Source organism: Phytobacter diazotrophicus (genome assembly GCF_052061655.1).
Classification (GTDB): domain Bacteria; phylum Pseudomonadota; class Gammaproteobacteria; order Enterobacterales; family Enterobacteriaceae; genus Phytobacter; species Phytobacter diazotrophicus.
The window spans coordinates 2114764-2228264 of sequence record NZ_CM125428.1 but is presented as its reverse complement, the minus strand read 5'-3'; the positions used below and the strand labels follow the sequence as shown (position 1 = coordinate 2228264).

Sequence of the window (113501 nt, the reverse complement as noted above, 5' to 3'; positions counted from 1 at the left end):
GGTGATCCCACTGCTATGGATGGCGGCATGGTGGAGCTTGCGTCCTATAGAGGAGCTGGCGAAAGAGGTGCGCGAGCTGGAGGAGCATCACCGTGAGAATCTGAACCCGGCCACAACTCGCGAGCTTACGAGCCTGGTGCGTAACCTCAATCGCCTGCTCAAAAGCGAGCGCGAGCGCTACGACAAATACCGGACCACTCTCACCGACCTGACACACAGCCTGAAAACCCCGCTGGCAGTGCTGCAAAGTACGCTGCGTTCGTTACGCAGTGAAAAGCTGAGCGTCAGCGACGCCGAACCGGTAATGCTGGAACAGATAAGCCGCATTTCTCAACAGATTGGTTACTATCTGCATCGCGCCAGCATGCGCGGTGGCAGCGGGCTGCTCAGCCGTGAGCTTCACCCGGTCGCCCCGCTTCTTGATAGCCTGACCTCGGCGCTAAACAAAGTCTATCAACGCAAAGGGGTGAATATCAGCCTCGATATCTCCCCGGAGATAAGCTTTGTCGGTGAGAAAAACGACTTTATGGAAGTGATTGGCAACCTCCTGGACAACGCCTGCAAATATTGCCTCGAATTTGTCGAAGTATCCGCAAGGCAGACCGATGAGAACGTGCACATCATTATCGAAGATGATGGTCCTGGGATCCCGTTATCCAAACGTGAAGTGGTCTTTGACCGTGGTCAGCGTGCCGATACGCTACGTCCGGGTCAGGGGGTGGGATTATCCGTCGCACGCGAAATTGTAGAACAATACGACGGGCAAATCCTGACCAGCGAAAGTTTACTCGGTGGAGCAAAAATGGAGGCCATCTTCGGTCGCCAGCAGCCGATAAGCGGCGATAATTAACGCATTCAGTCAAAGTAACACGGCCTGTCCCACGCAGGCCGTCCACCATCCGTTATACTCCGACTCAAACTAACGTTTGGGGAAACAAACATGGACTATAACATCAACCTTAACTGGCCGGATTTTATCGAGCGCTACTGGCAAAAACGCCCGGTGGTACTGAAACGCGGCTTTGCACAATTTATCGATCCCATTTCCCCTGACGAACTGGCCGGTCTGGCCATGGAAGATGAAGTCGACAGCCGCCTGGTAAGCCATCTTGATGGCAAATGGCAGGTCAGCCACGGGCCTTTCGAAAGTTATGACCATCTGGGTGAAAGCAACTGGTCGCTGCTGGTGCAGGCGGTGAACAACTGGCATGAACCGACCGCGGCGCTGATGCGTCCTTTCCGCGCCCTGCCCGACTGGCGCACCGACGATCTGATGATTTCGTTTTCCGTGCCCGGCGGTGGCGTTGGTCCGCATCTCGATCAGTATGATGTCTTTATCATTCAGGGTACCGGCCGCCGCCGCTGGCGTGTTGGTGAAAAGACGCCAATGAAGCAGCACTGCCCGCACCCGGACCTGTTACAGGTCGATCCCTTCGAAGCCATTATTGATGAAGAGATGGAGCCGGGCGATATTCTCTATATTCCACCGGGATTCCCGCACGAGGGTTACTCGCTGGAAAACTCTATGAACTACTCCGTTGGCTACCGAGCCCCTAGCGGACGGGAATTAATCAGCGGTTTTGCCGATTATGTGTTGCAGCGCGAACTGGGCAGCCAGCGTTATACCGACCCGGATGTGCCATCACGTGAACACCCGGCGGATGTGCTGCCGCAAGAGCTGGATGGCCTGCGCCAGATGATGCTCGATCTGATCAATCAGCCAGAGCATTTCAATGAGTGGATCGGTGAGTTTATTACCCAGTCGCGTCATGAACTGGACGTCACACCACCGGAGCCGCCCTACCAGCCTGATGAGATTTACGATGCCCTGAAACAGGGTGATAAGCTGGTGCGTTTAGGTGGTCTGCGTGTATTGCGCATCGCAGGCGAAGTGTTCGTTAACGGCGAGCGGATTAACTCTCCTCACCGCCCGGCGCTCGACGCGCTGGCAGATCACATTGTTCTGAATGATAGCGCCTTTGGCGACGCGCTCGAGGACCCGTCCTTCCTCGCCATGCTTGCCGCGCTGGTCAATAGCGGATACTGGTTCTTCGAAGACTAAGCCATAAAAAAGCCGGGCAACATCACGTTTGCCCGGCCTGTCTGTCTCGTTCTTTAAAGAATTGCTTTTATCACTGTTTCGCTGTCAGCTCGGCGATACGCACGATTACCTGTACCGCTTTTTCCATCCCTTCAAGCGTCACGAACTCATGTTTACCGTGGTAGTTATAACCGCCGGTAAACAGGTTGGGACAGGGCAGCCCCATAAATGATAGCTGCGCGCCATCGGTACCACCGCGAATCGCTTTCATCTGCGGTTCGATATCACAATCGCGCATGGCCTGACAGGCAATATCGATAATATGCGGATGATCGACAATCTTCTCGCGCATATTGTAATAACTGTCTTCAATCACCAGCTCAATGTAGCAGTCCGGATGCAGACCTTTCCCGACTTTTTTGGCAATTTCCATTATCTTGCGCTTACGCGCTTCAAATGCTTTGCGGTCAAAATCGCGAACGATGTAATGCATCTCCGCACGTTCAACGGTGCCTTTGATGCTGGTAAGGTGGTAAAAACCTTCATAACCTTCGGTATTTTCCGGGCTCTCATCGGCTGGCACCAGCGCATGAATACGGCTTGCCAGTGACAGCGCGTTCACCATTACCCCTTTCGCGGTTCCCGGATGGACGTTATTCCCTACGATTTTGATGGTGACCGAGGCGGCATTGAAGTTTTCGAACTCCAGTTCCCCCACCCCGCCCCCGTCGACGGTGTATGCCCATTTCGCGCCAAACGCCTCGACGTCAAAATGCTTCGCCCCTTTACCGACCTCTTCGTCCGGGGTGAAAGCCACATGAATATCACCATGAGGGATTTTTTTCTGTTTCAGCACCGCCATCGCGGTCATGATTTCCGCCACACCGGCTTTGTCATCGGCACCCAACAGGGTTTTACCGTCTGTGGTGATGAGCGTCTGCCCCAACAACTGGTGCAACACCGGGAACATAACGGGTGAGAGGATTTCATCACCGATACCCAGCGCGATATCACCGCCACGGTAGTTTTCGAGGATTTGCGGATTCACATTTTTACCGCTGCAATCCGGGGAAGTATCAACATGCGAGATAAAACCGATAGCAGGTACCGGCTTGTCAACGGTAGAGGGCAACGTAGCCATCACTGTACCTTTCTCGCTCAGTGTGACGTTTTCCAGCCCCATCTCTTCAAGCTGCTGCTGGAGTAAGCGCAAGAGCTTCCATTGCCCGTCGGTACTCGGTACCTGACGGACACCCGGCTTCGACTGAGTATCCAGCGCAACATACTGCAAAAAACGCTCTAATAATTTATCCATACAGCCACCCTCGCTAAACGTGACAACATTATCAATAAGCCGGAAAAGACAAATATTGCGTCAGGTCACTTTTATCCCGCAAACGAGAATATTTTCATTTTTGTTTTGTTCACTTAAACGTAGCTGACAAAATTCATTTTTGGCCGCGTAAATAGATCATTGATTGGCGATTTCAGTGCTTTGCCGTAGAATGCCAGGCCTTCATCAATGTGTCAGACCCTAAGGTGGTTAATCACAAACCCCGCATCCGGATGCGTTATCCGATGCGTTGACAAGGGACAGAGTAAAAAATTGAATACACAACCGCGTTCGCCCACTCCGCTGGTGCAACTGGTCGACCTTTGTAAAGGTTTTGATGGTAAAACGGTCATTTCTGACTTTAACCTGACCATCAATCACGGCGAATTCCTCACCCTGCTCGGGCCGTCCGGCTGCGGCAAAACCACTGTGCTTCGCCTGATTGCCGGGCTGGAAAGCGTTGATGTGGGCCATATCAAACTCGACGATCGTGATATCACCGACGTTCCGGCGGAACATCGCCATGTTAATACCGTCTTTCAAAGCTACGCGCTGTTTCCCCATATGACCGTGTTCGAAAACGTGGCATTTGGCCTGCGGATGCAAAAAACACCTGCGGCAGAGATTGCTCCGCGCGTCACTGACGCCCTGCGTATGGTGCAGCTTGAAGCATTCGCCCAGCGCAAACCGCACCAGCTCTCCGGTGGCCAACAACAACGTGTGGCTATTGCCCGTGCCGTCGTGAACAAGCCACGCCTGCTCTTACTGGATGAATCGCTCTCCGCGCTGGATTACAAGCTGCGCAAGCAGATGCAAAACGAATTAAAAGCACTGCAGCGCAAACTTGGAATTACTTTCGTCTTCGTAACCCATGACCAGGAAGAGGCGCTGACGATGTCAGACCGGATCGTGGTGATGCGTGACGGCAAAATAGAGCAAGACGGTACGCCGCGGGAAATTTACGAAGAGCCGAAGAACCTCTTTGTCGCCAGTTTTATTGGTGAGATTAATATTTTCAGTGCCACCGTCATTGAGCGTCTTGATGCACAGCGCGTGCGTGCCACCGTCGAAGGGCGCGAATGCAATATTTACGTCAGTTTCCCGGTCGAAAAAGGTCAGCGGCTAAACGTAATGCTACGCCCGGAAGATTTGCGCGTCGAAGAGATTAACGATGTCGCAGAGGTCGAAGGGCTGGTAGGTTACGTGCGTGAGCGTAATTATAAAGGGATGACGCTGGAGTCAGTAGTCGAGCTTGAAAACGGCAAAATGGTGCTGGTCAGCGAGTTCTTCAACGAAGATGACCCCGATTTTGACCACTCTTTGAATCAAAAAATGGCGATTAATTGGGTGGAAAGCTGGGAGGTCGTACTGGCTGATGAAGAGCACAAGTAAATTCCAGAATGGGGTGATTGCCACTGTCGTCGGTTGGCTTGTGCTGTTTGTCTTTCTGCCCAACCTGATGATTATTGCGACCAGCTTTTTGACCTGTGACGATGCCCACTTCGTGACGATGGTTTTCTCGCTGGATAGCTATGCCCGTCTGCTGGATCCACTCTATTTTGACGTGCTGCTGCACTCGCTGAATATGGCGGTAATCGCCACACTTGCCTGCCTGATGCTGGGGTATCCCTTCGCCTGGTTTCTGGCAAAGCTATCCACAAAAATGCGTCCGTTATTGCTCTTTTTGCTGATTGTTCCGTTCTGGACCAATTCGCTGATTCGCATCTATGGCCTGAAAATATTCCTCAGCACCAAAGGGTATCTGAATACATTTTTACTCTGGCTGGGGGTCATTGATGAACCGATCCGCGTGATGTTCACCCCGGCGGCGGTCATTATCGGGCTGGTCTATATCCTGCTGCCATTTATGGTCATGCCACTTTACTCCAGTATCGAAAAACTCGATAAACCGTTGCTGGAAGCGGCGAAAGATTTGGGCGCCAGTAAGTTACAGACATTTTTGCGCATTATTATCCCGCTGACCATGCCGGGCATTATCGCCGGCTGTCTGCTGGTATTGCTGCCCGCGATGGGATTGTTTTACGTTTCAGATCTGATGGGGGGCGCGAAAAACCTGCTGATTGGCAACGTGATTAAAAGTCAGTTCCTCAACATTCGCGACTGGCCTTTTGGCGCGGCTACCAGCATCACGCTCACCATTGTGATGGGTCTGCTGTTACTGATTTACTGGCGCGCATCGCGTCTGCTGGATAAGAAGGTGGAACTGCAATGATCGGTCGACTGCTGCGCGGCGGTTTTATGACCGCCATTTACGCCTACCTTTATATTCCCATTATCATTCTGATTGTGAACTCGTTTAACAGCTCACGGTTTGGGATTAACTGGCAAGGTTTTACCACCGACTGGTACAGTCTGCTGCTGAATAACGACAGTCTGTTGCAGGCAGCACAGCACTCGCTCACGATGGCGGTCTTCTCCGCCACGTTCGCTACACTTATCGGTTCGCTGACCGCGGTGGCGCTGTACCGCTATCGCTTTCGCGGCAAACCCTTTGTCAGCGGCATGCTGTTCGTCGTGATGATGTCGCCGGATATCGTCATGGCCATCTCATTACTGGTGTTGTTTATGCTGCTGGGCGTTCAGCTTGGATTCTGGTCGCTGCTGTTCTCGCATATTACGTTCTGCCTGCCCTTCGTAGTTGTGACGGTTTATTCGCGCCTGAAGGGTTTTGATGTGCGGATGCTGGAAGCGGCAAAAGATCTGGGTGCCAGCGAACTCGTGATCCTGCGAAAAATTATCCTGCCGCTGGCGATGCCGGCCGTGGCGGCTGGATGGCTGCTGAGCTTTACACTGTCGATGGATGATGTGGTGGTCTCGTCCTTCGTTACCGGACCGGGCTATGAAATTCTGCCGTTGAAAATCTATTCCATGGTGAAAGTCGGCGTATCGCCAGAGGTGAACGCACTGGCAACCATTCTGCTCGTTCTGTCGCTGGTGATGGTGTTCGCAAGCCAGCTTGTTGCACGTGATAAAACGAAAAGCCTGGCGCGCCAGGCATAACCTCAGGGGACGTTAAATGAAAAAATGGTCACGCCACCTGCTTGTTGCGGGTGCTCTGGCACTGGGCATCAATGCCGCTCATGCTGATGACAGCAAGACGCTCTATTTCTACAACTGGACGGAATATGTGCCGCCGGGTCTGCTGGAACAGTTCACCAAAGAGACGGGCATTAAGGTTATCTATTCGACCTATGAATCGAATGAAACCATGTATGCCAAACTCAAAACCTATAAAGATGGTGCATACGACCTGGTCGTGCCCTCCACCTACTTTGTCGACAAAATGCGTAAAGAGGGCATGATCCAAAAGATCGATAAATCGCAACTGACCAACTTCCATAATCTCGATCCGGAGATGCTGAACAAGCCGTTTGACCCGAATAACGACTACTCCATTCCGTATATCTGGGGTGCGACAGCCATTGGTATCAACAGCGAAGCGATTGACCCCAAGACGGTGACCCGTTGGGCAGACTTATGGAAGCCTGAGTATAAAGGTAGCCTGCTGCTAACGGATGATGCGCGCGAAGTCTTCCAGGTGGCGCTGCGTAAACTGGGGCTTTCCGGGAATACCACCGATCCAAAAGAGATTGAAACGGCGTACAAAGAGCTGCAAAAATTGATGCCTAACGTGGCGGCGTTCAACTCCGATAATCCGGCGAACCCGTACATGGAAGGGGAAGTGAATCTCGGGATGGTGTGGAACGGTTCCGCGTATGTCGCCCGTCAGGCGGGCACGCCGGTGCAGGTAATTTGGCCGCAGGAAGGCGGCATCTTCTGGATGGACAGCCTTGCTATTCCTGCTAATGCCAAAAACAAAGCGGGCGCGCTTAAGCTTATCAACTTCCTGCTACGCCCGGAAATTGCAAAACAGGTGGCGGAAACCATTGGCTATCCGACGCCAAACCTCGCGGCCCGTAAACTGCTGAGCCCGGAAGTGGCAAATGATAAATCACTCTATCCGGATGCAGAGACCATCAGCAAAGGCGAATGGCAAAACGATGTCGGTAGCGCCAGCGCTATATACGAAGAGTATTATCAGAAGCTGAAAGCAGGGCGCTAACACTTTTACCAGGCGGGGCATCCGTTCCGTCTGCATCTCAGTCATAAAAAGGGCCGCATCTTTGCAGCCCTTTTCCCGCGTGATTTAAAGCCCTTTCAGAAGCTTCTCAACATATTCCGGCACCACTTCGCTGGCGAGGCCATAATGCTTCTCTTCAAACTCGCTGCCCACCTGGCTTGGTTCAAGATTTAACTCAACGGTATGCGCGCCGTGCAGTTTGGCCTCATGGACAAAACCAGCCGCTGGATAGACATGGCCGGAGGTACCAATAGCGATAAACACATCGGCCATTGCGAGCGCATGATAAATCTCATCCATCCCGAGCGGCATCTCACCAAACCAGACCACATGGGGGCGTAGCGGCGCAGGAAACTGGCAGCAATGGCATTTGTCTTCCGGGGTCACGTCCTGCGTCCACGTCAGCACTTGCCCGCTCTGCGAACAACGCACTTTCAGCAATTCACCGTGCATATGGATGATGTGGTGGTTTCCGGCGCGTTCGTGCAGATTGTCAATATTCTGCGTCACCAGTAAAAAGCGATCGCCGAGGACATCTTCCAGCTTCGCCAGCGCCAGATGTGCCGGGTTTGGCGCAATCTCCGGTAACTGGAGCTGCTGGCGACGCGCATTATAGAAAGACTGCACCAGTTGTGGGTTGCGGGCGAAACCTTCTGGCGTCGCCACATCTTCCACATGGTGTTCTTCCCACAAACCGTCCGCGGCGCGGAAGGTGCGAATGCCTGATTCGGCGGAGATACCCGCCCCCGTTAGTACCACTACTCTCGGTTTTTCCATCACTTCCGGCACTACCTGGTCTCTGAAAAAGATCCGCTGGCGTAAGCGCTCACGCAAACGGCGTTTGTTACGGCGAAAACAGCTGAGACGATGTGACCGACGAGACTGCATATCATCCTCTCAGGATTAATCAGTAAGATGAAGGAAAGCGGCGCCACGCATGCCGCCAGCATCGCCGTGGCGAGCACGTTCAATGCGGGGTATCCGGGCTACCGGTAACAAGTGTGGCGGTAAACGCGCCGCCAGTAACGACGTCAGGGCAGAGAAATTCGATAAGCCGCCACCGATAACCAGTAAATCCGGATCCACTATCGTCAGGATATTCCCAAGACACACCGCCAGCAAATCAGCATAGCGTTCAACATGGGCTTTCGCCTGCGCGTCGCCCTGCTCCCAACGCGCGATGATTTCAGGGGAAGACAAGGATTGATGGTAGTAATGTTGATACAGCCAGGCAAAGCCGCGCCCGGACAGATAATTTTCGATACAGCCTAATTTGCCACAGCCACAGCGTGTCAGCGGAAAATCAAAGCCCATTAGCGCCATCGCATCAACCGGCAGGCGAATATGACCAAACTCGCCGGTAATATAGCTGCGGCCCTTAAGTGTCTGGCCGTTGGCGACAATGCCGCCGCCAACGCCGGTGCCCAGGATAAGCCCCATTACAATCGGGTATTGGCGAAATTCCTCATCCCAGGCTTCGGAAAGGGCAAAACAGTTGGCGTCATTATCAAGGCGGACATCACGCGCGAGCCTTATGCTCAAATCTTTGCGCAGCGGTCGACCGCTGGCGGCTGGCACATTGGCGGCATAGAGGGTGCCATCGGCGGTTTCCGGCATACCCGGAATACCAATGCCGACACTGCCCTGGACACCGAAACGCGCATCGGCTTCGGCTACCAGTTGAGCGATCGTCGTTAAAAATGTCTCGTAACTGTCTTTCGGTGTGGCGACGCGCTTTTCCCATTGCAAACGTCGGGTATCATCGAATACCCCCAGCGCTATCTTGCTTCCGCCGATATCAAATCCGTAATACATCGCCTCTCCTTTGTGCTTCTTATTATTGTCCGCTCAATACCCTCGCCGGATCGATATTGCTTGCCCGGCGCGCCGGATACCAGCTTGCCAACAGACTCAGCACCAGAGCGGTGACCAGCACATACACCACATCCAGTGCGTGCAGCTCCGACGGTAGAAAATCAATAAAGTAGATATCGCCGGATAAAAATTGGTGACCAATCATCTTCTCAATCACGCGGATAATCGCAGTCAATTGCAGTGACGCTACCACGCCGATCACCGCACCGATCACACTGCCCAGCAGACCTGCCAGCAGCCCGTACCAGACGAAAATAGCCCGGATCAGGCCATCTTTTGCCCCTAATGTACGCAGCACGGCGATATCACTGCTCTTATCTTTTACCGCCATCACCAGCGTGGAGACAATATTAAAACAGGCGACACCGATCACCAGCACCATCGCCAGATACATAATGGCGCGGATCATCTGAATATCGCGATACATATAGCCGTATTTACCGATCCAGCTTTTAATATAGACATAGCTGTTGGTGACTTCACCGGCGCTACGCACCAGCGTGTTCGCGTTAAAGACGTCCTTCACCTTAATGGCAATGCCCGTAACGCTGCTGCCCATATCCAGATATTGCTGGGCGTCTTCCATGGGGATCATCGCAAACGCATGGTCGAGTTGCCCGCTCAATTGCAATACGCCAGTGACATGCAGTCTGACGCGTTTTGGCTGCAGCAATTTGTGGTCGGTGTCGGAATTAGGGATCATTATCGATACCCAATCACCCTGTTTCACGTTCAGCGCATCGGCGACACCCTTACCAAGGATAATCTGCTGCTCACCGGGTTTAAAATTGCGCCAGGCATCGGCTTGCACAAAATTCGGTAGTGCGCTCAGACGGGACTCCTGCTCAGGGTTTACCCCTTTCACCTGAATCGCTCGCAAATTGGTGCCGCTCTCCACAAGCCCGGTGAAATTAATATAGGGTGCGGCGGCGACAATGCCCGGCACTTTCTCCACTTTTGCCAGCGCGTCGTTCCAGTTATTCCACGGCTGATTCACCGGCTCGATTTCGCCATGGGGTACCACCGCCAGAATACGATTATTGAGCTCGCGTTCGAAGCCGTTCATTGCGCTGAGCCCGACGATCAACACCGCAACGCCAAGCGAAATCCCCACTGTGGAGATGACGGAAATCAGCGACACCATGCCGCTGCGGCGGCGACCACGGCTAAAACGCAGGCCAATCAGTAATGACAGGGGAGACGCCATCACTCAGCCCCCATCAGGGTCATTTCAGTGCTCAGGCGTCCATCGCGCATCTCCAACTGGCGGCTCATCCGTTTCGCCAGTTGCAGATCATGAGTGACCACCAGGAACGCGGTGCCCTGCGATGCATTCAGTTCCCCCAACAACTGGAAGATACTGTCCGCATTACGGGCATCCAGGTTGCCGGTCGGTTCGTCCGCCAGCACCAGACGTGGGTTATTGACCAGCGCACGAGCAATCGCCACGCGCTGACGCTCACCGCCAGACAGCTCTGAGGGGCGATGGCTGGCGCGATGCTCAAGCCCAACCGCGCGCAGCATTTCCCGCGCCCGGACATCAATTTCTGCCGCTTTATGCTTACCAATCAGCAGTGGCATCGCGACGTTTTCCAGCGCGGTAAAATCGGGCAGCAGGTGGTGAAACTGATAGATAAAGCCCAGTTCGCGGTTGCGTAGCTCCGCTTTCGCCGCAGAGGAGAGTTTGCTCAGTTGTTGGTTATCGAAGGTCACTTCGCCGGAGGTGGGCGTGTCCAGCCCGCCTAACAGATGCAGGAGCGTACTTTTTCCGGAACCGGAGCTGCCGACAATCGCCATCAGCTCACCCTCACCCACGCTAAAGCTTACATCGTGCAACACATCGGTTTGCACTTTCCCTTCCTGATAGCGTTTGCACAGGTGGTCGCATTGCAACAGGATCTTATTCATAACGTAAAGCCTCAGCGGGTTGGGTGGCGGCAGCGCGCCAGGAAGGATAAAGCGTAGACAGCAACGCGATGGCCATCGCCACCAGCGCAATAACAACGACCTGTAACGGTTCTATGGCTACCGGTAGCGCAGCACCATCAAGAAACGCCCCGATGATTGGCATCAGATTATTCAACTGGCTGGCGAGCAGTGCGCCAAGCCCGGCCCCCAGCAGCGCACCAATGATGCCCGCGCTGGCGCCCTGCACCATAAAGACCGCCATGATCTGACGCGGGGTCAGCCCCTGAGTTTGCAGGATCGCCACCTCGCCTTGTTTTTCCATCACCATCAGGCCAAGGGAGGTAATGATATTAAAGGCCGCCACCGCAATAATCAGGCTTAACAGCAGCCCCATCATGTTTTTCTCCATACGTACGGCCTGGAATAACTCGCCTTTCCGCTCGCGCCAGTCTTGCCATTTGGTTCCTTGCGGCAGCGTTTGCTGGCTCAGAACATCAACCTGCAACGGTGCATCCAGCCATAAACGCCAACCGGTAATATTGCCTGCGGGGTAACGCATCAGACGGGAGGCATCCTGAATATTGACCAACATCTGATAGTCATCGACTTCACTGCTGGCGGCAAAGGTCCCGACGACGGTAAACAGACGCTGACTGGGTAAACGCCCCATTGGGGTGAACTGGCTGGCGGACGGCACCATGACGCGTATCTGGTCGCCACGATTGACGCCTAATTGCCCGGCCAGCCCTTCACCGAGGATCACGTTGTACTGCCCTGCTTCCAGCGAAGATTGCTGCACGTTGACCAGGTACGGGGTCAGCGGATCTTTTTGCGCCGGATCGATACCCAACATGACACCCACGGCCACGCTGCGCGCACTTTGCAGAACGACATCACCGGTACTCAGCGGTGCAATGCGATTGACACCCTGCAATTTCAGCCCGCTGGCCGGTAATTGTTCAGGATTGATAGAGCCGTTTTGCGCGGTGATGACGGCCTGCGGCATCAGCCCCAGGATGTTGTTTTGCAGTTCGCGCTCAAAGCCATTCATGACCGACAGCACGGTCACCAGCGCCATTACGCCAAGCGTAATGCCAATGGTCGACAGCCAGGAAACGAAACGACCGAAGCGGTCGGCTGTGCGCCCACGCATATAGCGCAGGCCGATAAAGAGAGTGACAGGCTGGTACATGAAATCCGTCTGGTTGCTGTTAGCAGACTCCGAAGTATATAAGCGAAAGCGTAGAGCGTAAATGAGTGAAACGGTAAGCGGACATCTCAGAGGGCAGGAAAAAATCCGATAAATCAAATTACTAGTTGCGCGACTTTTACGCATTTTGCTTCCCACAGAGAGATCATTTATCACTCTCCGTCTGATATTTATCCGAAAAAGGAGGAAATACAGACTGTTTACCGTTACACCCTATGGCGACGCCATCAGGATAAACGCCGAACTTTGTAATACAAACGGCGAAAGACGATGAAAAAAAAGACTCTATGGATTAATCAAATCAAGGGATTATGTATCTGCCTGGTGGTCATCTATCACTCAGTTATTACGTTTTACCCGCACCTCACCACATTTGGACACGCGTGGTCGGAAACGCTCGCAAAGTGCTGGATCTACTTTAATCTTTACCTTGCCCCCTTCCGAATGCCGGTGTTCTTTTTTCTCTCTGGCTACCTGATTCGACGCTACATTGATGAGGTGCCATGGAAGGAGGCGATCGACAAGCGTATCTGGAGTATTTTTTATGTGCTTGTCGTCTGGGGTGTGCTGCAGTGGCTGGCGCTCAGCCATATCAATGACTGGCTGGCACCCACGCGCGATTTAAGCAATGCGTCCAACGCCGCCTATGCGGATACCCCTTCAGACTTTATCAAGGGAATGCTCACCGCCAGTACCAGCCTGTGGTATCTCTACGCGCTGGTTGCCTATTTTATGCTGTGTAAATTGTTGAGCCGCTGGTCGCTTGCAGCACTGGTCGCCATGACACTGCTGAGCGTGGCGATTAACTTTTTGCCCTCGCCCTGGTGGGGTATGAATAGCGTACTGCGCAACATGATCTACTACAGCCTGGGGGCATGGTTTGGCGGTGCTATTATGGATGCGATTAAACGCCTCTCTTTTCGCCGCTACGCCATCATGCTGGCGGTGGCGTTACTTGCTGCGGTGGCGCTATGGTTTTTAAATGTGCCCTTACCCTTGAGCTTGCTGTCGATTGTGCTGATTTTGCGTCTGTTCCGCGCGCTGGAAGAGCGCGTTGGCTCACGCGAAAACGCACTGCTGAATATCGTGGGCAGCAATACGCTCGCCATCTACACCACGCATCGCATTTTGATCGAAGCGCTCAGTCTTGCGTTGTTAACCCCGATGAATGACGGGCGCTGGTCGCCTGCCGTCGAGCTCACTATCGTCTTGCTCTATCCGTTCTGTAGCCTCGTTATCTGTACGCTGGTTGGCTTGTGTATACGGAAAATTTCTTCGGCGATATTTGCCGATCTGCTTTTCTCCCCACCAGCCAGGCTGGCCTCATCTCTGCAGGCACGATAAGCGCATGTGTTGAGGTTGGCGAATAGTGCACAATCGCGGATAATAAAGGGATTGCGTATCAGTGATATGCCCCCATAACAAGGGGCATATCCATAAGAGACCCAGACCCTATCTATGCCTGAACAATACCGTTATTCTCTGCCCGCCAAAGCTGGCGAGCAGCGCCAGCTTGGCGAACTGACTGGTGCAGCCTGCGCCACCGAAGTCGCAGAAATCATTGAGCGCCATAAAGGTCCGGTGGTATTGATTGCGCCGGATATGCAAAATGCCCTGCGTCTGCATGACGAAATTACCCAGTTCACCGACAACCTGGTGATGAACCTTGCTGACTGGGAGACACTGCCGTATGACAGTTTCTCGCCGCATCAGGAAATTATCTCCTCCCGTCTCTCCACGCTCTACCAGTTGCCCACTATGCAACGTGGTGTGCTGATTGTATCGGTGAATACCTTGATGCAGCGCGTCTGCCCGCATAGCTATTTGCACGGTCACGCGTTGGTCATGAAAAAAGGTCAGCGTCTGTCCCGTGACGCGCTGCGCGCGCAACTGGACAGCGCAGGGTATCGCCACGTTGATCAGGTTATGGAACACGGCGAATACGCGACTCGCGGGGCGCTGTTAGATCTCTTCCCGATGGGCAGCGCACAACCTTATCGCCTTGATTTTTTTGATGATGAAATTGACAGTCTTCGCCTGTTCGATGCGGACAGCCAGCGTACGCTGGAAGAGGTCGAAGCCATCAATTTACTGCCTGCTCACGAATTCCCGACGGATAAGACCGCCATCGAACTCTTTCGCAGCCAGTGGCGAGATAAGTTCGACGTCAAGCGTGATGCCGAACATATCTATCAACAGGTGAGCAAGGGCACGTTGCCAACCGGCATTGAATACTGGCAGCCACTGTTTTTCAGTGAGCCTTTGCCGTCGTTGTTTAGCTATTTGCCGGACAATACGCTACTGGTGAACACGGGTGACCTTGAAAACAGCGCTGAGCGCTTTAGCCAGGAGACCCAGGCGCGCTTCGAAAACCGTGGCGTGGACCCAATGCGCCCTTTGCTGGCGCCGGAATTACTGTGGCTGCGGGTTGATGAACTGTTCAGCGAACTCAAGCGCTGGCCGCGCGTGCAGCTCAAAACCGAAAACCTGGCAGACAAAACCGCCAATGTGAACCTTGGTTACCGGACGTTGCCGGATCTGGCCGTTCAGGCACAACAAAAGTCGCCGCTGGATAATTTACGCAAATTCCTCGAATCCTTTACCGGTCCGGTCGTCTTTTCGGTCGAGAGCGAGGGGCGTCGCGAAGCGCTGGGAGAACTCCTCTCACGCATCAAAGTGGCGCCGAAGCGCATTACCCGGCTGGATGACGCGCAAGATACAGGGCGCTATCTGATCATTGGCTCCGCAGAACATGGCTTTATCGACACGCTACGTAACCGGGCGCTGATTTGTGAAAGCGATCTGCTGGGCGAGCGCGTTGCCCGCCGTCGCCAGGATACACGCCGCACGATTAACCCCGATACGCTGATCCGCAACCTCGCTGAACTGCACCCTGGCCAGCCGGTGGTGCATCTGGAACATGGGGTTGGACGCTATGCGGGAATGACCACGCTTGAGGCGGGCGGCATAAAAGGCGAATACCTGATGCTGACCTATGCCGGAGATGCCAAACTTTACGTGCCGGTCTCGTCATTGCATCTGATTAGCCGCTATGCCGGGGGTGCCGAGGAGAACGCGCCACTGCATAAACTGGGCGGCGATGCATGGGCCCGCGCGCGGCAGAAAGCGGCAGAAAAAGTCCGGGATGTGGCGGCGGAATTGCTGGATATCTATGCCCAACGCGCCGCGAAGTCCGGCTTTGCATTTAAACACGATCGCGAACAATATCAGCTTTTCTGCGACAGCTTCCCGTTTGAAACCACGCCAGACCAGGCGCAAGCCATTAACGCGGTGTTGAGTGACATGTGCCAGCCGCTGGCGATGGATCGCCTGGTGTGTGGCGATGTCGGCTTCGGTAAAACCGAAGTGGCAATGCGTGCCGCCTTCCTCGCCGTCGAAAACAACAAGCAGGTAGCCGTGCTGGTCCCCACCACCCTGCTGGCTCAGCAGCATTTCGACAATTTCCGCGACCGCTTCGCTAACTGGCCAGTGCGGGTGGAGATGCTCTCACGTTTTCGTAGCGCGAAAGAACAGACACAAGTGCTGGAGCAGGCGGCTGAGGGCAAGATTGATATTCTTATCGGCACCCATAAGCTGCTGCAAAACGATGTGAAGTGGAAAGACCTGGGGCTGCTGATCGTCGATGAAGAACACCGCTTCGGCGTGCGTCATAAAGAGCGTATTAAAGCGATGCGTGCTGACGTAGATATCCTCACGTTAACCGCAACCCCCATTCCGCGCACACTCAATATGGCCATGAGCGGTATGCGCGATCTGTCGATCATTGCCACCCCGCCTGCGCGCCGCCTGGCAGTGAAAACCTTCGTTCGCGAATACGACAGTCTGGTAGTGCGCGAGGCAATACTGCGTGAAGTCCTGCGTGGTGGGCAGGTTTACTACCTTTATAACGATGTCGAAAATATTCAGAAAGCCGCCGACAGACTGGCGGAACTGGTTCCGGAAGCGCGCATCGCCATCGGCCACGGGCAGATGCGTGAGCGCGAACTGGAACGGGTAATGAATGATTTCCACCACCAGCGTTTTAATGTGCTGGTGTGTACCACGATAATCGAGACCGGGATCGACATTCCTACCGCAAACACGATCATTATTGAACGTGCCGATCACTTTGGCCTGGCGCAGCTCCACCAGCTACGTGGTCGCGTGGGACGTTCGCACCATCAGGCCTATGCCTGGCTGCTGACGCCGCATCCGAAAGCGATGACCACCGATGCACAAAAGCGTCTCGAAGCGATTGCCTCGCTGGAAGATTTAGGTGCGGGTTTCGCGCTGGCGACCCACGATCTGGAAATCCGCGGGGCTGGCGAACTGCTGGGAGAAGATCAGAGCGGTTCAATGGAGACCATCGGCTTTTCACTGTACATGGAGCTGCTGGAAAATGCGGTCGATGCGCTCAAAGCCGGACGAGAGCCATCGCTTGAAGATCTCACCAGCCAGCAAACAGAAGTCGAACTGCGCATGCCCTCCCTGCTGCCGGATGATTTTATTCCCGACGTCAATACTCGTCTCTCTTTCTACAAGCGCATTGCCAGTGCGAAGAGTGAAAATGAGCTCGATGAGATTAAAGTGGAGCTGATCGACCGTTTTGGTCTGCTGCCTGACGCCGCGCGAAACCTGCTTGATATTGCGCGGCTACGTCAACAGGCCCAGAAATTGGGGATTCGTAAGCTTGAAGGGAATGAAAAAGGCGGCACGATTGAGTTCAATGAAAAAAACCATGTCAATCCCGCATGGCTTATCGGCCTGCTGCAAAAGCAGCCTAAACATTTCCGCCTCGATGGCCCGACACGCCTGAAGTTCTTCCAGGAGCTGACGGAACGCAAAACACGCATGGAGTGGGTACGCAACTTCATGCAGCAGCTCGAAGAAAACGCGATGGCATAGTGTTCTGCGGGCCAGTTATCATCACTGGCCCGCTTTTTTGAAATATTTACAAACACTTTGCACTCTTCCAGGACTTCCCGACATTCCCTCCCCCCATAATTTCATTACCTGTGTCTGCAGATAACCTCATTAATTACATGGATTATGGTAATGATTAATAATTCCCGTTTTGTCCTCTGGGCGGTTTTCCTCGCCGCCACGCTCGTTTTACCCGCGAAGGCGAATACCTGGCCTTTACCCCCCACCGGTAGCCGGGTGGTCGGGGAAAACCGGTATCACGTGGTAGAAAATGATGGCGGTTCGCTGGAGGCGATTGCCAAAAAGTACAATGTCGGTTTCCTGGCCCTGTTGCAGGCGAACCCCGGCGTCGACCCGTATGTTCCTCGCGCAGGTAATGTACTGACTATCCCATTACAGACACTCTTACCCGACGTGCCGCGAGAAGGTATCGTCATCAATCTGGCCGAGCTACGTCTCTATTATTATCCGCCGGGTAAAAACGAAGTGACCGTCTACCCTATCGGAATAGGGCAACTGGGTGGAGATACCCTAACGCCTACCATGGTGACAACCGTTTCTGATAAACGGGCTAATCCTACCTGGACACCAACGGCCAATATTCGCGCTCGTTATAAAGCCCAGGGAATAGATTTACCGGCGGTCGTTCCGGCCGGGCCGGAAAACCCGATGGGCCACCATGCCATTCGCCTTGCCGCGTACGGTGGTGTCTATCTAATTCATGGGACCAACGCTGATTTTGGCATTGGCATGCGCGTCAGCTCCGGATGTATTCGTCTGCGTGATAACGACATCGCCACATTGTTTAGCGTTATCAAACCCGGTACGCGCGTGAATATTATCAACACGCCGATAAAAGCGTCGGTTGAACCTGACGGCACGCGCCTGGTGGAAATGCATCAACCACTGTCAAAATCTATCGACGACGACCCGAAGACATTGCCGATTGTGCTCAATGCCACTATGCAGACTTTCAAAGATTCGCCACAAAGCGCAAGCGATGTATTTGAACGCGCAATGGAAGTGCGCTCTGGCATGCCGGTGGATGTCACTCTCCATGACAGTCTGCTACAACAATCCCTTTAATTTCCGTATAACAAAAAAAGGCCTCGCACTTGCGAGGCCTTTTTTATGAGGGTTAATTCTGTGGCTTAACTTATTTGTACAGCACTGCGGTGCCGTGCAGAGTATCGGAACCGGTCACAGAGGTAATACGGTAAGATTTTGCGCCCATCTCATCGGCTTTTTGAGCCAGTTGATCTTCAACAGAAGAGAGGTTGGCACCCGCGGAAGCACCAATAACAGCGACTTCCTGTTGGCCTGCCGGTGCGTTTTGAACTTCAACGGCAGCGAAGCTTGCAAAAGAGAGTGAGCTCAGTACGGCAGCGGCGATCAGAGTTTTAACGTTTTTCATGATTTTGTTCCTGTAGCAGATGAAAGTAGCGTCGTAAGTATTTACTTAACGATCGATAGACAAATCATAAGTGTGATCTATATCACTCGTCAATGCATTTTAATAACGAACGTTAATTAAATTAACAAATTCATATTTATCATATAGATAGAATTTATTAATTTGTGCTATTTTGCTACTGGTGTCTGACAGCATTTATTTTTATAATGATTGTTCAACAAACCAACAAAGGTTGAACGGCACTATGACCAGTGAAGTCACTTGTATGAAAAAAAGCCGTGGCCGACCGAAAGTGTTCGACAGGGAAGTGGCGCTTGATAAGGCCATGGCATTATTCTGGCAGCATGGCTACGAAGCCACGTCATTATCAGATCTCGTAGAGGCAACGGGCGCGAAAGCACCGACGCTGTATGCGGAATTTACAAATAAAGAAGGCCTGTTCCGCGCAGTGCTGGATCGCTACATCTCGCTTTTTGCAGCAAAACATGAAGCCCAGTTGTTATGCGACGATAAACCGCTGGGGCAGGCGTTAAAAGATTACTTCACGGCGGTGGCACACTGCTTTACCAGCACTGAAACCCCGGCGGGCTGTTTTCTGATCAACACTTCCGCGACGCTGGCCGCCTCTTCGCAGGCAATTGCGCAGACTATTAAGTCACGCCATGCGCAGCAGGAACAACTGTTGCTTAAATTTTTGCTACAACGTCAGCAACGGGGGGAAATCCCCGCCCACGCGGACGTTCAGGAACTGGCGCAGTTTTTAAGCTGTGTGTTGCAGGGCATGTCTATCAGCGCCCGTGAAGGAGCAAGTTGTGAGAAATTGCTGCAAATTTCCGCGACGACTCTGCGTTTATGGCCCCAGTTGATCACGTCCTGATTTGCCTTCCTTAGCAATAATTATCGTTTTCACCTATTATATTAATAGGTGAAAACAGCATGCCGTTTTTGCCGCTTTGCTAATATTAAACAGGAATTATTTCGCTGCTAACCATTAGTTGTAAAAGAACCATAAACGTCAGGATGACGACATAAGCGAATTTATTGTTCTAACCCTACGCTATCTTATTGTATATACGGAATTTATGTACTTTGGCTGACTATTCACATTCAGAAGGAAAATGGAAATGATTTTGCTATTACCATTACTTAAAGTGCTAATAGTAATAACATTGTTATTCGGGCTCTGGGTTGTATGTGGTGGTTCGGTTTTATTCGCGTTTCTCTCGGTGGTCATTACCGGCTTTCTGCTCTATCGCCAGCACGATCTTATCTGAATCTTCGGCCTGTAAAAAAGGCTCCTCAGCCTGAGCAATTGAGGAGCCAATGGGTACAGTACTGCTATTTTAGGCTTTGTTATTCAAAATAAGCTGACCGTTGTCATCCAGTGGGATCTGGGTTCCAGGGTCTTTATCCATGCGGATCTTCCCTTGCTGGTCGCCAATTTTGTAAGTGACGTCATACCCCAGCATTTTTTCCGATTTGTCATACACCGTTTTACAACGTTGCTCAGTGGTGGTGTATGTATCTCTTGCCTGCATCTCGCCCTGGACCTGATTCCCGGCGTAGCCACCGCCCAGCGCGCCGACGACCGTGGCGACATCGCGACCACGTCCCCCGCCGAACTGATGACCGATAACCCCACCGGCAACAGCACCCAGTACAGAACCGGTCAGGCGATTTTCATCCTGAACCGGACGACGATGCGTCATCGTGACATTACGACACTCCTGACGCGGTGTTTTGATGGATTCTTTGATTGGCGTGGCGGAAACCACCTGCGCATACTGCGGCCCGCGATTGAAGACATTCATACTTGCAACCGCTGCGACACCCAGAGCAGCGGCCACGCCAATACCGATACCCGCTAACATTGATTTATTCACAGGATTTCCTCCCTGGTTTGCTATTCGTAACAATTTTGCAACTTGGGAGTGTGCTAAGCCAATCGGAATGAGAGGAAAAAAGGAGAGATTAGGGAGAATTCAGCATGATTCGGAGTTATCCGAGCATATACTGACTGTATGACAGAAGGATGTACTGCTCTCCAGCAACGCTATGCAGGAGAGCAGTCAGGCAAATTAATGCAATTTCAGGCGGGGACGGATCACACGGTTAATGCTGCCGACCAGCATCATTAACCCCGTTTTGAAGTAACCATGCAGCGCAATCTGATGCATGCGGTACAGTGAGATATAAACAAAGCGTGCAATACGCCCTTCAATCATCATAGACCCGCGCATCAGGTTACCCATCAGGCTCCCCACGGTGGAGAAGTTGGAAAGTGAAACCAGCGAACCGTGATCTTTATAGACATAGGACTTCGTCGGTTTACCTTTCATTTGCGCCAGGATGTTGTGCAGCGCAAGACTGGCCATCTGGTGTGCAGCCTGGGCGCGCGGTGGCACAAAGCCCCCTTCCGGACGCGCACATGAAGCACAGTCGCCAATGGCATAAATGTCCGCATCACGGGTAGTTTGCAGTGTCGGCTCAACGACTAACTGGTTAATACGGTTCGTTTCCAGGCCGCCTATCTCTTTCATAAAGTCCGGCGCTTTGATACCCGCCGCCCAGACCATCAGATCGGCTTTGATGTATTCACCGTCTTTAGTATGAAGACCGCCTTCATCGGCGCTGGTAACCATAGTTTTAGTCAGAACACGCACGCCCATTTTGGTCAGCTCATTGTGCGCAGCTCCGGAAATACGCGGCGGCAATGCAGGCAAGATACGCTCACCCGCTTCCACCAGCGTCACGTTCAGCGCTTCATTGGTCAGACCTTTATAACCATAGCTATGTAACTGTTTTACCGCGTTATGTAACTCGGCAGAAAGCTCTACTCCCGTTGCACCACCACCGACGATAGCGATGTTCACTTTGCCGTTTGCCCCGAGGCTGGCAGAGTATTTCAGGAACAGGTTCAGCATCTCCTGGTGGAAACGGCGCGCCTGATGCGGGTTATCGAGGAAAATGCAGTGCTCTTTCACCCCTGGGGTGTTGAAGTCATTCGAAGTACTGCCTAATGCCATTACCAGCGTGTCGTACGCCAGCTTACGTTCAGGCACCAGCAGTTCGCCTTTCTCGTCACGCAACTCTGCCAGAGTGATGGTCTTCGCTTCGCGATTGATATCAACCACCGAGCCCAACTGGAACTGGAAATGGTGATTGCGCGCATGCGCCAGATAGCTCAGCGCATCAACGCCTTCATCCAGCGACCCTGTTGCCACTTCGTGCAACAGCGGTTTCCACAGGTGGCTGTGGTTGCGATCCACCAGCGTAACCTTTGCTTTTTTACCGCGGCCCAATTTTTTACCCAGCTGTGTCGCCAGTTCAAGCCCGCCAGCACCACCGCCAACAATCACAATTTTCTTCAATGGTGTAGTCAACGTGACCCCCTCAAAATTATTAACCAATTGTTAATTAAAAGTTATAAACATAACTCTTAATTAACAACAAGTTACATCATGAAAACCAAATTATGTCAGTGAGAATAACATGAACGGTGCATTGGTCATACCAAAATTGATATGCATCAAGTTTTGATGCCTAAAAGATGAACAAGTGTAGTTGCTATGAAACAAGCTGGGCGAAAACGTGCGCTAAAACATGGGGGCAAAGGCAGCAAAACAAAGCCCGACGAGTGTCGGGCTGAGGGGGTTAACCAAGTGTTTTAAAAGCTTTAATTCGCTGCAGGTGCGGCGAGATATTTTTAAACTTGTGCGTCTGTTCTTCGTCCCAGACAATTTCATAGTAATGGTGCAGAACGTCCGATGAACGCTGGCTGTCCAACGCTTCATCACGGCGAGAAAGGATAGCCAGACAGCGATCGCGATTTTTCTCGCGAAAATTCGACACACACTTGGTGGCAATGTCGAGGTACTCTTCCGGCCGGTCAATCTTGCCTTCCATGTTCTCAAACGGGAACAAATTAGGGTTGAACATGACCTGCCGAATGTCGCACAGGAAACCAATGCGCTCCGCCCAGTATCCTCCCAGCCCCACGCCGCAAATGAGCGGCCGTTCATCCACATTTAGCTGCAGCATTTTGTCCACCTCTTTTAACAAATGCTGCATATCATGCTTCGGATGACGCGTGCTGTAACTGATCAACCGGACGTCCGGATCGATAAATTGCAGCTGCAATACCTTCTCATGATTTCCAGGACTGTTTGAGTCAAAACCGTGCAAATAGATGATCATTGTATCCTCACCCTACTCCAATACCCCGCCCACAAAGATTCACTGAGTCGACTTATATTCCTGCCAACGCGCATGGAGTTGCTCCAGTTCACGGTTGGCGGCCTTCCAGCGTTCAGAACTCAGCAATTCCTGACGGGAAAATGAACCTTTATGATACAATTTCGTAACACGCTCTGCTTTGATCGGCGACAGGTTATCCAACACACTCACTGCGCCCTTACGATTATTACAGACAAGGATCATATCGCAACCTGCATCCAGCGATGCCTGTCCACGCTCAGCATAGCTGCCCATGATCGCCGCGCCTTCCATCGATAAATCGTCTGAAAAAATCACGCCATCAAAATTGAGTTCACCGCGCAGCACCATTTTCAGCCAGTAGGGAGAACCGCTGGCCGGGCGCGGGTCCGCATCCGTATAAATAACGTGCGCAGGCATAATCGCATCCAGCTTGCCCTGTTCAATCAATGTGCGAAATACCGCCATATCTTTGCTGCGGATCTCAGCCTGAGCACGCGGATCGCGCGGCGTCTCTTTATGTGAATCGGCCGTCACAGCACCATGTCCCGGAAAATGCTTACCGGTGGTTTTCATGCCCGCACTGTGCATACCATCAATGAAACGTCCTGCGATAGAGAGCGCTTTTGCCGGATCTTCATGATAAGAACGTTCGCCAATAGCCGCGCTGATATGGCCCACATCAAGCACTGGCGCGAAACTGATGTCGATATCCATCGCAATCATCTCGCTTGCCATCAGCCAGCCCGCCTCTTCTGCCACTCTGCCGCCCTCTTCCATTCCCAGCAGTGCTGCAAAAGATTGTGCCGCTGGCAGTTGGGTAAATCCTTCACGAAAACGCTGGACCCGCCCCCCTTCCTGATCGACCGCGACTACCAGGCGATGATGCGACGCGGCGCGGATCTGGCGTACCAGTTCGCGCAACTGCGCCGGATCGTGATAATTGCGGGTAAACAGAATCAGGCCACCCACCAGCGGATGCGCCAGAATTTCGCGCTCTTCCGCATCCAGTTCGTAGCCTTGCACATCTAACATGACCGGACCCACACTCACCTCTCTTTTCCTTTCAGCTTTAACTGGCGCCATGCATCATCGGCCAGCGTTATAAATTGTTGATCGCCCGTCTGCTGCAAGCGGCATTCAAACCAGCCCGCCATCAGCATTGCTATCCACGGATGCCAGCGAACGACCTGGCGCCATAATTGCGTTTCATCGAGCATGGCACAGCGTGCGTATTCAGCCACCAGTTCACGGCGCTGATGCTCACTCCCGGTCCAGATAGCTGCCAGCTCCATCGCGATATCACCGTCACCAGCATACTCCCAGTCGATCAACCGCAACCCGTCCTGGCTGTGCACCAGGTTACCCGCATGAACATCCATATGTAATGGAGCCAGTCGCAAGGGTAGCGGTTCGCCCTGGCGCCTGCGTGCTTTTAATTGCTGCAGCCAGAACAGCGTACGGCGCGACGGCAAACATTGCTGCCAGTACGTTTCCAGTAGAGGCAACAGGTTAAGACGCCAGCCAAAGGGAGGACAGCGATGCAGATCATACAGTAAGGCCGCCAGGTTATGGCTATCCGGCAAACTGCTTTGTACATCGCCTGGAATATAATCAATTGCCATCCAGCCTTTTGCGAAGAAGTGCGGTTGCGGTGCGATGTGGCGCGGTAATCGTTTAAGCGCGCGATACTGGCGCAGAAAGGGGGACGATGTCGCCTGATGCTGTTGACGTAACATCAGACGATGATGACCGTTGCTGATAAGACAACTCCCGCCACTCAGGCCAGTATCCTGGCCTTCGACGGGAGCATAATCCGGGAAATAGCGTGACAACAGCGCGTCACGCGTAAGATTATTGTTGCTGAACCGCACCTTTACCCGACCAGACAATTTCGCCAGTCTGCACCAGCATCAGTTGCATTTGCAGCGTCGGCGCATTGGCATTACCTGTCGCGCTGGAATACAGCACGTACTGGGCCCCAACATTGCGGGCAATACCGATAGCTTTACTGCGTGTACCGAGACTATCCTGCGGTGACAGGCCCAGTTGCTGCTTGGCAATTGCCAGTTGCTGCGCCGAAACCAGCGTAAACTTGCCATTGTTGGTCAGCGCGCTGCGCAGGGTTTCAGTTGCTTCGCTGGTGTTCACCGAACCGTTTGTCCGGTTGTTCACACTGTCAACGAGCAGTACGTTACCCGCCGAGGCTCCGCTCGCCTGCAACATTTTACCCATCATCGGCTGTACGGCGCTGTTCCAGTCATAGTGACGTTCACGCGGGGTCGGCTGAGCCGTTTGATCAGGGTGTTCGATTGGCCCTGGTTGCTCCGGGATCGACGGAACAGACGGCACCGTCGGTACAGGTTGCGACGGCTGCGGTTGCTGCGGAACAGGCTGTTGCGGCGTTGGGTTCGCTTGTTCAACCGGCGCGGGTTCTTGCTCGCCGCGCGTAATACACCCGGAAAGGATAACGGCCACTGTGGCCAGCAGCGCGAAACGTCCTAATGTTTTAATCAATTTTCACCCCTTATAGATAGAGATAAAGTCTGACCTTGTGCGCACCCAGGAAATTTGCATTTCCATAAAGTGTGACAGCGGAGTGCGCCGGGATCGTGATCCTACGCGGTTCTTCGAGCGGGTGCATTTCCAGGCCTCTGGCGTCGTACCAATAAAAACGGTAATTGATGGTTACCGGCTGCGCGCGTTCATTGAACAGGCGAGACGAGGCAGAGGGCTGGATTTCCTGCGTGCTCAGCGTGGGGGAGTCGGCGGTGATACCTGCGGCCAGAACATTAGCTTCCATCACCAGCGTTTGATCGTTGGCCACCGGGATCGCAGGACGCGAGCCACAGCCGACTAACGCCAGGGCCGTCACCAGAAGTGCAACGCGTCCGTTGATCATATCACTCGCCTTTATGTGCCAGCATCGGGCCTAAGGGGCGACCACCCAACAAATGCATATGGATATGCCAGACTTCCTGTCCGCCGTGGCGGTTACAGTTCATGATGAGGCGATAACCATCTTCCGCAATGCCCTCATCACGGGCAATTTTTGCTGCTACGGTCATCATCCGTCCCATCGCCTGTTCATGCGCTTCGGTAATGTCATTAGCGGTAGGAATGAGGATATTCGGCACAATCAGAACATGCGTCGGAGCCTGGGGAGAGATATCACGGAAAGCGGTAACTAATTCATCCTGATAGACGATGTCCGACGGAATTTCCCGACGGATAATCTTACTGAAAATGGTTTCTTCGGCCATGACGTTTTCCTTTTTATACGCGCGGGCGAAACCGCCCCATCACGAGATACAGTGTAGAGTATGAGCGAGATTCTCCGGCTGTTTCAACTATAACGCTCTTTTTCTTCAAGATTTCGCCGCCGGCTGGTGGTGTTATAACCAACTCTTACGCAGAACCGCGTTAAATCAACCACTCAGCCATGGATATTACCTCTGTTTACATCTCAATTATTAATGCGTATATTTCGCATTTGCATTTTCATGCGCGTTTATTAACTGAAAAATAAAAACAGACCGGACGCCGACAATGCATCGCGATCCGGACAATCCCGTTCACATACCATTAAGGGTTAATAATGTCTTTCACCATTAACGCCGGGAATGAGCAGCGTCCGCTTAACAGCGCGCCATCATTACTGGCCGTTTGTATTGGCTTCGCGTTAACACCAGCCGCAGGTTTTGCCGCATCCACATCCGGCACTGATGAAACCGTTATTGTTGAAGGCGCATCCGGCGACCAAAGCGATACCCACCAGGACCAGGACTACAGCGTTCAGACCACCACCACCGGCACTAAACTGCTGCTCGTACCCCGCGATATCCCGCAGTCGGTAAGCGTTATCAGTCAACAGCGTATGCAGGATCAGAACCTGAACTCAATCGGGCAAGTATTGACCAATACCACCGGCGTCACCGCGCAGGTACAGGACAGCGATCGCACCGTGTTTTATTCACGTGGCTTCTTTGTCAGCAACTACGCCTACGACGATCTTCCAACCTCCATTAGTGAAGTCTGGAACTTTGGCGACACCGCCGCCGATACCGCCATCTATGACCGCATTGAAGTGGTACGCGGCGCGACGGGTTTGATGTCCGGTACAGGCAACCCGGCGGCCTATGTCAACATGGTACGTAAGCATGCGGATAGTACTGAATTCAAAGGTAACGTGTCCGCCACTTACGGTAGCTGGGATAAACAACGTTATATCCTTGATCTGCAGGCTCCGCTGACCGAATCGGGCAAAGTACGTGGCCGCGTCATCACCGGTTATCAGGATAATGACAGTTGGGTGGACACATACCACTACCGCAAAAAATTCATCTACAGTGTTGTTGATGCTGACGTAACCGACAGCACCACCTTATCGCTGGGATATGAGTATCAGGAAAGCCAGACTGACAGCCCCACCTGGGGCGGCCTGCCGACCTGGTACGCCGATGGCAGCAAAGCGAAATATGACCGCAGCACAACCGTTGCGCCAAATTGGGCCTATTCCGATAAAGACAACACCAAAGTCTTCGCCAACCTGACGCAGCGTTTTGGCAATGGCTGGGAAGCGCATGTTAACGGTATGCATGCGGAAACCAATTTCGATACTAAAACGATGTATATGTACGGTTATCCGGATGAAGCTACAGGCCTGGGAATGGTCGGTTACGGCGGATGGAACCGTGGTGAGCGTAAACAGGATGCCATTGATGCCTTCATGCGTGGCGGTTTTGACCTGTTTGGCCGCCAGCATGAGTTGATGTTCGGCGCAAGCTACAGCCGCCAGCGTAACCATTATGACAATTCCCTGCCGGACACGCCTGGGACGATTGTCGATGTGGGCTCATTCAACAGCGGCTGGAGTGGTAATATTGCCGATCCGGCATGGACACCATGGGCGCTGTATAGCAAGGACGATATTCGTCAGTCTTCTGCCTACACCTCGGCGCGTGTCTCGCTGGCCGATCCACTGCACCTGATCGTGGGCGCACGCTATACCGAATACAATATTCGCTACAACCCGTCAGGTTCACCTTCTACCCGGCTTGAAAGCACCAAAGACGATGTCACACCGTATGCAGGCCTGGTCTATGACATCAACGAAGACTGGTCCGCATACGCCAGCTATACCGAGATCTTCCAGCCGCAGGACAAACGTGACGCATCCGGGCGCTATCTCGATCCAACCACCGGTAAGAGCTATGAAGCGGGTGTCAAAGCAGACTGGTTTAGCACCCGCCTGACAACGTCCCTTGCCGTGTTCCGTATCGAACAAGACGGTGTCGCCAGTAATACGTACACTTACATGCCAGACGGGGAGTCCATCTATGAATCTCTGGATGGCGTCGTCAGTAAAGGTATCGAGTTTGAGCTGAACGGTGCGCTGACCGATAACTGGCAATTAACCTTCGGTGCGACGCGCTTTATTGCCGAAGATAAACAGGGCAAGGCAGTCAGTTCCGATCAACCGCGAACCACCATGAAGTTGTTTACCCGCTATCAGTTGCCGGCGCTGCCTGAGTTAACAATCGGCGGAGGGGTAAACTGGCAGAACAAAGTCTGGACCGACGTGTCAGATACCCAGCGCGCAGAACAAGGCAGCTATGCACTGGTGAATCTGTTCGGGCGCTATCAGGTCACTAAAGATTTCGCCGTCCAGGCAAACCTGAACAATGTGTTTGACCGTGAGTACTACGATTATGTAGGCAGCTATACCGTCTACGGCGCACCGCGTAATTTTTCCCTCAGCGCCAGCTATAGCTTCTGATGACGGTGTTCAGATGCTAACCCCTGCCCGTTAGTTCGCTGACGGGCTTTTTTATATCTCACTGCCCTTCACCCTTCTGACGTGACAGATGACCTGCTTGCCTCATTTGCCTTAAATGTAAAACCCTTGAACGTAAAAAAGGCAGCCTTTCGGCTGCCTCAGTCTCCCCAGACTTTACGGCTTAGTTGCTGCGGATGTACTCATCCATTTCGGTTTTCAGGTTATCGGATTTAGTACCGAAAATTGCCTGTACACCAGAACCAGCAACCACCACACCTGCCGCGCCCAGTTTTTTCAGACCAGGCTGGTCAACTTTTGCCACATCGGCAACGCTAACGCGCAGACGAGTGATGCAAGCATCCAGGTTAGTGATGTTTTCTTTACCGCCGAACGCAGCGACCAGTGCCGGAGCCATTTCGCTGGTTGCGCCAGCTTTAGACTCTTCGGACGCATCTTCACGACCCGGGGTTTTCAGATCCAGCGCTTTAATCAGTACGCGGAACACGGTGTAGTAAATCGCTGCATAGCACAGACCTACAACCGGGAACAACCACAGTTTGCTGCCGTTACCGGACAGGACGATGAAGTCGATCAGGCCGTGAGAGAAGGACGTACCGTCACGCATACCCAGCAGGATACAGATCGGGAATGCCAGACCAGCCAGAATCGCATGGATTGCGTACAGGATCGGCGCAACGAACATGAAAGAGAACTCGATCGGCTCGGTGATACCGGTCAGGAACGAGGTCAACGCTGCGGAGATCATGATACCGCCCACTTTCGCGCGGTTCTCTGGTTTAGCAGAGTGCCAAATCGCGATAGCAGCAGCCGGCAGGCCATACATTTTGAACAGGAAGCCGCCAGACAGTTTGCCCGCAGTCGGGTCGCCTGCCATGTAACGCGGGATATCGCCGTGGAATACCTGGCCTGCTGCGTTGGTGAATTCGCCGATCTGCATCTGGAAAGGAACGTTCCAGATATGGTGCAGACCAAACGGTACCAGGCAGCGCTCGATGAAGCCGTAGATACCGAACGCAACAACCGGGTTCTGGTAGGCAGCCCATTGAGAGAATTCCTGAATAGCAGTACCAATCGGTGGCCAAATGAAGGACAGCACAACACCGAAGATAATAGCGGCCAGACCGGAGATAATCGGAACAAAACGCTTACCGGCGAAGAAGCCCAGATACTCAGGCAGCTTGATACGGTAGAAACGGTTAAACATATACGCAGCGATGGCACCGGCGATGATACCACCGAGGACACCGGTATCTGCCAGGTGTTTAGCCGCGATTTCTTCTGCAGGTAAATGCAGTACCAGAGGTGCAACCACGGACATGGTTTTCACCATGATGCCGTAGGCCACCACAGCAGCAAGACCGGATACGCCATCGTTATTGGTGAAGCCAAGAGCAACACCGATAGCGAAGATCAGCGGCATGTTAGCAAAAACAGAACCGCCTGCTTCGGCCATTACGTGAGAAACCACTTCTGGCAGCCAGCTGAAGTTAGCAGACCCGACGCCCAGCAGGATACCTGCGATAGGCAGTACGGATACCGGCAGCATCAGCGATTTACCGACCTTCTGCAGGTTAGCAAATGCATTCTTAAACATAATTGAGAGTGCTCCTGAGTATTTGTGCTTTTTTTACGCTTTTTGCGCATTGGCACGGGGGGAGAACCGTGCTGTGAACAGGACATCTAAGTGCCCTTTATTTATTACACAGAGTAAAATAAATCCGCATAAGTTTGTTTGACGGCTATCACGTTTCAGTTAGCGCCAGAGGCAAAACTTTCATAGATTTACAAAACCCATTACCGAATGTGTCAAAAAAAGCGTTCACCGCCTCTTTTGTGGCGGTGAACTTTACTCTCATTACTTATTAATTACGAGCACTAAAATAAGCTGAAAATTCAGAGGGATTGCAGGCGGGCCGGATCGATATGGAACAGTTTGGCGAAGTTTTCTGTGGTTTGTTGCGCCAGTTCATCGACCGAAACGCCCTTCAAAACTGCCATATATTCAGCAACATCCCGGACATATGCCGGTTGGTTTTCTTTACCGCGATGAGGAACCGGTGCCAGATAAGGTGAATCTGTCTCCACCAGCAAACGATCGAGCGGAACGTAACGCGCCGCATCACGCAGTTGCTCCGCGTTACGGAAGGTGACGATCCCGGAAAACGAGATATAGAAGCCCAGATCTAATAACTGACCTGCCGTTTCCCTGTCTTCCGTAAAACAGTGTAGTACGCCTCCGCAATCCGTCACCTTTTCTTCGCGAAGGATAGCCAGCGTATCTGCCCGCGCATCACGGGTGTGAACAATTACTGGCTTATTCAGTTCACGACCAATACGGATATGATCACGAAACGACGCCTGCTGGCGGGCTTTGGTTTCCGGCGTGTAATAATAGTCCAGACCCGTTTCACCCATTGCCACAACGCCTTCTTCTGCGGCCATGCGGCGTAAATCTTCCACAGCATAGGCTTCATCCTGATTGAGCGGATGTACGCCGCAGGAAAAAGCCACATCGCTACGCTCTCCCACCAGGTCACGCATACTGCGGTAACCCGGCAGTGTCGTCGCCACGGCGAGGAAGAATTTCACGTCGCGGGCCGCAGCTTTTTCTAGCGCGTCATTAACATCCGTATGTAACGACTGATAATCCAGGCCATCAAGATGGCAATGGGAGTCGACTAAAAACATAATCTCTCTCTTAGAAATGCTGTCCGGGCAACGTAGCGCCGGGTTGCAGGTAACGCTCAATGCGTAATAAAAGGTCGGTCAATAACAATTCACGGTTGACGCCCACTACGGTCATCAACTGTTCGCGGCATTCAACCGCCGCGTGAAGGCAGGCTTGCAGGCGTTCGCCATTAAACTGGCTGGCAAGCTGGCGTACCAGCATTATCGCATCCATATTCGTCAGCAATGTTGCGCCCTGCTGAACCTTGAGGGCATCGAGCAGCAGTGTCGCCAGCCAGTGCAGGCGTTCGGCCACCTGTTCGTGGTTCAATGTCGCCAGTAGCGAAAGCCAGTCGCCATTATTGAGTACCTGCCCAAGGGACTGACACAGCGCCTGACGCGGTGCGAGGTTGTCCGCCTGCAGCAGTTGCTCTGCCGCACCGGGCGCGCCGCCACACAGGCGTAATGCGCTGACAATGGTCTCTTGTGACGCGCTGTGCTCGCGAGCAAGCCAGGCACAAGCATAGTTCTCGGCAGGCGGCGCGAGGTGATGCATCCGACAGCGGCTACGCAACGTTGCCAGTAAGCGCGCCGGTTCGCGACAGCTCATAAAGAACCAGGTCTCCTTCGGCGGCTCTTCCAGCGTTTTGAGCAGGGCATTTGCCGCGGCGTCTGTTAAAAGCGCGGCGTCCTGAATCCAGACCACTTTAGCGCCGCCAAGACGGGCGTGCTCATACAGTTTTTCGCTGACCTCGCGCACCGCGTCGATTCCGAGCGTGGTCTTGCCCTTTTCTGGTGCTAACGGGTAATAATCCGGATGCGTCCCCGCCTGCATTAACTGGCAGCCTCGGCAATGGCCGCAGCTTTTGGCATTTTCCGGATGCTGGCAAAGCAGATAACGGCTCAGCGCATAGATCAGCGCATCGTCACCCATTCCAGGTAGCGCGTGGACCAGCAAGGCATGATGTCCGCGACCGGCATGATAACTGGCGACCAGTTGCTCATAATCCGCTCGCAGCCACGGGTACCATCTCATGCGCCCTGCTCCTGCACCCAGGCGGTGACAGTCTGGCGGATATCCGCCACCACGTCTTCGAGCGATTGCGTGGCATCAATGGTGCGAATGCTGTCATCTGCCGCCGCCAGCTCAAGGTAACGGGCACGTGTGCGGTTGAAGAAATCCAGAGATTCCTGTTCAATGCGGTCCAGCTCACCGCGAGCACGGGCGCGCTTGAGTCCGACTTCGGGCGTCACGTCCAGATAAAGCGTCAGGTCCGGGCGGAAATCACCCAACACCGCGTCGCGCAATGTTGCCAGCATGGTCTGGTCAACGCCACGTCCACCGCCCTGATAGGCTTGCGTAGAGAGGTCATGACGATCGCCAATCACCCAACTTCCGTTGGCCAGTGCCGGTTTAATCACCGTCTCCACCAATTGAACGCGGGCAGCATAAAACATTAATACTTCGGCCTTAACCGTAATCGTCTCATCGCCAACAGAACGAATGTCCAGTACCAGGCTGCGCAGTTTTTCTGCCAGTTGCGTACCGCCCGGCTCGCGGGTGAAAACCATCTCCTCTACGCCCAGTTGACGTAGCGTGTCGACCACGACATCACGCGCGGTGGTTTTTCCTGCCCCTTCGAGCCCCTCAATGACGATGTATTTACTGCCCATTTTTTTCCTTAAGTACTTTTAAATAGTCCTGCACTGACCGATTGTGGCTCACGAGATTGGTGTTAAATGTGTGACCACCCTTGCCATCAGCGACAAAATAGAGATATGGCGTTTTTGCCGGGTGCGCAGCGGCTTTCAATGAGGCTTCGCCAGGCGTGGCTATCGGGCCCGGTGGCAGACCGCTGATGATATAGGTATTGTACGGCGTTGGCGTTTCCAGATCGGCACGTGACAACTTACCATTATACCGCTCCCCCATCCCGTAAATCACGGTGGGATCCGTTTGTAGTCGCATCCCAATTCGCAAACGGTTAATAAAGACCGATGCGACTTTATCGCGCTCGCTGGCCACCGCCGTCTCTTTCTCGATGATAGACGCCATCGTCACCATCTGGTTTTTATCCTGGTAGGGTAACCCCTCCATACGCCCTTCCCACGCCTGATCAATCGCCCGCACCATTTTTTGGTGCGCACGCTTGAGCAGTGCAATATCCGTGGTATTCGCGGTATACATCCAGGTGTCCGGCCAGAACCACCCTTCCACCCAGTCCGCATGCTCGAAATCCAGCGCCTTCGCAACCGTCGCGTATTCATCATCTTTCAGGGTGTGCTTGATATAGGGTGCGTCACGCAGTTGCTGCAGATAATCACTTAGCCGCATCCCCTCAACCAGACGGAGTGGGAACTGCGCCTCTTTGCCGCTTTCCAGCAACTGGAGCATGTCACGCACCGTCATAGTAGGGGTAAACCGATAGGTACCGGCTTTAAAGTGCGAAAGATCAGGCTCCACGCGCAGCAACCACTGGAACACGCGTGGGCGGTTAATCACCTTCTCGCTATAAAGCTGTTCACCCAACGCAACGCGCCCGGTTCCTGCTTCCAGTGTAAAAATAGTCTCCTCTTTAATGAGGAGCTTACTGTCGGCCAACTGACGAACTTTCCATATACCCGCGCCTGCCGCAATCACCAGGACCAGCAGAAGGAGAAGTACAACGCGCAACATTTTTTTCATGACGATATCGGATGCTCACAAAGAGGGGCTAAAAATTGGTACAACTCCCGGGAAGTCCAGCTTATGCCCTCCCACGCGCGTACGGGGATCACGGGCATTAATGCATTACAGATGATGACTTCATCAGCAGTGTTAAGTGCATCTGGCGACGCATTGATTTCGACAACGCGATAGTCGGAAGATGCCAGTTGGCGCAGACAAAATTGTCGCATGATGCCATCAACGCCAGCCTGACTCAGGTTTGGGGTAAAGACATCGCGGCCTTTGCGCCAGAAAATATTCGCGGCACAGCATTCCGTAACCCACCCTTCACTGTCAAGAACCAGCGCCTCGTCACCGTGAGATTGCTCAAGATAACGGCGGATCAGGACCTGCTCCAGCCGATTGAGATGTTTGATGCCGGCAAGGTGCGGATTGCGCCCCAGCCGTACCGGGCTGAGCGCCAGCGTAACGCCCTCTTCTCGCCAGCGGGTGTAATGCGTCGGATACGCAGAAACGCTGAGAATACGCGTCGGACTCTGGCACCCGACTCCGCTATAACCACGTCCACCACCGCCCCGGCTGATAATTGCTTTCAGGACTCCACTCGTCCTTCCAGCGGCGATACGACGCATTTCGTCTTCCAGCGTTTCCCAGTGGTTAAAAGGGATAAAGAGCCTGTCACAGGCGAGTTTCAGACGATGCAGATGTTCAGCCAACAGACTGATAGTACCGTTGTTGATACGCGCCGTCGTGAAACAACCGTCGCCAAACTGAGTCGCTCTGTCATTTGCGGCAAGAAATGTCTGCTCGCAACCATTAATCAACAACATAGAGGCTCCTTATGCGTGGCTGATGAGTGTGGCAGGACACTCTGCGCAGGACAAGCGGAGAAAACTGAATAAAAAAGGCCCGCAGTGCGGACCTTTTTACAGGCTGGGGTAATAAACAGCGCTACGCTCAGACCTTTTTGAAGATCAGGGAGCCGTTGGTACCACCAAAGCCGAAGGAGTTACACAGCGTGTACTCCAGACCATTTACCTGACGGGCTTCGTGCGGAACGAAATCCAGATCGCAACCCTCAGACGGGTTATCCAGGTTGATGGTCGGCGGAACAGCCTGGTCGCGCAGTGCAAGGATAGAGAAGATAGACTCTACCGCGCCCGCAGCACCCAGCAGGTGGCCCGTCATAGATTTGGTAGAGCTAACCATAATGCGGCTTGCTGCATCACCAAACACGGATTTAACCGCCTGCGTTTCAGCTTTATCACCCGCCGGGGTCGATGTCCCATGGGCGTTTACATAACCGATTTGGCCAGGTTCAAGGCCTGCATCACGAATGGCGTTGACCATTGCATCAGCAGCACCCGCACCGTTTTCCGGCGGAGAGGTCATGTGGTAAGCATCGCTACTCATGCCGAAACCAACGATTTCCGCATAAATTCTCGCACCGCGTTTTTTCGCGTGCTCATACTCTTCAAGCATGATAATGCCTGCGCCATCGCCAAGAACAAAACCATCACGGTCCTGATCCCACGGACGGCTCGCAGCCTGAGGATTATCGTTGCGTGTAGAAAGCGCACGTGCCGCGCCAAAGCCACCCACGCCCAGCGGGGTACTCGCTTTTTCTGCGCCACCGGCAAGCATAGCATCCGCATCGCCATAGGCGATCATACGTGCAGCATGGCCGATATTATGCACACCAGATGTACAGGCTGTGGCAATCGAAATACTTGGGCCGCGGAGGCCAAACATGATGGTCAGGTGACCGGCCACCATATTAACAATCGTCGACGGGACGAAGAACGGGCTGATTTTACGCGGGCCACCATTCACTAAAGAACTGTGGTTTTCCTCAATCAGGCCGAGACCACCAATACCGGAACCAATAGCGGCACCGATGCGGGTTGCGTTCTCTTCCGTCACTTCAAGGCCAGAATCCTGCATGGCCTGAACGCCAGCGACAATTCCATATTGAATAAAGTCATCCATCTTGCGCTGTTCTTTACGCGAGATGATGTCTTCACAGTTAAAGTCCTTTACTAAGCCAGCAAATTTCGTTGCGTAGGCGCTAGTATCGAAATGGTCGATCAGGCTGATGCCACTCTGACCGGCAAGGAGAGCTTTCCAGGTAGACTCTACGGTATTGCCGACAGGAGACAACATGCCCAGTCCGGTCACAACTACACGACGCTTAGACACGGTTGTCCTCCAGGGAGGGAAAAAAGATTAAGATTAGGGGGATAAAAGATAAAACTCAGGCGGTCGAATGACCGCCTGGAGATGTTCACTTACGCCTGGTGACCGTTGATGTAATCAATGGCAGCCTGAACGGTGGTGATTTTCTCAGCTTCTTCGTCCGGAATCTCAGTATCAAACTCTTCTTCCAGAGCCATTACCAGCTCAACGGTGTCAAGAGAATCAGCGCCCAGGTCTTCAACGAAGGAAGCATTGTTGGTAACTTCTTCCTGCTTAACGCCCAGCTGCTCGCCGATAATTTTCTTAACGCGTTCTTCGATAGTGCTCATACTCTTAAATTTCCTATCAAAACTCGCTTTCGCGATGGTTTTCGTAGTGTATAAAATGTTGAAAAATTTGCAACTAAATCCCGGCAGTTCGTACCACGATTTTACGCTATTTTGAGGCCTTTCGCCCTAATAACGCAAATAATTTTAATCGTGGTTAAACCATATACATTCCGCCGTTGACGTGCAGGGTCTCACCAGTGATGTAACCCGCTTCGTCAGAGGCTAAAAATGCAACCGCACTGGCGATTTCCTGAGCACCGCCAAGGCGACCCGCTGGAACTTGCGCCAGAATACCCGCACGCTGATCTTCGGTCAGCGCACGCGTCATGTCCGTTTCAATAAAGCCCGGAGCAACAACGTTCACAGTAATCCCGCGTGATGCGACTTCTCGCGCCAGCGATTTACTGAAACCAATCAGACCCGCCTTCGCCGCAGCGTAGTTTGCCTGACCAGCATTTCCCATGGTACCAACCACAGAACCGATAGTGATGATACGACCATGACGCTTTTTCATCATAGCGCGCATCACCGCTTTTGACAGACGGAAAACCGATGACAGGTTAGTTTCGATAATATCGTTCCACTCGTCATCCTTCATGCGCATTAACAGGTTATCGCGAGTGATACCGGCATTATTGACCAGGATATCAACTTCGCCAAACCCGGCACGAATGTTTTCCAGCACAGATTCAATAGATGCAGGATCGGTCACATTCAACATCAGACCTTTACCGTTGGCACCTAAATAATCACTAATAGCCTGAGCGCCATTTTCGCTGGTTGCAGTACCGATAACCTTCGCGCCACGAGCAACAAGGGCTTCCGCGATTGCGCGGCCAATGCCACGGCTCGCGCCGGTAACCAGCGCGACTTTTCCTTCAAAACTCATGGTTTTCCTCTTTTATTGCGCAAGTGCCTCTGACAGCGCGGCAGGCTCATTAAGCGCAGACGCTGTCAGGGTATCAACAATACGTTTTGTCAGACCGGTAAGCACTTTACCCGGGCCAACTTCATACAGGTGCTCAACGCCCTGTGATGCCATAAATTCAACACTTTTGGTCCATTGCACCGGGCTGTAGAGCTGACGTACCAGCGCGTGACGAATAGCTTCCGGCGACGTCTCGCATTTCACATCAACGTTGTTTACAACCGGAACCTGCGGGGCGCTGAACGTGATTTTTTCTAATTCTGCCGCCAGTTTCTCTGCAGCAGGTTTCATCAGCGCACAGTGGGATGGCACGCTGACCGGCAGCGGCAGCGCGCGCTTCGCGCCAGCAGCTTTACAGGCAGCACCCGCACGATCAACCGCATCTTTGTGGCCTGCGATAACAACCTGGCCCGGAGAATTATAGTTTACCGGAGAAACAACCTGCCCTTGCGCGGACTCTTCACACGCTTTGGCGATGGACACATCATCCAGACCGATAATTGCCGCCATAGCACCCGTACCTTCCGGCACGGCTTCCTGCATGAATTTACCGCGCAGTTCAACCAGACGCACCGCGTCTGCAAACGGGATAACACCTGCACAGACCAGTGCAGAGTACTCGCCCAGGCTATGACCGGCCATCAACGCGGGGGTTTTACCGCCCTGTTGTCGCCACACACGCCATAAAGCAACGGAAGCCGTCAACAATGCAGGCTGCGTCTGCCATGTTTTATTCAACTCTTCCGCCGGCCCTTGTTGAACAAGTGCCCACAGATCGTAGCCAAGTGCCGCAGAGGCTTCACGGAATGTCTCTTCAACAACCGGGTGAGTTGCTGCCATGTCAGCTAACATACCCACGGTTTGAGAGCCCTGTCCCGGGAACACAAATGCAAATTGCGTCATGTTTTTATCCTTAGTACTAGAAACGAACCAGCGCAGAGCCCCAGGTGAAACCACCGCCAAAGGCTTCCAGCAGAATCAATTGGCCGCGCTGAATGCGCCCGTCGCGAACCGCTTCATCCAGCGCACATGGGACAGACGCCGCAGAAGTATTACCGTGACGATCGAGTGTCACCACTACGTTATCCAGCGACATGCCCAGTTTTTTGGCTGTCGCGCTGATAATGCGCAGATTTGCCTGATGCGGCACCAGCCAGTTCAGCTCACTGCGCTGCAAATTATTCGCTTCGAGGGTTTCATCGACGATGCGAGAAAGCTCAGTCACCGCCACTTTAAAGACTTCGTTTCCTGCCATTGTCAGGAAAATAGGATTCTCTGGATGCACACGATCGGCATTCGGCAGCGTTAACAGTTCGCCGTAACGACCGTCAGCATGCAGATGCGTAGAGATAATACCCGGCTCTTCGGATGCTCCGAGCACAACTGCGCCCGCACCATCGCCAAAAATAATAATGGTGCCACGATCTTCCGGGTCGCAGGTACGCGCCAGAACGTCAGAACCGATCACCAGCGCATTTTTCACCGCGCCCGATTTTACATATTGATCGGCGATGCTAAGCGCATAGGTGAAACCCGCGCAGGCAGCAGCAACATCAAATGCCGGGCAGCCTTTCACGCCTAACATGTTCTGCACCTGACATGCGGCGCTAGGGAATGCATGCGTTGCGGAGGTGGTAGCGACAATAATCAGACCAATCTCATCTGCGCTGATACCTGCCATTTCCAGAGCGCGCTTTGCAGCTTCAAATCCCATGGTGGAGACGGTTTCATCTGGCGCAGCAATACGGCGTTCACGAATACCTGTGCGGGTGACAATCCACTCGTCAGACGTATCCACCATTTTTTCCAGGTCGGCGTTAGTTCGCACTTGTTCAGGCAGATAGCTGCCGGTACCAATAATCTTCGTATACATGTACGCTCAGTCTTTTTCCGGTAACACAGATTCCAGGCGAGCGGCAATTCGCCGGGGAACTTGCCGCTGCACCGCCTGCACTGCCTGTTCAATCGCGACGGTAAATGCTCGCTGATTGGCAGCACCATGACTCTTAATCACCGTGCCGCGCAATCCTAACAGACAGGCGCCATTATACTGGTCGGGGTTGAGGTGACTGAATCGCCTGCTCAGGCTTTTTTGTAACCAATGCTTTAATAAAATCAGCCACCACGACCGTTTTTTCCCTTCACCCTGTGATTTCAGCAGCGAAAGAAACACTCTGACAACACCTTCCATCGTTTTTAATGTGACGTTTCCCGTAAAACCGTCACAAACCAGTACATCCGTTTTACCGGTGAGTAATTCGTTCGCTTCCAGATAACCAATATAGTTAATTGCCGGAACCTCTTTTAAAATCGCTGCAGCATCGCGAATGTTGTCATGGCCTTTGGTTTCTTCTTCACCAATGTTCAGAAGCGCCACGCGGGGGTTAGCGATCCCCACAACTTCTTCTGCCATCACCGCACCCATTACTGCAAACTGCGCCAGCATCTTGCCATCGCAGTCGACGTTGGCGCCTAAATCGAGCACCACCGTTTTCCCTTTCTGCTGGTGCGGTAAAACAGTCACCAGCGCGGGACGCTCAATTCCCTCAATGGGTTTGAGCAACATTTTAGCCAGCCCCATCAGCGCGCCGGTATTACCGGCACTGACGCAGGCCTCGGCACGACCTTCTTTTACAAGCTCCAGCGCCATACGCATTGAACTGCCGCGACTGTTGCGGACAGCTTGCGAGGGACGCGCATCGCTGGCAATAACTGACTGTGCGGGAATAACAAGCAAGCGCGAGCGTTGCTCGAAATCAGCTTTGGCGAGCAATGGAGTGATAGCGTCGGGATCGCCGACTAAAAGAAGATTAAGATGCGAATTAGAGTTCAGTGCCTGCAAAGCTGCAGGCACTGTCACGGAAGGGCCAAAATCGCCCCCCATGACATCTAACGCCAGGGTTAGACGAGTCAAGGTATCGGTAAATCCCCGTTTTCACGGGGAAATCCTCACTAAGTTTGATCACGCTTGCGCGTGATTACTTAGTGATTACCTTGCGACCGCGGTAGAAACCGTCGGCGGTAATGTGGTGACGCAGGTGGGTTTCACCAGAGGTTTTGTCTACAGACAGGCTGGTGACTGCGGTCAGCGCGTCATGAGAACGACGCATGCCACGTTTGGAACGGGTTGGTTTATTCTGTTGTACGGCCATGGACCTTACTCCTTAATTACGATTTACCCCCGTTTGAGCGGGGAAAACCTATTACTTACGCTTTAAGCTGGCTAATACGGCAAATGGGTTTGGCTTTTGCGCTTCATCAGGCAGTTCACCAAAGACCATGTCCGCCTCGGACACTTCACAGTGTTCAGAATCATGCACCGGAACTACGGGCAAGGAGAGGATGATTTCATCTTCAACCATTGCCAGCAGATCGATTTCACCGAAGTCGTTAACCTCAATCGGTTCATACGCTTCCGGCAGTGCTTCAGCCTGTTCGTCTGAACGGACAGGACTAAAACAATATGTTGTGTGAACCTGATGGGTAAACGGCTTGCCGCAACGCTGGCATTCGAGGGACACCGTCACTTTCGCATCGCCGGTTATAACCGCGAGGCGTTGGTTGTCGATGGCGAACGAAATGGAGCATTCCACATCACTGTCCACACTGACTACAGATTCGGCGACACGCTCAACCTGATTGGGCAGATAGATGCCCTCATAATCAAGGCGTTTCTGAGCAGTGCGAACCGGATCGAGAGTCAGGGGTAATTTTACCTTTTGCATAGGGCGCGCATATTAACTTTGTAACGTCATAGAGTCAAAGAAAAAGGCAGCCTGAGGTTGCCTTTTGCCAATAATTCGCACACATTGCGGCCTACAGTTTAAAATGCCTGTCATGGTTAAGCCATATTTGGTGAAAAAAATATGTCAGATATTGTTCTTGCATCGACATCGCCCTGGCGTCGTGCGTTATTAGAGAAGCTCGGGCTGGCGTTTGAATGTGCCGCGCCACTGACCGACGAAACCCCACAACCCGGCGAGTCCCCCCGCCACCTCGTGCTGCGACTGGCGCAAGAGAAAGCGCAATCGCTGTCCCAACGTTTTCCCCATCATTTGATTATTGGGTCTGATCAAGTGTGCATGCTGGAAGGTGAAATTACCGGCAAGCCGCTGACCGAAGAAAATGCACGTCAGCAATTAACCCGGGCCAGCGGAAATATTGTGACATTTTATACCGGGCTGGCGCTGTTTAATTCCGCAACGGGTCATTTACAAACCGAGTGCGAACCTTTCGATGTGCATTTTCGCCACCTGAGTGCCCAGGAAATAGAAGACTACGTGCGTAAAGAAAACCCTCTGCACTGTGCGGGAAGCTTTAAGAGTGAAGGTCTTGGGATTGCGCTTTTTGACCGACTGGAAGGTCGCGATCCGAATACGCTGGTTGGCCTGCCGCTGATTGCACTGTGCCAGATGCTGCGCCGGGAAGGCTGTAACCCGCTATCTCGCTAATAAATCTACTCATGTACTGAGGTTATGTAAGGAAGCCCCGGTGGTGAAACGTCGCGTATCTCAAGGGCCGTCAGCGGGGCTGTGGTCGCTGGTTGCCCTGGCCAGTCTGATTTTAATGATAACCATGGGTGTACGGCAGACGGTGGGGCTCTTTGTGCACCCTATTGTGCACTCCACCACAATGAGCATTGCCGAAGTCAGTATGGCACTGGCAATAGGCCAACTGATGTGGGGCGCATTTCAGCCACTATTTGGTGCCTGGGCGGATAAGCGCGGAGCTTTCAACGTATTGGTCATCGGTGCTGTCCTGATAGCGTTGGGGCAGTTTGGCACACTGTGGGCGTCCTCTTTTTTACCGCTGACGCTCGCACAGGGACTGTTAAGCCCGGCGGGCGCCGCCGCGGGTAGTTTCTCTGTATTAATCGGCATCGTCGCGGGAAGATTGCCATCTGATAAAGGCTCCGTTGCCAGCGGTATGATTAACGCCGGTGGCTCCATGGGGCAATTTATCTTCGCCCCGCTAATACAATTTATTGTCAGTCTGCGTGGTGTCGCTGCAGGACTGGTTTTCCTGGCCCTCGCCGCGCTGTCGACAATAATTCCATCGTGGTTTCTGTGTCGGAAAAGCGAAAAACCTTCGCCTATACTGACTCAACCTGCAGTATCAGACGATCCGGGGCTTAAACAGCAAATTCGCGCGGCCTTTCGTCATCCCAGCTATCTGCTTCTGCATGCTGGTTTTTTGACCTGTGGCTTCCACGTGGCGTTTCTCACTACGCATTTGCCGAGTGAAGTTAGCCTGTGTGGACACGATGCCTCTGTCTCTGCCATTAGCCTTTCGCTGATCGGTCTTTGTAATATCGCAGGCAGTATTTTCGCGGGGTTTCTCGGAAAGCGATTCCCGATGAAATATATCCTCGCCGTGCTATACGCGTCCCGTGCAATATTAATTATCGCTTTTTTGCTGTCGCCAAAAACGACGCTGGCATTCTATCTCTTCGCCTGTGCAATAGGCTTAACCTGGCTTGCTACCGTGCCGCCAACGGCAGGTATTGTTGGTAAGTTGTTTGGAACCCGTTATCTGGCGACACTGTTTGGCTTTACCTTGTTTTCACATCAGGTCGGCGCTTTCTTTGGCGCATGGCTGGGTGGACTGGCCATGCAATATGCAGGAAATCTCGACTGGGTATGGTATGCAGATATCGCCCTGGCCCTACTGGCAGCGCTGGTTAATCTGCCTATTAAGGAAAAGACCACTGCGGTGCCGCTTAAACCGACGCGCGCATAAAAGAAAGGCGGTCACCATGACCGCCCTTGCTTATGCTTTCTTGTTGCGTAGCACTTGCAGACAACGCTTGAGTTGATCGTCCAGCGGCGCTTCTATACGAATAGTTTCGCCGGTATTAGGGTGGGTAAATTTCAACGCTGCGGCATGCAGAAACAGCCGTGTTAACCCGGTGCCTGCCAGTTGTTTATCAAACTCACGATCACCATATCGATCGTCAAAGGCAATGGGATGACCCGCATATTGGGTATGGACGCGAATTTGATGCGTACGACCCGTTACCGGGCTGCAACGCACCAGTGTCGCGACCTCATAACGCTCTTCGACTTTAAAGCGGGTTTCTGACGGCTTTCCTTCCTGGTTCACGCGCACAATACGCTCACCGCTTTGAAGAATATTTTTCAACAGCGGCGCCTGCACCACTTTGACGTGGGACTGCCACTGGCCGCGCACCAGCGCCAGATAATCTTTCTGCATGCCTTTATCACGCAACTGCTCATGCAGCGAACGCAGCGCGGAACGTTTTTTGGCAACCAGCAACACACCGGAGGTGTCACGATCCAGACGGTGCACCAGTTCCAGAAAACGCGCTTGCGGACGTAATGCACGCAGCCCTTCAATGACGCCGAAACTTAACCCACTACCGCCGTGTACCGCAGTACCAGAGGGTTTATTCAGCACCAGGATATGTTCATCTTCATAAAGAATGACGTCGCTCAGCGCGGCAACTTTTTGCAGGTGCGGCGAAACCGCTTCCTCTTCCCGTTCCGCAACGCGGACAGGTGGAATACGCACTTCATCGCCCGCTTCCAGCTTATATTCAGGCTTCACGCGTTTTTTATTCACGCGGACTTCGCCTTTACGCAAGATGCGGTAAATCATACTTTTTGGCACACCTTTCAGTTGGGTGCGCAAAAAGTTATCGATGCGTTGCCCCGCTTCGTCATCGGCGATAGCAACAATTTTTACGGAAGGAGTCTCAGTTTTCATGGGAGGCGATTCTAAATAGCGTCGATGAATAGCGCCACTCATTTTTATATGCTTATATTTACTTTTGATCCTGGTCTGCTTCGTTCGACACAGACGTTTTGGCGGTTATTAAACCAATCGCCAGGCAAAAGTGAAAAAACTGTGAGTAACCGGGTGATAAAAGGTAAAAGTCAGCTTGCTATAACAGGGTTCGCAAGGAATAATGTTGCAGTTTTCCGCGTTGGATCTTGTTATAACAAGCAATTGTGCGGAATGACCAGTTTTGCCTGTCCGACCATACACGCAGCAATGGCGTAAGACGTATTGGACTTTCAGGCAGTTAGCGGGCTGCGGGTTGCAGTCCTTACCGGTAGATGGAATCTTCTCTGGAGAGTTTTTCCCAGGCTGTTCCCCTGATAATTGCGCTGTGTTTTCCACAGGAAATACAGGCAACCGACACACTGCGCCTCTTAAGCGAACGACAACCGTGAGGTTGGCGACGTGAACAGACACGAGGCCATCGGTTCTCCCCCGGAAAGGCGTCATCATGCCCGCAGCTTAGTCGTCAATGTAAGAATAATGAGTAAGTTACGATGAAAAGAATGTTAATCAACGCAACTCAGCAAGAAGAGTTGCGTGTCGCCCTTGTTGATGGGCAGCGTCTGTACGATCTGGATATTGAAAGTCCTGGACACGAGCAGAAAAAAGCGAACATCTACAAAGGTAAAATCACCCGAATTGAACCGAGCCTGGAAGCTGCCTTTGTTGATTATGGCGCTGAACGTCACGGTTTCCTTCCTCTCAAAGAAATTGCCCGCGAATATTTCCCTGCCAATTACAACTCTCATGGCCGTCCGAACATCAAAGATGTGTTGCGCGAAGGTCAGGAAGTTATCGTCCAGATTGATAAAGAAGAACGCGGCAACAAAGGCGCTGCGCTGACTACCTTTATTAGCCTGGCAGGCAGCTATCTGGTACTGATGCCAAACAACCCGCGCGCGGGTGGCATTTCTCGTCGTATTGAAGGCGATGACCGTACCGAACTGAAAGAAGCGCTGGCCAGCCTCGAATTGCCCGATGGCATGGGTCTGATCGTCCGCACCGCCGGTGTGGGTAAATCTGCCGATGCCCTACAGTGGGATCTGAGCTTCCGCCTGAAACACTGGGAAGCTATTCAGAAGGCCGCTGAAAACCGCCCTGCTCCGTTCCTGATTCACCAGGAAAGTAACGTTATCGTTCGTGCTTTCCGTGATTATCTGCGTCAGGACATCGGCGAAATCCTTATCGATAACCCGAAAGTGCTTGAGCTGGCTCGCCAGCATATCTCCGCGCTGGGCCGTCCGGATTTCAGCAGCAAAATTAAGCTCTACACCGGTGAAATCCCGCTGTTTAGCCACTACCAAATCGAATCGCAGATTGAATCCGCCTTCCAGCGTGAAGTCCGTCTGCCGTCCGGCGGCTCTATCGTTATTGATAGCACCGAAGCGTTGACCGCCATCGATATCAACTCCGCGCGCGCAACCCGTGGCGGTGATATCGAAGAGACCGCCTTTAACACTAACCTGGAAGCGGCCGACGAAATTGCACGTCAGTTGCGTCTGCGTGACCTCGGCGGTCTGATCGTTATCGACTTTATCGATATGACGCCGGTACGCCATCAGCGCGCGGTGGAAAACCGTCTGCGCGAAGCCGTTCGTCAGGACCGTGCGCGTATTCAAATCAGCCATATTTCTCGCTTCGGCCTGCTGGAGATGTCCCGTCAGCGCCTGAGCCCGTCACTCGGCGAGTCCAGTCACCATGTGTGCCCGCGTTGTAGCGGAACCGGGACTATCCGTGACAACGAATCCCTGTCACTTTCTATTCTGCGTCTCATCGAAGAAGAAGCGCTGAAAGAGAATACCCAGGAAGTGCATGCCATCGTTCCGGTGCCGATCGCCTCCTATCTGTTGAACGAAAAACGCGCCGCAGTAAGCGCTATTGAAACCCGTCAGGGTGGCGTGCGTTGCGTAATCGTACCGAACGACCAGATGGAAACGCCGCACTATTCCGTACTGCGCGTGCGTAAAGGCGAAGAGACAACCACCCTCAGCTACATGCTGCCGAAACTGCATGAAGAAGAGATGGCTATGCCGTCAGATGAAGAATCTGCTGAGCGTAAACGCCCTGAGCAGCCTGCGCTGGCGACCTTTGTCATGCCGGAAGTTCCGCCTGCGCCAACGGCACCTGAAGCCCCTGTAGCGAAGCCGCAACCGGCTGCCAGCAGCGAGCCTTCGGTAGCCGCACCTGCAGCCCCAGGCCTTCTTAGCCGTCTTGTCTCCGCCCTGAAAAACCTGTTTGCCGGGAGTGAAACTGCCGCACCAGTCGAAGTTCAGGAAGAGAAAAAAGAAGAGAAGCAGGAGCGCCAGCAAGATCGCCGCAAATCGCGCCAGGGTAACCGTCGCGACCGCAATGAACGTCGTGAGCCGCGTGCAGAAGGTAATGAAGCGCGCGAGAACCGAGATGACACTCGCCGTAATCGCCGTGAGAAACCACAGCAGAATGCCGAAGCGCGTGAAGCTCGTCAGCCAGTACCTGTGGCTGTAGAAGAGACAGAAAAAACGAAACAGCGTGATGAGCAGCAGCCTTCCCGCCGCGAGCGCAATCGTCGTCGTAATAACGACGAAAAACGCCAGGCGCAGCAGGATGTGAAAGCGCTGAACCGTGAAGAACAACCTGAGCAGGAAGCCGAACAGGAAGAGCGCGTTCAGGTGATGCCGCGTCGTAAACAGCGTCAGTTGAACCAAAAAGTCCGTTTCGGTGATGCTCCGGCAAGCACAAGTGAAGAGAGTGTTGCCGTAGAACCGGTCGCCACGGAAACCCCTGTACAGCGTACAGAACTGGCGAAACTGGACCTGCCGGCTGTTGTAGAGAACGTCGCTGAGCAAGAAGAAACCGCAGAAAATCGTGATACCGCAGGTATGCCGCGTCGTTCTCGCCGTTCGCCGCGTCATCTGCGCGTCAGTGGTCAGCGTCGCCGTCGCTACCGTGATGAGCGTTACCCGGCACAGTCCGCAATGCCGCTGGAGATTGCCTGTGCTTCTCCGGAAATGGCGTCCGGTAAAGTATGGGTTCGCTATCCGGTTACGCGTCCTCAGGACGAGGTGCAAGAAGCACCGGTTGTTGAGCAGCAAAACAGTGTCACCGCTACCGATGTCGCACCTGCCATTGCCGAAGTCGAACAAGTTGTGGCCACCGCTCAGCAAGAACAGCAGTCCGTCGTAGCTAATGTACAGGCACCGGCTGAGGAAGTGGTTGAAGTTGCACCGCAGGCGCCGGTTATCGAGCCAGAGCCTGTTGTGGTGGAAACCACGCATCCGGAAGTGATCGAAGCCCCGGTTGAAGCACAGCCGGAACTGATCGCAGAGGAAGACCGTCCGGTCGCCGAAGAGGTAGCGCAAGCCGCTGAACCTGCGGTTGTTACACCGGTTGTTGAAGAAGCACCTGTTGCAGAGCAACCGCAAACGCCTGCCGCCGTCGAGGAAAAACAGCCAGAAGCTACTCCGGTAGCCCCGGTTGTTGAACCTGTGGCACCGGTTGCTGCAGCGATTGAGCGCGTAGCCCCTGTGGCAGCCAGCGAGGTCCATCACGCCACTGCGCCGATGACCAAAGCACCTGCACCTGCTTATGTGCCGGAAGCGCCGCGTCACAGTGACTGGGTCCGTCCACAGTTCAACTTTGACGGCAAAGGTTCTGCAGGCGGTCACAGCGCCACGCATACCGCAACAGCGCCAGCCACACGACCAAACGCCGCGGAATAAGCACTCTGCTGATAAAAGCCGACCTCAAGGTCGGCTTTTTTTATGCTTTCAGCGCAGGCTGTCGCATTCCGCTCAGGCCCGGCATCACCTCGCGCATCAACTGGAGAAACATCCGCAAACGTGCCGGGTAATAACGCGCCCAGGGGTACACCAGATGCACTGGCAACGGTGGTATCTGCCACTCAGGCAGTAAAGCCACCAGTCTACCGTTGCCGATATCCTGCTCCACCGCCCAGCTTGAGACAATGGCTACACCCAGTCCCGACAGCGCGGTATTACGTGCCACATATAAACTGTCGGTATAGAGCCTGGGCGCAATGGTTATTTGCTCTGTTACCCCGCTAAGCGCGTTTGTGACGGCAACGTTATGCTGGTAGAAGGTGCTTAACGCAATCCACGGCAGCACCTCCAGATCCTGCGGCGTGCGAATTTCCGCAAAGCGGGCTAACAGTGTTGGCGATGCGACAATGGAACGCGGAACTTCGGCAAGCAGGACGGAAACCGTCGCCGGGTCCACTTCGGCCCCAACGCGAATCGCGCAATCAAGATTCTCGCTGAGAAAATTGACGGTCTTATCATTAAGCATCCATTGCACTGAAAGCTGCGGATAGCGCTCCAGAAAATGCGTCAGCGGGGCCAGGAGCTGTTCCTGACCGAAGGCATGAGGCGCCCGTACGCGAAGCATTCCGACGGGCTCGTCTTCTGCCTGGCTCAGTTCATCTTCCAGCGCAAGCCAGGCATCAATGACACGTCTCGCGTGTTGATAGCAGCGCTCGCCATCGTCGGTGAGCTTCATCGCATGGGTGGTACGAAGAACCAGTTTGACTCCGAGCATGGTTTCCAGCGACTGCAGGCGACGACTCACTGTGGCCTGCGTGGTATTGAGCTGGCGCGCTGCGGCCGATAGCGACCCCGCCTCAACAATGCGCACCAGCGTGCGCATCAGATCAACGCGGTCTATACGTTCTGCACGCTGCATTTAAATTTCTCCCATACGTTTCGCGTATAACCCTTTTACCACTCTGCTGGCTACCGCGTCACGCTGTAATCGACAAAAATACATTCACACCAACTATGAATATGTTTGAGGAAAAGTTATGAACCGTCGTTCTCAATCGTTAAATCCGGCGCAGTGGATTATCTTTGCGCTGGCGCTGGGGGCGGGTTTTAGCGTCGCCGCGATTTATTATGCACAACCCTTATTACCGCTGATGGGCAGCGATCTGCATTTGACCGTTAACGGAATGGGGCTGGTTCCGACGCTGACGCAGGCTGGCTACGCGCTGGGCATCCTCTTTTTATTGCCGCTGGGCGACCGTTACGATCGTCGTCATCTTATTCTTGCGAAAAGCGTGGCGCTGGCTTTACTGCTGCTGGCCTGTAGCCTGATGACACATTTGCCGGGGTTATTACTTATCAGTCTCTTGATCGGGATGGCGGCCACTATGGCGCAGGATATTGTTCCCGCCGCCGCCATTCTTGCCCCCGAAGGTAAGCAAGGAAAAACCGTCGGTACAGTGATGACGGGGTTACTGTTGGGTATTTTACTTTCTCGTACCGTGAGCGGCGTTGTCGGCGCAGCGTTTGGCTGGCGCATTATGTTCCAGCTTGCTGCTGCCAGCATTGCATTTATCGCCGTTCTGATGTGGTTTGTGTTGCCGCGATTCGCCGCGCATTCAACGCTCGGTTATCCCGCGCTGATGAAAACGATGGCGCATCTTTGGCAGCGTTACCCTGCCCTACGCCGTGCTGCGTTTGCGCAGGGCTTTTTATCCATCGCGTTTAGCGCTTTCTGGTCAACGCTCGCAGTAATGTTGCTGGATAACTATCAGCTCGGAAGCGCCGTCGCAGGCATGTTTGGTATTGCAGGTGCAGCAGGCGCACTGGCGGCACCTTTAGCAGGGGGGCTGGCAGATAAAGTTGGTGCTGAAAAAGTGACTCAACTGGGTGCCGGGCTGGTCACAATATCCTTTGCGCTGATGTTCGCACTGCCAGCATTGCCACCGCATGGACAACTGGCACTGATAGCCCTGTCGGCTGTTGGTTTTGATCTTGGCTTACAGTCCAGTCTCGTGGCGCACCAGAATCTGGTATATGGACTGGAGCCAAAGGCGCGTGGCCGTCTGAATGCCCTTCTCTTTACTGTGGTGTTCATTGGGATGGCGCTGGGTTCAGCGCTGGGCAGTAAAATTTATACTATCGCGGCATGGCCTGGCGTGGTGGCGTTGGCAACGTTGACTGGCGCAGTCGCCCTGGTGATCCGTTTAGTGGATAACCGTCGTGTTACTGCACAATCGCGAAATATCGGCTAAAAAAAAGGCCCGCACCGGATACCGGTGCAGGCACACAGAACATGTTCCAGTTTCCAGACATGTTCTAAAGCGAAGATTACTTATTGAGCTGGAACAGCGACATGCCTTGCATGTCGCTAAATGTTTTATAGGATGCCTGCAATGCCGTCTGCTGCATGGTGTAAGACGAGATGACCGAGTTCCAGTCTACATCGACGAGATCACTCATCTGTGTTTTCAGCGAAAGCGAACGGTCATCACCCAATTCATCGAGATTGGTCAGCTCTTGTAACTGTGTACCCAACTGTGCACGAACGGTCGATACGTTATTCAGCGAGTTAGTCAGGCCACGGTTGGCTTTATCCAGGGCTGCCTGAGAAACAGCCTGTGCTGCCTCGTCACCTGAAACCGGGACTTTCAGCGCTGCGATTGCGTCATCTAACATACTGAACACGTTGGTTTGCGAAGTGCTACCATCCGGCTCCGGGATCGCATTGCTGGTAATACTATTGAAAACCTGGTTACCCGTATGGGCAATTACCATGCTACGGGACGCATCCACCTGCTGACTGATCGCAACATTGCCGCCGTTGTAAGCACCTGCGGCATTAAACGGTGGAGTGTCGGTTTTATAGCCACCAAAAATATAGCGACCATTACCATCAGTGCTGTTTGCCAGGTTGAGCAATTGATCGCGAACACCTTGTAGTTCTGTCGCCATAGACGCACGGTCATCGTCGCTCAGTGTACCGTTCGCAGCCGCAACCAGTGAGGTATGTGCCGCAGTTACAGCAGTGGTCACCTGCGACAACACATTCTCTTCCAGCGATACTTTCTGGGTAGCGAAAGTACGCGCGGTTTTATACTGTTCGTTCTGCTGCTGCGCCTGAGAAACCACTACAGCCTGGGAGGCGGCAATCGGATCGTCAGAAGGCTTATTCACGCGCTGGCCTGTCGACATTTGCAAGCCATAATCCATCCACTTAGTCTGTGAATTGGTAATGCCACGCATGTTTTGGTCATACATCATCTGAGTACTAATACGCATCTCTTACCCCTTACTTAGCGTACGTTCAGTATCGCATCGAACAGCGTGTTTGCCGTCTGCAACACCTGCGCGTTTGCGAGATAATATTGCTGGTAACGCTGCAGGTTACCGTACTCTTCGTCGAGGTTGACGCCAGAAATCGATTGTTGCTGGTCAGAAAGCTGCGTAACCACATTCGCCTGCGTCGTACTGCTTGTTTTCAGCGTAGAGGTCGTTGTACCGACATAGCTGATCATTGACGCGTAGGCATCGTTAAAACTTTTTGTATTGCCGATGACTTTGCTGTTTTGCAGATTTAACAGCGCCTGACCATTGGTGTTGTCACTTTTACCGGAAGTCGCGCTGGCGGCCATGGCAATTTTCGACTCATCGGTGATGGCCACACTCATATTGGTAATGGCGTTCACGACCGGTTTCACCGTGAAACTGTCGTTTTTGTTCGCTGTACCGGAAACGCTGATAGTCAGACCGTCAAAACTGAGGTTGCCGCTGGCATCAGGTGCGACGGCAAACGCCGTGTTATCCGCCAGTCGGGTCACATTCCAGCCAGTATCGGTTTTAATCAGTTTATAATCCGTCGCCTGCACTTGTGTACGGTCACTGATGGTTGCTGTCAGCGCGCCAGTACCGGTGTTTTTCGCATTGCTCAGAGTGGACGGCGTGCCAATCGTGAAGAAGTCAGTACCTTGATCACCATCGACATCATAGCCTTGTTTATGCTGAGCATTGAACGCATCGGCGAACGCATAAGCCAGTTGGCCCAGCGTATTGCGTGTCTTATCCAGATCCTGAGAGCGGAAAGTCAACACGCCCCCCAGTGAACCGGTGGTCAGCAGTTTTTCCGGAATTTCAATGTTCCCTGCGGTCGGGTCAACATAAGCAACCGTCGTACGGGCAGGGTCATCACTGGATGCCACCGCGGCCAGTTGACGGGCTGTACTGCCCTGAACCAGCGTATAGCCATTCGCCATTGTGATGTTAAACGTGCTGTTGTCCTGGACACTGACTTCAACGCCCACAATACCGTTTAGCTCACTTACCAGTTGGTCGCGCTGATCCAGCAAATCGTTCGGCGATGCGCCGCCACCTACTGCCGTCAGACGTGAAATTTGGTCGTTCAGATTAGCGATTTGGCTGGTGTAGTTATTAATCTGATCAACGCTTGAGGAGATAGAGGTGTTAACCTGTTTGTCCTGATCGCGCAGGTACTGGTCAGCCACTTTAAACTGGTTAACCAGACCATCGGCTTTACCCAGTACACTCTGACGGGATGATGAATCCTCGGCGTTACTGACCAGCGTCTGAACACTGGAGAAGAAACCTTGCAGCGCAGTGGCCAGCGTATTGGTTGAACCCGACAGCATGTTGTCAATTTTTGACATCTGGTTATAACGGGTCGTCAGGCTGCTGCTCTGGGTATTCGCTGCGCGTAACTGGTTCGTAATAAACGAATCATATTCACGTTGCACACCAGAGACAAACGCACCGTTGCCAATCCACCCACCAGCACCCAGGGTGCTATTCGCCGCAGTCAGGACTGTTGTCTGGCGGGTATAGCCCGTCACGTTATAACTTGAAATGTTATTACTGGTGGTATTAAGCGCCGCCTGGGCTGCACTGAGCCCACTCATCGCGGTATTAATCAAGTTGGCCATTGAGGTTCCTTATAAACTTTGAGACATAAGTCCTGCTAACGATTATCGGCAACCCTGAGCTGAACTTGAGTCGTTTCAGAACAGATTTTCAATATCATTACTGTAGGCCTTGCTGACCTTCTCGCCCATCGACTTAAGCTGCTGAATCATACTTGTCAGTTTCTGCGCATATTTCGGATCGGTGGCATAACCCGCGTTCTGTAATGCCTGAGCGCCTTGTTCCGGCGTTGCCGCTGTCGTCACCGCCGCATACCGCGGATTGCGACTTAGCATGCTGACATAATCAGAGAGCGCTTCCAGATACGAGCTGTAGACACGGAACCTGGCTTTGACCTTTTTGGCTTCGCCATTTTCATATTCAGTGGTGGTGATTTCGGTGGTCGGCCCTTTCCAACCAGGCGTCGCCTTCACGCCGAAAATGTTAAAACTCGGCGCACCGTTTTCACGGGTGATTTGTCGCTGGCCCCACCCCGATTCCAGCGCGGCCTGCGCCAGGATCAGATGGTGAGGAACCCCGCTTTGCTCACTGGCAAGACGAGCAGGCAGGGAAAGTTGAGCCAGGAAGTCTTTACTGTCACCGCTCAGCGGCTCGTCACTCGTTTCCGGCGCTTTCGGCAGTGCCTTACGCACCATTTGCGTAATAGCCTGGCTTTGATAGGTGTTGATGGTTTCGGGATCGAATTTCATCGGCACCTGCTGCATCTGGTCACCCGCAGCAACCGGCGCCTGCCCGCCAGACATCTGTTGGACCATCATATCGGCCAGTCCTAGTCCCTTGCCTGCCGTCATCTGCTGGGCAATTTGTTGGTCATATAAGCTGGTGTACATCCGCGTGGAATCGCTACTGAAAATACCGTCTTTAGGCAGGGCTTCGCGCATGCTTTTCAGCATCATTTGCACGAACATCCCCTCTACCTGACGCGCCACAGGCCGCAGGTTAGTCTGCGGGTCCTGTCCGGCTTTGGTTTTCAGATCGTTAAGCGATTGCGCGTCCCATGCCGCGCTCGCCATCAAGCGGCTGTCAGTCAGCATTAGATGATCTCCAGCTTAGCCCGCAGGCAACCTGCGCTCTGCATTGATTGCAAAATGGACATCAGGTCAATAGGTGTTGCGCCCAGCGCGTTCAGTGCACGTACCACGCTATTCAGATTGGCGCTGGAACGAATACTTTGCAGGGAGCCGCCACTCTGACGCAGGTCAATCTGTGTCTGCGGCGTGACCACTGTCTGACCACCGCCAAACGGCGTGTTCGGCTGGCTGACATTGGCTGACTGGTTGACCGTGACCGAGAGGTTCCCCTGTGCCACGGCGCAGTTATCCAGCGTTACTTCGCGGTTCATAACAACAGAACCTGTACGGGAGTTGATAACAATTTTAGCGTCCTGCGGCGCGACACCCACCTCAAGGTTCTGGATATCCGCCAGCATGCGGACCTGCGAACTGCCGCCTTGCGGCACGCGGACCTGAACCGTACGGGCATCCAGCGCGGTTGCGCCACCCATGCCACGACGGTTGATGGTGTCAGCAATCTGCTGCGCCATCGTGAAGTCGTCCTGGTTCAATTGCAGGTTGATGGTGTTGCCATTGCCAAACTGGGAAGGCAACTCGCGTTCAATCACGGCACCGCCAGTGATACGTCCACCGTTAAGCTGGTTAACCGCCACGCTGCTGCCACCGGCGGATGCGCCTGCGCCACCGACCAGGATATTCCCCTGTGCCAGGGCATAGACCTGACTATCCACCCCTTTCAGTGGGGTCATCAGCAGCGTACCGCCACGCAGGCTTTTCGCGTTACCCATAGAGGAGACCACCACGTCGATGGTCTGCCCCTGGCGGCCAAACGCCGGAAGCTGGGCGGTAACCATGACCGCCGCAACGTTTTTGAGCTGCATGTTGGTGCCTGCCGGGACGGTGATCCCCATCTGCGACAACATGTTATTCAGGCTCTGAGTAGTGAATGGCGTTTGGGTGGTCTGGTCACCCGTTCCGTCAAGGCCAACCACTAAGCCATAACCAATTAAGGAGTTTTCACGTACGCCCTGTACACTGGTGAGGTCCCGGATGCGGTCGGCCTGGGCGACAAACGCCACCAGCACTAACGCTATTCCAGCCAGAAATCTAAACATAATTCACCCCGGTTACATCGGCGATAAGTTGAGGAAGAAACGCTGCAGCCAGCCCATATTCTGCGCTTCGTTAATGTAGCCGTTGCCGACGTACTCGATGCGCGCGTCCGCCACCTGTGTGGACGGAACCGTATTGCTGCCGCTGATGGTGCGTGGGTTCACAACACCTGAGAAGCGGATAAATTCAGTGCCCTGGTTGATGGCGATCTGTTTTTCACCCACCACGTGTAAATTGCCGTTGATCAGAACCTGATCGACCGTAACGGTCAACGTGCCGCTAAATGTATTGCTGGCGTTAGCGCCGCCTTTGCCGTTAAACGAGTTGCTACCCGCGCTCGTCAGGTCTGCACGTGCATTGCCGAACAAGCCTTCCAGATAGCGAGGCGTAGTATCCATTGAGAAACTGCTTTTGCCATCGCGGCTGGCATTCGCTGATGAACTCTTACTGGCACTCACGTTTTCTTGCAGCACCAGCGTCAATGTATCCCCAACGTTACGCGGGCGACGGTCTTCAAACAGCGGCTGGTAGCCATAGTTGATAGGCTGCGCAGTCTGGTAAATAGAGCCATTGACGACCGGAACAGGTCCCGGTAGCGGTTGAGCGGTCGTTGCGCCCTGCACCAGCGGTGTTGAGGGAACCCAGGCACATCCGTTCAACATCAGTGCCAGTAAAGCTAACAGGGGGTAGCGGCCCGCGGCGTTTTTTTGCATTACATTCATCTTCGAAATCAGGGTTCCGGTGCAGCCTGCGCCGCACCGGATAACGCCTTAGAGTTGCGACAGTTTCTGCAGCATCTGATCGGTGGTCGATACCGCTTTGCTGTTAATTTCATAAGCGCGCTGAACCTGGATCATGTTCACCAGTTCTTCCGCTACGTTTACGTTCGAGGTTTCCACATACCCCTGATACAGCAGACCTGCCCCGTTCAGCCCCGGCGTGGTGGTGTTCGGCGTGCCGGAAGACTGTGTTTCGAGGTAAAGGTTTTCACCGATACTTTCCAGACCGGTGTCGTTCATAAAGGTTGTCAGGTTAAGCTGCCCCACCTGCACAGGCGCTGTCGCCCCCTGCTGCGTGGCACTGACCACACCGTCACGCCCAATGGTGATACTCAGGGTGTTAGCCGGAATGGTAATAGCAGGCTGAACCTGGAAGCCGCCCGACGTTACCAACTGGCCATTCTGGTCAACCTGGAATGAACCATCACGGGTATAAGCAGAGGTGCCGTCCGGCAGCAGGACCTGGAAAAAGCCCTCGCCTTTGATAGCCACATCTTTGCTGTTGTTTGTCTGGGAGAGGTTACCCTGGCTATGCAGACGTTCGGTGGCCACCGGGCGAACACCGGTACCAATCTGCAGGCCAGAAGGTAGCGTGGTCTGTTCAGAAGATTGCGCACCAGGCTGACGAATCGTCTGGTAAAGCAGATCTTCAAATACCGCGCGCTGACGCTTGAAACCATTGGTACTGACGTTCGCCAGGTTGTTGGCGATAACGTCCATATTGGTTTGCTGGGCGTCGAGGCCGGTTTTAGCGATCCATAATGAACCTATCATAGGAAATCCTGTTTATTAGCTCATGGACAGTAACTGGTTGGCACGCTGCTCATTCTCATCAACGTTACCAATAACTTTCATTTGCATTTCAAAGCGGCGCGCGCTGGCGATCATATCGGCCATTGCCGCCATAGGTTTAACGTTACTGCCTTCCAGCACACCTGACATGACGCGGATGTTTGGGTCCGGCTGTAACGTCTGGCCACGCGTGGCTTGCGCGCTTTGGCTGACGCGGAAAAGACCGTCATCACCACGCACCACTTCACTGCCGTTCGCTTTCACCAGTTTCAGTTTACCAATCGGGGAGACCGTGTTCGGCGGATCACCGGCGGTCAGGGCGGAAATGGTCCCGTCCGCGGCAATGGTGACCTGTGAACCTTCCGGAACAGCAATCGGCCCGTTCTCACCCATGACCGGATGCCCCTGAATGGTCAGTTGCCCGGTCGGTGTGACCTGAATGTTACCGTTACGGGTATACCCTTCGGAACCATCCGCGCTCTGCACCGCCAGCCAGCCATCCTGTTGCAGGGCAACATCCAGTGGGCGTGACGTGTAGTTCAGATCGCCTGGCGTCATATCAGCGCCAGGTGTGGTCTCGGCGACGAGTGTACGGGTCGGCAGCGACAACCCTTCTACCGGTACCGCACGCAGCGCACTAAGCTGCGCACGAAAACCCGGTGTTGAAGCGTTGGCCAGGTTGCTGGCGGTGACAGACTGCTGGTTCAGCGTCTGACTTGCCGCACCCATCGCTGTGTATATTGCGTGATCCATTAGACCATCCCGTCAGCCGATTAACGCAGGTTAACCAGCGTGTTAAGGATCTGATCCTGGGTTTTGATGGTCTGCGCATTCGACTGATAGTTACGCTGCGCGACGATCATATTGACCAGTTCTTTACTCAGATCCACGTTAGAGGCTTCGAGTGCGCCGTTGGTCAGCGAACCGAAGTTACCCGTACCTGCCGTACCCAACAGCGCCACGCCAGATTTGTTAGTGGCAGACCATACGTTATCACCCTCAGATTTCAGGCCTTCGTTGTTGGCGAAGTTCGCCAGGACAATCTGACCCAGCACCTGTTTCTGTTCGTTGGAGTAGGAACCCACAACGGTACCGTCATCGTTAATGGTGTAGCTCACCATTGAACCCGGCTTGTAGCCGTTCTGCGAGGTGCTCACGACGGCGCTAGTAGTGTTCTGCTGCATGGAGTTCAGGAAACTCAGGGAGAATGTCGCCGCTGTAGCGCCGTTAAGCGTACCGGAAGTGACAGTAATGGCAGGGTTCGTATTCGCCGTCGTGGACAGATCGTAGTTACCGGTCGTGGTATTAAAGGTGTAGTTGTATACACCTTGCAGGCTACCGTTCTGATTAAAGACCATCTGCGCCGCTTTGGTCGCCGTAGAGCCCGTTACGCTGGAATCCTGCGTGTAGACATCCCATGTATTGTTATTTGTTGCGCTTTTGACATAAAACACGTTCATGTCGTGGGCGTTACCCTGGCTGTCGTAAACGGTGATCGGCCCTTTTAAGTTGTAGCTGTCAGCATTAGTCGGGTCGAACGTGGTCACTGTCGGCGTCTTAGAAGACGAGTTCAGGTTAACCGGCATCGTTGCGGTGGTGGTGATTTGTGCCGACATCAGCGTCGTTGGGATATTAATCCCCGTTGGGTTAGCGCCCGACTGGATGGTCGGAGGCGTACCGCTTGCCGGAAAACCCGTTACTTGCAGACCCTGCATGTTTACCAGGTTGCGGTTTTCATCCAGCGTGAACTGACCGTTACGGCTGTAATAAACAGAACCGTTGGTATCAACGAGGCGGAAGAAGCCATTCTGGCTAATCGCGACATCAAGGCCACGTCCCGTATTGGTGGTGGTACCGTCGTTAAAGTCCTGGGTAACGCCCGCGACTTTAACACCCAGACCTACTTTAGAACCCGCAAACATGTCAGCGAAGGACGCAGTACTGGATTTAAAGCCATACGTAGCGGAGTTGGCGATGTTGTTACCAATAAGATCGAGGTTGGTGGCCGCAGCATTCAGACCGCTGACCGCTTGTGAAAAGGCCATGACTTACTCCTGATAAGTGTTAAGGCTTAAATAATCTGCCGAACTTCGTTGAGCGTAGTGGTGCCGTAGGTACCTAAATCTAACTTGTTGCCTGATTCCGACAGCGTTACCCCCTGAACCAGAGCGTATTGCAGCGGCTGAGCAACCAGTTGCGTAGTGCCTGAACTGGCGGCGATAGAAACTTTATAAGAGCCATCTGGAGCGGTGGTGCCGTCCGAAAGCTTTCCATCCCAACTGAAGGTATGGACGCCAGCGGTCAGCGGCCCCAGGTTGACGGTCTGTACCACGGTGCCGTCTTTGCTGGTGATGGTCGCGGTCGCTTTATCTGCGGCCTGGGTCAGTTCAACACCAAACGGCGTTGTGGTTGAGCTGCCAGCCAGAATCGTCGTACCTTCAATCATTACACCGTGACCTACCAGATTGCTGGCCTGCAGCGCCTGGCTGTTATCGATCTGCCCGGAGATAGATCCCAGGGTGGTGTTCAGTTTTTCAATCCCGTTCAGCGTACTGATCTGCGCAAGCTGTGAGGTCAGTTCGTTGTTCTGAAGCGGATTGGTTGGGTCCTGGTTTTTTAACTGTGCGACCAACAGGGTCAGGAAGCTGCTCTGTAGGTCTGACGCGCTACTCGTAGTCAGTTGAGACGAGCTGCTACTGCTGCTGGTGGAGCTGACACTACTGCTGGACGTGTCGTTCACATTTACGGCGATAGACATTTATGTCTCCTTTTACTGGCCGAGAGTAAGCGTTTTGAGCATCATATTTTTAACGGTGTTGAGCACCTCCACGTTCGCCTGATAGCTGCGAGATGCGGACATGCTGTTCACCATTTCCCCAACAACATCAACGTTAGGCATTTTGACGTAGCCCTTCGCATCCGCCAGCGGGTTGCCGGGTTCATAAACCAGCTTGTCGGGTGCCTGGCTTTCAACAACGCCAGCCACTTTTACGCCACCCGTTGCCTGGCCTGGTGCAGCATCCACCTGGAAAACGACTTGCTTAGCGCGATAAGGTTGACCGTCCGGTCCGGCAACGCTGTCGGCGTTCGCCAGGTTACTGGCAGCCACGTTCAGACGTTTGGACTGCGCGGCAAGCGCGGAGCCGGAGATATCAAAAATATTCAGCAATGCCATGGTTAGTTATTCCCCTGCAACACGGACATCATGCTTTTAATCTGCCCGCCCAGCACGGTCAGCCCTGTCTGATACTTAAGGCTGTTATCCGCAAACTGCGTACGCTCGCGATCCATATCCACGGTGTTGCCATCGGCAGATGGTTGATCCGGAATACGATAAAGCAGGTCTGGAGACGGGGTGGAAATGGCTTGCGCCGGAATATGGCGACTGGAAGTTAACGCCAGCGAGACGCCTGTGTTCTCTGCACGGCCACGTTCCATCACCTTTTTCAGTTCGCTGGAAAAATCCATATCACGCGCCTGATACCCCGGGGTATCGGCGTTCGCAATATTGGCGGCCAGGATTTCCTGGCGCTGCGCGCTCAGATTCAGTGCTTCTTGCTGGAACCGTAACGCGGCATCAAGTTTATCGAGCATGGCTTCCCCGCTGATGACAATTATTTAGTCAACAGCTTAAATCTCCTTACCCACGCCTTATCGACGGAATAAGCGCAAAATGCGTCGCTATTTATTGCGTTGATAGATTTGCGTGACGGGTAGAATCCTGTCATCTCTTCAACAAACAACAGGCAGGAGTCTGCGATGAACACGTTGAAAAGCGGTTTAGCCGCGGCATTGCTGTTTTTGATTTTAAGCCCGCAAGTGTTGGCGCAAGACTTAAAAGCGCAGCTCACCGCGTTTTTTGCACAACGACTGGCTGGCTTTAGTGACGAGGTGGTGGTAACAATACGTACGCCGAAAAATCTTTATCCCACCTGTGAGCAACCGGCTTTAAGTTTGACGGGCTACGCTCAGCTTTGGGGGAACGTCAATGTATTGACGAACTGCGGTAACGAAAAGCGCTATTTGCAGGTAAACGTCCAGGCGACGGGTAATTATGTTGTCGCCGCTCAGGCGATTGCCCGTGGTAGTGTACTGACGCCGGAAAGCGTTACGCTCAAACGCGGCAGGCTCGATCAGTTACCGCCGAAAACAATGCTCGATATTTCTCAGGCACAAGATGCCGTAAGCCTTCGCGATCTCTCACCCGATCAACCGGTTCAGCTATCGATGCTGCGCCAGGCCTGGCGAGTCAAAGCCGGCCAGCGAGTGATGGTTGTAGCCAATGGCGAAGGCTTTAGTGTCAATAGTGAAGGCCAGGCGCTGAACAATGCGGCGGTGTCGCAAAGTGCCCGGGTACGCATGTCTTCAGGGCAAATTGTAAGTGGAATTGTCGGCGCTGATGGGAATATTCTGATTAACCTATAATCTTTTTAAAGAATTCGCGGCATCTGCCGATAAATAAGCAACGACTGAAGATGGCAGACCCAAAACGCCGGAAAACCTCTATGAGGACAAAACATTATGAGCATTGATCGTACATCGCCTTTAAAGCCGGTTAGCACCGTACAACCACGTGAAACCAGCGACCCCCAGGCAACGAAAGTACGTCTGGAAAAATCGAAAACCGCCAACAGCACGAGCGTAACGCTCAGTGATGCCCAATCCAAATTGATGCAGCCGGGTAGCAGCGACGTCAATATGGAACGTGTTGAACAACTGAAAACGGCAATCCGTAATGGTGAGCTAAAGATGGACACCGGTAAAATCGCCGATGCCCTGATTAATGAAGTGCAGAGTTACTTGAGTAAATAATGTATGAATCAACTGTCAGATATTCTTGATCAGATGACAGTTATCCTGAACGCATTAAAAGACGTGATGGATGCTGAGCAAAAACAACTCTCTGTGGGCCACGTGCATAGCAGCACGTTGCAACGCATTACGGAAGAGAAAAGCTCATTGCTTGCCACACTGGATTATCTCGAGCAGCAACGCCGCGAAGCGCAAAAGGTGCAAAGTAGCGCGAACGACGATATCGCCGATCGCTGGCAGATAATCACACGAAAAACGCAACACCTGCGGGATCTGAACCAACACAACGGCTGGTTGCTCGAAGGGCAAATTGCCCTTAACCGAAAAGCGCTCGAGGTACTGAAACCTCACCAGGAGCCAGGGCTTTATGGTGCGGACGGTCAGACCTTTACGGGTAGCAGGGGCGGAAAAAAGATTTCCATTTAGCTAACGCGTTCACATTCTTTTATGCGGGAGTCGACTGTCATGGTCGACTCCCTTTTGCGCTTACGCTATCCGGCGGGCAAAATCTTTAACTCTGAACCCCAACACCGCAAGCGTCGCGAAGTAAGCCACAACGCCGACCACCACCACGACCATGAGCCGAACCAGGCGATGCGCCATGTTGCCCTGCGCCCAGTCAGGCATCACATACAGCATGCCCAGCAGTGCGGCCGCCATTACGATCACCGCAATAAACAGACGTGTCAGGAAGCGACCCCAACCGGCCTGTGGGGTAAAGATATTCTGCTTACGCAACTGCCAATAAAGCAGACTGGCATTCAGACAGGCCGCCAGGCCAATCGAGAGTGACAGACCGGCATGTTTTAGCGGGCCAATAAATGCCAGGTTCATTAACTGCGTCATCACCAGCGTGACAATGGCAATCCTGACCGGCGTTTTGATGTCCTGTCGTGAATAGAACCCTGGAGCCAATACTTTCACCACAATAAGGCCCATCAGGCCAACCGAATAGGCGATCAGCGCCCGCTGCGTCATCTGAGCGTCAAACGGGGTGAACTTGCCATACTGAAAAAGCGAAACCGTCAGTGGCTTCGCGAGAATACCTAACGCCACCGCGCTGGGTAGCGCCAGCAAAAAACATAACCGCAATCCCCAATCCATCAGGCGGCAATATTCATCATGATTACCGCTGGCAAAACTTCGCGAGAGCGACGGCAGCAAAATCGTCCCCAGCGCCACACCCAGTACCCCGGATGGAAACTCCATCAGGCGGTCAGCGTAATACATCCAGGAGACCGAACCGGAGACCAGGAAGGAGGCAAAAATGGTGTTGATAATCAGGGATATCTGGCTGACCGATACGCCAAGGATCGCCGGCCCCATCTGTTTCATCACCCGCATCGCGCCCGCATCGCGGAAACTGATACGCGGCAGCACCAGCATGCCAATTTTTTTCAGATGCGGCAGTTGATAAACCAATTGCAGGATACCGCCCACCGTCACCGCCCATGCCAGCGCAAGCACCGGCGGATGGAAATACGGCGCACCGAACAGAGCAAAACCGATCATGCTGATATTTAGAAACGTGGGCGCAAATGCCGGGACGGAGAAACGGTTCCAGGTATTGAGAATCGCCCCGGCGAGCGACGCCAGTGAAATCAGCAAAATGTAGGGGAAAGTGATCTGCAGAAGCTGAGAGGTCAAAGCAAATTTATCGGCCGTGTCGGCAAACCCCGGCGCCGTCACCAGAATTACCCAGGGCGCCGCCAACATCCCGGCAACGGTGACAATCGCCAGTGCCAGCGTCAGCAGCCCCGATACATAGGCGACAAAAACGCGCGTTGCCTCTTCGCCCTGTTTACTTTTATATTCCGCAAGAATGGGCACAAAGGCCTGAGAAAATGCCCCTTCGGCAAAAATACGTCGTAAGAGATTTGGCAGTTTAAAGGCCACAAAGAAGGCATCGGTCGCCATCCCTGCACCAAATACCCTCGCCACAATGGCATCGCGCGCAAAACCCAGCACGCGAGAAAACATGGTCATTGAGCTGACGGCCGCCAGCGATTTTAATAAGTTCATTTAAGGTTCCATAAACACAACGCCTGCACAAAGCAGGCGTTGGTATCGCGAAGCGCTTAGTCTACCTGGAATAACGCGAATTTCTACCGCCATATGTTACAGAGGGTTATTCGCTCATCGCCTCGCGCCAGAGTTTTTCAACGATACGCTGGGCCAGAATGGCCTGCTCGCCCGCCGTTTCCGGAACCGTCTGATTTTGCACGCATTCGATAAAATGGCGCGCGCATCCGGCGAAGCCTCGTTGCTCCAGCGTACTCTGCCAGCCGGGTATGGGCGGAGTCACAATCCCCTGCCCCTGTTCTTCACGCCATTCACGCATATCGGTAACGTCATACAGCCCGCCGTCCGTTACCGCCTGCACCCATTCGCGTTGACTACCGGCACGGCGATGCATACTGGTAGTGATTTGCAACGCGCCCTGCGCAAAATGGTGCTCGGCATAAATCATTTCACCCTGGTCATTGGTCAGCAATGTGCCGCTGGCAAGCGACGCACTGCCACCGGCCAGCCAAAGAGCGGTATCCACAACATGCAGATAATCATCGAGTAAGGTGAAGCGCAGATCGTGCGGACCAACGCTGTTGCTGCGATGTTTATCCATACGCAGTGATGCTGCCTGCGGCAAATGACTTTTTAACTGACGGTACAACGGAGCAAAACGGCGGTTGAACCCCACCATCAGCGTCAGCTTTTTGCGTGCCGCCAGTTCAATGAGCTTTTCCGCATCCGACAGATTTTCTGCCAGGGGTTTGTCGACACAAACATGAACACCTGCATTGAGGAGTTCGCTCACCACCGCATAATGCGAGGCGGTAGAGGTGTGAACAAAAACCGCGTCGCACTGCGCGGCGAGCTCGCCTGGCGATCCGACATAAGGAATACGCCAGGTGTCGCACACACGCTGCGCTTTTTCTCGCGTGGGTGACCAGGCTGCCGCCAGCGTCCAGTCGGTCGCCGCCCCCAGTACCGGTAACCAGGCCTTTTGCGCGATCCCGCCTAATCCCACAACCCCTATACGTAAAGCCGCCACGATTAATCCCCCAGATGTTCGAGTAGTGAAGCCAGACGCTGTTTCAGTTCGGCGACCTCGTTTTCCAGCGCTTCAACCCGCGAAGCCAGATCGTTGTCGCTATCCAGCGGGCTTACCGTCTCCACAACGTTAATCAGCGTCTCCACATCACCGCTGAACAGATGCATATAGCGGCTTTCCCGTTTGCCCGGCTCGCGTGGTAAACGCACAACATACGGGCCATCTTCGCGCTGCGCCAGATTCTCCAGCGCGCTTTCCACTTCACCCATATCGTTAAATTCATGCATCCGCGCCGCGCGCCCACGCAGTTCACCCGGCGTTTGTGCGCCACGCAGCAACAACGTGGTAATAATGGCCACTTCCGCCGGGGAGAGTTTCAGATCGCCAAATTCGGAGTTGCAGAAACGCTGCTCATATTTAGTGACACGGTTACCGAAACCACTGACTGTGCGCAGGTAGTGACGCTTTACCAGCGTATCCAGTATCTCCTGCACCTCATGCTCGCTGAGGTTCATTACCGGTTCACGGTTGGTTTTTTGGTTACAGGCGGTCACCACGGCATTCACCGACAATGGATATTGTTCAGGGGTGGTTATCTGTTTTTCCAGCAGGCATCCAATAACGCGCGCTTCCGTGGCGCTGAGTTGGTACTTCATGTTTTCTCCTTAACGACCCGGGGTCCAGTCTTTGGTGGTCAACGCCGTCAACACGTGGTCACGCCATTGCCCGTCAATCAGCAAATACGCCTTTGCGTAGCCCTCTTTTTCAAAACCAAGGCGCGCCAGTAAATCGCCGCTGCGTTTATTGTGCGGCATATAATTCGCCATAATGCGGTGCAAATGTTGCGTTCGTTGCATATAGCGAATAGCTGCCGTCAGCGCTTCGAACATTAACCCCTGCCCCTGCCATTTTTGCCCGATGGAATACCCCAGATAGCAGGCATGGAAAGAACCGCGTACCACATTGGAGAAATTCGCGACGCCGATGATCTCTTTTTCTTCTGGATCGAGTAATGCGAAATAAAAAGCGGTTCCTTGTTTATGGAATTCGTTAATCATCCCCAGGCGGGCCTGCCAACCAGATGGATAGCAATGGCTCTCGTCACGAACCGGTTCCCAGGGTTTTAAAAATTGACGGTTCTCAGCGTAATAGTCCGCAAGCCGCCAGGCGTCCCGCTCATGAACCAGGCGAACCACCAGCCTGTCTGTGACCAGGCGTACTTTCGGCACATTACTGCGATAGCCAAACATTCATTCCTTCTCCTTCCGGTTACCACTCTCAACCCCTTCCCTTTACTATACATTTGCGCAGCCACTCTGTGAAAACAACAACCTGCATTTTCGCAATACATAAGCTTTTTCGATGAGAAGTCTGAATTAAAGCCCGCTTTTGATAAAAAAATATTGTCGCGCCAGCGATGGGAAAAAATCAGGCGACCCGGCAGAATATTAACGTACTTACTTTTATTTCCCGGGAGGGGAAATGTCACGCGTATCGCAGGCAAGGAGCCTGGGTAAATATTTCCTGCTCGTCGATAATATGTTGGTGGTGCTGGGCTTTTTCGTCGTTTTCCCGCTTATTTCTATACGTTTTGTTGATCAACTCGGTTGGGCTGCCTTGATGGTTGGTATTGCCCTTGGGTTAAGGCAATTCGTGCAGCAAGGGCTGGGCGTTTTCGGCGGCGCCATCGCGGACCGTTTTGGTGCTAAACCACTGATCGTCACCGGCATGCTAATGCGTGCTGCCGGTTTTGCAACCATGGGTATCGCCCATGAACCCTGGCTGCTGTGGTGCTCCTGCATATTATCCGGACTCGGCGGTACGCTCTTCGATCCGCCGCGCACGGCGCTGGTGGTTAAACTGATTCGCCCATCGCAGCGCGGCCGCTTCTTCTCGCTATTGATGATGCAGGACAGCGCGGGGGCGGTGATCGGCGCACTGATTGGCAGTTGGTTGCTGCAATACGATTTCCGTCTGGTCTGTATCGTCGGTGCCGCTGTGTTTGTCCTTTGTGCAGGTTTTAACGCCTGGCTGCTGCCTGCATGGAAATTATCGACGGTAAAAACGCCGGTGCGTGAAGGGCTGGGCCGCGTTTTGCGTGATAAACGTTTTGTCACCTACGTACTGACACTCACCGGGTATTACATGCTGGCGGTACAGGTGATGTTGATGCTGCCAATCATGGTGAATGATATTGCCGGTTCGCCTGCGGCAGTAAAATGGATGTATGCCATTGAAGCCAGCCTGTCGCTGACGCTGCTCTACCCTATTGCCCGCTGGAGTGAAAAACGTTTTCGTCTGGAACATCGACTGATGGCCGGGCTGCTGTTTATGTCATTCAGTCTGTTGCCGATAGGCCTGGTCAGCAGCCTGCAGCAACTGTTTACGCTGATTTGCACCTTTTATATCGGCTCCATTATTGCTGAACCGGCACGTGAAACGTTAGGCGCGGCGCTGGCTGATTCCCGTGCCCGCGGCAGCTATATGGGGTTCAGTCGCCTGGGGCTGGCGTTTGGCGGTGCGCTGGGTTATGCCGGCGGGGGCTGGCTGTTTGACGTGGGTAAAGCACTGAGTCAGCCGACATTACCCTGGATGATGCTGGCACTGATTGGCCTTATCACCTTTTTCGCCCTGCTGTGGCAATTCGCGCAAAAACGCACGCCGTCACGCCTGCTCGAACCGGGCGCATGATTTGCCAGCCCTTTTAATCTCTTCCATACTTTTTTGTGATGGACAATCAGTATGGAGGAGAACCGTGAAACTCTACATTTATGATCACTGCCCGTTCTGCGTTAAGGCCCGCATGATTTTCGGCCTCAAGAATATCCCCGTCGAACTCAACGTGTTGCTCAATGATGACGAAGCAACGCCGACCCGAATGATCGGCCAAAAAATGGCGCCGATACTCCAAAAAGATGACAGCCGCTATCTACCTGAAAGCATGGATATCGTCCATTACGTGGACAAACTTGACGGTAAGCCGTTGCTGACCGGAAAGCAGAATCCAGCCCTCGACGCCTGGCTTAGAAAAGTCAATGGCTACGTCAATCGTCTGCTCATTCCGCGTTTTGCCAAAAGCCCCTTCGACGAGTTCGCTACGCCTGAAGCCAGAGCCTATTTTGTGGCGAAGAAAGAGGCGGCGATCGGCAATTTTGACGAGCACATGGCTCACTCAGCCGGGCTTATCAAAAAAATCAGCGATGATTTACGCGCACTGGATAAGCTTATCGTTCAGCCTAATGCGGTAAACGGAGAGCTGTCGGATGATGATATTCACCTGTTCCCCTTACTGCGTAATCTGACCATTGTGGCAGGGATTAACTGGCCGACGCGCGTGGCCGACTACCGCGATAACATGGCGAAACAAACGCAGATTAACCTGCTCTCATCAATGGCGATATAATGCCCCAGGCGGAAGCGTACGCTTCCGCTTTCAGCTTTTTCTGCTGGCTTATCCTCTGCCCTGGACTGATGCTACAGACAAGGATGAATACACAGGCACTCTCTTGAGGAACATAATGAAAAAGATTATTTTCGCCGCGGCTTTGATTTTAAGCGGCGTTTTAGTGGGTTGTAACCAGTTAACACAGTACAGCATCAGCGAGCAGGAAATTAACCAGTCACTGCAAAAACGCAACGATTTCGCCAAAGACATCGGCCTGCCAGGCGTGGCGGACGCGCACATCGTCCTCAGCAATCTGGTCAGTCAGATTGGCCGTGAGGAACCGAATAAGATTACCCTTTCCGGCGATGCCAATCTGGAGATGAACTCTCTTTTCGGTAATCAGAAAGCGACCATGAAGCTCAAAATGAAGGCGCTGCCGGTCTTCGATAAAGAAAAAGGGGCAATTTATCTCCAGGAGATGGAAGTGGTTGACGCAACCGTCACACCGGAGAAAATGCAGTCCATTTTGCAAACCCTGCTGCCCTACCTGAATCAGTCCCTGCGTAACTACTTTAATCAGCGCCCCGCTTACATTCTGCGTGAAGACAGCAGTAAAGGCGAAGCGCTGGCGAAGAAATATGCCAAGGGTATCGAAGTGAAGCCGGGTGAAATTATCATCCCGCTCACCGATTAAGCCCGTCAGGGCTTTTTTCAGGAAAAGAAGCAAGCCGAAACGTTTATACCCACAATCATTAGCGTTGCGGGAAAGCGAAGACGCCATGAACACCCGGGAGCTTATTCACGTTAGTAACCGGGACAAGCGCGAAGTGGCGCAGATGCAGCTTGAAGTATGTTGGGGATGCGCTTATGCTTAGTGCCCGGCAAAAAACCAGCCATATTGACTGATTCTCACCCAGCCGGAGCACTCCCATGACAGCACATTCCCAGGTTTTAAAAATCCGCCGCCCTGATGACTGGCACGTTCATTTACGTGACGGCGATATGTTAAAAACCGTCGTGCCATGGACCAGCGAAATTTATGCTCGCGCCATCGTCATGCCCAATCTTGTCCCGCCGGTGACCAGCGTCGAGGCGGCAATTGCTTATCGCCAGCGCATTCTTGATGCCGTCCCTGCCGGACATGATTTTACCCCGCTAATGACCTGCTACCTGACCGATTCACTCAATCCCGACGAAGTGGAACGCGGTTTTCGCGAGAATGTCTTTACCGCCGCCAAGCTCTACCCGGCGAATGCCACGACCAATTCAAGCCATGGGGTGACCAGTATTGATGCCATCATGCCAGTACTTGAGCGCATGGAAAAACTGGGGATGCCACTGCTGGTTCACGGTGAAGTGACCCAGGCAGAGATCGATATCTTTGATCGCGAAGCCCGCTTTATCGAGACGGTCATGGAGCCACTTCGCCAGCGCCTGCCAGGGTTGAAAGTGGTGTTCGAGCACATCACCACCAAAGATGCCGCGGAATATGTCCGTGACGGCAATGAATTGTTAGCAGCCACCATCACACCGCAGCATTTGATGTTCAACCGCAACCATATGCTGGTCGGCGGTGTACGTCCGCATCTGTATTGCCTGCCTATCCTGAAACGTAACGTGCATCAGCAGGCGCTGCGTGAGCTGGTTGCCAGCGGCTTTACCCGCGCGTTTCTCGGCACGGACTCTGCGCCACACGCCCGCCATCGTAAAGAGGCAAGCTGTGGTTGTGCAGGCTGCTTCAACGCGCCGACTGCGCTGGCAAGTTATGCCACCGTGTTTGAAGAGATGAATGCCCTACAGCATTTTGAAGCGTTCTGTTCGCTCAACGGCCCGCATTTTTATGGCCTGCCTGTGAATGAATCCTTCATTGAACTGGTGCGTGAAGATTCAACGGTCGTCGACAGTATTGCCTTGCCGGAAGACGCGATTATCCCATTCCTCGCCGGTGAGACAGTCCGCTGGACAGTGAAATCCTGATTTTTTTCACCCCCCTGTTGTAAATCTTGCAAGGTAACTGTATAAACATACAGTAAATAACACAGGGGGTTGCCATGCGCATCGAAGTGACTATTGCCAAAACTACACCACTCCCGCCAGGTGCTATTGATGCCCTGGCGAGCGAGTTATCCCGCCGACTGAATAATTATTATCCTGATAGCGAAAATAAAATTACGGTTCGTTATGCGACAGCGAATAACTTATCGGTGATGGGCGGAGCAAAAGAAGATAAAGAGCGCGTCAGTGAAATTCTGCAAGAAACGTGGGAAAGTGCAGACGACTGGTTTATCCGCGATTAAAAAAGAGCTTGTATTGTGCATGTTTTTGCCGGGTCGCCCCGGCTTTTTTGTTTTTTAAGCAAAAATCTTAGTTCTCTCCTAACCTGCTTAAAAATCACGCGTAAGTTAGCGTCTTCTTGTTCAAAAAAATCCAACTGAAATAAAATTATGTTGCAGAGTGTTATTTATTCGATCAGCAAGGTTAAATATTGGTATACTGAAAAGGCTTCACAAAAACACGCATTGAACCTCGAAAGTCGTTGTCAGTTAACACGCCATAAGGGGGTTATGATGGAAAAGAATAATGAAGTCATCCAGACCCATCCTCTGGTTGGATGGGATATCAGCACAGTGGACAGTTACGACGCACTGATGTTGCGCTTACATTACCAGACCCCAAACAGAGCCGCTTCTCAGGACACCGAAGTAGGCCAGACGTTGTGGTTAACGACCGAAGTTGCCCGCCAGTTTATTTCGATTTTAGAAGCGGGTATCGCCAAAATAGAATCAGGCGAGTACCAGGAAAATGAGTATCGTAGGCATTAGCAATAATGCTCAATAATCACTCAACAGGCACCCACGTGGTGCCTTATTTATTTCCCGTCTTGTATAACGCCTCCCGGTTATTTACCCTCCCGATTACGACTTGATGGAGAACAACATGAAATACGATTTGATCATCATTGGCAGCGGCTCTGTCGGTGCGGCGGCGGGCTATTATGCGTCCCGTGCCGGTCTCAACGTACTGATGACCGATGCGCACCTGCCACCGCATCAGGAAGGGAGCCACCATGGCGATACTCGTTTAATCCGCCATGCTTATGGGGAGGGGGAAAAGTACGTTCCGCTGGTATTGCGCGCCCAGGCATTATGGGATCAACTTGTCGCTGACAGCGGCGAAGCCGTCTTTGAGCGCACGGGTGTACTTAATCTTGGCCCGGCACATTCCTCTTTTCTGGCAAATGTCGCGCAAAGTGCGCTGCACTGGAATCTGACCGTGGAAAAACTAGATGCGCCGTCACTGATGGCACGCTGGCCAGAAATCACCGTCCCGGATGACTACATCGGCTTGTTCGAAGCGGACTCCGGTATACTTCGCAGCGAACTGGCAATCAAAACCTGGATTCGCCTGGCACAAGAAGCCGGGTGCGCCCAACTGTTTAACTGCCCGGTGACAGCCCTGCATACTACCGATGATGGCGTGAGTATTGATACATCTGAGGGAACATTCAGCGCGAAAAAGCTCCTCATCAGCAGCGGTACATGGGTTGCAAACCTGGTTCCCGGCTTACCTGTCCAGCCGGTACGAAAAGTCTTTGCCTGGTTCCAGGCTGATGGTCGTTACAGCACCAAGAATCGCTTCCCGGCCTTTACCGGCGAAATGGCGGATGGTTCTCAATACTATGGTTTCCCCGCTGAGGATAATGCGTTAAAAATCGGCAAGCATAACGGCGGACAACTTATTAACGAGGCCAGTGAACGCGTACCGTTTGGCGCAGTGGCCTCAGATGGTTCAGAATGTTTTCCCTTCCTGCGCCAGTTCTTACCGGGCATCGGTGGTTGCCTGTACGGGGCCTCTTGTACCTATGATAATTCGCCTGATGAAGACTTCATCATCGATACCCTTCCCGATTGCCCCCATGCGCTACTGGTCACCGGGCTGAGCGGGCATGGTTTCAAATTTGCGCCAGTTCTTGGGGAAATTGCGACCCAATTCGCCCAGGGTGAAAGCAGTAAATTTGATTTAACCCCCTTCTCTTTAGCGCGCTTTGCAGGATAATTCCTTCCCGCGACCCTTTTCCTTTTGGGTCGCCTTTTCTTTTGGCCGAATATCTGGAGAGATTATGCGCCGCTTGTTCTTCTTCCTTGTTAATAACGTCCGCGAGCATTTAATGATATATATCGCTTTATGGTCACTCATCGCTCTTGTGGATTTAATTTATGTTGTCTGGGCCGAGTGACGAAAATTGACATTTACTGACATTCATTTAAAAAAACTTAAATTTACGACAGAATTTTTGAAATAAAAGCCCCTTTACCATCTCTGCCTTTAGCCCTACAAAACTTCTGATTACCGCCATCCACTCGAATGAACTGAACATATTTTTAATATTTAATTCAAAATTTTTGATATAGAAAAAATAAGATTATTAATTGTTATTTTTAAGTTGCAATATTATTTTTCTGACGCCATTTTAAATTAACTTTTACACTCTTGCGGTTCACATTATGCAACTCCGTAATTCTCCATTTCGCTATGGCGCAATTTCTGTTGCCCTGCACTGGCTGGTCGCAATTACAGTCTATGGCATGTTTGCACTGGGTTTATGGATGGTCACGCTCAGCTACTATGATGGCTGGTACCACCAGGCGCCCGAATTGCATAAAAGCATTGGCATTGTCCTGATCCTGGTACTGGTGGTTCGCCTTATCTGGCGTCGCCTCTCTCCACCGCCCGCGCCACTCGCAAGCTACTCGCGACTGACCCGCGTCAGCGCGGTTGTTGCACATATCGCCCTTTATTTGCTGCTGTTCGGCATCATGTTCAGCGGTTACCTCATCTCCACGGCTGACGGCAAGCCCATCAGCGTTTTTGGTCTGTTTGAAGTGCCTGCCACCTTTGCTGATGCGGGCTCGCAGGCAGACCTTGCCGGAGATATTCACCTGTGGCTGGCATGGACGGTCGTTATCCTATCGGTCTTACACGGCCTTGCCGCTTTTAAACACCATTTCATCGATAAAGACGACACCCTAAAGCGCATGTTGGGTAAATCGTCATCTGACTCTGGAGTATGATATGAAGAAAAGCCTGCTGGGTTTAACCCTCGCTTCGTTACTGTTCTCTGCGGGTTCCGCGATGGCAGCGGAATACAAAATCGACAAAGAAGGCCAACATGCCTTCATTAATTTCCGCATCCAGCACCTCGGTTACAGCTGGTTGTACGGCACATTTAAAGATTTTGACGGCTCTTTTACTTTTGATGAGGCTAATCCTGCCGCCGATAAAGTCAACGTCACCATTAATACCAACAGTGTCGATACCAACCATGCGGAACGTGACAAACACCTTCGCAGTGGCGAATTCCTTAATGTGACGAAACACCCGCAGGCAACCTTCACCTCTACTGAGGTAAAAAAAGACGGTGATGAGCTGGATATCACTGGCAATCTGACCTTAAACGGCGTAACTAAGCCAGTGAAACTGGAAGCCAAACTGATGGGCAAGGGTGATGATCCGTGGGGTGGCAAACGCGCCGGTTTTGAAGCAGAAGGGAAAATTAAACTTAAAGACTTTAATATCACCACCGACCTTGGTCCTGCATCTCAGGAGGTCGATTTGATCATCTCGGTGGAAGGCGTACAGCAGAAGTAAAACCACGCACGCAGCAGGGGCGGATCATACATGGTTATCCGCCCCTGATGATTCGCCTGCGAGCCTGTTGCTTACGCAGGCGAAAATCTTTTACTCAGGGTCCGGGATACCGAGTTTTGTATTCAGACGGCCGCGTGATTTGTTGAAAATCTTGTTGCCGTTTTCCCGCCCTGCTCGCCGCTTACGCTGTTCCTCTTCCGGCAACTGGCTCTCTTCAAGACAGGCTTCGCTACAGCATCCTTTGAACTTTTCAGCGCACGATGGGCATTGAATAAACAGCAAATGGCAGCCGTCACTCACACAGTTAGTATGGCTGTCACAAGGCACACCGCACTGATGGCAATGGGCAATCACATCATCAGAGATACGCTCCCCCATACGCTCATCGAAAACAAAGTTCTTACCGATAAAGCGTACCGGCAACCCCTGCTCACGGGCGCGACGGGCATACTCAATGATCCCGCCTTCGATGTGCCAGACCTTGCTAAAACCGTTGTGCTTCATCCAGGCGCTGGCTTTTTCGCAGCGGATCCCGCCGGTGCAGTACATGACAATCTTTTTGTCTTTATGTTCCTGCATCATGTCGACTGCCTTTGGCAACTGCTCGCGGAAGGTGTCGGCAGGAATTTCCAGCGCACCATCAAAATGGCCCACTTCATATTCATAGTGGTTGCGCATGTCGATAAAGACCGCTTCCGGATCGTCCAGCATTGCGTTTACTTCGGCGGCTTTCAGGTATTCACCCACGTCGCTGGCATTAAACGAGGCATCCTCAATCCCATCCGCGACAATGCGATCGCGCACCTTCATGCGCAGAACCCAGAATGATTTACCATCATCATCAATGGCGATATTCATACGCAGGCCATTCAGAGCAGGATCGAAATTGTACAGATACGCTTTCAGCGCTTCGAACTGACTTTCCGGCACGCTGATTTGCGCGTTGATCCCTTCATGAGCTAAATATACGCGACCAAACACATTCAGCTTTGTTAAGGCGGTATAGAGTATGTCGCGGGTGGCCTGCGGGTTGACGATGGAGAAATATTTATAGAATGAGACGGTCTTGCGCGGCTCGGTTTCGGCAAGCATGCGCGCTTTCAGTTCATCATTCGAGATGCGGTTGTGTAACACTGGCATGGTGTACGTATCCTGCAATGCGGTAGTCAATAAAATCGGACGGCATCATAAAGCAATGAGTGGCAATTTACATCCACACAATTTGCGCTACATTTCCCTCATTAAAATCATCTTTCAATAACAATAGCCTGGCAATTACGCATTCAACTGGTAGAGGTTTTGGTTGACTCGATAAAAATGCGACAATGCAGGAGATTTTTGCTGAGTAAGGAACGATATGACGCATTTACCAAAATTTTCCCCGTCACTGTTACATCCGCGTTACTGGCTGACCTGGTGCGGAATTGGACTGTTGTGGCTGGTGGTACAACTGCCTTATCCGGTCCTCTATCGCCTGGGTTGCGGTATGGGGCGGCTGGCAATGCGCCTAATGAAGCGCCGCGTCCGTATCGCACATCGTAACCTTGAGCTTTGTTTTCCACAGATGCCTGAGCAAGAGCGACAGGAGATGGTCAAAAAGAACTTTGAATCTGTTGGGATGGGGTTGATGGAAACCGGGATGGCGTGGTTCTGGCCGGACAGCCGGATCAATCGCTGGGTTGATGTTACGGGCATGGACAATACGAAAATGCACTTCGCCGAAGGTAAGGGCATTTTGCTGATTGGCGTACATTTTTTAACGCTCGAACTGGGTGCCCGCGTCTTCGGCATGCATATTCCGGGCATCGGTGTGTACCGCCCTAATGACAACCCACTGCTTGACTGGCTGCAAACGTGGGGACGGTTGCGCTCAAACAAGACGATGATTGATCGTAAAGACCTGAAAGGAATGGTACGTGCGCTAAAAAGCGGTGATGTCGTCTGGTACGCGCCAGATCACGACTACGGCCCACGTTCCAGTGTCTTTGTGCCCTTCTTCGCGGTCGAGCAGACCGCGACCACGACAGGTACCTGGATGCTGGCGAAAATGTCTAAAGCTTGCCTGGTACCTTTCGTACCACGTCGTAAACCGGACGGTAAAGGTTATGAGTTGATCATGCTGGAAGGTGAAACCACCCCGCCGCTGGAGACCGCAGAAGAGACCGCCGCCTGGATGAATAAGGTTGTTGAGCGCTGTATTCTGATGGCCCCGGAGCAATATATGTGGCTGCATCGTCGCTTCAAAACCCGCCCGGACGGTGTTCCTTCGCGCTATTAACACCGGCTTAGCCCGGTACGCCGGGCTATGTTTGTTGCATTTCTACACATGCTTTCCGTTGCAGGTGTCATTACCCAGGCGCATAATTAGCAGGCTTATTATTTTCAATCGCTAATTCTTCGCGTGTGACACGCGTAACGTGAACGGTAATGTCATCTCCTGCTCCCATAAACTGGAAACGTAATCTGACCGTGGCCTGGGTCGGCTGTTTTTTAACTGGCGCGGCATTTAGTCTGGTCATGCCTTTTTTGCCTCTCTACGTTGAGCTACTTGGCGTTACCGGGCATAGCGCGCTCAACATGTGGTCCGGTCTGGTCTTTAGTATTACCTTTCTTTTTTCCGCTATGGCTTCACCCTTCTGGGGCGGCCTCGCTGACCGTAAAGGTCGTAAAATTATGCTCCTGCGTTCTGCACTCGGGATGGCGATTGTCATGGCCCTGATGGGCTTTGCGCAAAATATCTGGCAATTTCTTGTGTTGCGTGCGCTGCTCGGCTTACTCGGCGGCTTTATACCTAATGCCAACGCGCTGATCGCGACACAGATGCCACGAAACCGCAGTGGTTGGGCGATGGGAACATTATCGACGGGCGGCGTAGCCGGAGCACTGCTTGGACCGTTGGCTGGCGGTCTGCTGGCCGATGTATATGGGCTGCGGATGGTCTTTTTTATCACCGCCTCAGTTCTGTTTATCTGCTTCTTGCTGACACTCTTTTGCATTCGGGAAAATTTCACCCCGGTGGCGAAAAAAGAGATGCTCCACGCAAAAGAGGTTTTAGCTTCACTGAAAAGTCCGCGCCTGGTGCTAAGCCTGTTTGTCACAACGATGATAATCCAGGTCGCAACCGGGTCTATCGCGCCTATCCTGACGCTCTATGTTCGTGAACTGGCAGGTAATGTCGGTAATATCGCGTTTATCAGCGGCATGATAGCGTCGGTTCCCGGCGTGGCGGCACTAATGAGTGCACCGCGACTTGGCCGCCTGGGCGATCGTATCGGTCCGGAAAAGATTTTGGTTGCCGCACTGCTGATTTCTGTCTTGTTGCTGGTACCGATGGCCTTCGTACAAACGCCGTGGCAGCTTGGGCTACTGCGTTTTTTACTCGGTGCTGCTGATGGCGCGCTACTGCCTGCGGTACAAACGCTGCTCGTCTATAACACGACCCAACAAATTGCAGGCCGCGTATTCAGCTACAACCAGTCATTCCGCGATATCGGTAACGTGACCGGCCCGTTGCTCGGCGCGGCGGTCTCGGCAAACTACAGTTTTCGTGCGGTATTCTGCGTCACGGCGGGCATTGTCCTGTTTAACGCCTTTTACTCCTGGGTCAGTTTACAACGTCCTGCGCGCCAGAGGGTCGCTGACCGGATCATTGATGATTAACACCGATGACTGATTTTTTTGTTCGGGTACTTGCAAAACCTCATATTCAACTATTCTTTCCCTGAATACCTCGTCAAACCACAGGGAGAAACTTATGACTATGTACGCTACGCTCGAAGAAGCAATTGACGCTGCTCGCGAAGAGTTCCTCGCCAGTAATCCAGGCGTGGAGGAGGAAGATGCGAATGTGCAGCAATTCAACGTCCAGAAATACGTTCTCCAGGATGGAGACATTATGTGGCAAGCAGAATTCTTCGCCACAGATGAAGAGGAAGGCGAGTGTCTGCCATTGTTAACGGGCGAAGCCGCGCAAAGTGTGTTTGATGGCGAATTTGATGAGATAGAGCTCCGTCAGGAGTGGCTGGAAGAGAACACGCTGCACGAGTGGGATGAAGGGGAATTCCAGCTTGAGCCTCCACTTGATACCGAAGAAGGTCAGGCTGCTGCGGATGAGTGGGACGAGCGTTAATTATTCGTACGGGCCATGATGTGCGTCAATGGGCAGTAAGAGCGTATCGAACACCAGCGAGAATGGCAGGTCGAGTACGGTGACATAGCGCCATGCGGAGTCGCGAACATCCCATTTGACACCAGGGTAGTACTGATTGCCATGCCCCTGGCCTGGGATCGTCCGGCTGATGATGCTGCCACATCCGCTCAGCAGACATGCCATAAGCGCCACAATGACTATTCTCACTGACTACCTCACATACATTATTTACGTAATAAATATCCTCCGGCATAGCCGGAGGTTTTTCAGATGCGCCTGTAAGGCTCTGTTACCAGCCGCGCCCTAACAGGCGCATACGATCTGACATTTGCATCAAACTTCCTTACTTACGGCCCGTAAACGGGCTGCCCGGATAAGGGATCGACAACTGCTCACCCATTTTATCCTCTTCAAGCTGGTGCTTTATGTATTCCTGTATCTTCGCTGTGTTCTTCCCTACCGTATCCACGTAGTATCCCCGACACCAGAACTCCCTGTTCCTGTATTTGAATTTCAGATCTCCAAACTGCTCATAAAGCATCAGACTGCTTTTCCCTTTCAGATATCCCATAAAGCCGGATACGCTCATTTTGGGCGGGATTTCCACAAGCATATGGATATGATCTGCACAGCATTCAGCTTCCAGGATCCGTACGTTTTTCCACTCACACAGCTTTCTTAAAATGCTGCCTATCGCCAGACGTTTCTCTCCGTAGAACGCCTGTCTTCGGTATTTCGGCGCAAAAACTATGTGATATTTACAGTTCCATCGGGTGTGCGCTAAGCTCTTTTCGTCCCCCATCGGGACCCCCTTTTGATTTCTTGTTGAACTTTTGCAGTTGCCAGACCGCAAGCTGTTTTAACAAATCAAAAGGGGTTTTAATAACTGGCTTAAAGCTGAAAGCTTTCCGGAACCCCCAGCCTAGCTGGGGGTTTTCTATAGACAACAAAAAAATACCGGCCCTGGGGCCGGTATTTTCCTTAATGTCGGCTTACTTTGTTTTCAGGGCAAGCGGATTAAGCTTCACATCCTGATAAAAGTTAACCCAGGAGAGATATCTCTCAGGCGATGCCCATACGCGGTAGTGCATGCGCGCCATAGTAACCGGGTCACTCAGCAGCACCAGACGACGGTCACGGGTAAGCTTATCCGGGGTCTCGTTCAGCGCCTGCTCAACGTGACGCTCACGGGCTATCTCCAGAATATGCCCGCTACGGTGACGTGCCGTTGCCATTGCCGTTGCCAGCGCGTTAAACGACGGGTTGAACACCGCGTGCATAAAGCCATCTTCCAGTGAACGGCCACGGTTCAGTTCCAGATACTTGTCGGTGTCTACCAGCACCTGTGGCGGAGAGTACTCCTCCGGGATCAGGAACAGTTTCCAGCGCTTAGTGCGCAGGCCCGTCGTTGAACGACTGGAAATGACCGACACGAACGGAGAGAGGATCAGCGAGAAGACGATCGGCGCCAGCCAGAACAGGAAGCGCAAATCCAGCCATGCCATACCCACTGCCCATACCAGCCCCAGCAAAAGCTGAGAACCGTGGCGCATGAAGGCTTCGCCCCACGGAGTCGAATCATCGTCACGCTGCGGTGAGTTCCAGACCACTTCCCAGCCGAGGAATGCGCTGACCACGAACACCGTGTGAAACAACATACGCACCGGCGCCAGCAGTACAGAGAACAGCACTTCCAGCAGCAGGGAGAGCGTCACCCGCACAAATCCACCGTACTCTTTCGGCCCTTTGCACCACACCAGAATGATACTCAGCAGTTTCGGTAAAAACAGCAGGACCATTGTTGAGGCAAAGAGCGCGATAGCCAGTTCAGGGCGCCACTGCGGCCACACCGGGAAGAGCTGACGCGGTTGCAGGAAGTACTGTGGCTCCGTTAATGCATGTACCACCTGCAGTGCAGTCGACAAGGCCAGGAACATAAACCACAGCGGCGCGGACAGGTAGGACATGACCCCCGTCAGGAACACCGCACGGTGTACCGGGTGCATCCCCTTGACGAGGAACAGACGGAAGTTCATCAGGTTGCCATGACACCAACGGCGGTCACGTTTAAGCTCATCAAGCAAGTTCGGCGGCAGTTCCTCGTAAGAGCCTGGCAGGTCATAGGCAATCCAGACGCCCCACCCCGCACGACGCATCAGTGCGGCTTCTACGAAGTCATGCGAAAGAATCGAACCGGCAAAGGAGCCTTCACCCGGCAGCGGTGCCAGCGCACAGTGCTCGATAAACGGCTTCACGCGGATAATCGCGTTGTGACCCCAGTAGTGCGATTCCCCCAACTGCCAGAAGTGCAGACCCGCAGTGAACAGTGGGCCATACACGCGTGTCGCAAACTGCTGACAACGTGCGTAGAGCGTATCCATACCAGAGGCTTTCGGCGACGACTGAATGATACCCGCGTTCGGGTTCGCTTCCATCAAACGCACCAGCCCGGTCAGACAATCACCGGTCATCACGGAGTCGGCGTCCAGCACCACCATGTAACTGTACTGGCTACCCCAGCGACGGCAGAAATCATCGATGTTACCGCTTTTACGTTTCACGCGGCGGCGGCGGCGGCGGTAGAAAATTTGCCCTTCGCCCTGCACCTCGGCGATCAATTCCATCCAGGCTTTCTGCTCGGCAACGCAGATGTCCGGGTTGTAACTATCACTCAGGATGTAAACGTCGAAATGCTCACCGTTACCGGTTGCCTTAACCGACTCCCAGGTCGCACGCAGGCCTGCAAAAACGCGATCAACGTCTTCGTTACAGATAGGCATGATCAGCGCAGTACGGTGCTCAGGGTTGAGCGCCTCATCACCGACAGTGGAAGCGGAGATACTGTATTTATCCCGTCCTATCAGCAACTGTAAGAAGCCCATAAGCGCGGTCCAGAAACCGGCCGACACCCAACAGAACAGGACGGCGAACAGAATAAGGATCCCGGTCTGCAGCACATACGGCAGTAGCTGCATAAAGGAAACCCACAGATTCTGCCCCACCATGTCCGACGGGTTAATCAGCGCCCAGCCCTGGTAAGGCAGGATGGTCTTCATGTACCAGGTAGCGACCACGGTTTGTGACAGGGTCAGCAGCAACAGGATGTAACGGCGAATAGAACCCACCGTACGCCATTTTTGCTCGCTGGCCTGCTCTTCTTTCGTCAAACGCGACATATAGCGCGGCTGAACATCGCGACCGCGCAGCCGATCCCAGAAACGCCCAATCGGGTTGGTTCTCCAGGGATCAGGGAACATTGATGAGCGCTTCGCTTTCGGCATTGCCTCCAGTTGTGTACGCCCTTCATCATCTTTAACGAGTTGACCTTTCGCGAGGGAATCAGGCCAACTGTGTTCAAGACGCGCTTTCACTGAACCCAGCGGCGAATCATCATCACGAGTCCAGCTATGACGTTCCTCGTCCAGGGCTTCATGCACGGCACGAAGACTCTCTGTCGGCAGCGCTGCCTTTTCCGCATCCGGAAGCGGTAGCGCGTCGATATACTCAGTTGTCTTATTCATTGGAAGGTAGCTGATAGCTCCAGGTTTCACTCAGGGTCTTGTCACCATTGACCAGCGCAGCACGCATATCGGTGGTTTTCTTCGGATCTTTAACCTTGACGCGCAGCATTAAACGCCAGCCTTGCGTGACAGGATTATAGCGAACGGTGTTTTCAACGATTTCGCCATTATCACCGATACTGGCCTGCGCGGTGACGGGGGTGTCTTTCGGCAGTTGCTTCATATCCTGACCGGTGAAGTCCACCACAAAAGCCTGTGTGCCATCCGGCTGACGAATCAGGTTGGATTGTTTGACATCGCCAGTAGAGCGACGGGTCTGCATTACCCATGCGTTATCAGGCGCGTGCAGCTTGTCTTCATCGCGGCTAAAGGTGATGGTGTATTTGAAATTCATCTCCTTACCCGGTTCCGGCAGTTGATCCGGCGTCCAGTAAGTGACGATATTATCGTTGGTCTCGTCGTTGGTCGGAATTTCCACCAACTCTACCTTCCCTTTACCCCAATCGCCTTTCGGAGTGATCCAGGCGCTCGGACGCAGGTCGTAGCGGTCATCAATATCTTCAAAACGGGAGAACTGACGACCACGCTGCAGCAGACCAAAGCCCTGCGGGTTTTCCATGGCATAACTGCTTACCGCCAGGTGTTTCGGGTTATTCAGCGGACGCCAAATCCACTCGCCGTTTCCGGCCAGCATCGACAGGCCGTTGGAATCATGCAATTCCGGACGGTAGTTGGTTGCAGGCGACGGCTGCGACGGCCCGAACAGGAACATACTGGTGAGCGGCGCTACGCCCAATTTGCCCACTTTGTCACGCAGATAGACTTTAGACTGCACATCAACGACAGTATCGCGCCCTGGAATAATCACAAAACGATAGGCGCCCGTCGCACGCGGGGAATCCAGCAGTGCAAAAATGGTCAGGCGTTTATCCGTCGGTTTTGGACGTTCGATCCAGAACTCTTTAAAGTGAGGGAACTCCTCCCCTGACGGTAAAGCCGTGTCGATCGCCAGACCACGGGCGGAAAGACCATATACCTGGCCTGCGCCAATCACACGGAAGTAGCTGGCACCCAGCATACTGACGATTTCATCGTTTTTATCTTTATTATTAATGGGGTAGAGGACTTTGAAACCGGCAAATCCGAGATCTTTGACCGTGTCTTTATCGTGCTGCACGTTGCCAAAGTTAAAATAATCCGGGCTGTATTTAATTTTGCGAACAGCGGTAGCAGTCACTTCATTGATAGCAACCGGCGTGTCGAAGTACATGCCCTGGTGATAAAATTCAAGCTTAAATGGGGTATTAATGGCGTTCCAGTAGGCCTTATCATGGTTGAATTGAATCTGCTGATAATCCGCATATTTCATCTCACGGAATACGGACGGCAGATTGCTCTTTGGCGCTTCGTAACCTTTGCCTGCTAAGGATTGTGCCTGTTTTGCGACATCATCAATGGAAAAAGCCCAGCCTGATGACGTATAAAGTGACAACAGAACCGCAGCACCCAACCAACGCATTTTCATCATTCGTAATTTAGGTTTCATAATAACTAAGCACTTCCCCCTTTGTGTGCTTAAATCGATCCGATCCATTTTAATGGAAACTTTGGCATTCCGACAACTGAATCCCCGCTTTGTTCAGCGCGCTGGCTCAGTGAATAAGCAAATGAAACTAACCCTTTATCGTTTTGCGTACTTATCCTGGAGACAGTCTATCGGTCATAGTGTAGGGTTGATTAGGAATGTAATCATTATTTGTCTTATGGATAAGACGAAAAGTCTGAGAGTTAAAGGAGTCATATGAGCAGAATACCCGCACAACGTGAATATTTCCTTGATTCCATCCGCGCGTGGTTAATGTTGCTTGGGATCCCCTTTCACATTTCGCTGATTTATTCGAGTCATATGTGGCACGTGAACAGCGCACACCCCTCGTGGTGGCTGACCTTGTTCAATGACGCGATCCACGCCTTCCGTATGCAGGTGTTTTTCGTCATTTCTGGCTACTTCTCTTATATGCTTTATTTGCGCTACCCGCTACAACGCTGGTGGACGGTACGCGTCGAGCGCGTTGGTATCCCGATGCTGACCGCCATTCCCCTGCTCACGCTTCCGCAATTTATTATGTTGCAATATGTCAATGGACGCGCGCAGGACTGGCATACGTTATCGCTGTACGACAAATTTAACACCCTGGTGTGGGAATTGATTTCTCATCTCTGGTTTTTGCTGGTACTGGTCGTTCTCACGACGGTCAGCATGTGGCTGTTCCGCAGAATTAAAAGCAATGCGGCCCGTCTGCTCGACAACATTACGCTGGGCAAACTTTCCCTGGCGTTTCTGGCATTCGGCATCATTTACGCGGCATTCCGCCGACTCGTATTCATTATTTATCCTGATATATTGCGCGACGCGCTGTTCAATTTCGCCGTCATGCAATCGCTGTTTTATATCCCATTTTTCCTGCTGGGCGCGCTGACCTTCATTAATCCGCGCCTCAAATCGCTCTTTATTAACCCCTCCCCTGCCTGTTTTGTTGCTTCGCTTATCGGCTTCGTCGCCTATCTGCTGAATCAACGTTATGGCAGCGGTGATGGCTGGATGTATGAAACCGAATCGGTGATTACCATGCTGCTGGGTTTATGGATGGTGAATGTGGTCTTTTCGCTGGGCTATCGCATGCTGAATTTCCAGTCTGCCCGCGTGAGCTATTTCGTTAACGCATCGCTGTTTATCTATCTGGTACATCATCCGTTAACGCTGCTGTTCGGTGCGTGGATAACCCCACACATTCACTCTAACTTGCTTGGATTTACCACCGGCCTGGTGTTTGTCATTGGTTCTGCGCTACTGCTCTATGAAGCACACCTGCGTATTCCGGTGCTGCGTTTCCTCTTCTCGGGTAAGCCGGAAGGTAAAACCAGCAACACTCATGCGACAGCGCGTTAATCGCAGTGTGACTGCCTGAAAATCAGAGCAGCCACTCAACCGGCAGGCGTGACGCCAGTCGTACCAGCATCCGTTGCCAGAACCGCGTCTGCGGTTCTTTTTTCAATACCGTCTCCTTGCCGTTTTGCAACTCCACCCAGTTAATACGTCCCCAGCGATCAAGGCGTAGTTGCCAGGCTGCCGCACGCTGACTGCGCAAAAAACGATGGTGAATCCGTTGCGCCAGATCGGCGCTGTCGATCACAAAACCCATCTCGGTGTTCAGCATGGCCGAGCGCGGGTCAAAATTAAACGATCCGATAAAGACTTTTTCACCGTCGATACTGAATGTCTTGGCATGCAAACTGGAGCCGGAATTCCCGGTCAGCCCACGATCATGGACCGGGTGTGCCTCATCACGGGTTGGCTTAAGTTCATACAGTTCTATTCCGTGGCGAAGCAGCTTCTTGCGCCAGCGCGCATAGCCCGCATGAACCACTGAGACGTCGTTCGCCGCCAGAGAATTTGTAAGAATAGCGATACTGACACCTTTGCGCGCCAGACGAATAAGCTGGGCAACCCCCCGACGTCCTGGAACAAAATAGGCCGAGATAATATCCACCTGCCGTTCCGGCGTACCCATCACATTATTCAGACGCTCCGGTAACAAGGTATGCGTACGTGCTTTGCCCTGCCCTTTACGCGGGTCATCGCTCAGTAGCCGGGTCTTCGCCCAGACTATGGGGAGCGTACCGGACTCGAGCTGACTGGCAAAAGGGGTAGATTCCAGTTTGTTCCGGTAGCGCACTACGGTGATATCCTGATACCAGGACTCCGGCAAACGGATGCGCCCGGCGATCTCTTCGCGTGGCAAATCCAACACCGCATGCAGCGGCGACACGGACTCAGAGTGCCAGTAGCGGGAAAAATCGTCGCTGACATCACGCACCACCGGGCCTATCGCCATAACATCAAGGTCGGTAAATAATGGCTCTTCCCCGGCACCAAAGTAGGCATCTCCGACGTTGCGGCCACCGACCAGCGTCACCACACCATCCGCAGTAAAACTTTTATTGTGCATACGACGGTTGAGGCGCGCAAAATCGGTAAGATATCCCAGTGCTCGTAACGTGCGAAATGAGAAGGGATTGAACAGGCGAACCTCAATATGCGGATGGGCGTCAAGCTGGCGTAAAACATCATCCATGCCAAGCGTATTGTTGTCATCAAGCAGCAACCGGACGTGAACACCGCGATCCGCAGCCTCCACGAGCGCAAGTAACAGCAGCCGCCCGGACATGTCATCCTCCCAGATATAATACTGCACATCCAGGGTTCGCTGGGCCATTTCCGCCAGGCGATAACGCGCCACAAAAGCATCCAGGCTGTCATCAAGCGCCACCAGACCGCACAGGCCAGGGTGACCCGCGCACAACGGCGTGACAGCCCGTCCTAACCGCGTATCTGGCGGCGGGGTCGCAGGCTCTTGTGAGGGGAAATCAGGTTCATCGAATATTTTTATTGTCATAGCTGTCAAAGTATATCTGCCCGAGCCGCGTCTGGTGGGGTAGATAATCCGAAACGCATCGCCGCAGGCGTTCTACGCCTGCGTTCATTAACAAGAAAATGGGTCTGTAAAAGGAAAAGTATCGTAACGATGCACTGGCCATCCCGTTTTCCATAAAGCGCGGCTATCCGAGCCGCATACCATGACCAGAATGGTTTTCGTAAAGGCGATAATCAGCAACCTGCCGTCATTTTATCCTCCAGCTTTCGTCAGCGTTCCACGCTGTGTCAGTAGTCGCTGATACAGCCCGGCATTTTCCTCATCAAAGCAGACAAACACCACCCGACGTATTTGCGGATGGTCAGTCAGAAATGCCTCGACGGTATTAATGGCGATTTCTGCGGCGGCAGCTTTCGGATAACCATAGACGCCAGTGCTGATCGCCGGGAAAGCAATGGATTCGTAGTTATTGGCTTCGGCCAGCATCAGGCTGTTGCGATAGGCATCTTTCAGCAGGTGAACATCATGGTCATCTCCGCCATGCCATACCGGACCGACAGTATGCACTACGGCTTTTGCGGGTAAATTTCCGGCTGTGGTGATCACCGCATGTCCAGGCGGGCAATCTCCTTGCTCCTGACGTACACGCCGACAGGCCTCCAGCAATGCCGGACCAGCCGCACGATGAATGGCACCATCCACCCCACCACCGCCGAGCAGTGATGAATTCGCCGCATTAACGATAACATCCACGCTGACGGTGGTGATATCCCCCTGAATAACCTGCATTGTCGCTTGCATGTTTCTGCCTCGTGGCTTTCTCTTCTCTCAAGTGTAGCGCAGCCAGGTATGAAAATTGATCAGGCCCAGTCTGCATTATTTCGCATATTGGGCCTGTAAAAAGATCAGTTATAGGTGATGTCCATTACAGCCAGGGTATGCGCGGGGTTGAGGTAGTTAATTTTCATTGTCACAAGGTTGTCGAAGCCACTCTGCTCCTGGACAAGGTTTTTCAGGGAGAATTGTTGGGTTTTCGCCTGTCCCTGACGGTCACATGCCACCGTCGCACGGTGAGTGTCGACACGGATATCGCACGGGGTTTCGACAACGGCGCCTTCAAAATAGATAACACCGCCGGTCGCCGCCATCGCAACAGAGCTGCACACGGCGGCAGAGAAAAGAGCTGCTGGAACAAGCAGCATGCTGGAAGCTGACATATATACCTCAATAATGAGTGGTCTTTGCAGGTGGTGAGAGAGGCACCGCACAGACACCTGTTAAAACAAGATGCCAACTTTATTTATACATTAATTCACCAAATTTAACAGACATGAAACAAACTATTTTTTGAGAAACATTCATTAAATTAATAGGTTACAGCGTTTGTTGTGATGTCCAGCGCTGAGACAAATTCACTGACTGGCCATCCGTAACGGTCACCACGATGTCGACACTATCCTGCGCTTCAATATTCATGCTTAAGCGCATCAGCGATGTTGGTTGATTCGCGATAAATTGAACTGTCTTGCGTTGCTGGGTGCGACTCTGACCGCCCTCACCTTGTCGCGTTGCCAGAATCTGCACCTGACAGAGGCAATTTTCGGTGAGTAAAACCTGTGGGGTAATCGTATACATATCGCCGACACGGGTCGTGTCAAAGGTAATCTGGCTGGACAGCGCGGCAAGTAATAACAACGTATTCATAACGCCTCCCAAAAAGAAACAGGGCCGTAGCCCTGTTTCTTCAAATGATATGTCTGTTAGTACTGGTTGGCAGTGGCGTTATTGCCGAAACCAACCTGATGGACGTTCACGGTAGAGCCAGAAGCAGTCTGGTTAACCAACGCGCCGTTGCCACCACCATACTGGCTGACAGAAATTGTAGAATCTCTGCTGTTCCACTGGTCAATAGTTGCGCTGTTATGGAAACCATTTTGTGACAGGCTGATGGTGCTGTCATCAGAACCCTGGCCAACATCAGCACCGTTGCTTGAGCCATTCTGACGAATTGTTGTTGTAGAATCGCGAGCATCGGATTGCAGTGCCAGCGCGGAGTTGCTGCTACCGGTCTGGTAGATACTCAGTTCTGAATCCGGACCGCCATAGTTATGGCCGCCATGACCTGAGAACTGCGGGACGCTGCCTGCAAAAGCGCTGGCTGAAACGACGATCGCTGCTACTGCTGCCACTTTGAAAAGTTTCATGGTAAACCCCCATCGGATTGATTTTAAAGCCACAATGACATCAACGTTGTATAACGCGTATGTCCATTTGCGACTGTCTCTGGACAACGACTGCTGTTTTCTGTGTACCGTACTGAGTAATACTCGCCCTGTTACCCGACCCTTTTTGGATAATCATTGCGGTGTTGCCGTAAGCGCCTTGCGTAATATTCGCGTCATTAGCACTGCCTGACTGATCGATATATGCAAGGTTATATGCTCCTGACTGGTCAATTTTTGCCGAATTGCTCCCACCGTTCTGGGAAATAACTGACAATAACTTCGAGCCAGTTTGATTAATTTGTGCGTTGTTATTTGCACCGGATTGACCAATAATGGCCGCTTTATTGTAGGCGGCGGCACTTAATTCATTCACCGCCAGGTTATATTCCGAACCTGCCATATCATAACCTGCAGCGGCGGCGAACCCAGGTGCACCCAGCATTGTTAACATCATAAATAACAACTTGTTTTTCATGTTGTCACCCTGGACCTGGTCGTTTATTAAAAAAAAGCTCAAATATCTGTTCCGCTGGCGATAACACACTCAATTAATTTGTTAACGCTGCGTTACGGAAATCAGTATGGTCAGGTCGTAAAATAAAATATCTCACCCGTGATTCGTATTTTTTGCTCTCTAATTAATACCAAAGTATGAATATTCACACTGTTACAGTCATGCGTATATAGAGAGTGTATTTAAACCATTTTAAACAGATGGGTTTGCTTATAACAATTTGGTTGTAACGAAGTAATCAGTAAGTATGTTCTGCGAAGGAGATAACATTTTTTCGTTCGACCTTCACAATGCTTCATTTTTTTCGCTGCACAAATTGGACATCACCTCTCATACCAAAATCTTTGTAATGGCATGAACAATACTACTTTTTAACCACTATAAATATGCAATAAACACAATAACATATATTAATTTGTATGATTTTTTAAATGTGTGCAAGTATGATTCCGTGTACAACTTACCTATCAAAAATAAACAATAAAAAAACTCATGAGAAATATTTTAATATTTATTTTTACATTACGTTACATGTTTAACACTTGCTTTAAGAATGGCAATGACTAGATTGGAATTAGCAGCACTCATTTAGATTTATTAATTTCCCTTAATTGTTAGGGATTAAGTATTTATTACTACACACAGCAACACAACATCTGTCAGTACCTCTGGTTCCCCACCTTTCGGTGGGGAAGCTGCGGATGTCCTAAACGCGGGGTTTCATCATGTTCAGTGAAGTCCAAAGTTCGTACAATCATGTACTGTTGTTAATTACCAAACCCTCCTTGCAGGCAACAGCCTTGTTGCAGCATCTGAAACATTCTCTGTCGATGACAGGAAAATTGCATAATATTCAACGCTCGCTGGATGATATTCCCGGCGATTGTCTGGTGTTATTCGATATGATGGAGGCGGATAAGAAAATCATTCAATACTGGCAGGACATTTTATCCAGAAAAAACAATAACTTAAAGTTGTTGTTAATGAATACGCCGGATGAATATCCGTTCCGTGAAATCGAAAACTGGCCGCATATCAATGGGGTATTTTACGTCTCGGAAGATGAATCCCGCATGGTTGAGGGATTACAAGGGATCCAGCGCGGCGAGTGTTACTTTTCACAAAAGCTTGCCAGTTACTTAATTACCCACTCTGGAAATTATCGTTACAGCAGCTCGGAGTCGGCGTTGCTGACCCACAGAGAAAAAGAGATTTTGAATAAGCTGCGCATTGGCGCATCCAACATTGAAATCGCCCGCTCTCTGTTTATCAGCGAGAATACGGTAAAAACGCATCTTTATAATCTTTTCAAAAAGATAGCGGTTAAAAACCGAACTCAGGCAGTCTCCTGGGCCAACGATAATCTCAGGCGTTAATGCCATGAAACGCGCATCGCATTACCTTGCGGCAGCAACATTATTGCTCGCCGCCGGGAATCTGTACGCTGTCGAAGTGGAGATTCCCGGTTTATTAACCGACCATACGGTTTCTTCGATCGGACACGATTTTTATCGTGCTTTTAGTGATAAATGGGAAAGTACCTGGACAGGGAATTTAACTATCAATGAAAGACCAAGTGCTCGCTGGGGAAGTTGGATAACCATCACTATTAATCAAAGTGTTGTTTATCAAACATTTATGTTCCCAACGCGGCGTGATTTTGAAAAAAACGTTGATATTGCACTTGCACAGACACATGAAGCACTCGACCGTCGCCAAATTGATCAGGCACTACTGAGCACCCGCGATTTAGCGACAGATGAATTCTAAAACACGATAAATATCCGGAGGGTAACATGCGTATCGCATATGCCGTCATTTCATTAATGTTGATAACACCATTAAGTTGGGCGGGACAAATGACTTTTCAGTTCCGTAATCCTAATTTCGGTGGTAACCCTAATAATGGCGCATTTTTATTAAATAGCGCGCAGGCACAAAATTCTTATAAAGATCCCAGCTATAAAGATCTTGGCGTTGATAGCCCATCAGCGCTTGATAATTTCACTCAGGCTATTCAATCACAAATACTGGGTGGGTTATTAACAAATATAAATTCCGGTAAACCAGGTCGAATGGTAACCAGCGACTTTATTGTTGATATTGCCAACAAAGATGGACAGTTACAATTAAATGTAACTGACAGAAAAACAGGCAAAACGTCGACTATTCAGGTTTCAGGTTTACAAAACGGTTCAACCGATTTTTAAAGCATCGCCATTACAGGACAATAATCATGCAGCGCTTATTAATACTTCTGGCCGTGTGTTTATTAAGCGGATGCTTAACTGCGCCGCCAAAACAAGCCGCCAAACCTACGTTATTACCTCGGGCACAAAGCTATAGTGACTTGACACATTTGCCGCTGCCTTCCGGAAAAATATATGTGTCGGTGTATAACATTCAGGATGAAACCGGGCAGTTTAAACCCTATCCGGCCAGTAACTTCTCGACCGCCGTTCCGCAGAGCGCGACCTCCATGCTGGTGACGGCGCTAAAAGATTCACGCTGGTTTGTTCCACTGGAACGCCAGGGACTGCAGAATTTATTGAATGAGCGCAAAATCATTCGCGCAGCGCAGGAAAATGGCACGGTTGCAATTAATAACCGCTTCCCGCTCCAGTCATTGACCGCAGCAAATGTCATGATTGAGGGATCGATTATCGGTTATGAAAGTAACGTGAAATCGGGGGGCGTTGGCGCGCGTTATTTTGGTATAGGTGCGGATACGCAATACCAGCTCGATCAGATTGCCGTTAACCTGCGTGTGGTCAACGTGAGTACCGGGGAAGTGCTTTCGTCGGTGAATACCAGCAAGACTATTTTGTCCTATGAAGTGCAGGCCGGGGTATTCCGCTTTATTGATTATCAGCGTCTGCTGGAAGGCGAGGTGGGCTACACGGCTAACGAACCGGTCATGCTTTGCCTGATGTCAGCGATTGAGACAGGGGTGATTTTACTGATTAACGACGGTATCGACCGTGGGCTTTGGGATCTGCAAAACAAGGCAGAAAACAAAAACGAAGTGCTGGTTAAATATCGCGAGATGGCGGCGATGCCTCCGGAATCCTGACAGCAAACGTAGAAAAAGCGTGACGGATTAAATCGTCACGCTTTTTTTTGTTCTTTTGTCATTCCACCAGCGTTACGGGCTGCGAGCCACAGACCGCTGTTTTTCATGGCGTAACCAAACAACAACCCGACCACAAGCGAAGGCACTATCATGCGCCAGTCGCCCTGCCCCGCAAAAGTCGCGCACGCGCCAATGAAGGTACCCGGAACGAAAGAGAGCAGCAGATTTTTCGCCTGGGCACACATCAGAAACGCCACCAGCCCGGTCATGACATACCCTACAATCTCCAGATGCGGAGCCAGTGCGCTACCGTGAATAATCACCAGCGCCCAGGCTACCCCGCTCATTAACGTGCAGGCAGAGATTAAAAGCCCTTTAAGACCACCTTGCGGACAGGCAAAGTAGGCGGTACAGCCAAGGAATCCGGCCCAGCCGATCAGACCGAGAGAGACGGCAACCCAACCCCAGAGACCGGAGAGAATACCTGTTGTTAATGCAATAGAGAGGAGAATGTTCATGGCGCGCATCTTAGCAGATACGCACCTTATTTATGTGACAGGAAGCGCAATAATTGCAATATCACATTTCATGTTGCAGTTTAAATGTGATTAAAGTCACATTTATTCCTCTGCGGATTCCTGCAACTCATCCCACATGGCAGACAGAGCATCACGCGTCAGAGGCGCCATAGTACGCCAGAACGGGGTGGTAGCATGCGCCTCCACTTTGCCGAGGAAAGTGCCACACCACGGCAGCAGATACTCTGCAAACAACGTTTCCAGCGCTTCACTTTCATCTTCTGCTGACTGATCTTCAAGCCAGGAGGCGGCCAGCAGCAACGTACCAAAATGGTCCGCAGGTGCGTCTGTCAGTGGCATACCGCGAGACGAGAGAAATGCACGCACTTCGGCCTCCGTAGCTCCATCCACCCACGCGCTACGATACGGGGAAACGCGGCATTCGTTGCCGACAAACAGCGCGTTGAAATCAGCGGCCAACGCCTGCGCATCACAATTTTTTTGCAGACGCTCCAGCATTTCATCCTGCTCCAGCGGCCAACTTTGCGCCAACTTCCCTTCACGGATGAGGGTATAGAGCGGCACGAGTAAGGGATCCTGTGGCTGACGATAAAAAAGTGAACCCAGTACGCGGCAAAGGATGGAAAATTCGTTCATGCAATGATTCCAGTGGCTAATTAAAAGTCGTCAAATTCAGTAATGGGCGTCATTCCGCGCGCTTCAAGGAAGCTCAGCATCCGGCGCGGTGTAACATTCAGAATACGGTCTTCCGGGAAGTTGACCTCATCAAGGATTTCACGGCACTGCGCAAATTCACCCAGTGTAAATGCTGTATGCGAGTCAGAACCCAGCGCAACCCACCCGCCCGCATCACGCACGGCAGCAGCAATCGCACGGCAATTCGCTTCGCTGCCTTTCCGCGAATGAAGGAAAGAAGAGTTGTTGATTTCCAACGCCACGTTGTACTTCGCGGCAGCAGCGGCAATCGCCGGGATGTCGACAGGATATTTTGGATTACCCGGATGACTGATGATATGCGCATAGCCATTCGCCATTGTCGCAATCATCGCCTGAGTATTGGTGTCTTTATCCTGTGGGGCAAACACCGGTTCGTGAAAACCCGCAATAATCAGATCCAGCGAAGTCAGCATAGGACCGCTACAATCGATTTCACCTTCAATATTTTTGATGTTGGCTTCAATGCCGCGCAGAATGCCTACGCCATCCACAACGCGTGGCCAGATACGCATGTTGATGAAGTGCCAGTAGTGTGGCGCATCTTCCATGTCAGGGCCATGATCGGTAATAGCGAAAAGCTTAATCCCTTTTTGCTTTGCTTCGGTAATGTAGTCTTGCAGGGTGCTATAGGCGTGGGTGCTGGCGACGGTATGCATATGCAGGTCAACGGGATACATGAAACTCTCCTGTAGTTGTTTCTGCAAGGATAGCAGTTATCGCCGCCATTTTTAATGAAAAACCCGGCCTGACACGTAAGTGTCATTAATAACCGCGAATGCGATCGACACGACCTTTCACGCTTTCGCCACGTTCATGTTTGTCGATCACAGTAGCAATAAAAGCAATGGCCTCATCTGCACGGGTGGTGGCCGCAATATGCGGCGTCATGGCAACACGGGGATGTGCCCAGAGCGGATGGTCGGCTGGCAGCGGCTCGCGACTAAAGACATCCAGCATTGCTCCTTTGACTTTGCCGCTATTAAGCGCCTGCAGAAGATCGTCTTCAACAACGTGAACACCGCGCGCCAGGTTCATAATATAGCTATTGTCCGCCAGTTGGTTTATCACGCTCAGGTTAATAAGTCCCACCGTTTCTGGGGTGTTAGGCAGTAAATTGATCAATATACGTGTTCCGTGCAGAAACGCGCCAAACTCTTCCGCCCCTGCAAAACTGACCACGCCCGGCAGATCTTTACGTGACCGACTCCAGCAGCGCAGTGGAAAACCCCAGGCATTCAGGCTGGCGGCCACTTTCGCCCCAAGTATTCCAGCGCCAAGGATGCCAATGGTAAAATCTTCACGCCGATATTCTTCCAGCTCCAGCCACCTGGCCTGCTGTTTTAATGCCTGGTAATCATCAAAGCGACGGAACCAGTGCAGTACCTGGCTCACCGCATATTCCTGCATCTGCACCCCCATGCCAGTATCTTCCAGGCGAAATAGCGGGATGTGTTGTGCCAGCATTTCCGGATGCGCCTTGAGCTTACTCAGAATAGAGTCGACCCCGGCCCCCAGCGCAAACACCCCTTTCAGCTCACGGCCACGCAGCATCTCAACAGGCGGATGCCAGACCAGAGCATAATCGGCAGGGCCATTATCACCCTTGCGCCATTCACGTACGTTCGCGCCGGGTAATGCCTTGCGCAATGCTGGTAGCCAGGCGGCGGGATCGAAGGTCGGGTGATAAAAGATAATCTCCATTTCTGCTCCAGATTGATGGTGTTGTTTCCCGGTAAATGTCGGGTTTATTTGCCGTTTTGTTAGATGCTTATGTTCACACATCACCTTAGCAAATATCACTGAAAGTCTTCATAAAAGTGTTTCGCGGGGAAAAAAGCCAGTTTCAGAACATTTAAGAAGCAACTTGATTGAAGTTTGTCTAAACGCGCTAATTTATTGAAAAAGAAGATTGACGGAAGTGCCGGTTTTCCCTACATTAGCGCCCGTCCCGACAACATCGGGAAGACAATGTGGTGAGGTGTCCGAGTGGCTGAAGGAGCACGCCTGGAAAGTGTGTATACGGCAACGTATCGGGGGTTCGAATCCCCCCCTCACCGCCATATTCTGATCGCATGTTATTAATTAACATGCGCTTTTTCTTTTTTACGTCTTTCCGGTATGCCATCCAGTATGCCATTGTCGTCTGGCTTGCGCTGGCTCACTTGCGAAGGCATCGGACAGGGCACTCCCCTTTCATCTCGCTGCCAGTGCTCCCGGATAGTGCCTAGCGATGATGCCATTCAGTTTATCGACCAACTCTGGTCGCTTAAAGGTTATATGGGCTGTGCCTTTCTGAAAGTATTTGATCGCAAACATCTCATCTTCATAGCGGGTACTGTGCCTGTTCTCATGGATATGATCGCCGAGACGACGGGTAACGTCAGCGCGGTTATCGGGAACCGGCTTGCCATCCAGAAGCATCAGCATACGTTCAAGGTCTGCCAGGCGGTCACGTTGCCAGCCCCAGTTAATCCCAAATCCCCATCGGTCATATTTGACCAGTCCCGTCACGATGATTTTCGCGCCAAACTTACAGGGGCAATTGGTCTTAAAATCCCAGCTAAGCCCTTTAAATACGTTGATGACTCCCCGCTCAAACACCTCACCTTTATTCAGATGCAATTGTTTGAATGTGCTCAGGATATTCGCTTCGCTGACTGACGGAATATCTTCTTTCTCAAGACTGTTATACCACTGGTCGCGTGCCAGGGCGTCCATGAGCGAAAGCATCCCTGACTTTTGCATCAAATCCCGCCATATACCGCGATCGAGATTGCGGGTAATAGCTTTCATCGCCACGTCTGTTTTCTCCATCAGCCAGCAATCGTAACGGTATTGCCGTCCCCCCCATTCATTGGCTTTTCCGCCGCCGATGCTGCCAGTTAGTGTCGAGATATCGTCAAGTTGTTGTATCAGCGTTTCAATCTGTGTAATCGAGGTATTACGTCCGGTGACGATGCGCTCAATGCTGGTGGAACAAAGCACGTCGGTGTGGCCGACTAAAACCTCGGGTTCTGTGAGGGTAAGGTCTGACATCATTTCTGTCCTCTGTATAAAAGCAAAGCGCCAGCCGATAAGGGCTGGCGCTTATGCAGGTGTGGTGAGTACGGTTCGGAGGGCTAATCTCTTCTGGCCTGTTGCAGAAGCTGCAGATGGTGGACATCGCGAACGTTCTGTAATGCCTGTTCAATACAAGGCAACAGGGCTGCAGAGTCAGTGTTATCTTCGTCGTTATCGAAGATAATCTCACTGCCACAATCAATATTGTCCTTCAGCCAGCCAATCAGAATTTTGAGAGCAGCTTCAGTGGTTAATTCTGGCATTAGTACGCCTTGTGGTGATTGAGGCAGGGCTACCAGTCAAAAGTGGCAAAGTCGGGTAGCAGTTCACCAAAGGCATCCAGATGAATGATGCCAGCGGCGTAGTGACGGATAAGCGTCACCACTAACCGGCGGCAGGCTTTCGACAGACCGAGGCGTTTGAGGCGTAAAACCGGAAATGACCATGCGCCCAGGTAGAGCAGATAACCCGAGCCGGTATAGCTAATCCATTCCGACTCGCCAAAGTCTTCATGCTGGTGTGAAAGGGTAAACAGCAGAGCATTGTCTTCCGCCGTGATATGCGCGGTGCTGCACTGAATGCAGTTAACGCGGGCGAGGGGCGGCAGCGGATCTTCCACGATCAGTTTACCAGGCTCGTCAGCAACGCGAAGCGAATACCCGTTGTCACAGACCACATTGATCAGGTCAGCCAGTTCAATACCATCAATATCTACAACGATCCGGCCTATATTGAGGGCCAGAACGTTGATGCTATCGGCTTCCACGTTAACGGACAGCTTCACTGGACCTCCCCGCTGTATTTACCGGTGGTGAAGTCGGTAACGGCTTTATACCCGCTGCGGGTATAAAGCCCGGTAGCCTTACGGGCGCGAAGAATATCAATGCTGCTGATAAACGGAGGCTGCTCTTTCACGCTGAAACCGGGGCGGTCAGTACGTACCAGGTCGTACTTTTCCACGATAAAATTCACCGCGTCACACACTGAAATACCCGCATCAATGTGCTTCTGGATCACACCTTCGTTGCTAAACGGTGTGTCGTTCAGCATCAGACCGTAGTGTTGTTTCAGCAGATACTTCAGTAATTTTCGCCAGATTTCGACTGACGACAGACGTGACGAGGCCGCCCTATGAGGGGACAGGGATTGTTTTTGCATGGTTTGCGCTCTTTATTGGTTGGTTAAACTCAGGAAAAGCGTCCGGGATTTATGCAGTTGTTGCAGATGTCGGATAAATTACGATGAACAAATAGCCACAGGAGCCGAGCGTATCGGCCTCACATATCAGCCCTTTTGCGTGGAGCATAATGCAGCGCTGAATGTGGGGTGTGAGTTCACTGCTGGTCAGCATCAGCTCCATCTGTTTCATCAGTACCGGAAAGGCCTGGTCCAGATGGCGTAAATCCGCGTCGCTGAATGTCCCGGTGATGCTGGCCCGGTCGGCCAGGTAATGCAGGCGGTTGCCCTCCTGGACCAGGCGTGCGCCAAAGCACGGGGTGATATCGCGTTTCAGCCCCCACCACGGCGCTTCGGTGTGGTGGCTGGCTGTCGGTGTTTTATTCGACAATGTAGCGCTCCTTAAACGTGGGTTAATTCAAAGTGACACAACGCAGGGTCACATACGGGCCGTTGCGGTCCTGACGGCGTTCAGCGAAGACGGCCAGTACGCCGCTGATATCCTGCACCTCGCGACCCGCGTAGTGGCAGACGCTGCCGGACCATTTATATTTCCCTGTGCAAAACCGGAATAAGCGGGACTGCGGGTGCTGGCGGTAGATTGTCATCGCCTGACGCTTGCTGATGATTTTCATCACTGTTATCTCCTTACAGCCAGCCGCGTTCGGCAAACGAGACAATATCCATCCCGCCGACAACCAGATGGTCCAGCAGGCGAATGTCCACCAGGGCAAGGGCCTGTATAAGGCGTTGCGTGACAGACCGGTCTGCCTGGCTGGGTGTGGGGTCACCGGAAGGATGGTTGTGGGCGACAATCACCGCCGCCGCATTGAAGTACAGGGCGCGTTTGACCGCCTCGCGGGGATGGACTTCTGTACTGCTGATGGTACCGGTGAACAGGATTTCATGAGCAATAAGGCGATGCTGATTGTCGAGATACAGCACCATAAACACTTCACGTTCCAGTGCTGCGAGGTGCAGGCGCAGCCAGTCACGGGTGGCGCTGGTGGACGTGAAAGGTGCACCCGGCTCGCGCAGGTGGTGCTCAAGTAACGATAACGCCCGTTTAACCGTCCGTTGAGTTGTTAACGGTAAGGCGTTGCATGTCGGGGAATATGATACGGGCATGATGCTCTCGCGGGTCAGTGGTGGACAGTAAATAGAGGCAGGGGCTACTGCGGCCGGGAGGGGGACCTGCCATACAGCTTATGGGCCACGGTGAAGGCCGGGTTCATGGTTTCGAACCATGCCCAGACTGTCGTGATGCCGGTACCTGCCGGAAAGTGTAAAAAGGGTTCGCTGATAACCACGTCATCCTCATCCTCTTCGACGGGGACCTGTGTCAGCGCGTCCCACAGGGCATCAAGCCGGGACAGTGCAGCGTGTTCCATTTTTTCTCAGTCAATAATGGTGAGAATGGCGCGGGCTTCGGCGTGCTGCAGGGCGTAATCCCGCAGCCGGTCGTAATGCCCGGTCATGGCGCTGCACATCGTGCGGCAGGCATGATGACTGTATGTCAGCAGGCAGACGGCAATGCCAGCGGCTTCTGCACTCATGACCGCATCGTTACCGTTCATACTGTTGAATAATGTCCACGGGTCACCGTCGCCGTCATCCGGCTCAGGCACCATAAAGGCCCCGCCGTTGCTGAGGGTGTAAAACTGCCAGATACCACCCTGGTAATCCGTGCAGAAACGGTCCATCCACGCGAAGATACGGGGCTCCAGGGTTATCCAGTGTGGAATGCCCCCGAAGTGCAGTGGCCAGAAGGCAATACGTTGCTCATCAGGGACAGGCGTGCACGTGATGCCGTCCGTCTCAGGGCATGGTGACGTTGTTGATTCAGCCAGGGGGCGGGGGGTATTGAGTATGTTGTTCATGTGATGTCCTTTTATTGGCCGGAGAACGCGTTATTCAGATGGAGTGACGGGCAGGACTGTGCATAACCATCCTCATCACAGCATGAGGGCCAGAGCCCTTCTGTCAGAAATACTCTGCACAGGCTGAGTTCGCCGGGGCGATACAGAAGGTGTGAGCACCGGGCGCAAAGGTCGTCGTCAGAGATGGAGCGGCAACCGGGCTCACCGGTCAGGGGGAGCGGATATGGCGTGACCGGTATCACGCCATCCGGAATATGCGGCATTAACCCAGACTCTCCAGCAGGCTTTCCGCCATAACCCACAGGGCGCGGTTGAGCTTCACGTCGCCATCGATACCCTTTACCGCCCGGGTGTGCGAACGCTTCCCTTTCGCGGTTCGCCCTGACAACCCGCCTTTAATCAGGTTCTCCTGAATACGCTGGTAAGTGGTCCACAGGTCGTTGCTTTTATCCTGCCAGCGGCGGTGGCTGAGGACCTGGGATTCGGTAACAGGGTGATGCTCTTCACCAAAGCGATACGTCAGTGCCGCTTTTGCCATCGCCTGCTGTGCCGGTGGTGGTAACAAAAGCGATTCCATCGCATCGCGCTTCTCCTCCACCCGGTCAAATATCCTCAGTACTTCCCAGGCCCCTTCAATGACTTTCTCCACCACATTGCCTTTATGGGGCACACGCACCTCGCCAAAACTTTCACCACAGACAAGACCGTTCTGACAAACAAAACGGAACAGACCCGGTAACATCTGGTATGAGCTGGAGCCATCATGGCTGTTGAGCAGGATGATTTCGGGCACCTGTTTACCTGTTATCTGGCCTTCACGTCGCAGGCGCAGCATGTGCTTCGTGTGTTCGCGTTTGTTCAGGTCACGCACGCGTGTCTGGCAGGCGAAGAATGGCTGGAAGCCTTCGCGCTGCAGGTTGTCGAGCAGGGTGATGGTCGGGATATACGTGTATCGCTCTGAGCGTGATTCATGCTTTTCTTCACTGAACACACTGGGCACATAGTGCGCCAGCTCATTACGGGTTAACGGACGGTCGCGGCGAACAAGGTTCACCGCACCAAAGCGGCTGGCTAATTTCATGGTTATTTCCTTTCTGAAAGACAAAAGAAAACGCCCCGCTCGGATGAGCAGGGCGCTGAGGATGTGTTACTGATATTTTAAAGGTTGTGGATAAGACTTACGGAAGGGCAAACTTCGGTACGCAGCCGTTATTGCCAAATTCAGGAATAACAGCGCCAGCACCTTTGAGCGTAAACGCTGCTGGTTTCGCACCGGTACCCGAGACAATGACGTTCCTGCCGCTACGTAATTTGTTCCATGCCCACATCAGATTGTCTGAACCCACATGGGATTCGCTTTCGCTGATATTCGCTTCTTCTTCGCTATCAATTTTCATCTTCAGCTTCTGACCGCTGTCCATCCTGACCTGATGGCCGTTCACATCAGTGAAGATAATGGTCGCTGGCTGTGAGCCGGAACTATCGCAGGCCAGATAAAGTTGTGATTGCCCTTTACCGAGGATGGTGTATTCAGACGTTCCCTGCGCATAGCCACTTACCCAGCTATCACGGTTGCCAAACGCATGCGAGACAGAAGGCGTCAGCACTGAAGCCAGTAAAAATGAAATAATCAGTTTATTTTTCATTGGAGTGTCCTGTCAGAAGCCAGCCATATTGCCCAGGGTGGTGATAATGAACAGCAGGCAGGCCATAAAGATAATGAGGGTGATGTACCAGCGGGTGAACTTACCGAACAGACGAAGAAATGTTTTCATGTGCGGTCCTTTGCAATAAGCCAGTACAGCAGCCCCGCCAGTATCGGGTCGATTATCAGACCGAGAATGAACCAGCCCCAGAACGAGCGTCCGTTAGCGGACGCCACGAAACCCAGCAACAAGGCCAGACCGCCCCATAACAGAATTAACGGCATATACTTTCCTTAATGCGTGACAATCCCTGCAATACATCGCATTGATTTTGATGGTTAAAATTAACAAATCACATAATGCCCTGTGGATTATGTGGCTACCGGATTAATCATGTACAACGATGAGTATCGATCGGATCGATCGACAAAATCGATCGTAATGAAACAAAGAAACTTATCGAAAACGGCAAGGCCGCTCATCGAAAGCGAAGTGACTAGCTGAAGAAAAATCCCCACAGGGAGCGTGCTGCGCGGGCGACAGTGTGTGTTGCAGCCTGCAGTGCAATGCGTGCCACCTGTGGTAGCGGGGCCAGGTCAATAACCTTATCGATAACGTCCACCACGGCATCGCCAAAGCTGCTGCTGGCGGTGCTGATGATACTGGTAGTGCGATACCCGTTCTGCAGGTGCGGCACAAGTGGACTGCGGGCCTGCTTTGGGAGCAGGGTAATCATGGCCTCCACCAGACGCGACAGACGATAGCGCCCCCTGACCGAAACCGGCAGAATATCCTGCTCAGCGATACCTAACTGCCGGGCCACCGCCTGCTGTTTCTGCGCAATACGCTCGGCCTGTAACGCCGAGGGCTGGGCGGACGGCCAGTTCCACTGCTCGGCGGGGTCGGTTTTGTCCACCTGGTTGAGCACCCATAACACCGGCGGCTGCGGTCCGCTGTACTGCGCGAATACGTCCTGATGAAACTGCTCTTCCACCGCATAGGCGCGGTCATCGGCCTTGAGTACCCACAGCACCATATCGAGTTGTGGCATGAGGTCACGATACAGTTCACGGTATTCACCATCACGGGTAACACTCTCGCCCACACCGGGTAAATCAACCAGCGTCAGGAAGTGATTACCGAAACGTAGCCGGACACGCTGTGGCTGACGGGTGCAGGCTTCCACGGCATTGACAGTACAGACTTCGCTCCGGAACAGTGCGTTACACAGCGAGGATTTGCCGACGCCGGTTTTCCCCATGATGCCAATCACCGGTTCATACGTAACGAGTAGGTTGAGCTCCAGCAGCAAATGCTGGCGTAGCGCGTGTGGATAACGCCGCAGATGGCGACGGATAAGGGTATAACCCGAGGGATGTTTCATATCGGCCTCTAAATGAAAAAAGGCCATCCGGTGGGGATGACCTGTTGGATTAAAACGGGTGGGGATTCACTGAGGTGATATATATCTGAGAATTATTTAAATCATATTACCTGGCAGTATATCTCCGTACTGACATTATTCGCCTGTGTTTTTATAAAGAAAGCACAGGCGAATGAAAACACCAGAGGTTGCCACTTAACTAATTTAGTCCAACGCTGTCGGATTGGACTAAATATCAGTTTTTCATATTGACTTGCGATCGCATTCCAGATTAGTTTTCAATTATCAAAACAACATTTTCTGGAGGTATTGTCATGCAGGAGTTTCCATTTAACGCTTTCCCCACGTCATTACGTGAAACTATTTTTGATATTGAGGAATGCACACAAGCCCCGGGGGAAATGATTGCATTAACATTGCTGAGTGGATTATCACTGGCGTGTCAGAGCCTGATTAATGTAAAAATAACAGACACCATGAAGTCTCCGGTGTCATTGTATTCATTCGTGATAGCAGATTCTGGCGAGAGAAAAACAGCGGTGGAAAGACTGCTATTAAAACCTTTTCATGAGCATGATCTGCGTGTATTACTCCAGTATGAAAAGCAGAAGAAAGAACATGAGGTCCAGTCTAAAATATGGAGCAAGAAAGAAAATGCACTTCTGAAATGCATTGATAAAGGCACTATGAAAGGACTATGTACAGATAAACTTTCACGGCAGTTAGAAAAGTTATCTGCTGAAAAGCCAGTACAACCGAAAGCCAGAAGGTATATTTATAATAATGTCACCCCTGAAGCCCTGCAGTTTGAAATGTATACCCACTCGCCACAAACAGGACTAATAACTGATGAGGGGGCTAATATACTTAGCAGACGGACCATGAGTGATTTGGGATTTATGAACTCCATATGGGATGATGAAAGTTTTCATGTCAATCGGAAAACAGGGCCGAGTTTTACGATTAAGAATGGACGTATTACGTTGTTAGTCATGGTACAAAAAGCAATATTTTACGATTTTTTAAAACGCAAGGGCGAACATGCACGCGGGAGTGGTTTGTTTGCACGCTGTTTTATCTTGTATATTGATACGAAATTATCGACACAGGGCCAGCGTTTTATTAGTCGTCTATCTTCCCCTCAGTCAGGTAAGCTGGAGAATCTTAATCGCTTCTACCAACGTATGAATGAACTGATAGAAAAAAGTGCTTCTCAACACGGGACCGGGCATCAGACATGTTTATCATTCGAGCCCTCAGCCCTGGAAGCGTGGAAAGAAATTCACGATGAAATAGAAAGCGGTATTGGCCCCGACAGGGAATATGCAAACATGAATGATTTTGCATCCAAACTTCCTAATAATGTTGCACGTCTGGCCGCGCTGTTGAGTTACTATACCGAAGGTGAATGCGCGATAAAAAAAGAATATGTTGAAAATGCCTGGTTGCTGTGTGAATGGTACATGCAACAGGCGATAAAGGTTTTTGGGGCTCAGGAGGGCTACTACGAGGCGCTGCTATTATCATGGCTGCGTCGTGAGTTCAATGAAACAGATATGAATCATGTCAGATTTAATACAATACGAAATGCCGGGCCTAATGTATTACGTAAAGGTAAGTTACTGGAAAGAGTCATTGATAGACTTGAAAAGGAAGGCGCGATAGACATCGTCCGCTCAAGACGCAAGGCACGAATGGTTTATGCAGGCCATTATTTTCGTAACAATCCATTTACAAAAAATGCCGCGTATAAGCACTACTGGCCGCGATAGTTGCGACTGATCGCAACTAATCGCGAGGTTAGCCTGTGGAAATGCCCTAAATTGTTGAAAACTAATATCAGAGTAAATTTATTAGCATGCTTACCATTTTTCGTGGGATTTACTCAGGCGGGGGGGGCTTATTGTTATATTTTCACTGATAAAAATACTGTCGGTATAGTAATATATGTTTACTGGTAATATTATACTTGTTAGTAATACATCCACTCTCTACTAAGATTAATTATTATTAACATACTAATACACTATATACGTACAGTTGATTATATTCAGCATGTAACACCATACGGTTAATTATTACCAAATCGATAATTTTCCTGTACATATCTGCATGTAACATTACCACGATAATTAATCGTATGGTTACTTATTCGCACTTACCTCAATGCTAATTATTGAGTAAATTACTTATTCAGGTTTATATATGCCACATAATTCATTGAATGCTGATTACCAGCAGGCATTTTACGATGTTATTCGTAATGCAGTAGACGAGTTTCCGCGTACGTTAGCACTACGTGTTGATTTACGTTTTCCCCGTCGTTATCAGTATGGTGATTCAAACAAAGAGGTTACTCGTTTTATTGAATCACTGAAAGCTAAGTTACTGGTCGATTGCCAACGTAAGAACCGACGATGGAAACGTAATCGGTCAAATAGGTTACGATATGTATGGGTACGTGAAGTCGGTGAACTTAACCGCCGTAAACATTACCATGTATTACTGATGCTGAATAAAGACTTCTACCATGGTGCCGGGAACTATAACGCCGATGACAGTTTATACGCATTAATCCAGCAGGCATGGTGCAGTGCATTAGGTCTCGATTCGGATCAATATGCAGCTTTAGCCAATATGACTGAAAACGGTTGTTTTTATTTAAACAGAAAATCCCCTAATCATATGCAAGAAGTTACCAAATTACTGAAGCGCATGGAGTATCTGGCGAAAGACCACACCAAGAACTATGACGATGGCTATAGATCCATTGGAATGAGTCGCAGGTAAAGTGTCGGCTAAGGTGGACTTAAATCACTTTGCCGGGTAAGTCTGCGCAGTTGTTTCTCTGATAGCAGTGTATGGTAGAACGAAAGACATATCCAAAGTGAATCGCCACGGGTTTAACAGACACCTCAGAGTCATTTAAGATGGCTTAAAGAGAGGTGCCCATGAGCGGTAAGCGTTATCCCGAAGAGTTTAAAACTGAAGCAGTCAAACAGGTTGTTGATCGCGGTTATTCTGTTGCCAGCGTTGCAACACGTCTCGATATCACCACCCACAGCCTTTATGCCTGGATAAAGAAGTACGGTCCGGATTCTTCCACTAATAAAGAACAGTCAGATGCTCAGGCCGAGATCCGCCGTCTCCAGAAAGAGCTGAAACGGGTTACCGACGAACGGGACATATTAAAAAAAGCCGCGGCGTACTTCGCAAAGCTGTCCGACTGAGGTACGCCTTTATCCGTGACAACTCCTGTTGCTGGCCTGTTCGCCTGCTCTGTCGGGTGCTGGATGTTCATCCCAGTGGTTTTTACGCCTGGCTTCAGCAGCCGCATTCACAACGCCATCAGGCAGACCTGAGACTGACAGGACAGATTAAACAGTTCTGGCTGGAGTCGGGATGCGTCTATGGTTATCGCAAAATCCATCTGGAATTGCGTGACAGCGGGCAACAGTGCGGAGTAAACAGAGTCTGGAGACTGATGAAACGTGTCGGAATAAAGGCTCAGGTCGGATACCGAAGCCCGCGGGCACGTAAAGGCGAGGCCAGTATCGTGTCACCCAACAGGCTCCAGCGACAGTTCAATCCGGATGCTCCTGATGAGCGTTGGGTAACGGACATAACCTACATCAGGACCCACGAAGGCTGGCTGTATCTTGCCGTTGTTGTTGATTCTGTTCTCACGCAAAATTATCGGCTGGTCCATGCAATCCCGGATGACAAAGGACATTGTCCTGAACGCACTGCTGATGGCTGTATGGCGGCGTAATCCCGAAAAACAGGTGCTGGTTCATTCGGATCAGGGCAGTCAGTACACAAGCCATGAGTGGCAGTCGTTCCTGAAATCACACGGCCTGGAGGGTAGCATGAGCCGTCGCGGTAACTGCCATGATAATGCGGTTGCAGAAAGTTTTTTCCAGTTGTTGAAACGTGAACGGATAAAGAAAAAGATCTACGGAACGCGGGAAGAAGCCCGCAGTGATATTTTTGATTACATCGAAATGTTTTATAACAGTAAGCGTCGGCATGGTTCTAGCGAACAGATGTCACCGACAGAATATGAAAACCAGTATTATCAACGGCTCGGAAGTGTCTAGATTATCCGTGGCGATTCATTTCTCGATTAAATGCACACCTTTGATAATCTCACCATCTAGGTTAAATAATCCAGAGCCTATCGCAACTCGCTTTCCAAAACCTATCCCGTAACAAGCTCGGACCTTCTTGTACCAATCACGCAATAACATGAGTTGTTCACAGTCGGTGTCCAACCCTCGGAATGCATTACCAAGTTGATTACCAAAGTCACTTTGTTCAAACCGTTGTAACAGCTCCGAATACTTGAGCAAATCAGCTGAGCAGCGTTTTAACTCAGCAAACTTAGTGTCAGGCTTACGAGATTGCGCCATGAGCAGTGCCTTGGCACTACGCCAATCACTCTTAAACCATGCAAATAATCCCCCTTGCTGGATAACAGCAACGGCATGCGCGAGCATCTCTTGGGAAGGCAACTGGTCCAATTGATACAAAGTAGATAGACCATCTCTTAAAGGACGCAATGTTTCGATTTGACACATTAAGTCGCGCAATACTGCATCGATATCATCATCATCGAAAAGAGGATCTCGAACTCTAATAAGCTCAGTCGGTAAAGCACCCAGAATCGACAACAACTCAGAGCAGAATAGCAATCCAGCTTGCGAATCATCGATATACGAAGCAATACCATCTGGCAAAGCATTTTTGAAATCGTTTAATTGCGCATAAATAGATGATAACTCATCATGAATTGATTGGATGGATTCAAGCCACCTGACCAAATCACGTAAAGTGAAATCCTCTGCTGCACCATATTTTTCCAGCTCTTCACGAGGAAAGTCACACGATTGTCCTTGTTCTAAAAGTCGTAGCTTTTGAGGCTCGATAACCTGGCTCAAGGCCACATAATGACCTTGTAGCAACTCGAACCTATCTAAATAGTGACGCACCCGTGCAATGGCATCGGGTGAATCTAGCTCACTAAGTGCTGGGAAATGCTCTGAACGGCTTTGTTGAATAAATCAGATTTCGGGTAAGTCTCCCCCGTAGCGGGTTGTGTTTTCAGGCAATACGCACGCTTTCAGGCATACCTGCTTTCGTCATTTTGTTCAGCGCTCGTACCAGGGCCATAGCCTCCGCAACCTGACCATCGTAGTCACGCAGCGTCAGTGACCCCCCGAACAGCTGTTTTACCCGGTACATTGCCGTTTCCGCTATCGAGCGACGGTTGTAATCTGTTGTCCATTTCCACCGCGCATTACTCCCGGTCATTCGCTGATTAGCCACTGCACGGTTACGGTCTGCATATTCACCGGGCCAGTAACCCGCACCTTTTCGGGGAGGGATAAGCGCGCTGATTTTCTTACGCCGCAGTTCATCGTGACAGAGCCGGGTGTCGTAAGCGCCGTCTGCCGATGCTGCCCTGATTTTTCTGTGAGTCTGCCGGATAAGACCCGGGAAGGCTTCTGAGTCCGTCACATTGTTCAGCGACAGGTCTGCACAGATGATTTCATGTGTGTTGCTGTCAACGGCTAGATGCAACTTTCGCCATATACGACGGCGTTCTTTGCCGTGTTTTTTGACTTTCCATTCGCCTTCACCAAAGACCTTCAGCCCGGTGGAATCAATCACCAGATGCGCGATTTCACCCCGGGTGAACGTTTTGAAACTGACATTAACCGACTTTGCGCGCTTGCTGACACTGGTGTAATCCGGGCAGCGCAACGGAACATTCATCAGTGTAAAAATGGAATCAATAAAACCCTGTGCAGCCCGCAGGGTCAACCTGAACACGCGTTTAATGACCAGCACAGTCGTGATGGCAAGGTCAGAATAGCGCTGAGGTCTGCCTCGTGAAGAAGGTGTTGCTGACTCATACCAGGCCTGAATAGCTTCATCATCCAGCCAGAAAGTTATGGAGCCACGGTTGATGAGGGCTTTATTGTAGGTGGGCCAGTTGGTGATTTTGAACTTTTGCTTTGCCACGGAACGGTCTGCGTTGTCGGGAAGATGCGTGATCTGATCCTTCAACTCAGCAAAAGTTCGATTTATTCAACAAAGCCGCTCTGAACCACACAACACTGGAAGATTCGACTGATCTTCTACCAATTGCTCAATATATTGAAGCGTATTAAGGCTTTCGCCTTCTAACGCCCACTTATCTACATATTCTTGATAGCTATGTTGAAAGTCGATAATTGATGTCTGCCAAGTTTGTAGCAAATCGACTATACGAGCGCTGTCAAACAATTGAATTTGTGTGTTATTCACACCGCTCCAAGGGTGCTCATATATTTCTGCATTAGCCCCCACCTGCTCACGAACCTCTTTGTAGATGCGGCTAAACTCTACTATTTGGTCACGCAGCCGTAATTGGGTCACTTTATCCAACTGCTTCCCGGAAAGGTTTTCGATATGAAGTGCTGTTGCATCAATATCTAATTTGTGACGATAACGGGTTGCACCACTCAAAATCTGATGGATCGTTTTGCCTGTTTGCGCCCATTGGTTATTGATCAATGCGGCATATTCATTGAGCTGCTGCTTAAGATCTTCATAACGCAAAATCTGAGCATCAATCTCTTCCATAGTAGGCATGGTCGCCTGACTCACCAAGCGAGCATTAATATCATCCAGCACCTTGCGCTTATGAGTTTTATGACTGTGCAACTCTAAGCAAAATTGACCTAGCCCCGCACGATCCAAGCGACGTTTGACGACCTCCAGTGCAGCCATCTTCTCTGCCACAAACAGGACTTTCTTACCGTTGAGCAGAGCTGCTGCAATCAAGTTGGTGATCGTTTGTGATTTGCCACTACCAGGAGGGCCCTCAATGACTAAGTTTTGACCACGGATAGCATCGATCAACGCACTGTGCTGCGAGCTATCCGCATCATCGATTAGTGGAACCTTGTCATGAATATCAGGGTAACTATCGATGCAGTACTCATGCTGACCGAAGCCACCAGGTAAGCCGGAATTCTCTTGACCACAGCTCTGACTGGTGAAAAAGCGACGAATTACTTCATGAGACAATATATTGCGCTTGTCACAAGGCCAGCGGGCAGGATCGAGGTCAAGATACATCATCATCTTGCCAAAATTGAGCAAGCTAAGTGCACCATAACGTTTCACAGACCATTTAGGTTTGTGCTGCTCTACAACCTTCTTCACCGAAGCAAAATAAGACTCTGGAGTTTCCTCTTCATTGAACAAAGGAAGAGCGAGGCCAAAGTCAGCCTGAAGTTTTTCCTTCAAAGAGAGATTGGGCAAAATATCTTCACCCGTGTAATAAAGTTGAAACTTGTAAAGACCATCCTTCGGATCTAATTTTCCTCGTTCACATCTCACCGGAATTGTAAATAACGGTGCATAACGTGCCTTTTCAGAGGAATCGCTTTCATACCACTCAAGGAACCCTAACGCCAAATACAAGATGTTGGCGCCACTCTCCTCCAAAGCAGTTTGAGCCTTACCATAGATGGCGCGCAAACAAGCTTCCAGTTCATTTGGATAAAGCAGAGCCTGTATCCGATTATCGTCATGAGAGGGATTGGAAGAAGATATACTAATCTCATTCCCAGCCTTTGCCTGTCGTTCAAAATCCTCAAGCCCTTCATAGCCTGCTAAGCAGCACGCCTCCTTCAACGCTGACAAAGCTATACCTTGATTAACGTATTCAGAACGAATCCCTGTTAATTTTCCATTCTGGCCTTGGGCATATTGCAAGATAAACTGATGGGCTTTTTCCAGCAACTCTCTATCTGAATCAGAAACAACCGTTTTATGGCTATCTGGTAAATCAAAATCTGTACGGATTCCTAAGACGTGCGCCCAATCCTTAGCGCTAGGATGAGCTCTTAACTGTATATCTTTACCATCTGGCCCAACTTTGAGATAGCCATGCTCTAACAGCTGCGCTCTAGTTGGATCGGGCACAGGAGCAAATTCCATCGGGATTTCCGAGCAAAGGGTTTCATAAAGCTGTTCTGGTAATTCATCAACAATACGTAGTGAAGACCCTTTTTGAGTGATAGGGAAATTCAAAAGTCGATTTCGAGACGTAAGGTCCAATAACTTCTTACGCATAGCCTCGAGGGAAGTCAGAATAAAATCTGAGCCTCCTTGATTGAGTTCCTCTGCTGTAGAGGTATCTACAGTCGACATTATGTTCTCCATTTCTTAGGGTCCACAAGTAAAACGTTTTATGCTGATGCATCACAAAAAGACCGCAGTAAACTGCTGCAAAGAAGAGGAGATTTTTAGTCTCCCCTTCTTTATCAATCAGATCATACAATCAACTTAACGCCCATTAGTTGATAGCAGCCAAATTTCATAAACAGATTCAATCAGTTATTGCTGAATTTGATTGGATAGTAAGACCTGCAACATATCTTGTTGATGCACAGCTATCTCATCTTCCAGCCAACGACCTTTATCTTTCATCAGCCGAATCATAGCAAGCAATTTAAGACTATCAGTCTGGTTATTGGCAAGGCTTGCTTCAAAGTGCTCCTGCTTCTGTTGCGGCTGGAAGTTACTCAAGCGCGAGTTCTTGCTGTGGCTGATAAGGCAAAGGTTGCCAAACGAATGGAGTGCACTCTGCTCAACCGGTTTATAGCCATCCATCGGATGCTGGGGTGAGAAGTGCTCCACCGAGCTGCGGAAAGTGAACTCAAAGGAGCCAGCAACTTTGTCGCTATTCCGATCTCGTACCCACAGCAGATAGTCGAGGAAGTTGAAGACAAAGTTGTTCTCGATATGACCGAAGCGAAGTTTGGATGTAATCACCTTGTGCCAACTCTCATCCACATTGATGGCGGGCAACAGGGCGTTATCAAGGTAGAGCATCTGGTAATAGGAAGCCCCTTCACCAGGCGCCAAAAAGCGCTGGAAGACAAAGCGGCGAGCCTGACTCTCCAGATAGGACAGATAAGCCCCGGCATCCACCGGTTGATCAGGGTGACAATTGTCGAACAGATATCTCAGTGCACCATTCAGCCAATGTTTGTAAACCAGGGTCGGGGTCGACACATGAAACGCCGACAGCAACATCAGGACCCGCCGGTTAACACCAGAGAAACCATTCTCATTTTCATCCTTGTCAAAGGTATTGATGTAACTGACGCTCTTTTCCGAATACCAGTGCAGCCGCTTCAGACTCCAACTATCCTTGCCATCGGCAAACTCGCGCTTGATGATGAACTGATCAAACAGATACTTGCTCTTTAACAGGCCATAGATAAAACGCTGAACTGCCGCTACTGGATCCGGTTGCCTTATCACTCGCAGCTCAAACTGATCGACCAGTTGTTTATCATCAAGCGGCACCCCCTCCGTATCACCCGGGTCGCGGCTCACGAGTCGCAGCACATGGAGCAAGAAGTTGGAGAAGTTGATGACGCTGTTAAAGCGCTCGGAGCCTGCGCTCTCCTCCTCCACCGTCTCCTCACCATCAAGCTTGTCATCCTGCAAAATGGCCAACAAGGTGCGCCCTTGGCTACCGGCAGCTGCACGGCTTTTATCGGCAGCGTCGGCCGTGTTTGGGGATCCTAGCAGATCAAGCAGATGGGCAAAATCACGGGGCACAAACTGACCCCAGTCGCTCTCACCAAACAGACGGTGGCGCTCTTGCGGGGTAAAGCCGTACTGGATATAGCGCTCCATATTGGCGCAGGCATCCCATACCCGGGTCAGGATATGAATACTTTGGCGACGATGCTCTTCCTCGGGTATCTGGTTCAGCGTCTCCATCAGCCGCGCCTTGATCACTTCATGCTTTTCCAACTGCTCGCCGCGATTGTTCATCGCCTCGAAGAAGTGATTGAGATCGGTATCCTTGGGTACTTCGATACGAGAGATCTGCACATGCTTGAAGAGGTAGTCGCAAAAGGCCGTCAGTTTAGCCCCTACCAAACCAAGATCCGCCATTGCCTTGCCAATCAGCTCAAAACCGTTCACCAAACCTTCATTGAAGGTACTCCCCCGCAAATCGTAGGGGGCAACACCCTGCCATAAGCGCTCGAAGGTATGGCTCGATATCGGGCGACTCTCAAAAGCGAGGTTGATGGTCTGATACCAGCTCATATCCACCGAATCTATCGCGTGATGTTTGAGCCAATTGGCCAGCAGAGAGAGGGTAGTAAAGCGCTGCTGGCCATCGATTACCTCGAAACTGCCATCGTCCCGGGCAAACACCACCAGGGTGCCGATATAGTAGGTTTGCGGCCCCTTACCACTGACCAATTTTTGCTGATAATCCAGCACATCCTGCAGCAGCTGGGTGATCTCTCCCTCACCCCAGGCATAGTTGCGCTGGTACATGGGCACCAGATAGCGGGCGCGATCTTCAAGCAGTGCACGAATGGAAAAGGGGCGAACGCCTGCATCATTCATAATATTTCATCTCCCGAAACAGCCCGACCAGCTCATCTTCGGCACCATTGCGATTGTTCTTGTTCTCTCGACTGCTCATGCTAGGCAAAGGGAAGCCGTGCAGATCTCCCGGCAGACGAGCATCACGAATGGCACTGATCAGATTGTGCTCCAGCACATAGTTATCCATGGTTGCCAACTGCACTACCTGCTGGCGGATGCGGCAGCGATAGGCCCAGATAAAGCACTTCTCGATGGCCAGTGACAGCCCTTGGCTGCCGAACTTGTCGATATAGAAGATCAGGGCGCAGTCGAACATGGCCCGCACATAACGATCCCCGGTGCGGTGGCGACGCTCGTAGCTGCCCAGGGTCGATAGCACCTTGCTGGCCATCGGTGTCAGCGTTTCGCCGAGCAGGGTGGCAGATTGCGCCTTGCCGGAATCAGACTCCTCGGCCACGATGGCGGCCACCCGCGTCTGGTAGTACTCGGCCATCTCGAAAAAGCGCCGACCATTGATGATCATCTGGTCGAGATGAAAGGGAAACGTCATGTACTGGCCGTCAATCTTGCGCTGGTACTGGCTGTTGTACTCATCGACAAAGTGGTGGGCGATGCGCAGCGACTCCACGTAAGGATAATGCCCTACCCGATCTAGGTTGACCCCCTTGAAGAGATCCACCTCCCCCTTGCCAAAGTAGCGGGCCGACTTGTCCTCGGCCCACTGGCGTACCCGATAGAGATAGAGGGCGAACAGATTGGCCAGCTCGTCGCTTGGCAGGCGCTCCCAATGGGCGACCGCCTCGGCCTTGAGATTGGCCTCATGACCGGCAAACTCGCGCAGGTGAAATGCCTTGAGCAGATCGTGAGGAGCCAGATCGCGCCCCCGGGCATTTTGCGAATCGAAGAACTGGAACGCCTCCGAGATATCCTGCAGTACAAAGCAGACCACCTGACAGCGGTTGAGCAGAAAGTCAATTTGCTGCTCGTCAAACTCAGGGCGGGCCACCAGCCGACGCAACTCCAGATAGTTGCGTCTGAGGTTGAACTCCGAATCCCGGCTGGG

116 protein-coding genes, 1 tRNA gene and 2 pseudogenes (2 of these 119 only partly in view) are annotated in these 113501 nt (G+C 52.0%); 40 read left to right on the top strand and 79 right to left on the bottom strand.

Translation table 11 applies throughout. The annotated features are described in order from the left end of the window. Together phoQ and ACS0RQ_RS10900 are read left to right on the top strand one after the other, a co-directional pair. Positions 1-850, top strand: the 3' portion of a protein-coding gene (phoQ, locus tag ACS0RQ_RS10905; RefSeq protein ID WP_271849042.1) for a two-component system sensor histidine kinase PhoQ. Its footprint begins 614 nt before the window's first position; the window shows 850 of its 1464 coding nt (coding positions 615-1464); its start codon lies off the left edge, out of view; the stop codon is at positions 848-850. Positions 851-940: 90 nt separating this feature from the next. Beyond that, positions 941-2062 carry a ribosomal protein uL16 3-hydroxylase gene (locus tag ACS0RQ_RS10900; RefSeq protein WP_271849043.1) on the top strand — a complete coding sequence of 374 codons (1122 nt, stop codon included), beginning with the start codon at positions 941-943 and terminating at the stop codon, positions 2060-2062. A 70-nt stretch (positions 2063-2132) separates the two neighbouring features. On the opposite strand, the gene pepT is transcribed toward ACS0RQ_RS10900, so the two are convergent. Continuing rightward, a complete protein-coding gene (gene pepT / locus ACS0RQ_RS10895; RefSeq protein WP_271849044.1) occupies positions 2133-3356 on the bottom strand; it encodes a peptidase T in 1224 nt (407 codons plus the stop codon). 258 nt (positions 3357-3614) lie between these two features. On the opposite strand from pepT, the gene potA reads away from it, so the two are divergent. The 4 genes from potA to potD are packed head-to-tail and all read left to right on the top strand — an operon-like array spanning position 3615 to position 7458. After that, positions 3615-4766 (top strand): spermidine/putrescine ABC transporter ATP-binding protein PotA, encoded by a 1152-nt coding sequence (gene potA, locus ACS0RQ_RS10890; RefSeq protein ID WP_296428766.1) that lies wholly within the window; start codon positions 3615-3617, stop codon positions 4764-4766. Next, a complete protein-coding gene (gene potB / locus ACS0RQ_RS10885; RefSeq protein ID WP_271849046.1) occupies positions 4750-5607 on the top strand; it encodes a spermidine/putrescine ABC transporter permease PotB in 858 nt (285 codons plus the stop codon). Before potA ends, potB begins: the two co-directional genes overlap by 17 nt. After that, positions 5604-6395, top strand: a complete 792-nt coding sequence (gene potC, locus ACS0RQ_RS10880) for a spermidine/putrescine ABC transporter permease PotC (RefSeq protein WP_107222859.1) — start codon at positions 5604-5606, stop codon at positions 6393-6395. The genes potB and potC overlap by 4 nt, the downstream gene beginning before the upstream one ends. Before the next feature lie 16 nt (positions 6396-6411). Continuing rightward, positions 6412-7458 carry a spermidine/putrescine ABC transporter substrate-binding protein PotD gene (gene potD / locus ACS0RQ_RS10875; protein WP_271849047.1) on the top strand — a complete coding sequence of 349 codons (1047 nt, stop codon included), beginning with the start codon at positions 6412-6414 and terminating at the stop codon, positions 7456-7458. A gap of 84 nt (positions 7459-7542) precedes the next feature. On the opposite strand, the gene cobB is transcribed toward potD, so the two are convergent. Genes cobB through lolC form a run of 5 tightly spaced genes read right to left on the bottom strand, consistent with a single transcriptional unit; the run spans position 7543 to position 12451 of the window. After that, a complete protein-coding gene (gene cobB / locus ACS0RQ_RS10870; protein ID WP_271849048.1) occupies positions 7543-8364 on the bottom strand; it encodes a Sir2 family NAD+-dependent deacetylase in 822 nt (273 codons plus the stop codon). 15 nt (positions 8365-8379) lie between these two features. Continuing rightward, on the bottom strand, positions 8380-9291 hold the full coding sequence (gene nagK, locus ACS0RQ_RS10865; RefSeq protein WP_271849049.1) for an N-acetylglucosamine kinase: 912 nt from the start codon (positions 9289-9291) through the stop codon (positions 8380-8382). A 22-nt stretch (positions 9292-9313) separates the two neighbouring features. Then, a complete protein-coding gene (gene lolE / locus ACS0RQ_RS10860; RefSeq protein ID WP_271849050.1) occupies positions 9314-10558 on the bottom strand; it encodes a lipoprotein-releasing ABC transporter permease subunit LolE in 1245 nt (414 codons plus the stop codon). Next, the gene (gene lolD, locus ACS0RQ_RS10855) at positions 10558-11259 is read right to left on the bottom strand and encodes a lipoprotein-releasing ABC transporter ATP-binding protein LolD (protein WP_041851705.1); all 702 of its coding nucleotides are present in this window, start codon (positions 11257-11259) and stop codon (positions 10558-10560) included. Before lolD ends, lolE begins: the two co-directional genes overlap by 1 nt. Further along, complete coding sequence (gene lolC, locus ACS0RQ_RS10850) at positions 11252-12451, bottom strand: lipoprotein-releasing ABC transporter permease subunit LolC (protein WP_271849052.1); 1200 nt, start codon at positions 12449-12451, stop codon at positions 11252-11254. The genes lolD and lolC overlap by 8 nt, the downstream gene beginning before the upstream one ends. A 288-nt stretch (positions 12452-12739) precedes the next feature. On the opposite strand from lolC, the gene ACS0RQ_RS10845 reads away from it, so the two are divergent. The 3 genes from ACS0RQ_RS10845 (at position 12740) to ldtC (ending at position 18478) form a co-directional block, all read left to right on the top strand. After that, positions 12740-13813, top strand: a complete 1074-nt coding sequence (locus tag ACS0RQ_RS10845) for an acyltransferase family protein (RefSeq protein WP_271849053.1) — start codon at positions 12740-12742, stop codon at positions 13811-13813. Between the two features lie 114 nt (positions 13814-13927). Further along, the gene (gene mfd / locus ACS0RQ_RS10840; protein ID WP_271849054.1) at positions 13928-17374 is read left to right on the top strand and encodes a transcription-repair coupling factor; all 3447 of its coding nucleotides are present in this window, start codon (positions 13928-13930) and stop codon (positions 17372-17374) included. 150 nt (positions 17375-17524) lie between these two features. After that, complete coding sequence (gene ldtC / locus ACS0RQ_RS10835; RefSeq protein ID WP_271849055.1) at positions 17525-18478, top strand: L,D-transpeptidase LdtC; 954 nt, start codon at positions 17525-17527, stop codon at positions 18476-18478. 70 nt (positions 18479-18548) lie between these two features. On the opposite strand, the gene bhsA is transcribed toward ldtC, so the two are convergent. Further along, a complete protein-coding gene (gene bhsA / locus ACS0RQ_RS10830; RefSeq protein WP_271849056.1) occupies positions 18549-18806 on the bottom strand; it encodes a multiple stress resistance protein BhsA in 258 nt (85 codons plus the stop codon). Positions 18807-19050: 244 nt separating this feature from the next. Between bhsA and ACS0RQ_RS10825 the strand changes: the two genes are divergently transcribed. Further along, the gene (locus ACS0RQ_RS10825; protein WP_271849057.1) at positions 19051-19683 is read left to right on the top strand and encodes a TetR/AcrR family transcriptional regulator; all 633 of its coding nucleotides are present in this window, start codon (positions 19051-19053) and stop codon (positions 19681-19683) included. A 466-nt stretch (positions 19684-20149) separates the two neighbouring features. On the opposite strand, the gene ACS0RQ_RS10820 is transcribed toward ACS0RQ_RS10825, so the two are convergent. The 8 genes from ACS0RQ_RS10820 to hinT form a co-directional block, all read right to left on the bottom strand. Continuing rightward, a complete protein-coding gene (locus ACS0RQ_RS10820; protein WP_041851711.1) occupies positions 20150-20689 on the bottom strand; it encodes a glycine zipper 2TM domain-containing protein in 540 nt (179 codons plus the stop codon). A gap of 195 nt (positions 20690-20884) precedes the next feature. Next, the gene (locus ACS0RQ_RS10815; protein WP_041851712.1) at positions 20885-22189 is read right to left on the bottom strand and encodes an NAD(P)/FAD-dependent oxidoreductase; all 1305 of its coding nucleotides are present in this window, start codon (positions 22187-22189) and stop codon (positions 20885-20887) included. 271 nt (positions 22190-22460) lie between these two features. Then, positions 22461-23003: an alpha/beta hydrolase YcfP gene (gene ycfP, locus ACS0RQ_RS10810; protein ID WP_041851713.1), complete on the bottom strand. Its 543-nt coding sequence runs from the start codon at positions 23001-23003 to the stop codon at positions 22461-22463. A gap of 39 nt (positions 23004-23042) precedes the next feature. Then, positions 23043-24068: a beta-N-acetylhexosaminidase gene (gene nagZ / locus ACS0RQ_RS10805; protein ID WP_271849140.1), complete on the bottom strand. Its 1026-nt coding sequence runs from the start codon at positions 24066-24068 to the stop codon at positions 23043-23045. A gap of 2 nt (positions 24069-24070) precedes the next feature. Further along, on the bottom strand, positions 24071-24895 hold the full coding sequence (thiK, locus tag ACS0RQ_RS10800) for a thiamine kinase (RefSeq protein WP_271849058.1): 825 nt from the start codon (positions 24893-24895) through the stop codon (positions 24071-24073). Beyond that, positions 24876-25538, bottom strand: coding sequence for a penicillin-binding protein activator LpoB (gene lpoB, locus ACS0RQ_RS10795; protein WP_271849059.1), 663 nt, complete (start codon positions 25536-25538; stop codon positions 24876-24878). The genes thiK and lpoB overlap by 20 nt, the downstream gene beginning before the upstream one ends. 10 nt (positions 25539-25548) lie before the next feature. Continuing rightward, positions 25549-25923 carry a YcfL family putative periplasmic lipoprotein gene (locus tag ACS0RQ_RS10790; RefSeq protein WP_041851716.1) on the bottom strand — a complete coding sequence of 125 codons (375 nt, stop codon included), beginning with the start codon at positions 25921-25923 and terminating at the stop codon, positions 25549-25551. A gap of 1 nt (position 25924) precedes the next feature. Next, positions 25925-26284: a purine nucleoside phosphoramidase gene (gene hinT / locus ACS0RQ_RS10785; RefSeq protein ID WP_041851717.1), complete on the bottom strand. Its 360-nt coding sequence runs from the start codon at positions 26282-26284 to the stop codon at positions 25925-25927. A 335-nt stretch (positions 26285-26619) separates the two neighbouring features. Here hinT and fhuE point away from each other — a divergent pair, with 335 nt between their 5' ends. Then, positions 26620-28800: a ferric-rhodotorulic acid/ferric-coprogen receptor FhuE gene (gene fhuE / locus ACS0RQ_RS10780; RefSeq protein ID WP_271849060.1), complete on the top strand. Its 2181-nt coding sequence runs from the start codon at positions 26620-26622 to the stop codon at positions 28798-28800. 181 nt (positions 28801-28981) lie between these two features. Here fhuE and ptsG read toward each other — a convergent pair whose 3' ends face one another. The 14 genes from ptsG to yceD all read right to left on the bottom strand — a co-directional run bounded on the left by ptsG (position 28982) and on the right by yceD (position 41334). Further along, positions 28982-30415 (bottom strand): PTS glucose transporter subunit IIBC, encoded by a 1434-nt coding sequence (gene ptsG, locus ACS0RQ_RS10775; protein ID WP_041851719.1) that lies wholly within the window; start codon positions 30413-30415, stop codon positions 28982-28984. A gap of 299 nt (positions 30416-30714) precedes the next feature. Next, positions 30715-31509, bottom strand: a complete 795-nt coding sequence (locus tag ACS0RQ_RS10770) for a metal-dependent hydrolase (protein ID WP_271849061.1) — start codon at positions 31507-31509, stop codon at positions 30715-30717. A gap of 10 nt (positions 31510-31519) precedes the next feature. Further along, positions 31520-32524: a DNA polymerase III subunit delta' gene (gene holB / locus ACS0RQ_RS10765; RefSeq protein ID WP_271849062.1), complete on the bottom strand. Its 1005-nt coding sequence runs from the start codon at positions 32522-32524 to the stop codon at positions 31520-31522. Next, positions 32521-33162, bottom strand: coding sequence for a dTMP kinase (tmk, locus tag ACS0RQ_RS10760; RefSeq protein ID WP_041851722.1), 642 nt, complete (start codon positions 33160-33162; stop codon positions 32521-32523). The genes holB and tmk overlap by 4 nt, the downstream gene beginning before the upstream one ends. Further along, positions 33152-34174, bottom strand: coding sequence for a cell division protein YceG (gene yceG / locus ACS0RQ_RS10755; protein WP_271849063.1), 1023 nt, complete (start codon positions 34172-34174; stop codon positions 33152-33154). Before yceG ends, tmk begins: the two co-directional genes overlap by 11 nt. After that, positions 34171-34986 carry an aminodeoxychorismate lyase gene (pabC, locus tag ACS0RQ_RS10750; RefSeq protein WP_271849064.1) on the bottom strand — a complete coding sequence of 272 codons (816 nt, stop codon included), beginning with the start codon at positions 34984-34986 and terminating at the stop codon, positions 34171-34173. Before pabC ends, yceG begins: the two co-directional genes overlap by 4 nt. A gap of 127 nt (positions 34987-35113) precedes the next feature. After that, complete coding sequence (gene fabF / locus ACS0RQ_RS10745) at positions 35114-36355, bottom strand: beta-ketoacyl-ACP synthase II (protein WP_271849065.1); 1242 nt, start codon at positions 36353-36355, stop codon at positions 35114-35116. Between the two features lie 89 nt (positions 36356-36444). After that, complete coding sequence (acpP, locus tag ACS0RQ_RS10740; protein ID WP_000103754.1) at positions 36445-36681, bottom strand: acyl carrier protein; 237 nt, start codon at positions 36679-36681, stop codon at positions 36445-36447. A gap of 154 nt (positions 36682-36835) precedes the next feature. Further along, positions 36836-37570 carry a 3-oxoacyl-ACP reductase FabG gene (gene fabG / locus ACS0RQ_RS10735; RefSeq protein WP_041851726.1) on the bottom strand — a complete coding sequence of 245 codons (735 nt, stop codon included), beginning with the start codon at positions 37568-37570 and terminating at the stop codon, positions 36836-36838. Between the two features lie 12 nt (positions 37571-37582). After that, positions 37583-38512, bottom strand: coding sequence for an ACP S-malonyltransferase (fabD, locus tag ACS0RQ_RS10730; RefSeq protein WP_271849066.1), 930 nt, complete (start codon positions 38510-38512; stop codon positions 37583-37585). A gap of 16 nt (positions 38513-38528) precedes the next feature. Then, positions 38529-39482: a beta-ketoacyl-ACP synthase III gene (locus ACS0RQ_RS10725; RefSeq protein ID WP_085007575.1), complete on the bottom strand. Its 954-nt coding sequence runs from the start codon at positions 39480-39482 to the stop codon at positions 38529-38531. Positions 39483-39488: 6 nt separating this feature from the next. Beyond that, entirely contained in the window at positions 39489-40523 is a 1035-nt protein-coding gene (plsX, locus tag ACS0RQ_RS10720) for a phosphate acyltransferase PlsX (protein WP_271849067.1), read from the bottom strand. Between the two features lie 64 nt (positions 40524-40587). Beyond that, on the bottom strand, positions 40588-40761 hold the full coding sequence (gene rpmF, locus ACS0RQ_RS10715; RefSeq protein WP_007374494.1) for a 50S ribosomal protein L32: 174 nt from the start codon (positions 40759-40761) through the stop codon (positions 40588-40590). Between the two features lie 51 nt (positions 40762-40812). Continuing rightward, on the bottom strand, positions 40813-41334 hold the full coding sequence (gene yceD / locus ACS0RQ_RS10710; protein WP_041851730.1) for a 23S rRNA accumulation protein YceD: 522 nt from the start codon (positions 41332-41334) through the stop codon (positions 40813-40815). 141 nt (positions 41335-41475) lie between these two features. Between yceD and ACS0RQ_RS10705 the strand changes: the two genes are divergently transcribed. Next, positions 41476-42060: a Maf family protein gene (locus ACS0RQ_RS10705; protein ID WP_271849068.1), complete on the top strand. Its 585-nt coding sequence runs from the start codon at positions 41476-41478 to the stop codon at positions 42058-42060. 40 nt (positions 42061-42100) lie between these two features. After that, positions 42101-43348 carry an MFS transporter gene (locus ACS0RQ_RS10700; protein ID WP_271849069.1) on the top strand — a complete coding sequence of 416 codons (1248 nt, stop codon included), beginning with the start codon at positions 42101-42103 and terminating at the stop codon, positions 43346-43348. Positions 43349-43378: 30 nt separating this feature from the next. Here ACS0RQ_RS10700 and rluC read toward each other — a convergent pair whose 3' ends face one another. Then, positions 43379-44335 carry a 23S rRNA pseudouridine(955/2504/2580) synthase RluC gene (rluC, locus tag ACS0RQ_RS10695; protein ID WP_271849070.1) on the bottom strand — a complete coding sequence of 319 codons (957 nt, stop codon included), beginning with the start codon at positions 44333-44335 and terminating at the stop codon, positions 43379-43381. Positions 44336-44907: 572 nt separating this feature from the next. Here rluC and rne point away from each other — a divergent pair. Next, entirely contained in the window at positions 44908-48111 is a 3204-nt protein-coding gene (rne, locus tag ACS0RQ_RS10690) for a ribonuclease E (protein WP_271849071.1), read from the top strand. 40 nt (positions 48112-48151) lie between these two features. Here rne and ACS0RQ_RS10685 read toward each other — a convergent pair whose 3' ends face one another. Beyond that, a complete protein-coding gene (locus ACS0RQ_RS10685) occupies positions 48152-49090 on the bottom strand; it encodes a LysR family transcriptional regulator (protein WP_271849072.1) in 939 nt (312 codons plus the stop codon). 118 nt (positions 49091-49208) lie between these two features. On the opposite strand from ACS0RQ_RS10685, the gene ACS0RQ_RS10680 reads away from it, so the two are divergent. Then, complete coding sequence (locus tag ACS0RQ_RS10680; RefSeq protein WP_271849073.1) at positions 49209-50423, top strand: MFS transporter; 1215 nt, start codon at positions 49209-49211, stop codon at positions 50421-50423. Between the two features lie 76 nt (positions 50424-50499). Here the strand turns inward: ACS0RQ_RS10680 and flgL are convergent, their stop codons facing one another. The 11 genes from flgL to flgB all read right to left on the bottom strand — a co-directional run bounded on the left by flgL (position 50500) and on the right by flgB (position 60394). Next, positions 50500-51450, bottom strand: a complete 951-nt coding sequence (flgL, locus tag ACS0RQ_RS10675; protein ID WP_107222872.1) for a flagellar hook-associated protein FlgL — start codon at positions 51448-51450, stop codon at positions 50500-50502. A 14-nt stretch (positions 51451-51464) separates the two neighbouring features. Continuing rightward, positions 51465-53105, bottom strand: a complete 1641-nt coding sequence (gene flgK, locus ACS0RQ_RS10670; protein WP_271849074.1) for a flagellar hook-associated protein FlgK — start codon at positions 53103-53105, stop codon at positions 51465-51467. A 75-nt stretch (positions 53106-53180) separates the two neighbouring features. After that, a complete protein-coding gene (flgJ, locus tag ACS0RQ_RS10665; RefSeq protein ID WP_271849075.1) occupies positions 53181-54137 on the bottom strand; it encodes a flagellar assembly peptidoglycan hydrolase FlgJ in 957 nt (318 codons plus the stop codon). After that, positions 54137-55231, bottom strand: a complete 1095-nt coding sequence (locus ACS0RQ_RS10660; protein ID WP_041851739.1) for a flagellar basal body P-ring protein FlgI — start codon at positions 55229-55231, stop codon at positions 54137-54139. Before ACS0RQ_RS10660 ends, flgJ begins: the two co-directional genes overlap by 1 nt. A 12-nt stretch (positions 55232-55243) precedes the next feature. After that, positions 55244-55942 carry a flagellar basal body L-ring protein FlgH gene (locus ACS0RQ_RS10655; RefSeq protein WP_193793750.1) on the bottom strand — a complete coding sequence of 233 codons (699 nt, stop codon included), beginning with the start codon at positions 55940-55942 and terminating at the stop codon, positions 55244-55246. Positions 55943-55999: 57 nt separating this feature from the next. Then, positions 56000-56782, bottom strand: a complete 783-nt coding sequence (gene flgG, locus ACS0RQ_RS10650; RefSeq protein ID WP_041851741.1) for a flagellar basal-body rod protein FlgG — start codon at positions 56780-56782, stop codon at positions 56000-56002. 15 nt (positions 56783-56797) lie between these two features. Beyond that, positions 56798-57553, bottom strand: a complete 756-nt coding sequence (locus ACS0RQ_RS10645) for a flagellar basal body rod protein FlgF (RefSeq protein ID WP_271849076.1) — start codon at positions 57551-57553, stop codon at positions 56798-56800. Between the two features lie 20 nt (positions 57554-57573). Further along, a complete protein-coding gene (gene flgE, locus ACS0RQ_RS10640) occupies positions 57574-58845 on the bottom strand; it encodes a flagellar hook protein FlgE (RefSeq protein WP_108701063.1) in 1272 nt (423 codons plus the stop codon). 26 nt (positions 58846-58871) lie between these two features. Further along, complete coding sequence (gene flgD / locus ACS0RQ_RS10635) at positions 58872-59558, bottom strand: flagellar hook assembly protein FlgD (RefSeq protein WP_193793753.1); 687 nt, start codon at positions 59556-59558, stop codon at positions 58872-58874. A gap of 12 nt (positions 59559-59570) precedes the next feature. Continuing rightward, positions 59571-59975, bottom strand: coding sequence for a flagellar basal body rod protein FlgC (gene flgC / locus ACS0RQ_RS10630; RefSeq protein ID WP_041851745.1), 405 nt, complete (start codon positions 59973-59975; stop codon positions 59571-59573). 2 nt (positions 59976-59977) lie between these two features. Further along, on the bottom strand, positions 59978-60394 hold the full coding sequence (gene flgB / locus ACS0RQ_RS10625) for a flagellar basal body rod protein FlgB (RefSeq protein WP_041851746.1): 417 nt from the start codon (positions 60392-60394) through the stop codon (positions 59978-59980). Positions 60395-60559: 165 nt separating this feature from the next. Here flgB and flgA point away from each other — a divergent pair, with 165 nt between their 5' ends. The 3 genes from flgA to flgN all read left to right on the top strand — a co-directional run bounded on the left by flgA (position 60560) and on the right by flgN (position 62038). Continuing rightward, the gene (gene flgA, locus ACS0RQ_RS10620; protein ID WP_271849077.1) at positions 60560-61225 is read left to right on the top strand and encodes a flagellar basal body P-ring formation chaperone FlgA; all 666 of its coding nucleotides are present in this window, start codon (positions 60560-60562) and stop codon (positions 61223-61225) included. Between the two features lie 96 nt (positions 61226-61321). Beyond that, complete coding sequence (gene flgM / locus ACS0RQ_RS10615; protein ID WP_271849078.1) at positions 61322-61612, top strand: flagellar biosynthesis anti-sigma factor FlgM; 291 nt, start codon at positions 61322-61324, stop codon at positions 61610-61612. 3 nt (positions 61613-61615) lie between these two features. After that, positions 61616-62038 carry a flagella biosynthesis chaperone FlgN gene (gene flgN, locus ACS0RQ_RS10610; protein WP_041851749.1) on the top strand — a complete coding sequence of 141 codons (423 nt, stop codon included), beginning with the start codon at positions 61616-61618 and terminating at the stop codon, positions 62036-62038. 60 nt (positions 62039-62098) lie between these two features. Here the strand turns inward: flgN and murJ are convergent, their stop codons facing one another. From murJ to rimJ, 4 genes are all read right to left on the bottom strand, one after another. Continuing rightward, entirely contained in the window at positions 62099-63634 is a 1536-nt protein-coding gene (gene murJ / locus ACS0RQ_RS10605; protein ID WP_271849079.1) for a murein biosynthesis integral membrane protein MurJ, read from the bottom strand. A 106-nt stretch (positions 63635-63740) separates the two neighbouring features. Next, positions 63741-64664, bottom strand: coding sequence for a Gfo/Idh/MocA family protein (locus ACS0RQ_RS10600; RefSeq protein ID WP_271849080.1), 924 nt, complete (start codon positions 64662-64664; stop codon positions 63741-63743). A 2-nt stretch (positions 64665-64666) separates the two neighbouring features. Then, complete coding sequence (locus ACS0RQ_RS10595) at positions 64667-65320, bottom strand: YceH family protein (protein ID WP_271849081.1); 654 nt, start codon at positions 65318-65320, stop codon at positions 64667-64669. Positions 65321-65329: 9 nt separating this feature from the next. After that, complete coding sequence (gene rimJ / locus ACS0RQ_RS10590; RefSeq protein WP_041851753.1) at positions 65330-65914, bottom strand: ribosomal protein S5-alanine N-acetyltransferase; 585 nt, start codon at positions 65912-65914, stop codon at positions 65330-65332. Positions 65915-66146: 232 nt separating this feature from the next. Between rimJ and mdtH the strand changes: the two genes are divergently transcribed. The 10 genes from mdtH (at position 66147) to ACS0RQ_RS10540 (ending at position 73698) form a co-directional block, all read left to right on the top strand. After that, positions 66147-67355 (top strand): multidrug efflux MFS transporter MdtH, encoded by a 1209-nt coding sequence (mdtH, locus tag ACS0RQ_RS10585; RefSeq protein WP_271849082.1) that lies wholly within the window; start codon positions 66147-66149, stop codon positions 67353-67355. A gap of 64 nt (positions 67356-67419) precedes the next feature. Then, positions 67420-68067: a glutaredoxin 2 gene (gene grxB, locus ACS0RQ_RS10580; RefSeq protein ID WP_041851755.1), complete on the top strand. Its 648-nt coding sequence runs from the start codon at positions 67420-67422 to the stop codon at positions 68065-68067. 115 nt (positions 68068-68182) lie between these two features. Beyond that, complete coding sequence (locus ACS0RQ_RS10575) at positions 68183-68743, top strand: lipoprotein (protein WP_271849083.1); 561 nt, start codon at positions 68183-68185, stop codon at positions 68741-68743. 236 nt (positions 68744-68979) lie between these two features. Continuing rightward, positions 68980-70026 carry a dihydroorotase gene (pyrC, locus tag ACS0RQ_RS10570; protein WP_271849084.1) on the top strand — a complete coding sequence of 349 codons (1047 nt, stop codon included), beginning with the start codon at positions 68980-68982 and terminating at the stop codon, positions 70024-70026. Positions 70027-70100: 74 nt separating this feature from the next. Further along, positions 70101-70346: a DNA damage-inducible protein I gene (gene dinI, locus ACS0RQ_RS10565; RefSeq protein WP_041851758.1), complete on the top strand. Its 246-nt coding sequence runs from the start codon at positions 70101-70103 to the stop codon at positions 70344-70346. Between the two features lie 270 nt (positions 70347-70616). Then, a complete protein-coding gene (gene bssS, locus ACS0RQ_RS10560) occupies positions 70617-70871 on the top strand; it encodes a biofilm formation regulator BssS (protein WP_041851759.1) in 255 nt (84 codons plus the stop codon). Positions 70872-70986: 115 nt separating this feature from the next. Next, on the top strand, positions 70987-72105 hold the full coding sequence (gene solA / locus ACS0RQ_RS10555) for an N-methyl-L-tryptophan oxidase (RefSeq protein WP_271849085.1): 1119 nt from the start codon (positions 70987-70989) through the stop codon (positions 72103-72105). A 64-nt stretch (positions 72106-72169) separates the two neighbouring features. Then, complete coding sequence (locus ACS0RQ_RS10550; RefSeq protein ID WP_271849086.1) at positions 72170-72286, top strand: YceO family protein; 117 nt, start codon at positions 72170-72172, stop codon at positions 72284-72286. 268 nt (positions 72287-72554) lie between these two features. Beyond that, a complete protein-coding gene (locus tag ACS0RQ_RS10545; RefSeq protein ID WP_271849087.1) occupies positions 72555-73121 on the top strand; it encodes a cytochrome b in 567 nt (188 codons plus the stop codon). Position 73122: 1 nt separating this feature from the next. Beyond that, positions 73123-73698 (top strand): YceI family protein, encoded by a 576-nt coding sequence (locus ACS0RQ_RS10540; RefSeq protein ID WP_271849088.1) that lies wholly within the window; start codon positions 73123-73125, stop codon positions 73696-73698. Between the two features lie 90 nt (positions 73699-73788). On the opposite strand, the gene trhO is transcribed toward ACS0RQ_RS10540, so the two are convergent. Next, positions 73789-74838, bottom strand: a complete 1050-nt coding sequence (trhO, locus tag ACS0RQ_RS10535) for an oxygen-dependent tRNA uridine(34) hydroxylase TrhO (protein WP_271849089.1) — start codon at positions 74836-74838, stop codon at positions 73789-73791. Between the two features lie 217 nt (positions 74839-75055). Between trhO and ACS0RQ_RS10530 the strand changes: the two genes are divergently transcribed. From ACS0RQ_RS10530 to ACS0RQ_RS10520, 3 genes are all read left to right on the top strand, one after another. Then, positions 75056-75976 (top strand): Kdo(2)-lipid IV(A) acyltransferase, encoded by a 921-nt coding sequence (locus ACS0RQ_RS10530; protein ID WP_041851764.1) that lies wholly within the window; start codon positions 75056-75058, stop codon positions 75974-75976. A 149-nt stretch (positions 75977-76125) separates the two neighbouring features. After that, a complete protein-coding gene (gene mdtG, locus ACS0RQ_RS10525; protein WP_271849090.1) occupies positions 76126-77358 on the top strand; it encodes a multidrug efflux MFS transporter MdtG in 1233 nt (410 codons plus the stop codon). A gap of 94 nt (positions 77359-77452) precedes the next feature. After that, entirely contained in the window at positions 77453-77827 is a 375-nt protein-coding gene (locus ACS0RQ_RS10520) for a MysB family protein (RefSeq protein WP_271849091.1), read from the top strand. Here ACS0RQ_RS10520 and ACS0RQ_RS10515 read toward each other — a convergent pair whose 3' ends face one another. From ACS0RQ_RS10515 to mdoG, 4 genes are all read right to left on the bottom strand, one after another. Next, positions 77828-78031 (bottom strand): YceK/YidQ family lipoprotein, encoded by a 204-nt coding sequence (locus ACS0RQ_RS10515; protein ID WP_233473607.1) that lies wholly within the window; start codon positions 78029-78031, stop codon positions 77828-77830. It lies immediately after the preceding gene. Positions 78032-78191: 160 nt separating this feature from the next. Then, entirely contained in the window at positions 78192-78650 is a 459-nt protein-coding gene (gene tnpA, locus ACS0RQ_RS10510; RefSeq protein WP_038918153.1) for an IS200/IS605 family transposase, read from the bottom strand. A gap of 190 nt (positions 78651-78840) precedes the next feature. Next, complete coding sequence (gene mdoH, locus ACS0RQ_RS10505) at positions 78841-81369, bottom strand: glucans biosynthesis glucosyltransferase MdoH (RefSeq protein WP_271849092.1); 2529 nt, start codon at positions 81367-81369, stop codon at positions 78841-78843. After that, a complete protein-coding gene (gene mdoG / locus ACS0RQ_RS10500) occupies positions 81362-82897 on the bottom strand; it encodes a glucans biosynthesis protein MdoG (protein WP_103245499.1) in 1536 nt (511 codons plus the stop codon). Before mdoG ends, mdoH begins: the two co-directional genes overlap by 8 nt. Positions 82898-83170: 273 nt before the next feature. On the opposite strand from mdoG, the gene mdoC reads away from it, so the two are divergent. Then, the gene (gene mdoC, locus ACS0RQ_RS10495; RefSeq protein WP_271849093.1) at positions 83171-84319 is read left to right on the top strand and encodes a glucans biosynthesis protein MdoC; all 1149 of its coding nucleotides are present in this window, start codon (positions 83171-83173) and stop codon (positions 84317-84319) included. A gap of 22 nt (positions 84320-84341) precedes the next feature. Here the strand turns inward: mdoC and ACS0RQ_RS10490 are convergent, their stop codons facing one another. The 6 genes from ACS0RQ_RS10490 to csgB form a co-directional block, all read right to left on the bottom strand. Continuing rightward, a complete protein-coding gene (locus ACS0RQ_RS10490) occupies positions 84342-85826 on the bottom strand; it encodes a phospholipase D family protein (protein WP_334634602.1) in 1485 nt (494 codons plus the stop codon). A 231-nt stretch (positions 85827-86057) separates the two neighbouring features. Next, positions 86058-86606: an O-acetyl-ADP-ribose deacetylase gene (ymdB, locus tag ACS0RQ_RS10485; protein WP_271849095.1), complete on the bottom strand. Its 549-nt coding sequence runs from the start codon at positions 86604-86606 to the stop codon at positions 86058-86060. Between the two features lie 104 nt (positions 86607-86710). After that, complete coding sequence (locus ACS0RQ_RS10480; protein WP_271849096.1) at positions 86711-87022, bottom strand: YmdA family protein; 312 nt, start codon at positions 87020-87022, stop codon at positions 86711-86713. A 157-nt stretch (positions 87023-87179) separates the two neighbouring features. Next, positions 87180-87509, bottom strand: coding sequence for a curli assembly chaperone CsgC (gene csgC / locus ACS0RQ_RS10475; protein ID WP_110296067.1), 330 nt, complete (start codon positions 87507-87509; stop codon positions 87180-87182). A 56-nt stretch (positions 87510-87565) separates the two neighbouring features. After that, positions 87566-88009 (bottom strand): curli major subunit CsgA, encoded by a 444-nt coding sequence (gene csgA / locus ACS0RQ_RS10470; protein ID WP_041851773.1) that lies wholly within the window; start codon positions 88007-88009, stop codon positions 87566-87568. A gap of 40 nt (positions 88010-88049) precedes the next feature. Further along, positions 88050-88505, bottom strand: a complete 456-nt coding sequence (gene csgB, locus ACS0RQ_RS10465) for a curli minor subunit CsgB (protein WP_271849097.1) — start codon at positions 88503-88505, stop codon at positions 88050-88052. A gap of 764 nt (positions 88506-89269) precedes the next feature. Between csgB and csgD the strand changes: the two genes are divergently transcribed. From csgD to csgG, 4 genes are read left to right on the top strand one after another with little or no spacing between them, the layout of a single operon-like run. Further along, the gene (csgD, locus tag ACS0RQ_RS10460; protein ID WP_271849098.1) at positions 89270-89920 is read left to right on the top strand and encodes a biofilm master transcriptional regulator CsgD; all 651 of its coding nucleotides are present in this window, start codon (positions 89270-89272) and stop codon (positions 89918-89920) included. A gap of 4 nt (positions 89921-89924) precedes the next feature. Beyond that, positions 89925-90314, top strand: a complete 390-nt coding sequence (gene csgE / locus ACS0RQ_RS10455) for a curli production assembly/transport protein CsgE (protein ID WP_271849099.1) — start codon at positions 89925-89927, stop codon at positions 90312-90314. Positions 90315-90340: 26 nt separating this feature from the next. After that, positions 90341-90754: a curli production assembly/transport protein CsgF gene (csgF, locus tag ACS0RQ_RS10450; RefSeq protein WP_193793777.1), complete on the top strand. Its 414-nt coding sequence runs from the start codon at positions 90341-90343 to the stop codon at positions 90752-90754. 26 nt (positions 90755-90780) lie between these two features. Beyond that, positions 90781-91617 carry a curli production assembly/transport protein CsgG gene (gene csgG, locus ACS0RQ_RS10445; RefSeq protein ID WP_193793778.1) on the top strand — a complete coding sequence of 279 codons (837 nt, stop codon included), beginning with the start codon at positions 90781-90783 and terminating at the stop codon, positions 91615-91617. Positions 91618-91652: 35 nt separating this feature from the next. Here csgG and ACS0RQ_RS10440 read toward each other — a convergent pair whose 3' ends face one another. The 4 genes from ACS0RQ_RS10440 to ghrA all read right to left on the bottom strand — a co-directional run bounded on the left by ACS0RQ_RS10440 (position 91653) and on the right by ghrA (position 94574). Next, entirely contained in the window at positions 91653-92135 is a 483-nt protein-coding gene (locus tag ACS0RQ_RS10440) for a DUF1097 domain-containing protein (protein ID WP_271849100.1), read from the bottom strand. Between the two features lie 102 nt (positions 92136-92237). Beyond that, positions 92238-92792, bottom strand: a complete 555-nt coding sequence (locus ACS0RQ_RS10435; RefSeq protein ID WP_271849101.1) for a TorD/DmsD family molecular chaperone — start codon at positions 92790-92792, stop codon at positions 92238-92240. Between the two features lie 20 nt (positions 92793-92812). Continuing rightward, entirely contained in the window at positions 92813-93550 is a 738-nt protein-coding gene (locus ACS0RQ_RS10430) for a phosphatase (RefSeq protein ID WP_271849102.1), read from the bottom strand. 85 nt (positions 93551-93635) lie between these two features. Further along, entirely contained in the window at positions 93636-94574 is a 939-nt protein-coding gene (ghrA, locus tag ACS0RQ_RS10425) for a glyoxylate/hydroxypyruvate reductase GhrA (protein WP_271849103.1), read from the bottom strand. 271 nt (positions 94575-94845) lie between these two features. Between ghrA and ACS0RQ_RS10420 the strand changes: the two genes are divergently transcribed. Continuing rightward, positions 94846-94933, top strand: a tRNA-Ser gene (locus ACS0RQ_RS10420). Between the two features lie 133 nt (positions 94934-95066). On the opposite strand, the gene ACS0RQ_RS10415 is transcribed toward ACS0RQ_RS10420, so the two are convergent. From ACS0RQ_RS10415 to ACS0RQ_RS10355, 13 genes are all read right to left on the bottom strand, one after another. Further along, positions 95067-95909 (bottom strand): DUF4942 domain-containing protein, encoded by an 843-nt coding sequence (locus ACS0RQ_RS10415; protein ID WP_103278987.1) that lies wholly within the window; start codon positions 95907-95909, stop codon positions 95067-95069. Between the two features lie 83 nt (positions 95910-95992). After that, positions 95993-96196 (bottom strand): DUF957 domain-containing protein, encoded by a 204-nt coding sequence (locus ACS0RQ_RS10410; protein WP_103278986.1) that lies wholly within the window; start codon positions 96194-96196, stop codon positions 95993-95995. 29 nt (positions 96197-96225) lie between these two features. Then, positions 96226-96717 (bottom strand): DUF5983 family protein, encoded by a 492-nt coding sequence (locus ACS0RQ_RS10405; RefSeq protein ID WP_103278985.1) that lies wholly within the window; start codon positions 96715-96717, stop codon positions 96226-96228. Further along, entirely contained in the window at positions 96714-97091 is a 378-nt protein-coding gene (locus ACS0RQ_RS10400; RefSeq protein WP_103278984.1) for a TA system toxin CbtA family protein, read from the bottom strand. Before ACS0RQ_RS10400 ends, ACS0RQ_RS10405 begins: the two co-directional genes overlap by 4 nt. 49 nt (positions 97092-97140) lie before the next feature. Next, positions 97141-97500 carry a type IV toxin-antitoxin system YeeU family antitoxin gene (locus tag ACS0RQ_RS10395; RefSeq protein WP_103278983.1) on the bottom strand — a complete coding sequence of 120 codons (360 nt, stop codon included), beginning with the start codon at positions 97498-97500 and terminating at the stop codon, positions 97141-97143. A gap of 22 nt (positions 97501-97522) precedes the next feature. Further along, positions 97523-97744: a DUF987 domain-containing protein gene (locus ACS0RQ_RS10390; RefSeq protein ID WP_103281213.1), complete on the bottom strand. Its 222-nt coding sequence runs from the start codon at positions 97742-97744 to the stop codon at positions 97523-97525. A 13-nt stretch (positions 97745-97757) separates the two neighbouring features. Next, positions 97758-98237, bottom strand: coding sequence for a RadC family protein (radC, locus tag ACS0RQ_RS10385; RefSeq protein WP_103281214.1), 480 nt, complete (start codon positions 98235-98237; stop codon positions 97758-97760). 44 nt (positions 98238-98281) lie between these two features. Continuing rightward, positions 98282-98500, bottom strand: a complete 219-nt coding sequence (locus tag ACS0RQ_RS10380) for a hypothetical protein (protein WP_103281215.1) — start codon at positions 98498-98500, stop codon at positions 98282-98284. A 6-nt stretch (positions 98501-98506) separates the two neighbouring features. Further along, on the bottom strand, positions 98507-98989 hold the full coding sequence (locus ACS0RQ_RS10375; protein WP_334634616.1) for an antirestriction protein: 483 nt from the start codon (positions 98987-98989) through the stop codon (positions 98507-98509). 262 nt (positions 98990-99251) lie between these two features. Beyond that, the gene (locus tag ACS0RQ_RS10370; protein ID WP_236906478.1) at positions 99252-100070 is read right to left on the bottom strand and encodes a DUF932 domain-containing protein; all 819 of its coding nucleotides are present in this window, start codon (positions 100068-100070) and stop codon (positions 99252-99254) included. A gap of 97 nt (positions 100071-100167) precedes the next feature. Then, on the bottom strand, positions 100168-100635 hold the full coding sequence (locus ACS0RQ_RS10365) for a YfjT/YkfB family phage-associated protein (RefSeq protein WP_103278982.1): 468 nt from the start codon (positions 100633-100635) through the stop codon (positions 100168-100170). A gap of 125 nt (positions 100636-100760) precedes the next feature. Continuing rightward, positions 100761-100919, bottom strand: coding sequence for a hypothetical protein (locus ACS0RQ_RS10360; protein ID WP_045413303.1), 159 nt, complete (start codon positions 100917-100919; stop codon positions 100761-100763). Positions 100920-101131: 212 nt separating this feature from the next. After that, positions 101132-102019 carry a GTPase family protein gene (locus ACS0RQ_RS10355; protein WP_243207500.1) on the bottom strand — a complete coding sequence of 296 codons (888 nt, stop codon included), beginning with the start codon at positions 102017-102019 and terminating at the stop codon, positions 101132-101134. Positions 102020-102333: 314 nt separating this feature from the next. Here ACS0RQ_RS10355 and ACS0RQ_RS10350 point away from each other — a divergent pair, with 314 nt between their 5' ends. From ACS0RQ_RS10350 to ACS0RQ_RS10340, 3 genes and pseudogenes are all read left to right on the top strand, one after another. Continuing rightward, positions 102334-103791 carry a YfjI family protein gene (locus ACS0RQ_RS10350; protein WP_103278980.1) on the top strand — a complete coding sequence of 486 codons (1458 nt, stop codon included), beginning with the start codon at positions 102334-102336 and terminating at the stop codon, positions 103789-103791. Between the two features lie 433 nt (positions 103792-104224). Further along, the gene (locus ACS0RQ_RS10345) at positions 104225-104809 is read left to right on the top strand and encodes an inovirus Gp2 family protein (RefSeq protein WP_103278979.1); all 585 of its coding nucleotides are present in this window, start codon (positions 104225-104227) and stop codon (positions 104807-104809) included. Positions 104810-104970: 161 nt separating this feature from the next. Further along, positions 104971-106119: pseudogene (locus tag ACS0RQ_RS10340) on the top strand (IS3 family transposase). Between the two features lie 18 nt (positions 106120-106137). Here ACS0RQ_RS10340 and ACS0RQ_RS10335 read toward each other — a convergent pair. The 5 genes and pseudogenes from ACS0RQ_RS10335 to ACS0RQ_RS10315 all read right to left on the bottom strand — a co-directional run. Beyond that, positions 106138-107064 (bottom strand): annotated as a pseudogene (locus tag ACS0RQ_RS10335) (DUF4011 domain-containing protein); the annotation flags it as partial. Between the two features lie 58 nt (positions 107065-107122). Continuing rightward, positions 107123-108091 (bottom strand): IS5 family transposase, encoded by a 969-nt coding sequence (locus ACS0RQ_RS10330; RefSeq protein WP_023279773.1) that lies wholly within the window; start codon positions 108089-108091, stop codon positions 107123-107125. Positions 108092-108112: 21 nt separating this feature from the next. Continuing rightward, positions 108113-110227, bottom strand: a complete 2115-nt coding sequence (locus ACS0RQ_RS10325) for a DUF4011 domain-containing protein (protein WP_334633469.1) — start codon at positions 110225-110227, stop codon at positions 108113-108115. A gap of 186 nt (positions 110228-110413) precedes the next feature. Further along, complete coding sequence (locus ACS0RQ_RS10320) at positions 110414-112456, bottom strand: DUF262 domain-containing protein (protein ID WP_103281221.1); 2043 nt, start codon at positions 112454-112456, stop codon at positions 110414-110416. Then, a protein-coding gene (locus ACS0RQ_RS10315; RefSeq protein ID WP_103281222.1) for a DUF262 domain-containing protein crosses the window boundary here: on the bottom strand, positions 112449-113501 show its 3' portion. The gene runs 399 nt beyond the window's last position; the window shows 1053 of its 1452 coding nt (coding positions 400-1452); the start codon falls outside the window, past its right edge — the gene reads right to left on this strand; its stop codon occupies positions 112449-112451. Before ACS0RQ_RS10315 ends, ACS0RQ_RS10320 begins: the two co-directional genes overlap by 8 nt.

What these genes read in the sequence shown, in the direction of transcription:
- ACS0RQ_RS10900 (WP_271849043.1), top strand. Translation starts at nt 941, where the DNA reads ATGGACTATAACATCAACCTTAACTGGCCGGATTTTATCGAGCGCTAC.
- pepT (WP_271849044.1), bottom strand. Translation starts at nt 3,356, where the DNA reads ATGGATAAATTATTAGAGCGTTTTTTGCAGTATGTTGCGCTGGATACT.
- potB (WP_271849046.1), top strand. Translation starts at nt 4,750, where the DNA reads ATGAAGAGCACAAGTAAATTCCAGAATGGGGTGATTGCCACTGTCGTC.
- potC (WP_107222859.1), top strand. Translation starts at nt 5,604, where the DNA reads ATGATCGGTCGACTGCTGCGCGGCGGTTTTATGACCGCCATTTACGCC.
- potD (WP_271849047.1), top strand. Translation starts at nt 6,412, where the DNA reads ATGAAAAAATGGTCACGCCACCTGCTTGTTGCGGGTGCTCTGGCACTG.
- cobB (WP_271849048.1), bottom strand. Translation starts at nt 8,364, where the DNA reads ATGCAGTCTCGTCGGTCACATCGTCTCAGCTGTTTTCGCCGTAACAAA.
- nagK (WP_271849049.1), bottom strand. Translation starts at nt 9,291, where the DNA reads ATGTATTACGGATTTGATATCGGCGGAAGCAAGATAGCGCTGGGGGTA.
- lolE (WP_271849050.1), bottom strand. Translation starts at nt 10,558, where the DNA reads ATGGCGTCTCCCCTGTCATTACTGATTGGCCTGCGTTTTAGCCGTGGT.
- lolD (WP_041851705.1), bottom strand. Translation starts at nt 11,259, where the DNA reads ATGAATAAGATCCTGTTGCAATGCGACCACCTGTGCAAACGCTATCAG.
- lolC (WP_271849052.1), bottom strand. Translation starts at nt 12,451, where the DNA reads ATGTACCAGCCTGTCACTCTCTTTATCGGCCTGCGCTATATGCGTGGG.
- ACS0RQ_RS10845 (WP_271849053.1), top strand. Translation starts at nt 12,740, where the DNA reads ATGAAAAAAAAGACTCTATGGATTAATCAAATCAAGGGATTATGTATC.
- mfd (WP_271849054.1), top strand. Translation starts at nt 13,928, where the DNA reads ATGCCTGAACAATACCGTTATTCTCTGCCCGCCAAAGCTGGCGAGCAG.
- ldtC (WP_271849055.1), top strand. Translation starts at nt 17,525, where the DNA reads ATGATTAATAATTCCCGTTTTGTCCTCTGGGCGGTTTTCCTCGCCGCC.
- bhsA (WP_271849056.1), bottom strand. Translation starts at nt 18,806, where the DNA reads ATGAAAAACGTTAAAACTCTGATCGCCGCTGCCGTACTGAGCTCACTC.
- ACS0RQ_RS10825 (WP_271849057.1), top strand. Translation starts at nt 19,051, where the DNA reads ATGACCAGTGAAGTCACTTGTATGAAAAAAAGCCGTGGCCGACCGAAA.
- ycfP (WP_041851713.1), bottom strand. Translation starts at nt 23,003, where the DNA reads ATGATCATCTATTTGCACGGTTTTGACTCAAACAGTCCTGGAAATCAT.
- ACS0RQ_RS10790 (WP_041851716.1), bottom strand. Translation starts at nt 25,923, where the DNA reads ATGATCAACGGACGCGTTGCACTTCTGGTGACGGCCCTGGCGTTAGTC.
- hinT (WP_041851717.1), bottom strand. Translation starts at nt 26,284, where the DNA reads ATGGCCGAAGAAACCATTTTCAGTAAGATTATCCGTCGGGAAATTCCG.
- fhuE (WP_271849060.1), top strand. Translation starts at nt 26,620, where the DNA reads ATGTCTTTCACCATTAACGCCGGGAATGAGCAGCGTCCGCTTAACAGC.
- ptsG (WP_041851719.1), bottom strand. Translation starts at nt 30,415, where the DNA reads ATGTTTAAGAATGCATTTGCTAACCTGCAGAAGGTCGGTAAATCGCTG.
- ACS0RQ_RS10770 (WP_271849061.1), bottom strand. Translation starts at nt 31,509, where the DNA reads ATGTTTTTAGTCGACTCCCATTGCCATCTTGATGGCCTGGATTATCAG.
- holB (WP_271849062.1), bottom strand. Translation starts at nt 32,524, where the DNA reads ATGAGATGGTACCCGTGGCTGCGAGCGGATTATGAGCAACTGGTCGCC.
- tmk (WP_041851722.1), bottom strand. Translation starts at nt 33,162, where the DNA reads ATGGGCAGTAAATACATCGTCATTGAGGGGCTCGAAGGGGCAGGAAAA.
- yceG (WP_271849063.1), bottom strand. Translation starts at nt 34,174, where the DNA reads ATGAAAAAAATGTTGCGCGTTGTACTTCTCCTTCTGCTGGTCCTGGTG.
- pabC (WP_271849064.1), bottom strand. Translation starts at nt 34,986, where the DNA reads ATGTTGTTGATTAATGGTTGCGAGCAGACATTTCTTGCCGCAAATGAC.
- acpP (WP_000103754.1), bottom strand. Translation starts at nt 36,681, where the DNA reads ATGAGCACTATCGAAGAACGCGTTAAGAAAATTATCGGCGAGCAGCTG.
- fabG (WP_041851726.1), bottom strand. Translation starts at nt 37,570, where the DNA reads ATGAGTTTTGAAGGAAAAGTCGCGCTGGTTACCGGCGCGAGCCGTGGC.
- fabD (WP_271849066.1), bottom strand. Translation starts at nt 38,512, where the DNA reads ATGACGCAATTTGCATTTGTGTTCCCGGGACAGGGCTCTCAAACCGTG.
- ACS0RQ_RS10725 (WP_085007575.1), bottom strand. Translation starts at nt 39,482, where the DNA reads ATGTATACGAAGATTATTGGTACCGGCAGCTATCTGCCTGAACAAGTG.
- rpmF (WP_007374494.1), bottom strand. Translation starts at nt 40,761, where the DNA reads ATGGCCGTACAACAGAATAAACCAACCCGTTCCAAACGTGGCATGCGT.
- yceD (WP_041851730.1), bottom strand. Translation starts at nt 41,334, where the DNA reads ATGCAAAAGGTAAAATTACCCCTGACTCTCGATCCGGTTCGCACTGCT.
- ACS0RQ_RS10705 (WP_271849068.1), top strand. Translation starts at nt 41,476, where the DNA reads ATGTCAGATATTGTTCTTGCATCGACATCGCCCTGGCGTCGTGCGTTA.
- rluC (WP_271849070.1), bottom strand. Translation starts at nt 44,335, where the DNA reads ATGAAAACTGAGACTCCTTCCGTAAAAATTGTTGCTATCGCCGATGAC.
- rne (WP_271849071.1), top strand. Translation starts at nt 44,908, where the DNA reads ATGAAAAGAATGTTAATCAACGCAACTCAGCAAGAAGAGTTGCGTGTC.
- ACS0RQ_RS10685 (WP_271849072.1), bottom strand. Translation starts at nt 49,090, where the DNA reads ATGCAGCGTGCAGAACGTATAGACCGCGTTGATCTGATGCGCACGCTG.
- ACS0RQ_RS10680 (WP_271849073.1), top strand. Translation starts at nt 49,209, where the DNA reads ATGAACCGTCGTTCTCAATCGTTAAATCCGGCGCAGTGGATTATCTTT.
- flgL (WP_107222872.1), bottom strand. Translation starts at nt 51,450, where the DNA reads ATGCGTATTAGTACTCAGATGATGTATGACCAAAACATGCGTGGCATT.
- flgK (WP_271849074.1), bottom strand. Translation starts at nt 53,105, where the DNA reads ATGGCCAACTTGATTAATACCGCGATGAGTGGGCTCAGTGCAGCCCAG.
- flgJ (WP_271849075.1), bottom strand. Translation starts at nt 54,137, where the DNA reads ATGCTGACTGACAGCCGCTTGATGGCGAGCGCGGCATGGGACGCGCAA.
- ACS0RQ_RS10660 (WP_041851739.1), bottom strand. Translation starts at nt 55,231, where the DNA reads ATGTTTAGATTTCTGGCTGGAATAGCGTTAGTGCTGGTGGCGTTTGTC.
- ACS0RQ_RS10655 (WP_193793750.1), bottom strand. Translation starts at nt 55,942, where the DNA reads ATGCAAAAAAACGCCGCGGGCCGCTACCCCCTGTTAGCTTTACTGGCA.
- flgG (WP_041851741.1), bottom strand. Translation starts at nt 56,782, where the DNA reads ATGATAGGTTCATTATGGATCGCTAAAACCGGCCTCGACGCCCAGCAA.
- ACS0RQ_RS10645 (WP_271849076.1), bottom strand. Translation starts at nt 57,553, where the DNA reads ATGGATCACGCAATATACACAGCGATGGGTGCGGCAAGTCAGACGCTG.
- flgE (WP_108701063.1), bottom strand. Translation starts at nt 58,845, where the DNA reads ATGGCCTTTTCACAAGCGGTCAGCGGTCTGAATGCTGCGGCCACCAAC.
- flgD (WP_193793753.1), bottom strand. Translation starts at nt 59,558, where the DNA reads ATGTCTATCGCCGTAAATGTGAACGACACGTCCAGCAGTAGTGTCAGC.
- flgC (WP_041851745.1), bottom strand. Translation starts at nt 59,975, where the DNA reads ATGGCATTGCTGAATATTTTTGATATCTCCGGCTCCGCGCTTGCCGCG.
- flgB (WP_041851746.1), bottom strand. Translation starts at nt 60,394, where the DNA reads ATGCTCGATAAACTTGATGCCGCGTTACGGTTCCAGCAAGAAGCACTG.
- flgA (WP_271849077.1), top strand. Translation starts at nt 60,560, where the DNA reads ATGAACACGTTGAAAAGCGGTTTAGCCGCGGCATTGCTGTTTTTGATT.
- flgM (WP_271849078.1), top strand. Translation starts at nt 61,322, where the DNA reads ATGAGCATTGATCGTACATCGCCTTTAAAGCCGGTTAGCACCGTACAA.
- flgN (WP_041851749.1), top strand. Translation starts at nt 61,616, where the DNA reads ATGAATCAACTGTCAGATATTCTTGATCAGATGACAGTTATCCTGAAC.
- murJ (WP_271849079.1), bottom strand. Translation starts at nt 63,634, where the DNA reads ATGAACTTATTAAAATCGCTGGCGGCCGTCAGCTCAATGACCATGTTT.
- ACS0RQ_RS10595 (WP_271849081.1), bottom strand. Translation starts at nt 65,320, where the DNA reads ATGAAGTACCAACTCAGCGCCACGGAAGCGCGCGTTATTGGATGCCTG.
- rimJ (WP_041851753.1), bottom strand. Translation starts at nt 65,914, where the DNA reads ATGTTTGGCTATCGCAGTAATGTGCCGAAAGTACGCCTGGTCACAGAC.
- mdtH (WP_271849082.1), top strand. Translation starts at nt 66,147, where the DNA reads ATGTCACGCGTATCGCAGGCAAGGAGCCTGGGTAAATATTTCCTGCTC.
- ACS0RQ_RS10575 (WP_271849083.1), top strand. Translation starts at nt 68,183, where the DNA reads ATGAAAAAGATTATTTTCGCCGCGGCTTTGATTTTAAGCGGCGTTTTA.
- pyrC (WP_271849084.1), top strand. Translation starts at nt 68,980, where the DNA reads ATGACAGCACATTCCCAGGTTTTAAAAATCCGCCGCCCTGATGACTGG.
- dinI (WP_041851758.1), top strand. Translation starts at nt 70,101, where the DNA reads ATGCGCATCGAAGTGACTATTGCCAAAACTACACCACTCCCGCCAGGT.
- bssS (WP_041851759.1), top strand. Translation starts at nt 70,617, where the DNA reads ATGGAAAAGAATAATGAAGTCATCCAGACCCATCCTCTGGTTGGATGG.
- solA (WP_271849085.1), top strand. Translation starts at nt 70,987, where the DNA reads ATGAAATACGATTTGATCATCATTGGCAGCGGCTCTGTCGGTGCGGCG.
- ACS0RQ_RS10550 (WP_271849086.1), top strand. Translation starts at nt 72,170, where the DNA reads ATGCGCCGCTTGTTCTTCTTCCTTGTTAATAACGTCCGCGAGCATTTA.
- ACS0RQ_RS10545 (WP_271849087.1), top strand. Translation starts at nt 72,555, where the DNA reads ATGCAACTCCGTAATTCTCCATTTCGCTATGGCGCAATTTCTGTTGCC.
- ACS0RQ_RS10540 (WP_271849088.1), top strand. Translation starts at nt 73,123, where the DNA reads ATGAAGAAAAGCCTGCTGGGTTTAACCCTCGCTTCGTTACTGTTCTCT.
- trhO (WP_271849089.1), bottom strand. Translation starts at nt 74,838, where the DNA reads ATGCCAGTGTTACACAACCGCATCTCGAATGATGAACTGAAAGCGCGC.
- ACS0RQ_RS10530 (WP_041851764.1), top strand. Translation starts at nt 75,056, where the DNA reads ATGACGCATTTACCAAAATTTTCCCCGTCACTGTTACATCCGCGTTAC.
- mdtG (WP_271849090.1), top strand. Translation starts at nt 76,126, where the DNA reads ATGTCATCTCCTGCTCCCATAAACTGGAAACGTAATCTGACCGTGGCC.
- ACS0RQ_RS10520 (WP_271849091.1), top strand. Translation starts at nt 77,453, where the DNA reads ATGACTATGTACGCTACGCTCGAAGAAGCAATTGACGCTGCTCGCGAA.
- ACS0RQ_RS10515 (WP_233473607.1), bottom strand. Translation starts at nt 78,031, where the DNA reads ATGGCATGTCTGCTGAGCGGATGTGGCAGCATCATCAGCCGGACGATC.
- tnpA (WP_038918153.1), bottom strand. Translation starts at nt 78,650, where the DNA reads ATGGGGGACGAAAAGAGCTTAGCGCACACCCGATGGAACTGTAAATAT.
- mdoH (WP_271849092.1), bottom strand. Translation starts at nt 81,369, where the DNA reads ATGAATAAGACAACTGAGTATATCGACGCGCTACCGCTTCCGGATGCG.
- mdoG (WP_103245499.1), bottom strand. Translation starts at nt 82,897, where the DNA reads ATGATGAAAATGCGTTGGTTGGGTGCTGCGGTTCTGTTGTCACTTTAT.
- mdoC (WP_271849093.1), top strand. Translation starts at nt 83,171, where the DNA reads ATGAGCAGAATACCCGCACAACGTGAATATTTCCTTGATTCCATCCGC.
- ACS0RQ_RS10490 (WP_334634602.1), bottom strand. Translation starts at nt 85,826, where the DNA reads ATGACAATAAAAATATTCGATGAACCTGATTTCCCCTCACAAGAGCCT.
- ymdB (WP_271849095.1), bottom strand. Translation starts at nt 86,606, where the DNA reads ATGCAAGCGACAATGCAGGTTATTCAGGGGGATATCACCACCGTCAGC.
- ACS0RQ_RS10480 (WP_271849096.1), bottom strand. Translation starts at nt 87,022, where the DNA reads ATGTCAGCTTCCAGCATGCTGCTTGTTCCAGCAGCTCTTTTCTCTGCC.
- csgC (WP_110296067.1), bottom strand. Translation starts at nt 87,509, where the DNA reads ATGAATACGTTGTTATTACTTGCCGCGCTGTCCAGCCAGATTACCTTT.
- csgA (WP_041851773.1), bottom strand. Translation starts at nt 88,009, where the DNA reads ATGAAACTTTTCAAAGTGGCAGCAGTAGCAGCGATCGTCGTTTCAGCC.
- csgB (WP_271849097.1), bottom strand. Translation starts at nt 88,505, where the DNA reads ATGAAAAACAAGTTGTTATTTATGATGTTAACAATGCTGGGTGCACCT.
- csgD (WP_271849098.1), top strand. Translation starts at nt 89,270, where the DNA reads ATGTTCAGTGAAGTCCAAAGTTCGTACAATCATGTACTGTTGTTAATT.
- csgE (WP_271849099.1), top strand. Translation starts at nt 89,925, where the DNA reads ATGAAACGCGCATCGCATTACCTTGCGGCAGCAACATTATTGCTCGCC.
- csgF (WP_193793777.1), top strand. Translation starts at nt 90,341, where the DNA reads ATGCGTATCGCATATGCCGTCATTTCATTAATGTTGATAACACCATTA.
- csgG (WP_193793778.1), top strand. Translation starts at nt 90,781, where the DNA reads ATGCAGCGCTTATTAATACTTCTGGCCGTGTGTTTATTAAGCGGATGC.
- ACS0RQ_RS10440 (WP_271849100.1), bottom strand. Translation starts at nt 92,135, where the DNA reads ATGAACATTCTCCTCTCTATTGCATTAACAACAGGTATTCTCTCCGGT.
- ACS0RQ_RS10435 (WP_271849101.1), bottom strand. Translation starts at nt 92,792, where the DNA reads ATGAACGAATTTTCCATCCTTTGCCGCGTACTGGGTTCACTTTTTTAT.
- ACS0RQ_RS10430 (WP_271849102.1), bottom strand. Translation starts at nt 93,550, where the DNA reads ATGTATCCCGTTGACCTGCATATGCATACCGTCGCCAGCACCCACGCC.
- ghrA (WP_271849103.1), bottom strand. Translation starts at nt 94,574, where the DNA reads ATGGAGATTATCTTTTATCACCCGACCTTCGATCCCGCCGCCTGGCTA.
- ACS0RQ_RS10415 (WP_103278987.1), bottom strand. Translation starts at nt 95,909, where the DNA reads ATGTCAGACCTTACCCTCACAGAACCCGAGGTTTTAGTCGGCCACACC.
- ACS0RQ_RS10410 (WP_103278986.1), bottom strand. Translation starts at nt 96,196, where the DNA reads ATGCCAGAATTAACCACTGAAGCTGCTCTCAAAATTCTGATTGGCTGG.
- ACS0RQ_RS10400 (WP_103278984.1), bottom strand. Translation starts at nt 97,091, where the DNA reads ATGCAAAAACAATCCCTGTCCCCTCATAGGGCGGCCTCGTCACGTCTG.
- ACS0RQ_RS10390 (WP_103281213.1), bottom strand. Translation starts at nt 97,744, where the DNA reads ATGAAAATCATCAGCAAGCGTCAGGCGATGACAATCTACCGCCAGCAC.
- radC (WP_103281214.1), bottom strand. Translation starts at nt 98,237, where the DNA reads ATGCCCGTATCATATTCCCCGACATGCAACGCCTTACCGTTAACAACT.
- ACS0RQ_RS10380 (WP_103281215.1), bottom strand. Translation starts at nt 98,500, where the DNA reads ATGGAACACGCTGCACTGTCCCGGCTTGATGCCCTGTGGGACGCGCTG.
- ACS0RQ_RS10375 (WP_334634616.1), bottom strand. Translation starts at nt 98,989, where the DNA reads ATGAACAACATACTCAATACCCCCCGCCCCCTGGCTGAATCAACAACG.
- ACS0RQ_RS10370 (WP_236906478.1), bottom strand. Translation starts at nt 100,070, where the DNA reads ATGAAATTAGCCAGCCGCTTTGGTGCGGTGAACCTTGTTCGCCGCGAC.
- ACS0RQ_RS10365 (WP_103278982.1), bottom strand. Translation starts at nt 100,635, where the DNA reads ATGAAAAATAAACTGATTATTTCATTTTTACTGGCTTCAGTGCTGACG.
- ACS0RQ_RS10360 (WP_045413303.1), bottom strand. Translation starts at nt 100,919, where the DNA reads ATGCCGTTAATTCTGTTATGGGGCGGTCTGGCCTTGTTGCTGGGTTTC.
- ACS0RQ_RS10355 (WP_243207500.1), bottom strand. Translation starts at nt 102,019, where the DNA reads ATGAAACATCCCTCGGGTTATACCCTTATCCGTCGCCATCTGCGGCGT.
- ACS0RQ_RS10350 (WP_103278980.1), top strand. Translation starts at nt 102,334, where the DNA reads ATGCAGGAGTTTCCATTTAACGCTTTCCCCACGTCATTACGTGAAACT.
- ACS0RQ_RS10345 (WP_103278979.1), top strand. Translation starts at nt 104,225, where the DNA reads ATGCCACATAATTCATTGAATGCTGATTACCAGCAGGCATTTTACGAT.
- ACS0RQ_RS10325 (WP_334633469.1), bottom strand. Translation starts at nt 110,227, where the DNA reads ATGTCGACTGTAGATACCTCTACAGCAGAGGAACTCAATCAAGGAGGC.
- ACS0RQ_RS10320 (WP_103281221.1), bottom strand. Translation starts at nt 112,456, where the DNA reads ATGAATGATGCAGGCGTTCGCCCCTTTTCCATTCGTGCACTGCTTGAA.